The 113,338-nt window shown below is 63.9% G+C and carries 101 protein-coding genes, 1 tRNA gene and 1 pseudogene (1 of these 103 running past the window's edge); 48 read left to right on the top strand and 55 right to left on the bottom strand.

Going from position 1 to position 113,338, the window contains the following annotated elements; genetic code table 11:
* Positions 1-156: 156 nt before the first annotated feature.
* A tRNA-Ser gene (locus tag AC5J09_RS13200) sits at positions 157-246 on the bottom strand.
* A gap of 230 nt (positions 247-476) precedes the next feature.
* Here AC5J09_RS13200 and AC5J09_RS13195 point away from each other — a divergent pair.
* From AC5J09_RS13195 to AC5J09_RS13185, 3 genes are all read left to right on the top strand, one after another.
* Positions 477-794 carry a membrane protein gene (locus AC5J09_RS13195; protein ID WP_018093841.1) on the top strand — a complete coding sequence of 106 codons (318 nt, stop codon included), beginning with the start codon at positions 477-479 and terminating at the stop codon, positions 792-794.
* Between the two features lie 52 nt (positions 795-846).
* On the top strand, positions 847-1,500 hold the full coding sequence (msrA, locus tag AC5J09_RS13190) for a peptide-methionine (S)-S-oxide reductase MsrA (protein WP_018093840.1): 654 nt from the start codon (positions 847-849) through the stop codon (positions 1,498-1,500).
* Positions 1,501-1,784: 284 nt separating this feature from the next.
* On the top strand, positions 1,785-2,777 hold the full coding sequence (locus AC5J09_RS13185) for a BMP family lipoprotein (protein ID WP_018093839.1): 993 nt from the start codon (positions 1,785-1,787) through the stop codon (positions 2,775-2,777).
* Between the two features lie 75 nt (positions 2,778-2,852).
* Here the strand turns inward: AC5J09_RS13185 and AC5J09_RS13180 are convergent, their stop codons facing one another.
* Both AC5J09_RS13180 and AC5J09_RS13175 read right to left on the bottom strand, forming a co-directional pair.
* A complete protein-coding gene (locus tag AC5J09_RS13180) occupies positions 2,853-3,062 on the bottom strand; it encodes a SlyX family protein (protein WP_494297778.1) in 210 nt (69 codons plus the stop codon).
* Between the two features lie 79 nt (positions 3,063-3,141).
* On the bottom strand, positions 3,142-3,876 hold the full coding sequence (locus AC5J09_RS13175) for a sulfate transporter family protein (protein ID WP_018093837.1): 735 nt from the start codon (positions 3,874-3,876) through the stop codon (positions 3,142-3,144).
* 385 nt (positions 3,877-4,261) lie between these two features.
* On the opposite strand from AC5J09_RS13175, the gene AC5J09_RS13170 reads away from it, so the two are divergent.
* The 3 genes from AC5J09_RS13170 to AC5J09_RS13160 are packed head-to-tail and all read left to right on the top strand — an operon-like array spanning position 4,262 to position 7,265.
* Positions 4,262-5,623: an amidase gene (locus AC5J09_RS13170; protein ID WP_494297777.1), complete on the top strand. Its 1,362-nt coding sequence runs from the start codon at positions 4,262-4,264 to the stop codon at positions 5,621-5,623.
* On the top strand, positions 5,620-6,531 hold the full coding sequence (locus AC5J09_RS13165; RefSeq protein ID WP_494297776.1) for an ROK family protein: 912 nt from the start codon (positions 5,620-5,622) through the stop codon (positions 6,529-6,531). The genes AC5J09_RS13170 and AC5J09_RS13165 overlap by 4 nt, the downstream gene beginning before the upstream one ends.
* Positions 6,528-7,265, top strand: a complete 738-nt coding sequence (locus tag AC5J09_RS13160) for a copper homeostasis protein CutC (protein ID WP_494297775.1) — start codon at positions 6,528-6,530, stop codon at positions 7,263-7,265. The genes AC5J09_RS13165 and AC5J09_RS13160 overlap by 4 nt, the downstream gene beginning before the upstream one ends.
* 206 nt (positions 7,266-7,471) lie before the next feature.
* On the opposite strand, the gene nagA is transcribed toward AC5J09_RS13160, so the two are convergent.
* From nagA to AC5J09_RS13140, 4 genes are all read right to left on the bottom strand, one after another.
* Entirely contained in the window at positions 7,472-8,632 is a 1,161-nt protein-coding gene (gene nagA / locus AC5J09_RS13155) for an N-acetylglucosamine-6-phosphate deacetylase (RefSeq protein WP_494297774.1), read from the bottom strand.
* On the bottom strand, positions 8,629-9,651 hold the full coding sequence (locus tag AC5J09_RS13150; RefSeq protein WP_102761812.1) for an SIS domain-containing protein: 1,023 nt from the start codon (positions 9,649-9,651) through the stop codon (positions 8,629-8,631). The genes nagA and AC5J09_RS13150 overlap by 4 nt, the downstream gene beginning before the upstream one ends.
* Before the next feature lie 91 nt (positions 9,652-9,742).
* The gene (locus AC5J09_RS13145; RefSeq protein ID WP_018093830.1) at positions 9,743-10,507 is read right to left on the bottom strand and encodes a GntR family transcriptional regulator; all 765 of its coding nucleotides are present in this window, start codon (positions 10,505-10,507) and stop codon (positions 9,743-9,745) included.
* Complete coding sequence (locus AC5J09_RS13140; protein ID WP_494297773.1) at positions 10,504-11,388, bottom strand: glucosamine kinase nucleotide-binding domain-containing protein; 885 nt, start codon at positions 11,386-11,388, stop codon at positions 10,504-10,506. The genes AC5J09_RS13145 and AC5J09_RS13140 overlap by 4 nt, the downstream gene beginning before the upstream one ends.
* Before the next feature lie 199 nt (positions 11,389-11,587).
* Between AC5J09_RS13140 and AC5J09_RS13135 the strand changes: the two genes are divergently transcribed.
* From AC5J09_RS13135 to AC5J09_RS13095, 9 genes are all read left to right on the top strand, one after another.
* On the top strand, positions 11,588-12,484 hold the full coding sequence (locus tag AC5J09_RS13135) for an N-acetylmuramic acid 6-phosphate etherase (protein WP_494297772.1): 897 nt from the start codon (positions 11,588-11,590) through the stop codon (positions 12,482-12,484).
* A 55-nt stretch (positions 12,485-12,539) separates the two neighbouring features.
* Positions 12,540-13,799, top strand: a complete 1,260-nt coding sequence (locus tag AC5J09_RS13130) for an ABC transporter substrate-binding protein (RefSeq protein WP_324762681.1) — start codon at positions 12,540-12,542, stop codon at positions 13,797-13,799.
* A 267-nt stretch (positions 13,800-14,066) separates the two neighbouring features.
* A complete protein-coding gene (locus AC5J09_RS13125) occupies positions 14,067-15,014 on the top strand; it encodes a carbohydrate ABC transporter permease (RefSeq protein WP_018093826.1) in 948 nt (315 codons plus the stop codon).
* A gap of 12 nt (positions 15,015-15,026) precedes the next feature.
* Positions 15,027-15,866, top strand: coding sequence for a carbohydrate ABC transporter permease (locus AC5J09_RS13120; RefSeq protein WP_018093825.1), 840 nt, complete (start codon positions 15,027-15,029; stop codon positions 15,864-15,866).
* Positions 15,863-16,927, top strand: a complete 1,065-nt coding sequence (locus tag AC5J09_RS13115; protein ID WP_437408029.1) for a Gfo/Idh/MocA family protein — start codon at positions 15,863-15,865, stop codon at positions 16,925-16,927. Before AC5J09_RS13120 ends, AC5J09_RS13115 begins: the two co-directional genes overlap by 4 nt.
* A 16-nt stretch (positions 16,928-16,943) precedes the next feature.
* Entirely contained in the window at positions 16,944-17,954 is a 1,011-nt protein-coding gene (locus AC5J09_RS13110; protein WP_018093823.1) for an ABC transporter ATP-binding protein, read from the top strand.
* A gap of 404 nt (positions 17,955-18,358) precedes the next feature.
* Positions 18,359-19,570: an efflux RND transporter periplasmic adaptor subunit gene (locus AC5J09_RS13105; protein ID WP_494297771.1), complete on the top strand. Its 1,212-nt coding sequence runs from the start codon at positions 18,359-18,361 to the stop codon at positions 19,568-19,570.
* A 10-nt stretch (positions 19,571-19,580) separates the two neighbouring features.
* Positions 19,581-22,727: a multidrug efflux RND transporter permease subunit gene (locus tag AC5J09_RS13100; protein ID WP_100669887.1), complete on the top strand. Its 3,147-nt coding sequence runs from the start codon at positions 19,581-19,583 to the stop codon at positions 22,725-22,727.
* Positions 22,728-22,791: 64 nt separating this feature from the next.
* Positions 22,792-23,448, top strand: coding sequence for a TetR family transcriptional regulator (locus tag AC5J09_RS13095; RefSeq protein WP_494297770.1), 657 nt, complete (start codon positions 22,792-22,794; stop codon positions 23,446-23,448).
* Between the two features lie 116 nt (positions 23,449-23,564).
* On the opposite strand, the gene AC5J09_RS13090 is transcribed toward AC5J09_RS13095, so the two are convergent.
* The 3 genes from AC5J09_RS13090 to recF are packed head-to-tail and all read right to left on the bottom strand — an operon-like array spanning position 23,565 to position 25,970.
* The gene (locus tag AC5J09_RS13090) at positions 23,565-24,035 is read right to left on the bottom strand and encodes a GNAT family N-acetyltransferase (protein WP_100669889.1); all 471 of its coding nucleotides are present in this window, start codon (positions 24,033-24,035) and stop codon (positions 23,565-23,567) included.
* Between the two features lie 7 nt (positions 24,036-24,042).
* Positions 24,043-24,819 carry a molybdopterin-synthase adenylyltransferase MoeB gene (locus AC5J09_RS13085; RefSeq protein WP_324762676.1) on the bottom strand — a complete coding sequence of 259 codons (777 nt, stop codon included), beginning with the start codon at positions 24,817-24,819 and terminating at the stop codon, positions 24,043-24,045.
* A 26-nt stretch (positions 24,820-24,845) separates the two neighbouring features.
* Entirely contained in the window at positions 24,846-25,970 is a 1,125-nt protein-coding gene (recF, locus tag AC5J09_RS13080; RefSeq protein WP_494297769.1) for a DNA replication/repair protein RecF, read from the bottom strand.
* 234 nt (positions 25,971-26,204) lie between these two features.
* Here recF and AC5J09_RS13075 point away from each other — a divergent pair, with 234 nt between their 5' ends.
* The 4 genes from AC5J09_RS13075 to AC5J09_RS13060 all read left to right on the top strand — a co-directional run bounded on the left by AC5J09_RS13075 (position 26,205) and on the right by AC5J09_RS13060 (position 29,492).
* Positions 26,205-26,849: a DUF47 domain-containing protein gene (locus AC5J09_RS13075; RefSeq protein WP_018093816.1), complete on the top strand. Its 645-nt coding sequence runs from the start codon at positions 26,205-26,207 to the stop codon at positions 26,847-26,849.
* Positions 26,849-27,853 (top strand): inorganic phosphate transporter, encoded by a 1,005-nt coding sequence (locus tag AC5J09_RS13070; RefSeq protein WP_018093815.1) that lies wholly within the window; start codon positions 26,849-26,851, stop codon positions 27,851-27,853. Before AC5J09_RS13075 ends, AC5J09_RS13070 begins: the two co-directional genes overlap by 1 nt.
* A gap of 114 nt (positions 27,854-27,967) precedes the next feature.
* Positions 27,968-28,603 carry a DUF1326 domain-containing protein gene (locus tag AC5J09_RS13065; protein ID WP_494297768.1) on the top strand — a complete coding sequence of 212 codons (636 nt, stop codon included), beginning with the start codon at positions 27,968-27,970 and terminating at the stop codon, positions 28,601-28,603.
* Between the two features lie 4 nt (positions 28,604-28,607).
* The gene (locus tag AC5J09_RS13060) at positions 28,608-29,492 is read left to right on the top strand and encodes a DUF2182 domain-containing protein (RefSeq protein WP_494297767.1); all 885 of its coding nucleotides are present in this window, start codon (positions 28,608-28,610) and stop codon (positions 29,490-29,492) included.
* Positions 29,493-29,623: 131 nt separating this feature from the next.
* Here the strand turns inward: AC5J09_RS13060 and dnaJ are convergent, their stop codons facing one another.
* From dnaJ to AC5J09_RS13045, 3 genes are all read right to left on the bottom strand, one after another.
* Positions 29,624-30,763 (bottom strand): molecular chaperone DnaJ, encoded by a 1,140-nt coding sequence (dnaJ, locus tag AC5J09_RS13055; RefSeq protein ID WP_018093812.1) that lies wholly within the window; start codon positions 30,761-30,763, stop codon positions 29,624-29,626.
* Positions 30,764-31,036: 273 nt separating this feature from the next.
* Positions 31,037-32,962: a molecular chaperone DnaK gene (gene dnaK / locus AC5J09_RS13050; protein WP_018093811.1), complete on the bottom strand. Its 1,926-nt coding sequence runs from the start codon at positions 32,960-32,962 to the stop codon at positions 31,037-31,039.
* Between the two features lie 216 nt (positions 32,963-33,178).
* Complete coding sequence (locus AC5J09_RS13045) at positions 33,179-35,437, bottom strand: transglycosylase domain-containing protein (RefSeq protein WP_494297766.1); 2,259 nt, start codon at positions 35,435-35,437, stop codon at positions 33,179-33,181.
* 505 nt (positions 35,438-35,942) lie between these two features.
* Between AC5J09_RS13045 and AC5J09_RS13040 the strand changes: the two genes are divergently transcribed.
* Together AC5J09_RS13040 and AC5J09_RS13035 are read left to right on the top strand one after the other, a co-directional pair.
* On the top strand, positions 35,943-36,866 hold the full coding sequence (locus AC5J09_RS13040; RefSeq protein ID WP_440852654.1) for a DMT family transporter: 924 nt from the start codon (positions 35,943-35,945) through the stop codon (positions 36,864-36,866).
* Between the two features lie 97 nt (positions 36,867-36,963).
* The gene (locus AC5J09_RS13035) at positions 36,964-37,455 is read left to right on the top strand and encodes a hypothetical protein (RefSeq protein ID WP_494297765.1); all 492 of its coding nucleotides are present in this window, start codon (positions 36,964-36,966) and stop codon (positions 37,453-37,455) included.
* 177 nt (positions 37,456-37,632) lie between these two features.
* On the opposite strand, the gene AC5J09_RS13030 is transcribed toward AC5J09_RS13035, so the two are convergent.
* From AC5J09_RS13030 to AC5J09_RS13020, 3 genes are all read right to left on the bottom strand, one after another.
* Positions 37,633-38,580: a lysylphosphatidylglycerol synthase transmembrane domain-containing protein gene (locus AC5J09_RS13030; RefSeq protein ID WP_100669895.1), complete on the bottom strand. Its 948-nt coding sequence runs from the start codon at positions 38,578-38,580 to the stop codon at positions 37,633-37,635.
* 363 nt (positions 38,581-38,943) lie between these two features.
* Positions 38,944-40,338, bottom strand: a complete 1,395-nt coding sequence (locus AC5J09_RS13025; protein WP_494297764.1) for a M20/M25/M40 family metallo-hydrolase — start codon at positions 40,336-40,338, stop codon at positions 38,944-38,946.
* A 95-nt stretch (positions 40,339-40,433) separates the two neighbouring features.
* A complete protein-coding gene (locus tag AC5J09_RS13020; RefSeq protein WP_018093804.1) occupies positions 40,434-40,877 on the bottom strand; it encodes a MarR family winged helix-turn-helix transcriptional regulator in 444 nt (147 codons plus the stop codon).
* Between the two features lie 473 nt (positions 40,878-41,350).
* Here AC5J09_RS13020 and polA point away from each other — a divergent pair, with 473 nt between their 5' ends.
* Positions 41,351-44,365, top strand: coding sequence for a DNA polymerase I (polA, locus tag AC5J09_RS13015; protein WP_100669897.1), 3,015 nt, complete (start codon positions 41,351-41,353; stop codon positions 44,363-44,365).
* Between the two features lie 219 nt (positions 44,366-44,584).
* On the opposite strand, the gene AC5J09_RS13010 is transcribed toward polA, so the two are convergent.
* Positions 44,585-45,589: a 2-hydroxyacid dehydrogenase gene (locus AC5J09_RS13010; RefSeq protein WP_003531928.1), complete on the bottom strand. Its 1,005-nt coding sequence runs from the start codon at positions 45,587-45,589 to the stop codon at positions 44,585-44,587.
* Positions 45,590-45,841: 252 nt separating this feature from the next.
* Here AC5J09_RS13010 and AC5J09_RS13005 point away from each other — a divergent pair, with 252 nt between their 5' ends.
* Positions 45,842-46,345, top strand: a complete 504-nt coding sequence (locus AC5J09_RS13005) for an SH3 domain-containing protein (protein ID WP_050563083.1) — start codon at positions 45,842-45,844, stop codon at positions 46,343-46,345.
* Here AC5J09_RS13005 and AC5J09_RS13000 read toward each other — a convergent pair.
* The 3 genes from AC5J09_RS13000 to AC5J09_RS12990 all read right to left on the bottom strand — a co-directional run bounded on the left by AC5J09_RS13000 (position 46,338) and on the right by AC5J09_RS12990 (position 48,475).
* Positions 46,338-46,880, bottom strand: a complete 543-nt coding sequence (locus AC5J09_RS13000; protein ID WP_494297763.1) for a P-loop nucleotide/nucleoside kinase family protein — start codon at positions 46,878-46,880, stop codon at positions 46,338-46,340. The genes AC5J09_RS13005 and AC5J09_RS13000 overlap by 8 nt on opposite strands.
* Positions 46,881-46,917: 37 nt before the next feature.
* On the bottom strand, positions 46,918-47,910 hold the full coding sequence (locus tag AC5J09_RS12995) for an adenosine kinase (protein WP_100669899.1): 993 nt from the start codon (positions 47,908-47,910) through the stop codon (positions 46,918-46,920).
* Between the two features lie 139 nt (positions 47,911-48,049).
* A complete protein-coding gene (locus AC5J09_RS12990) occupies positions 48,050-48,475 on the bottom strand; it encodes a VOC family protein (protein ID WP_494297762.1) in 426 nt (141 codons plus the stop codon).
* A 67-nt stretch (positions 48,476-48,542) separates the two neighbouring features.
* Between AC5J09_RS12990 and AC5J09_RS12985 the strand changes: the two genes are divergently transcribed.
* Positions 48,543-49,136, top strand: a complete 594-nt coding sequence (locus AC5J09_RS12985) for a TetR family transcriptional regulator (protein ID WP_018093798.1) — start codon at positions 48,543-48,545, stop codon at positions 49,134-49,136.
* Here the strand turns inward: AC5J09_RS12985 and nth are convergent.
* Positions 49,130-49,903 carry an endonuclease III gene (gene nth / locus AC5J09_RS12980; RefSeq protein WP_275597011.1) on the bottom strand — a complete coding sequence of 258 codons (774 nt, stop codon included), beginning with the start codon at positions 49,901-49,903 and terminating at the stop codon, positions 49,130-49,132. The two genes, AC5J09_RS12985 and nth, sit on opposite strands and share 7 nt — an antisense overlap.
* A 22-nt stretch (positions 49,904-49,925) precedes the next feature.
* On the opposite strand from nth, the gene AC5J09_RS12975 reads away from it, so the two are divergent.
* The gene (locus AC5J09_RS12975) at positions 49,926-50,423 is read left to right on the top strand and encodes a DUF2244 domain-containing protein (protein ID WP_100669902.1); all 498 of its coding nucleotides are present in this window, start codon (positions 49,926-49,928) and stop codon (positions 50,421-50,423) included.
* A 72-nt stretch (positions 50,424-50,495) separates the two neighbouring features.
* Positions 50,496-51,368, top strand: coding sequence for a methylated-DNA--[protein]-cysteine S-methyltransferase (locus AC5J09_RS12970; RefSeq protein WP_494297761.1), 873 nt, complete (start codon positions 50,496-50,498; stop codon positions 51,366-51,368).
* A gap of 107 nt (positions 51,369-51,475) precedes the next feature.
* Here the strand turns inward: AC5J09_RS12970 and AC5J09_RS12965 are convergent, their stop codons facing one another.
* The 6 genes from AC5J09_RS12965 to mepA all read right to left on the bottom strand — a co-directional run bounded on the left by AC5J09_RS12965 (position 51,476) and on the right by mepA (position 57,518).
* Entirely contained in the window at positions 51,476-52,111 is a 636-nt protein-coding gene (locus AC5J09_RS12965) for a 2,3-bisphosphoglycerate-dependent phosphoglycerate mutase (protein ID WP_018093794.1), read from the bottom strand.
* 30 nt (positions 52,112-52,141) lie between these two features.
* On the bottom strand, positions 52,142-52,960 hold the full coding sequence (dapB, locus tag AC5J09_RS12960; protein WP_494297760.1) for a 4-hydroxy-tetrahydrodipicolinate reductase: 819 nt from the start codon (positions 52,958-52,960) through the stop codon (positions 52,142-52,144).
* A gap of 16 nt (positions 52,961-52,976) precedes the next feature.
* Positions 52,977-54,782, bottom strand: a complete 1,806-nt coding sequence (locus tag AC5J09_RS12955) for an ABC transporter ATP-binding protein (RefSeq protein ID WP_100669905.1) — start codon at positions 54,780-54,782, stop codon at positions 52,977-52,979.
* A 108-nt stretch (positions 54,783-54,890) separates the two neighbouring features.
* Entirely contained in the window at positions 54,891-55,910 is a 1,020-nt protein-coding gene (locus AC5J09_RS12950; protein WP_494297759.1) for a glucokinase, read from the bottom strand.
* A 47-nt stretch (positions 55,911-55,957) separates the two neighbouring features.
* Positions 55,958-56,338 carry a methylglyoxal synthase gene (locus AC5J09_RS12945; RefSeq protein ID WP_018093790.1) on the bottom strand — a complete coding sequence of 127 codons (381 nt, stop codon included), beginning with the start codon at positions 56,336-56,338 and terminating at the stop codon, positions 55,958-55,960.
* Between the two features lie 112 nt (positions 56,339-56,450).
* Complete coding sequence (gene mepA, locus AC5J09_RS12940; RefSeq protein WP_494297758.1) at positions 56,451-57,518, bottom strand: penicillin-insensitive murein endopeptidase; 1,068 nt, start codon at positions 57,516-57,518, stop codon at positions 56,451-56,453.
* Positions 57,519-57,811: 293 nt separating this feature from the next.
* Here mepA and AC5J09_RS12935 point away from each other — a divergent pair, with 293 nt between their 5' ends.
* The 5 genes and pseudogenes from AC5J09_RS12935 to AC5J09_RS12915 all read left to right on the top strand — a co-directional run bounded on the left by AC5J09_RS12935 (position 57,812) and on the right by AC5J09_RS12915 (position 64,675).
* Positions 57,812-59,671 (top strand): extracellular solute-binding protein, encoded by a 1,860-nt coding sequence (locus tag AC5J09_RS12935; protein ID WP_411923551.1) that lies wholly within the window; start codon positions 57,812-57,814, stop codon positions 59,669-59,671.
* A gap of 180 nt (positions 59,672-59,851) precedes the next feature.
* Positions 59,852-60,934 (top strand): microcin C ABC transporter permease YejB, encoded by a 1,083-nt coding sequence (locus tag AC5J09_RS12930; RefSeq protein ID WP_379937176.1) that lies wholly within the window; start codon positions 59,852-59,854, stop codon positions 60,932-60,934.
* Positions 60,934-62,040, top strand: a pseudogene (locus AC5J09_RS12925) (ABC transporter permease); the annotation flags it as partial. The gene AC5J09_RS12930 and the pseudogene AC5J09_RS12925, both read left to right, overlap by 1 nt.
* 36 nt (positions 62,041-62,076) lie before the next feature.
* Entirely contained in the window at positions 62,077-63,705 is a 1,629-nt protein-coding gene (locus tag AC5J09_RS12920; RefSeq protein WP_100670054.1) for an ABC transporter ATP-binding protein, read from the top strand.
* Between the two features lie 10 nt (positions 63,706-63,715).
* The gene (locus AC5J09_RS12915) at positions 63,716-64,675 is read left to right on the top strand and encodes a 2-hydroxyacid dehydrogenase (protein WP_494297757.1); all 960 of its coding nucleotides are present in this window, start codon (positions 63,716-63,718) and stop codon (positions 64,673-64,675) included.
* Between the two features lie 239 nt (positions 64,676-64,914).
* On the opposite strand, the gene AC5J09_RS12910 is transcribed toward AC5J09_RS12915, so the two are convergent.
* The 3 genes from AC5J09_RS12910 to AC5J09_RS12900 all read right to left on the bottom strand — a co-directional run bounded on the left by AC5J09_RS12910 (position 64,915) and on the right by AC5J09_RS12900 (position 67,601).
* Positions 64,915-65,769 (bottom strand): C40 family peptidase, encoded by an 855-nt coding sequence (locus tag AC5J09_RS12910; protein WP_494297756.1) that lies wholly within the window; start codon positions 65,767-65,769, stop codon positions 64,915-64,917.
* A gap of 8 nt (positions 65,770-65,777) precedes the next feature.
* Complete coding sequence (locus AC5J09_RS12905) at positions 65,778-66,122, bottom strand: MarR family transcriptional regulator (RefSeq protein WP_018093782.1); 345 nt, start codon at positions 66,120-66,122, stop codon at positions 65,778-65,780.
* A gap of 87 nt (positions 66,123-66,209) precedes the next feature.
* On the bottom strand, positions 66,210-67,601 hold the full coding sequence (locus AC5J09_RS12900) for a leucyl aminopeptidase family protein (protein WP_324762656.1): 1,392 nt from the start codon (positions 67,599-67,601) through the stop codon (positions 66,210-66,212).
* 131 nt (positions 67,602-67,732) lie between these two features.
* On the opposite strand from AC5J09_RS12900, the gene AC5J09_RS12895 reads away from it, so the two are divergent.
* On the top strand, positions 67,733-68,557 hold the full coding sequence (locus tag AC5J09_RS12895; RefSeq protein WP_100670055.1) for a tetratricopeptide repeat protein: 825 nt from the start codon (positions 67,733-67,735) through the stop codon (positions 68,555-68,557).
* Positions 68,558-68,769: 212 nt separating this feature from the next.
* On the opposite strand, the gene AC5J09_RS12890 is transcribed toward AC5J09_RS12895, so the two are convergent.
* The 9 genes from AC5J09_RS12890 to AC5J09_RS12850 form a co-directional block, all read right to left on the bottom strand.
* Complete coding sequence (locus tag AC5J09_RS12890) at positions 68,770-69,753, bottom strand: type II secretion system F family protein (RefSeq protein ID WP_379937183.1); 984 nt, start codon at positions 69,751-69,753, stop codon at positions 68,770-68,772.
* A gap of 7 nt (positions 69,754-69,760) precedes the next feature.
* On the bottom strand, positions 69,761-70,771 hold the full coding sequence (locus tag AC5J09_RS12885) for a type II secretion system F family protein (RefSeq protein ID WP_494297755.1): 1,011 nt from the start codon (positions 70,769-70,771) through the stop codon (positions 69,761-69,763).
* A 48-nt stretch (positions 70,772-70,819) separates the two neighbouring features.
* Entirely contained in the window at positions 70,820-72,286 is a 1,467-nt protein-coding gene (locus AC5J09_RS12880) for a TadA family conjugal transfer-associated ATPase (protein ID WP_275597024.1), read from the bottom strand.
* Positions 72,287-72,348: 62 nt separating this feature from the next.
* On the bottom strand, positions 72,349-73,635 hold the full coding sequence (locus AC5J09_RS12875; protein ID WP_018093776.1) for a CpaE/TadZ family protein: 1,287 nt from the start codon (positions 73,633-73,635) through the stop codon (positions 72,349-72,351).
* 22 nt (positions 73,636-73,657) lie between these two features.
* Positions 73,658-74,338, bottom strand: coding sequence for a CpaD family pilus assembly protein (locus tag AC5J09_RS12870; protein ID WP_494297754.1), 681 nt, complete (start codon positions 74,336-74,338; stop codon positions 73,658-73,660).
* Between the two features lie 55 nt (positions 74,339-74,393).
* Positions 74,394-75,929: a type II and III secretion system protein family protein gene (locus tag AC5J09_RS12865; protein ID WP_494297753.1), complete on the bottom strand. Its 1,536-nt coding sequence runs from the start codon at positions 75,927-75,929 to the stop codon at positions 74,394-74,396.
* Between the two features lie 13 nt (positions 75,930-75,942).
* Positions 75,943-76,752: a Flp pilus assembly protein CpaB gene (gene cpaB, locus AC5J09_RS12860; RefSeq protein WP_440852635.1), complete on the bottom strand. Its 810-nt coding sequence runs from the start codon at positions 76,750-76,752 to the stop codon at positions 75,943-75,945.
* A gap of 130 nt (positions 76,753-76,882) precedes the next feature.
* Positions 76,883-77,395, bottom strand: coding sequence for an A24 family peptidase (locus tag AC5J09_RS12855; protein ID WP_494297752.1), 513 nt, complete (start codon positions 77,393-77,395; stop codon positions 76,883-76,885).
* Between the two features lie 86 nt (positions 77,396-77,481).
* Positions 77,482-77,676, bottom strand: coding sequence for a Flp family type IVb pilin (locus AC5J09_RS12850; RefSeq protein WP_494297751.1), 195 nt, complete (start codon positions 77,674-77,676; stop codon positions 77,482-77,484).
* A gap of 251 nt (positions 77,677-77,927) precedes the next feature.
* Between AC5J09_RS12850 and AC5J09_RS12845 the strand changes: the two genes are divergently transcribed.
* The 6 genes from AC5J09_RS12845 to upp all read left to right on the top strand — a co-directional run bounded on the left by AC5J09_RS12845 (position 77,928) and on the right by upp (position 82,897).
* Positions 77,928-78,344: a pilus assembly protein N-terminal domain-containing protein gene (locus AC5J09_RS12845; RefSeq protein WP_100669922.1), complete on the top strand. Its 417-nt coding sequence runs from the start codon at positions 77,928-77,930 to the stop codon at positions 78,342-78,344.
* Between the two features lie 244 nt (positions 78,345-78,588).
* A complete protein-coding gene (locus AC5J09_RS12840) occupies positions 78,589-79,203 on the top strand; it encodes a TadE/TadG family type IV pilus assembly protein (RefSeq protein WP_494297750.1) in 615 nt (204 codons plus the stop codon).
* A gap of 7 nt (positions 79,204-79,210) precedes the next feature.
* Positions 79,211-79,795, top strand: a complete 585-nt coding sequence (locus AC5J09_RS12835) for a TadE/TadG family type IV pilus assembly protein (RefSeq protein WP_338277503.1) — start codon at positions 79,211-79,213, stop codon at positions 79,793-79,795.
* A 170-nt stretch (positions 79,796-79,965) separates the two neighbouring features.
* On the top strand, positions 79,966-81,186 hold the full coding sequence (locus AC5J09_RS12830) for a phosphopentomutase (protein ID WP_494297749.1): 1,221 nt from the start codon (positions 79,966-79,968) through the stop codon (positions 81,184-81,186).
* Positions 81,183-82,157 (top strand): adenosine deaminase, encoded by a 975-nt coding sequence (locus tag AC5J09_RS12825; RefSeq protein ID WP_494297748.1) that lies wholly within the window; start codon positions 81,183-81,185, stop codon positions 82,155-82,157. Before AC5J09_RS12830 ends, AC5J09_RS12825 begins: the two co-directional genes overlap by 4 nt.
* A 110-nt stretch (positions 82,158-82,267) precedes the next feature.
* Positions 82,268-82,897, top strand: coding sequence for a uracil phosphoribosyltransferase (upp, locus tag AC5J09_RS12820; protein WP_018093764.1), 630 nt, complete (start codon positions 82,268-82,270; stop codon positions 82,895-82,897).
* A 103-nt stretch (positions 82,898-83,000) separates the two neighbouring features.
* Here the strand turns inward: upp and deoA are convergent, their stop codons facing one another.
* From deoA to AC5J09_RS12755, 13 genes are all read right to left on the bottom strand, one after another.
* Positions 83,001-84,317, bottom strand: a complete 1,317-nt coding sequence (gene deoA, locus AC5J09_RS12815; protein WP_494297747.1) for a thymidine phosphorylase — start codon at positions 84,315-84,317, stop codon at positions 83,001-83,003.
* A gap of 6 nt (positions 84,318-84,323) precedes the next feature.
* Complete coding sequence (locus tag AC5J09_RS12810) at positions 84,324-85,121, bottom strand: purine-nucleoside phosphorylase (protein ID WP_338277495.1); 798 nt, start codon at positions 85,119-85,121, stop codon at positions 84,324-84,326.
* Positions 85,118-85,513 (bottom strand): cytidine deaminase, encoded by a 396-nt coding sequence (locus tag AC5J09_RS12805; RefSeq protein ID WP_003536146.1) that lies wholly within the window; start codon positions 85,511-85,513, stop codon positions 85,118-85,120. Before AC5J09_RS12805 ends, AC5J09_RS12810 begins: the two co-directional genes overlap by 4 nt.
* A gap of 2 nt (positions 85,514-85,515) precedes the next feature.
* A complete protein-coding gene (locus AC5J09_RS12800) occupies positions 85,516-86,487 on the bottom strand; it encodes an ABC transporter permease (RefSeq protein WP_494297746.1) in 972 nt (323 codons plus the stop codon).
* A gap of 1 nt (position 86,488) precedes the next feature.
* Positions 86,489-87,622, bottom strand: a complete 1,134-nt coding sequence (locus AC5J09_RS12795) for an ABC transporter permease (protein WP_100669929.1) — start codon at positions 87,620-87,622, stop codon at positions 86,489-86,491.
* A complete protein-coding gene (locus AC5J09_RS12790) occupies positions 87,619-89,154 on the bottom strand; it encodes an ABC transporter ATP-binding protein (protein WP_275597037.1) in 1,536 nt (511 codons plus the stop codon). The genes AC5J09_RS12795 and AC5J09_RS12790 overlap by 4 nt, the downstream gene beginning before the upstream one ends.
* Positions 89,155-89,430: 276 nt before the next feature.
* Positions 89,431-91,650: a heavy metal translocating P-type ATPase gene (locus AC5J09_RS12785; protein ID WP_494297745.1), complete on the bottom strand. Its 2,220-nt coding sequence runs from the start codon at positions 91,648-91,650 to the stop codon at positions 89,431-89,433.
* Between the two features lie 53 nt (positions 91,651-91,703).
* Complete coding sequence (locus AC5J09_RS12780; RefSeq protein WP_494297744.1) at positions 91,704-93,014, bottom strand: Gfo/Idh/MocA family protein; 1,311 nt, start codon at positions 93,012-93,014, stop codon at positions 91,704-91,706.
* Between the two features lie 72 nt (positions 93,015-93,086).
* A complete protein-coding gene (locus tag AC5J09_RS12775; RefSeq protein WP_494297743.1) occupies positions 93,087-93,911 on the bottom strand; it encodes a sugar phosphate isomerase/epimerase family protein in 825 nt (274 codons plus the stop codon).
* Positions 93,912-93,928: 17 nt separating this feature from the next.
* Positions 93,929-95,344, bottom strand: a complete 1,416-nt coding sequence (locus AC5J09_RS12770) for an enolase C-terminal domain-like protein (protein ID WP_494297742.1) — start codon at positions 95,342-95,344, stop codon at positions 93,929-93,931.
* Positions 95,345-95,353: 9 nt separating this feature from the next.
* On the bottom strand, positions 95,354-96,517 hold the full coding sequence (locus AC5J09_RS12765) for a dihydrodipicolinate synthase family protein (RefSeq protein WP_494297741.1): 1,164 nt from the start codon (positions 96,515-96,517) through the stop codon (positions 95,354-95,356).
* A 3-nt stretch (positions 96,518-96,520) separates the two neighbouring features.
* Positions 96,521-97,669 carry a Gfo/Idh/MocA family protein gene (locus AC5J09_RS12760; protein WP_494297740.1) on the bottom strand — a complete coding sequence of 383 codons (1,149 nt, stop codon included), beginning with the start codon at positions 97,667-97,669 and terminating at the stop codon, positions 96,521-96,523.
* A 122-nt stretch (positions 97,670-97,791) separates the two neighbouring features.
* On the bottom strand, positions 97,792-98,469 hold the full coding sequence (locus tag AC5J09_RS12755; RefSeq protein WP_018093752.1) for a TetR/AcrR family transcriptional regulator: 678 nt from the start codon (positions 98,467-98,469) through the stop codon (positions 97,792-97,794).
* 193 nt (positions 98,470-98,662) lie between these two features.
* Here AC5J09_RS12755 and AC5J09_RS12750 point away from each other — a divergent pair, with 193 nt between their 5' ends.
* Genes AC5J09_RS12750 through AC5J09_RS12720 form a run of 7 tightly spaced genes read left to right on the top strand, consistent with a single transcriptional unit; the run spans position 98,663 to position 105,647 of the window.
* Positions 98,663-99,946, top strand: coding sequence for an ABC transporter substrate-binding protein (locus AC5J09_RS12750; protein ID WP_275597044.1), 1,284 nt, complete (start codon positions 98,663-98,665; stop codon positions 99,944-99,946).
* A gap of 5 nt (positions 99,947-99,951) precedes the next feature.
* On the top strand, positions 99,952-100,908 hold the full coding sequence (locus AC5J09_RS12745) for a carbohydrate ABC transporter permease (protein ID WP_494297739.1): 957 nt from the start codon (positions 99,952-99,954) through the stop codon (positions 100,906-100,908).
* Positions 100,901-101,788, top strand: coding sequence for a carbohydrate ABC transporter permease (locus AC5J09_RS12740; protein ID WP_018093749.1), 888 nt, complete (start codon positions 100,901-100,903; stop codon positions 101,786-101,788). The genes AC5J09_RS12745 and AC5J09_RS12740 overlap by 8 nt, the downstream gene beginning before the upstream one ends.
* Positions 101,789-101,810: 22 nt before the next feature.
* Positions 101,811-102,827 carry a Gfo/Idh/MocA family protein gene (locus tag AC5J09_RS12735; protein WP_275597045.1) on the top strand — a complete coding sequence of 339 codons (1,017 nt, stop codon included), beginning with the start codon at positions 101,811-101,813 and terminating at the stop codon, positions 102,825-102,827.
* A 1-nt stretch (position 102,828) separates the two neighbouring features.
* Positions 102,829-103,902: a Gfo/Idh/MocA family protein gene (locus tag AC5J09_RS12730; RefSeq protein WP_324762636.1), complete on the top strand. Its 1,074-nt coding sequence runs from the start codon at positions 102,829-102,831 to the stop codon at positions 103,900-103,902.
* Positions 103,903-103,926: 24 nt separating this feature from the next.
* Positions 103,927-105,009, top strand: a complete 1,083-nt coding sequence (locus tag AC5J09_RS12725; protein ID WP_275597047.1) for an ABC transporter ATP-binding protein — start codon at positions 103,927-103,929, stop codon at positions 105,007-105,009.
* Complete coding sequence (locus AC5J09_RS12720; RefSeq protein WP_494297738.1) at positions 105,006-105,647, top strand: glutathione S-transferase family protein; 642 nt, start codon at positions 105,006-105,008, stop codon at positions 105,645-105,647. Before AC5J09_RS12725 ends, AC5J09_RS12720 begins: the two co-directional genes overlap by 4 nt.
* A 20-nt stretch (positions 105,648-105,667) precedes the next feature.
* Here AC5J09_RS12720 and AC5J09_RS12715 read toward each other — a convergent pair whose 3' ends face one another.
* Both AC5J09_RS12715 and AC5J09_RS12710 read right to left on the bottom strand, forming a co-directional pair.
* On the bottom strand, positions 105,668-106,552 hold the full coding sequence (locus AC5J09_RS12715) for an SMP-30/gluconolactonase/LRE family protein (protein ID WP_494297737.1): 885 nt from the start codon (positions 106,550-106,552) through the stop codon (positions 105,668-105,670).
* Between the two features lie 311 nt (positions 106,553-106,863).
* A complete protein-coding gene (locus AC5J09_RS12710) occupies positions 106,864-107,586 on the bottom strand; it encodes a FadR/GntR family transcriptional regulator (RefSeq protein WP_018093743.1) in 723 nt (240 codons plus the stop codon).
* Between the two features lie 77 nt (positions 107,587-107,663).
* Here AC5J09_RS12710 and araD point away from each other — a divergent pair, with 77 nt between their 5' ends.
* The 3 genes from araD (at position 107,664) to AC5J09_RS12695 (ending at position 112,830) form a co-directional block, all read left to right on the top strand.
* Complete coding sequence (gene araD / locus AC5J09_RS12705; protein WP_494297736.1) at positions 107,664-109,388, top strand: L-arabinonate dehydratase; 1,725 nt, start codon at positions 107,664-107,666, stop codon at positions 109,386-109,388.
* A 63-nt stretch (positions 109,389-109,451) separates the two neighbouring features.
* Positions 109,452-110,237, top strand: a complete 786-nt coding sequence (locus AC5J09_RS12700) for an NAD-dependent epimerase/dehydratase family protein (RefSeq protein ID WP_494297735.1) — start codon at positions 109,452-109,454, stop codon at positions 110,235-110,237.
* Positions 110,238-110,376: 139 nt separating this feature from the next.
* Complete coding sequence (locus tag AC5J09_RS12695; protein WP_494297734.1) at positions 110,377-112,830, top strand: phosphoketolase family protein; 2,454 nt, start codon at positions 110,377-110,379, stop codon at positions 112,828-112,830.
* 101 nt (positions 112,831-112,931) lie between these two features.
* On the opposite strand, the gene AC5J09_RS12690 is transcribed toward AC5J09_RS12695, so the two are convergent.
* Positions 112,932-113,338: the final stretch of a trimethylamine N-oxide permease gene (locus AC5J09_RS12690; RefSeq protein ID WP_494297733.1), read on the bottom strand. Its footprint extends 1,378 nt past the window's final position; 407 of the gene's 1,785 nt are visible here — the last part of the coding sequence; its start codon lies off the right edge, out of view; its stop codon occupies positions 112,932-112,934.

Here is a 113,338-nt window from a genome sequence, read left to right as displayed (position 1 = left end):
TATCCAACAGAAGAAGATTCGAAACCGGCGACGAGCCAGAGAAGATGACTACTGCCCCCCGCAACACCGACGCCAGCAAAGATCCAGTCTGAACCTGGCTGCCAAGTGATGGCGAAAGGCGAACAATTCGGAAAAACGCCGGAAAATCAAGGAACATGGCGGACAGAGAGGGATTCGAACCCTCGATACGCTTTCACGTATACACGCGTTCCAGGCGTGCGCCTTCAACCACTCGGCCACCTGTCCATCCTTCTGCAGCCGGCGGTCGATCCGGCTGGATGGGGAAAAGCGAAGCTTCTCCGCGTCACCGGTGAAACCGGGAGACGGGCGCGATATATACCGATGATGCGCGCGGGATCAACTGGTTTCTGACATATTATTGACAGGCCGTGAAAGCTGCTGCGGATGACCCGCCATTGCGCTTGCCCGCCCTTGCGCCTATCTCTTGCGCAGGACGAGCCGAAAGGGGGGAGCGGATGCGGTTGCTGCTTCGGTTTGCGAGCTTTCTGGCGCTGATGGCTGCGGTCTTTGCAGGGACGATCGATTCCATTCAGTCGGTAGCGGCGTCGGAGCCGGTCATCACTTCGCTTGCCGACGGCATAGCGGCGATCGGGTCCGACCAACTGAACTGGATTCAGTCGCTGCAGCGGACCGGAGCCGGGCCTGCAATGTGGCTCAGGGCGCTGCACTGGATTCTGGCGCAGCCCGCCTTTGCCGTATTCCTCGCCCTCGCCCTCCTCCTGTGGATGGCCGGATACAGGAAGAAACCCGCTGCCGGGCGCTTTGCCGCCTGAGCGCCGGAGCCGCACGGCTTGCTCCCACGAGCGCTGACGAAAGGAGCCTCAGATGTTTCTGATCGACATGTTCAACAAGAAGACCATCCTGCCCGATGCTGCAACGGCGCTGCCCGGCCGAGAGGAGGAGATCCCGACCGCGACGACGCATTTCGTGTCCGGACGGCCGCTCAAGGGCCCTTATCCGGAGGGCATGAAGAAGATCCTCTTCGGTATGGGCTGCTTCTGGGGCGCCGAGCGTCTCCTGTGGGAAATCCCCGGCGTCTACGTGACGGCTGCCGGCTACTCCGGCGGGCTCACGCCCAATCCGACCTATCAGGAGACGACGACGGGGTTGACCGGCCACACGGAGGTGGTGCTGGTGGTCTACGATCCGGCCAAGGTCTCGCTTCAGCGCCTGCTGAAGACATTCTTTGAGGAGCACGACCCCACCCAGGGCATGCGCCAGGGCAACGACGTCGGCACCACCTACCGCTCGGCGATCTATGTCTATGACGAGGAGCAGCTCGCCGAGGCGAATGCTGCGCGCAACGCCTTCCAGAAGGCGCTGCGGGTCGGCAAGCATGATCGCGAGATCACCACCGAAATCGCGAAGGCGGGACCTTTCTACTTCGCCGAAGACTATCACCAGCAATATCTCGCCAAGAATCCGGACGGCTATTGCGGATTGCGCGGCACCGGCGTCAGCTGCCCGATCGGCGCCTGACCGTTCCGCGGCGCGTCGAAGCCGACGCTCTCGACATGCGTAGGATCGAACGGGGTGCGGACATATGTCCGCACCCCTTTTTTGCGCCGTGAGCTGCCTCCGCCGGCCAGTTCAGCGGCCGGATCGCTTTTTTACCATCCGAAAAAATTTGGATGTTTTTTTGCCGAAGCCGTGCAAGGATGCGCCCACCCAAGCCTTAAGAGAGGGGCGGGTTCCGCGGTGGGGGCCCCGTTCGGGACCGGCGGAAGACCCGAAAAGATCAATAGCGACAACAGGGCTTTACAATGAAAAAAACCATTCTCGGTCTCCTTGCATTCTCGATGATGTCCGCGACGGCATTGGCCGCCGACATCAAGCCGGCGATCATCTACGACCTCGGCGGAAAGTTCGACAAATCCTTCAACGAAGCGGCCTTCAACGGAGCCGAAAAGTTCAAGGCCGAAACCGGCATCGAATATCGCGAGTTCGAGATCGCCAACGACGCTCAGCGCGAACAGGCGCTGCGCCGCTTCGCCAGCGACGGCAACAGCCCGATCGTCATGGCCGGCTTCAACTGGGCCGCGTCGCTCGAGAAGCTCGCCGGCGAATATCCGGACACAAAGTTTGCGATCATCGACATGGTTGTCGAAAAACCCAACGTCAAATCGATTGTCTTCAAGGAGCAGGAAGGCTCATATCTCGTCGGCGTTCTTGCCGGCCTCGCCTCCAAGACCAAGACGGTCAGCTTCGTCGGCGGCATGGACATCCCGCTGATCCACAAATTCGCCTGCGGCTATGTCGGCGGCGCCAAGTCGACCGGTGAGGACGTAAAGGTGCTCGAAGCTTACACCGGCACCACGCCCGATGCATGGAACGACCCGGTCAAGGGCGGCGAGATCGCCAAGTCGCAGATCGATCAGGGCTCCGACGTCGTCTATCATGCTGCCGGCGGCACCGGCGTGGGCGTGCTGCAGGCGGCAGCGGATGCGGGCAAGCTCGGAATCGGTGTCGATTCCAACCAGAACATGCTGCAGCCGGGCAAGGTGCTGACATCCATGCTGAAGCGCGTCGACGTCGCCGTCTACGACTCCTTCATGGCCGCGAAGGACGACAAGTTCGAATTCGGCATCTCCAATCTCGGTCTCAAGGAAGACGGAGTCGGCTACGCGCTCGACGAGCACAATCAGGCGCTGATCACGCCGGAAATGAAGGAAGCGGTCGAGAAGGTGAAGGCCGACATCATCGCCGGCAAGGTCCAGGTTCACGACTATATGACCGACGAGACCTGCCCGTACTGATCGTCGCACATCTGACCTTATTCAAAAGCCTCCGGTTCATGCGACCGGAGGCTTTTTTTGTGGGATCAAGAGCCATCAATAATGCGGCGGGCGCGTCACCGGAGTCGCATCTTGCGCCTGTTCTTCGAGGCTCAGGAACCGTTCCGTCAGACGATCGAGCTTGGCGCGCGTCTGCTCGACCACCTGCCATTGCTCCGCCAGTTGGTCCGAAAGCTCCTCTATGGTCTTCAATTGATGAGCCACCGTCTCTTCGAGCCGGGTGATCCGCTCTTCTGCATCGCGCATCATGCTTCTCCGTCGGTCGGATTCAAAGTCGGGCGCAGAATGTCGGCGCGCGGCCAGGTGTCAAGGGAGCGCGGTGCGATCAGCTTCTCGCAGCCGCGGTCGTGCCCGCAAAACCGGTGTCCCGCGCCGAGAGCATCTTGTGCAGGTGCACCATCATGCCGGCGGCAAAGAGCGGCGTCAGCAGGTTGAGCAGAGGCACGGCTAGGAAGGCCGCCAGCACGAGGCCGGCGAGGAATACGGTCGAGCGATGTTTGGCACGGAAGAGCCGCGCCTCCGCGGGCGGACGATGGCGCATGGCGGCGAACTCGAAGAATTCCCGGCCGAGCAGATAGCCGTTGACGAGGAAGAACGCGACAAGATTGACGCCCGGGACCAGCAGGAGGAAGAGCGCGACGATGTTGCCGAGAATGACGACGCCGAGAAATTTCGCCGAACCGGTGATCGCCTCGGCGAGAGGCAGCGGCGTGCCGGGCGCCTCGCCGGGGTAGTCCCGTTTCTCGACCACCTCGGCGACATCGTCGAGGAAGAAGCCGGCAATCAGCGCCGTCACCGGCGCCAGCAGCAGCGCCAGAGCGAGCGCGAGTCCCAGGCTCGCAAAGATCCCGACCACGAAAGTGAGCCACCCCGCCCAGTCGGGTGTGCCCGGCATCAGCGCATCGATCCAGGGCAGGGCAAGCCAGACGAAGAGCTCGCGCAGCGCGAACCAGAGCGCGACGAGCGCCAGCAGCGTCAGCCCGATGACCTTCCAGAAGACCGTGCGGGTCTCCGTCGCGAAAAGATTGGCGAAGGCAAGGCGCGCCGCATCGAGAATCATGACCGTCTCCCTGGCCGGTAAGTGCAACCGGAAGGCATGTAGGCAGAGCGGCCGGCAGGGGCAAGCCGGCCGGAGACGGTTTTCGGGCCTGCTGCTGTTTCCTTTTGTGGCGACAGCCCCCAATTCGCCGGTTGCTTTACCATCGCAGAAGCACCCCGCCTGCTCTATCGGAATAACGAGGAGGGCATTGTCGTGTGCGTCGAACGAATGCGATATGCTGGAGCGGGACGAGGAAAAGTGTGTGCGGTTTTCCGCCCGGATCCCGCGTCTCAACCTCCTGGAAACGATCACGCCCATGTTTTCAGGTCGCCCGACCTAAAAACATCGTGATCCAGGGGAAGGAAAGTCGTATCCGAGCGCTGGAACGCCAGCGGGAAAAGGTACCATGATCAACCAACGAACACTTGCTAGCCTCGCCGTGCTCGCGCAGTCCGGCAAGCTCGACCCCGTCGCGCTTGTCGCGGAAACCCTGACGCGGATCGAAAACCACCCCGACCGATCGATCTTCGTCGCACTCACGCAGGAGCGTGCGGCGCGCGAAGCGAAGGCGGCCTCCGAGCGCATCAAGACCGGCCGCTCCCTCGGGCTGCTCGACGGCCTGCCCGTTGCCTGGAAGGACCTCTTCGATCTTGCCGGCGGTGTCACGACCGCAGGTTCCGTCGTTCTCGCTGAAAGGCCGCCGGCCGCGGCCGACGCAACGGTGGTCGCGAACCTCGGCAGCGCCGGCATGGTCAGCGTCGGGCGGACCAATATGAGCGAATTCGCCTTCTCCGGGCTCGGCATCAATCCGCATTACGGCACGCCGCGCAATCCGAGGTCCACGGATGTCCATCGCATTCCCGGCGGCTCCTCCTCCGGTTCCGCCGCTGCGGTCGCTGCCGGCCTCGTGCCGCTGGCGATCGGCACCGACACCGGCGGCTCGATCCGTATCCCGGCGGCGATGACCGGCATCGTCGGCTACAAGGCGACACGCGGCCGTTACGCGATGAAAGGCGTCTTCCCGCTCGCGCAAAGCCTCGATTCGCTCGGCCCTCTTTGCCAGACGGTGCAGGATGCGGTCTGGGCAGACGCCGCCATGCATGGACTGACCGCGCCGGTGATCCGCCGCGCCGAGATCGCCGATCTTTCCATCGTCGTTCCTGAGACGATCGTCTTCGACGATGCCGAACCGGAAGTCGTGACCGCATTCGAGGAAGCGATCAAGCGCCTCGAAGCGGCGGGCGTGAAGGTCCGCCGGCAGGCCTTCCCGAGCTTTGCGGAAATTTTCGAGCTTACCGCCCGCCACGGCGCTCTTGTGACGGCAGAGGCCTACGCGCTGCACCGGGAACGGTTGGAAGGGCCTGAGGCGGAGCGCATGGACCCGCGTGTCGTCGCCCGTAGCCGCCTCGGCGAGAAGATCACCGTCAGCGATTACATCGCCATCCTCGACGCCCGCGACCGGCTGATCCATGAAGCGGGCGAGAGCATCAGGGCCGGCGAGCTGATTGCGCATCCGACCCTGCCGCATGTGGCGCCGCCGCTCGATCCGCTTCTTGCCGACGACGATCTCTTCTTCAAGGTCAATGCCAGGACGCTGCGCAATACATCGATCGGCAACTTCCTGGATTTCTGCGGCGTCTCTCTTCCCTGCGGCACGGGTGCGGCCGGCATGCCGGTCGGCTTCCAGCTTTCGGCGCCTCATCACCAGGACGACCGCCTGCTTTCCGCAGCACTCGCCGCCGAGGCGACCATCCGGGGCGATGCATGATCGTCTGTTTCGACATCGGCGGCTCGGCGATCAAGGGCGCGATCACCCATTCGCCGGAGCGGATATTCCCGCTGCCCCGACGCGCGACGCCGCTCACGGATTTCCGCCGCTTCGTCGAGGCGATGGAATCCGTGCTCGACGAAGCGGGCGGCCTGCCCGAAAGGGTGGCGATCTCGATCACCGGGGTGATCGATCCGGAGACGCGCCGGATCAAATGCGCCAACATTCCCTGCATCGACGGGCGTGAGCTCGTCGCCGAACTCGAAGCGGCGCTGCACCTGCCGGTGGTGATCGCCAACGATGCCGATTGTTTCGCGCTTGCCGAGGCCGGTGTCGGCGCCGGGCGCGGCCATCGCATCGTCTTCGGCGCCATCCTCGGCACCGGCGTCGGCGGCGGACTAGTGATCGACGGCCGGCTGATCAATGCCGATGGCGGCTTTGCCGGCGAGTGGGGTCACGGCCCCGCCGTCGCGGCCGCCGCCGGACACCCGCCCTTTGACATACCGGCCTTTCCCTGCGGCTGCGGTCAGAGCCGCTGCGTCGATACGGTCGGCGGTGCTCGCGGGCTGGAAAGGCTCCACGAGACGGTCCACGGCAAGGTGCTCTCCAGTCACGACATTATCGAAGGCTGGCAGAACGGAAATGCCGAGGCGGCGCGCACGATCGACGTCTTCGTCGATCTGGTGAGTTCGCCGCTGGCGCTCGTGATCAACATCACCGGGGCGACGATCGTGCCGGTGGGCGGCGGTCTTTCCAATGCCGAAGCGCTGCTGACCGAAATCGACCGGGCGGTGCGGGCGCGCATCCTCAGGCGTTTCGACCGGCCGCTCGTCGTGCGTGGCGAGTGCCGGGTGGAGCCGGGCCTGATCGGCGCCGCCCTGCTCGGCTTCGCTGGGAGATCGGCATGAGCCGCATATTGCTGGAGGTCTGCGTTGACGATCCCGATGGTCTGGAGGCCGCCGTTGCCGGGGGCGCCGACCGCATCGAACTTTGTTCGGCGCTTGGGGCGGGAGGGCTGACACCCAGCCCCGGCCTGATGGCCGCCGCCGCTCCACCGCCGGTGCCGGTCTATGCGATGATCCGGCCGCGGGCGGGCGATTTCATCTATGACAGGGCCGACCTCGAGGTCATGCGACACGACATCGATGCCGCGCGGCATGCCGGGCTCGCCGGCGTGGTTCTCGGCGCATCGCTCGCCGACGGCCGCCTGGACGCGCGCATGCTGACGAAGCTCGCCGGCCATGCGTCAGGTTTGGGGCTCACCTTGCACCGCGCCTTCGATCTGGTGCCGGATTTCGCCGAGGCGGTGGAGATCGCCGCCGATCTCGGCTTCGAACGCATCCTGACTTCGGGCGGCGCGAGAACGGCACTGGAAGCGGCCGATACGCTGGAAAGACTGATCGAACTGGCGGCGGGACGGCTCTCGATCATGCCCGGATCGGGCATCACCATCGACACAGTTGGAGCGATCGTGCCGAGGCTTGCTGTCGCCGAGGTTCATTCGTCCTGTTCTGTTTCTGAGCCGGCTAAAGACAGGCGCCTCGTCGAGATGGGATTCGCCGCGTCGGAGCGTCGCCGCACGGACGCAGCAACGATCAGGGCGATGCGGGCGCGGCTCGATGCCATAGGGGCGAAGATTTAAGCGTAAGTTGTGAGGCTTCCTTCCGCGTCCGCCCCTCATCCGGCCCGCCGGCCACCTTCTCCCCGCAGGCGGGGCGAAGGGACAAGCGGAGACTGCCTGCCCAGCCACAACTGCCCGTGTTTCATAGGGCAAGTACCCTCTCCCCGCCTGCGGGGAGAGGGTTAGGGTGAGGGGCATCTTGCCGTGTATCGCTCCGCCAAGCTGCCTCAAGCCGCGAAAACCGCCTCCCCGGCGATCCAGGTCGATTTCATTGCGAGTTCCGGCGTGAGCAGCACGAAGTCCGCATCCGTACCAGGCAGGAGCCGGCCCTTGTGCGAGGCGATCCCCATGGCGTCGGCGGGATAGGCGCAGGCCATGCGAACCGCCTCTTCGATCGGCAGACCAAGCCTTTGGTGGACGAAGCGGACCGACGACAGCATGTCGATATCGGCGCCGGCAAGGGTGCCGTCGGCAAGCGTCAGGCGCCCGCCCTGGCGCAGGATTTCCCGTCCGTTCAGGAAGAAACTCGTCTGGTCGGTGCCGATCGGCGACATGGCGTCGGTGACCAGGAAAATCTGACCCGGGCCTTTCTTGCCGCGCAGCGCGATGCCCATCGAGGCCGGGTGAACGTGAAATCCATCGGCGATCATGCCGGCGTGGAGCGTGCCGGTCGAAAGCGCCGCGCCGACCACGCCGGGCTCGCGGTGGCCGAGCCCGCTCATGGCGTTGAAGAGATGCGTGACGGTCCGGGCACCCGCTTTGGCATAGGCGCAGGCGGTGTCGTAATCCACGTCGGTATGGCCGAGGCTCACCACGACGCCGGCATCGGCCAGCGCCCGCACCTGCTCCCTGGTGGCGTTTTCCGGGGCCACAGTGAGCATCAGACGGCCGAGCGCCTTTGCGCAAGCGAGTATCTCGGCAAGATCGTCATCGCCCATCGGGCGGATCAGCGCCGGATCGTGAGCCCCCTTGCGCGCGACGGACAGATGCGGGCCTTCGAGATGCAGGCCGAGGAAGCCCGGAACCGCCGCGGCTTTCGCCTCGACGCCTGCTGCAATGGCCGCGGTCCTGACCGCGCGCGTGTCGGTGATCAGCGTCGGCAGCAGCGCCGTCGTGCCGAATTTCGCATGCGCCGCGCAGATCTGCCGGATGCTTTCGAGGGTCGGCGCTTCGTTCAGAAGCGCGCCGCCGCCGCCATTCACCTGCAGATCGATGAAACCGGGCACGAGAAGCAGGCCACGCGCGTCGACGGTCTCGCCGCCGACGGGGACGCGTCCCGCCGGCGCAATCGCCTTGACGTGTCCCGCCTCGATCACGAGGGCTGCCCCGTCGTGCCAGTCGATGCCGTCGAAAATCCGCGCTCCGCTAATCGTCTTCTTCGCAGTCATCGTGTCTCCGTCACCTTCTTGAGGTTCTCCGGTGCGTCGGGATTGAGACCGCGCGAGCGGGACCAGGCCTCGACGAAGCCATAGAACGGCAGGATCAGCGCCAAGGCGTCGGTGAGCGGGTGCCCGGTCTCGACGAAGGGCAGGCGCTTTGCCTTGCTTGCCCGTGCCGAGGTCACGTGCACCACCGCGCCCTTGGCACTCATGCCGTCCGCGATATCGGCGACAGAGGCCTCGGCAGCATCGCGGGCGGCCAGCACAAGCACCGGGAACCGGGGCCCGACCAGCGCCACCGGTCCGTGCAGCACCTCTGCCGCGGAATAGGCCTCGGCATGCATGCCGGACGTCTCCTTGAACTTCAGCGCCGCTTCGCTGGCGATGGCCAACGCCGGACCGCGGCCCAGCACATAGAGCGATTCCGCTTCTGCAAGGTCGTCGGCAAAGTCCTGCCAATCGAGCTTCACGGCCTTGGCAAGCTGGTTTGGCAGATCGGCGACCGCATGCTTGAGCGTCGCGTCGCCGGTCCACTCGCCGAGCACGGCAAGACCGGCGACGATCGAGTTAACATAGGACTTGGTCGCCGCAACGGCAATTTCGGGCCCGGCGAGAATGTCGAGCGGGTGGGTGCAGGCCTCGGCGATCGGCGACGGCAGCGTGTTCGTCAGCGCGATCGAAACGGCGCCGGCGCGTGTCGCGGCTTCGGCCATGGCCACGATGTCCGGGCTCTTGCCGGACTGCGAGATCGCAATCGCCGCCGCACCGCCGAGTTTCAGATCGGCACCGTATATCGACGCCAGCGATGGTCCGAGCGAGGCGACCGGACGACCGATCGTGAGCTCGATCGCGTATTTCAGGAACAGCGCGGCATGGTCGGAAGAGCCTCTGGCGATCGTTACCAGAAAGGCCGGATCCTTGTCGCGCAGCGCCGCGCCTGCTTGCGCCAGCTCCGTGGCCGAGCGCTCCAGCAACCGGGCTGCGGCCTCGGGAATCTCGTCGATTTCTCGCCGCATGTTGGTCTGCATCGTCATGTCCTTTCATCAAACAGGCGGGATGCGGGCGGAAAACCGCTTTACACTTTTGGTCCCGCCCTTCCCTCGTCCGGCCACGCCGGGCTCAATTTTCCGGGATCGTCAGCTCCGCGACGAAATCATAGGCATCGCCGCGGTAGAGCGACCGTGTGAATTCGACCACACGCCCCGAAGCAAGATAGGAGACGCGCTCGATCGAAAGACCGGCGGCGCCGACCGCGACGCCGAGCATGGCCGCGTCCGGTTCCTTGATATTGCAGGCGGAGATCCGCTGCACCGCGCGCACCGGCCGGGCCTGTTTCTTCTCGAGCTCTGAATAGAGCGAGGAGGCGACCGCGAGCGGATCGGGAACGAATTCCGCCGAAACGCAGGCGCGTTCGATCGCAAGCGGCATGTCGTCGGCAATACGGAGCCGCCCAAGGCGAGCCACCAGCGCGTCGGCCGCAAGCCCGAGGGTCATCATCTCGTCCGGCGAGGGATGGAAGAGCCCGCGCTCCAGCCATTCCGCACGCGTGTTGAGGCCGCGCCGGGCCATGTCCTCGGTGAAGGAGGTCAGGCGCGAGAGCGACTGCTCGACGCGCGAAACCGGCCGGACGACGAAGGTCCCGGAACCGTGGCGGCGCACGAGGAGCCCGTCACGCACGAGATCGTCGACGGCTTTGCGGACCGTGACTCGGCTGACATTGGCGTAATCCGCAAGATCCCGCTCCGGCGGCAGCGCATCTCCGTGATTGAGCTTGCCCGACAGGATCGCCTCTTCGAGCGATTGTCTGAGCTTCAGATAGAGCGGGCCGGCGCCCCCCGACTGCAGGGTTTCGAGCGGCAGAATGGCGGCGAGCTGCTGGTTCATGCCGATACCCCGGAATGGGAGCCGAAACGGGCCGCCGCCAGCGCGACGGCGCCGGTCAAAGCATCGGCCTGCGCGTCGACGAAGCGCGGCTGATGTCGGTCGGCGAGCCAGCGGCGATAAAGCGGCGCCAATCCTCCGAGCAGGCACAGCTTCTCGCTTCCCCTCGAAACCACCACGTCGAGCGCCTCGTCCACCGTCGCAGCGGCAGCCTCCAACAGGCTGACTGCCACGGGGTCGCCGCGCTCGGCATATTCGAAGACGCGCGGCGCATAGCGGCCGAACTCGCCGGGTTTGGCGAGGCGTGCGAAGTCGACGATGTCGCGCGGGTCGTGGTTGAACTCGGCAAGCACGGCATCGGTCACGCGCGAGCCTTCATGTATGCCGTCATAGGCGAGCAGGCTCTCCTGCAGCAGCGCGTGACCGATGCGTGCGCCGCTGCCGTGATCTCCGATGGTGAAGCCCCAGCCGCCGACATAGCTGATCTCATCGCCCCGGCGCGCGATATAGATCGTGCCCGTCCCGAGTATCGCGACGGCCCCGTCCCCGTCGCCGAGAGCGCCCTGCAGCGCGATCAGCCCGTCGGACTCGATATCGGCCTGAGCAAAGGGAAGCCGCCTCTTCACGTAATGAACGGCATCGCCCACATTGTGGCCGGCGACGCCGACGATGGCGCGCGATGCCGCAATTGCGGCCTGGTCGAGGCCCGCATCCCCGAAAGCGTTGCGCGCCGCATCGGTTATGTTCTGCAGCGCCGTTTCCGGATCGGTAAGGATGTTCGCGGCGCCCGCCTTGCCGCGGCCGAGAATGCGGCCGTCGAGGGCTGCCACAGCCGCACGGCAGCTCGTTCCGCCGCCATCAATTCCGATCAGGTAAAACGCCATGGGTACCTCCGTCACCACAAGATACCAAAAAAATACCATTAACCAAGCGAGATTTCTGACTACAGATCATTCCCCAGCCTATTTCTTTGAAAATTATGGATTTATTTCTTTTTTCAGTGGTTTCTTGCGGTAAAAGTTAAATTTCTCCTAGACAAGTGGTATTTTTTTGGCATTAATTCCAGAAGAGGAGAACGACGCCATGCCGCCAGCCAAGACCGAGGAACGCCGCGACAACGCCAAGGGCCTGGACGTCATGCGTCCGGAGCTGGCCCTTCGCTTGCTCGCAGCCGGTCAGCAGGAGGCGGCAAGGTCGGTGGAACAGGCGATCGAGCCGATTTCCGCCGCGGCCCGCCTTGCGGCGGACAGCCTTGCCTCGGGCGGCCGGCTTGCCTATGCCGGCGCAGGAAGCTCCGGGTTGATGGCGATGGCGGACGCCCTCGAACTGCCGGGCACCTACGGCATAGCTCGGGAGCAGATCGTCATTCTCATTGCCGGTGGCGCCGAAAGCCTCACCGATCTTGCCGGCGGCTATGAGGACGATATGGAGCTCGCGCGCGCCGATGTGCGCAACGCCGGAATCGGGGCGGGCGACTGCCTCATTTCGGTTTCTGCCAGCGGTTCCACGCCCTATGCGATCGCCGCTGCCGACGAGGCCGGGCAACGCGGCGCACGCGTCATCGGCATGGCCAACAATGCCGGCGCACCGCTCCTTCTGAACGCCGACGTCTCCATCCTCCTGGAGACGCCTCCGGAAGTCGTGTCCGGCTCGACGCGCATGGGCGCCGGGACGGCTCAGAAGATCGCTTTCAACATGCTCTCGACCATGGTCGGCATCCATCTCGGCCACGTGCTCGATGGTCACATGGTCAATCTGCGTGCCGACAACATCAAGCTGCGCGGCCGGGCGATCCGGATCGTCTCGGACATAACCGGCATCGGCGCCGCCGAGGCGGACAGGCTTCTCGGCCTTGCCGCCGGGTCGGTCAAGCTGGCGATCCTGCTCGCTTCCGGAGCGAGGGACGTCGCCCATGCCGAAGACGCGCTCGAGCGCGCCGATCAGAATTTGCGCCGGGCGATCGCCATCGTCGGGGCGTGAGAGATAAACTGGGAATTCAAAACCGCGCGACACGCGCCTAAAGGGGAGAAACTGCATGACCCGCACAACAATGAAAGGCTTGCTGCTCGCATCGAGCATTCTCGGCTCGGCCGGGCTTGCCCAAGCCCAGGACGCAACGCTGACGATCGAAAGCTGGCGCAATGACGACCTGGCGATCTGGCAGGAAAAGCTGATCCCCGCCTTCGAGGCGAAGAACCCGGGCATCAAGGTGGTATTCGCGCCCTCGGCCCCCACCGAATACAACGCCGCCCTCAACGCCAAGCTCGACGCCGGCTCCGCGGGTGACCTCATCACCTGCCGTCCCTTCGACGCCTCGCTCGAACTCTACAACAAGAAGCATCTTGCCGACCTGACCGGTCTTCCGGGCATGGAGAATTTCTCCGACGTCGCCAAATCCGCGTGGACGACCGACGACGGCAAGGCGACCTTCTGCGTGCCGATGGCTTCCGTCATTCACGGCTTCATCTACAACAAGGATGCCTTCGACCAGCTCGGCCTTTCCGTTCCGACGACCGAGGAGGAGTTCTTCGCGGTCCTCGAAAAGATCAAGGCGGACGGCAACTACATCCCGATGGCGATGGGCACCAAGGACCTCTGGGAAGCCGCCACGATGGGCTACCAGAACATCGGCCCGAACTACTGGAAGGGCGAGGAAGGCCGTCTGGCTCTGCTGAAAGGCGAGCAGAAACTGACCGACGAGCCGTGGGTCGAGCCTTTCCGCGTGCTGGCGAAATGGAAGGATTATCTCGGCGACGGCTTCGAGGCACAGACCTATCCGGACAGCCAGAACCTCTTCACGCTCGGCCGGGCGGCGATCTACCCGGCCGGCTCCTGGGAAATCTCCGGCTTCAACACACAGGCCGAATTCAAGATGGGTGCCTTTCCGCCCCCGGTGAAGAAGGCGGGCGACACCTGCTACATCTCCGACCACAACGACATCGGCATCGGACTCAATGCCAAGAGCAAGAATGCGGATGCCGCCAAGACCTTCCTCACCTGGGTCGCCTCGCCGGAGTTCGCGGAAATCTATGCGAACGCCCTGCCCGGCTTCTTCAGCCTGAATTCGACGGCGGTGAAGATGTCCGATCCGCTCGCTCAGGAATTCGTCTCCTGGCGGGAGAAATGCAAGCCGACCATCCGCTCGACCTATCAGATCCTGTCGCGCGGAACCCCTAACCTCGAGAACGAAACCTGGGTCATGTCGGCCAATGTCATCAACGGCACGGACACGCCGGAGGCGGCGGCCAAGAAGCTCCAGGACGGCCTCGACAGCTGGTTCAAGCCGGTAAAGTAAGACCGAAACGGGGTGCGTGGACGCCGTCTGCGCACCCTCCCCGACATGTGCAAACGTATCGCATGCGGGGCGGCGTCATGGATTGCTCGGGCACCGGCGCTACGGCGCCGCGCGCCTGTAACGGGCGGATCGAAGCGGCTTGCCGGCTCTCCGCGACCCCGGGACGCCTGGCGGAAGCACGGTGCAAGGCAGGAAGCCGCGCCGAATTTCGAAGAAATCGAGGCTGCGCCCTTATGGCCAGCCGGTTTGAGAACGGGCCAGAGGCCGATGAACCCACGTGAAATCACGACCGACGTCACCGAGATCAGGCGCCCGCGGCGCTGGCACATCCTCGTCTTTCTGCTGCCGGCGCTCGTCGTCTACACGGCGGTGATGATCCTTCCGCTCTTCGAGACGCTGCGCCAGTCCTTCTACAACACGGTTGACGGCCAATTGACCTTCGTGGGCCTCGGCAATTTCAAGGTTCTGTTCGGCGACCCGCGCTGGGCGGCGGATTTCTGGAACGCGCTCAAGAACAATTTCGTCTTTTTCCTGATCCACATGGCCGTGCAGAACCCGATCGGAATCGCGCTCGCCGCCATGCTGTCCGTCCCGAAGCTGCGCTTCGGCGCCTTCTACCGCACGGCGATCTTTCTGCCGACGCTGCTCTCCTTCGTCATCGTCGGTTTCATCTGGAAGCTGATCCTGTCGCCGATCTGGGGCGTCGCCCCCTATCTTCTCGACACGGTCGGCCTGCGATCGCTGTTCGGGCCCTGGCTCGGCAAGCCCGACACCGCGCTTATCGCGGTTTCGCTTATCTCCGTCTGGCAATATATCGGCATTCCGATGATGCTGATCTATGCGGCGCTCCTCAACATTCCAGACGAGGTGACCGAGGCGGCGGAGCTCGACGGCGTCACCGGCTGGAGCCAGTTCTGGAAGATCAAGCTTCCGCTGATCCTGCCTGCCATCGGTATCGTGTCGATCCTCACCTTCGTCGGCAATTTCAACGCCTTCGATCTGATCTATACGGTGCAGGGCGCGCTGGCCGGCCCGGACAAGTCGACCGACATCCTGGGCACCCTGCTCTATCGCACCTTCTTCGGTTTCCAGCTTCAGCTCGGCGACCGTTCGATGGGCGCGACGATCGCCGCGATCATGTTCCTGATCATTCTCGCCGGCGTCGCGCTCTATCTCTTCGGCATACAGCGCCGCATGCGCCGCTATCAGTTCTAAGGAGGATAGAAGATGTCGAAAGCACGCGCCTCCTTCGTGCGCATGGGCGCCGTTCACGCGGCCCTGATCGCCTATACGCTCGTTGCACTCTTTCCGGTGTTCCTGACGATCGTAAACTCGTTCAAGAGCCGCAACGCGATCTTCCGGGAGCCTCTGGCGATCCCGACACCCGAGACCTTCAGCCTGATCGGCTACGAAACGGTGCTGAAGCAGGGTGACTTCATCGGCTATTTCCAGAACAGCATCATCGTCACCGTGGTCTCGATCACGCTCGTCCTGCTGTTCGGCGCCATGGCCGCCTTCGCGCTTTCCGAATACCGCTTCCGCGGCAATACGCTGATGGGACTCTATCTGGCGCTTGGCATCATGATCCCGATCCGGCTCGGAACGGTGGCGATCCTGCAGGGCATGGTGGCGACTGGTCTCGTCAATACGCTGACCGCGCTGATCCTCGTCTATACGGCGCAAGGCCTGCCGTTGGCGGTATTCATTCTGTCCGAGTTCATGCGCACCGTATCCGACGACCTGAAGAATGCCGGACGCATCGACGGCCTGTCGGAATATGCGATCTTCCTGCGGCTGGTGCTGCCGCTCATCCGCCCGGCCATGGCGACGGTCGCCGTCTTCACCATGATCCCCATCTGGAACGATCTCTGGTTCCCCCTGATCCTCGCGCCCGCCGAGGCGACCAAGACCGTCACCCTCGGCTCGCAGATCTTCATCGGCCAGTTCGTCACCAACTGGAACGCGGTCCTCTCGGCGCTGTCGCTGGCGATCTTCCCGGTCCTCGTCCTTTACGTCATCTTCTCGCGGCAGCTGATCCGCGGCATCACGGCAGGAGCAGTCAAGTGAATTCATCCGCACCCCCGATCCGCGTGCTCAGCGCCGGGCTCGGCAATATGGGCCGCAGCCACGCGCTCGCCTATCATCAGAACCCCGGCTTCGAAATCGCCGGGCTGGTCAACCGATCGAAGGTGGCATTGCCCGAGGCTCTGGCAGGATACGAGATCCTGCCGTCGTTCCCGGAGGCGCTGGCCGCGCTGAAGCCCGAGCTCTGCTCGATCAACACCTATTCCGACACGCATGCGGACTATGCGGTGATGGCGATGGAGGCGGGAGCCCACGTCTTCGTGGAGAAGCCGCTGGCAACGACGGTCGCCGATGCCGAGCGCGTCGTCGCCTGCGCCCGGGCCAACGGCCGCAAGCTGGTCGTCGGCTATATCCTGCGCCACCACCCGTCCTGGATGCGGCTGATCGCGGAAGCCCGCAAGCTCGGAGGGCCCTTTGTCTTCCGCATGAACCTGAACCAGCAGTCGAGCGGCCCGACCTGGATGACGCACAAGTCGCTGATGCAGACGACACCGCCGATCGTCGATTGCGGCGTCCACTATGTCGACGTCATGTGCCAGATCACCGATGCCAGGCCCGTCGAGGTGCGCGGCATGGGCTTGAGGCTCTCGAACGAGATCGCCGCGGATATGTACAATTACGGGCATCTGCAGGTGATCTTCGAGGACGGCTCTGTGGGCTGGTACGAGGCGGGTTGGGGCCCGATGATCTCCGAGACGGCCTTTTTCGTGAAGGACGTGATGTCTCCGAACGGCTCCGTGTCGATCGTCATGGATCAGAACGCCAAATCGGACGACATCGACGTGCACACGAAAACGTCCGTCATCCGCGTGCACAGCGCCGCGACGGGACCGGACGGCCGGTTCCTGAAATCCGACGAGGACCTGGTGATGGAGGGCGAGCCCGGCCACCAGGAGCTTTGCGAGCGCGAGCAGGCCTTCGTGCTCAAGGCCATACGAGAAGACATCGATCTCGGCCGGCACATGGACGATGCGGTGCAGTCGCTGAAGATCTGCCTCGCCGCCGACGAGAGTGTGCGCACCGGCAAGCCGGTCGAGCTTTAACCCAAGAGGGCGACACGTGGGATCACTTCAACTCAAAACCATCCGCAAGGCCTTCGGCAGTCATGAGGTGCTGAAGGGCATCGACCTGGACGTGAAGGACGGCGAGTTCGTCATCTTCGTCGGTCCGTCCGGCTGCGGAAAGTCGACGCTTCTGCGCACTATCGCCGGCCTCGAGGACGCGACCTCGGGCAGCGTTCAGATCGACGGCGTCGAGGTCGGCCATGTGGCGCCGGCCAAGCGCGGCATCGCCATGGTGTTTCAGTCCTACGCGCTCTATCCGCACCTGACCGTCAAGGACAATATGGGCCTCGGGCTGAAGCAGGCGGGTGTGCCGAAGGCGGAGATCGAAGAAAAGGTCGCCAAGGCGGCCGGCATGCTGTCGCTCGAACCCTATCTCGCCCGCCGTCCGGCCGAGCTTTCCGGCGGCCAGCGTCAGCGCGTGGCGATCGGCCGCGCGATCGTGCGCGAGCCGAAGCTCTTCCTTTTCGACGAGCCGCTGTCGAACCTCGACGCGGCGCTGCGCGTCAACACGCGGCTCGAGATCGCCCGCCTTCACCGCAGCCTCAAGGCGACGATGATCTACGTGACCCACGATCAGGTCGAGGCGATGACGCTTGCCGACAAGATCGTCGTGCTGAATGCCGGCCGGATCGAGCAAGTCGGCTCGCCGATGGAGCTCTACAATCGCCCGGCCAACCTTTTCGTCGCCGGCTTCATCGGCTCGCCGCAGATGAATTTCATCGAAGCCGCAAAGCTCGGCGACGGAGAGGCAAAGACGATCGGTATCCGTCCGGAGCATATCGGCCTCTCCCGTGAAAGCGGGGACTGGAAGGGCAAGGTGATCCATGTCGAGCATCTTGGCGCCGACACGATCATCTATATCGAATCGGAGACGGTCGGCCTGCTGACGGTGCGCCTCTTCGGCGAACACCGCTACGCCGCCGACGACATCGTCCACGCGACGCCGGTAATCGGCAGCATGCACCGCTTCGATGCGGACGGGCGCGTGATCAAGTCGGGTCAGTAAGAGACGAAGCGCCGGTGTGATTGCCCGCTCCCCGCCCGCGGGGCATGGCATCGTGGCGCAGACGGTCCCCCTATTTCCTTCTCCCCGCCGGCGGGGAGAAGGTCGCGGCAGCCGGATGACGGGCCGATTTGCACTCTGAAACAGCTTCGGCCCGAATCACACCTGCGTGATCACCACGCGCCGCAACGCCGAAACCGTTGCGGCTCTTCCCTTTTTTGCCTCCCCGTCCGGCGCGTCGAAACTCTGTTGCACTGCGGCAGAAATTAACATACATTGGCGTCTGTATATTAGCTTTCCGGTATTTTCCACGCCGATACCGGCTCCGCTTCACCTCACTTTTGGACCGCGCAGCGCTTGCGAAACGCCGCGACTGCGGCCGGTCCTTTGACAATATGGACATTGCGATGCGCATGAACCGACCGATATTGGCCGCCGCGCTGGCATCCGTGATTTTTCTCGCGGGCTGCCAGAAGAATGAAGAACAGCAGGCAGCGGCTGCCGCCCCTCCGCCGTCGCCGGTCGCCGTCTTCACGACGAAGGCGGAACCGCTGCCGATCACCAACGAACTGCCCGGCCGCATCACCGCCACCCGCATCGCCGAGGTCCGCCCGCGCATCTCCGGCATCGTCGTCGAGCGCGTGTTCGAGCAGGGCACCATGGTCAAGGAAGGCGACGTGCTCTACCGCATCGACCCGGCACCGTTCCAGGTCAAGGTGGACAGCGCCGCGGCGACGCTGAAGCGCGCTCAGGCGGTGGTCGATCAGGCCAAGCGGACGGCCGACCGCCAGTCGCGACTGAAGGAGGCGCAGGTCACCGCAGTGCAGCAGTACGACGATGCGATCGCGGCCCTCGCCCAGGCCGAGGCCGATGTCGGCATCGCCGAGGCAGGGCTCGCCGAGGCCAAGCTCAATCTGCAATATACGAACGTCACGGCTCCGATCAGCGGCCGGATCGGCCGGGCGCTGATCACCGAAGGCGCGCTCGTCAACACCAACGACACCCAGAACCTTGCAATGATTCAGCAGCTCGACCCGATCTATGCCGATTTCACCCAGTCGGCGACGGATCTGATCCGCCTGCGCAAGGCGCTCAAGGACGGCCAGTGGATGAGCGCCAACAACGAGGCCGAAGTTCAGCTGATCCTCGACGACGGGACGCCCTACGCCCTCAAGGGCAGGCTGCTCTTCTCCGAAGCCGCCGTCGACGCGACCACGGGCCAGGTGACGCTGCGCGGCGAATTCCCCAACCCGAACAACGATCTGCTGCCGGGCATGTATGTCCGCGTCCAGATCCAGCAGGGTTTGGAAAAGGACGCGATCACCGTCCCGCAGCAGGCCGTGCAGCGCAACAATGCCGGGCAGTCGCAGGTCTATGTCGTGAATGCCGACAACAAGGTTGAATTCCGCAACGTCACGCTCGGACGCACCGTCGGCGAGCGCTGGCAGGTGACCTCCGGCCTGAAACCCGGCGAAAAGGTCATAGTCGAGGGCTTCCAGAAAGTCGGCCCGGGCGCGCCCGTGCAGCCTTCCGACTGGAACCCGAACGCAAAGCCCGCGCCCGAACAGGCCAGCGCTTCGGCAGATGCCGGCGAAAAGCCCGGCACCGAAGTGAAGTGAGACCGATATCATGCCCAGTTTTTTCATAGACAGGCCGATCTTTGCCTGGGTGGTGGCGATCTTCATCATGATCGCCGGCATCATCGCTATTCCGCTCCTGCCGGTTTCGCAGTATCCGGATGTCGCACCGCCGCAGATATCGATCAATACCAACTATCCCGGCGCCTCCTCGCAGGACACCTATCAGAGCGTCACGCGGCTGATCGAGGATGAGCTGAACGGCGTCGAGGGGCTGCTTTACTTCGAATCGTCGACCAGCTCCTCCGGCTCGGTCTCGATCGACGCCACCTTCCAGCCGGGCACCGATCCGAGCCAGGCCTCCGTCGACATTCAGAACCGGGTGCAGCGCGTCGAACCGCGCCTGCCCGATCCCGTCAGGCAGCAAGGCGTGCAGGTGGACGAGGCCGGCGCCGGCTTCCTGCTGATCATCTCGCTGACTTCGACCGACGGTTCGATGGACGCGATCGGGCTTGGCGACTATCTCAGCCGCAACGTGCTCAGCGAAATCCAGCGCGTGCCCGGCGTCGGACGCGCCCAGCTCTTTGCGACCGAGCGCTCGATGCGCGTCTGGCTCGATCCCGACAAGATGCTCGGCCTCAACCTGACGGCGGCCGACGTCACGGCAGCGATCCAGGCTCAGAACGCCCAGATCGCCTCGGGCTCGATCGGCGCCCAGCCGAATCCGATCACGCAGCAGGTCACCGCTCCGGTCGTCATCAAGGGTCAGCTTTCGAGCCCGGAAGAATTCGGTGCCATCGTGCTCAGGGCGAATGCCGACGGCTCCGCCGTGCGGCTGCGCGACGTCGCGCGCCTCGAGATCGGCGGCGAAAGCTACACCTTCTCCACCCGACTCAACGGCAGCCCCTCGGCGGCCATCGCCGTGCAGCTCTCTCCGAGCGGCAACGCGATGTCGACCTCGGCAGCGATCAAGGCGCGCATGGACGAGCTGGCGGAGTTCTTCCCGGAAGGGCTCGAATATTCGGTCCCCTATGACACCTCGCCCTTCGTCGCGGTGTCGATTGAGAAGGTGCTGCACACCCTCGTCGAGGCCGTCGGCCTCGTCTTCCTGGTAATGTTCCTCTTCCTGCAGAACGTCCGCTACACGATCATTCCCACCATCGTCGTGCCGGTCGCCCTGCTCGGCACCTGCGCCGTCATGCTGGCGATGGGCTTCTCGATCAACGTGCTGACGATGTTCGGCATGGTGCTGGCGATCGGCATTCTCGTCGACGATGCGATCATCGTGGTCGAGAACGTCGAGCGTATCATGTCGGAAGAAGGGCTCACTCCGAAGGATGCAACCCGCAAGGCGATGAAGCAGATCACCGGTGCGGTGATCGGCATCACCCTGGTGCTGGCTTCGGTGTTCATCCCGATGGCCTTCTTCCCGGGCGCCGTCGGCGTGATCTATCGCCAGTTCAGTCTTACCATGGTCGTCTCGATCCTGTTCTCGGCGCTGCTTGCGCTGTCGCTGACGCCGGCGCTTTGCGCAAGCTTCCTCAAGCAGGTTCCGAAAGGTCACCATCACGCCAAGCGCGGCTTCTTCGGCTGGTTCAATCGCGGCTTCGACCGGACGTCGCACGGCTACACGCGCGCCGTCGGAGGCATCGTCAGGCGGACCGGCCGCTTCATGGTCATCTATCTAGCGCTGCTTGCCGGCCTCGGCTGGGCCTTTCTCCAGCTCCCTTCGTCCTTTCTGCCGGACGAGGACCAGGGCTTCGTCATCGTGATGATGCAATTGCCTTCGGAAGCGACTGCAAACCGCACCACGGAGGTGATCGAGCAGACCGAGACCATCTTCGGCCAGGAAAAGGCGGTCGACACGATCGTGGCGATCAACGGTTTTTCCTTTTTCGGCAGCGGGCAGAATGCGGGGCTCGCATTCGTGACGCTCAAGGACTGGAGCGAGCGCGATGCTGACAACTCCGCCCAGTCGATCGCCGGCCGCGCCACGATGGCCATGAGCCAGATCAAGGATGCGATCAGCTTCGCTCTGTCGCCTCCGGCGATCCAGGGGCTCGGGACGACCGGCGGGTTTTCTTTCCGCCTGCAGGACCGTGCGGGTCTCGGTCAAGAGGCGCTGGCGCAAGCGCGCGATCAGCTGCTCGGCCTCGCCTCCCAGAGCAAGGTCCTGACCGGAGTCCGCTTCGAGGGCATGCCCGATGCGGCGCAGGTCAGCGTCAATATCGACCGCGAGAAGGCCAATACCTTCGGCGTGACCTTTGCCGACATCAACTCGACCATCTCGACCAATCTCGGCTCGTCCTATGTCAACGACTTCCCGAATGCCGGCCGCATGCAGCGCGTGACGGTGCAGGCGGACGAGACGAAGCGCATGCAGACGGCGGATCTCCTGAACCTGAACGTCCGCAACTCCAATGGCGGCATGGTTCCGCTTTCGGCCTTTGCGGACGTGGAATGGGTCAAGGCGCCGACGCAAACGGTGGGCTATAACGGTTATCCGGCGGTCCGCATCAGCGGCGAGGCCGCTCCCGGCTACTCCTCCGGCGATGCGATCGCCGAGATGGAGCGCCTGGTGGCCCAGCTTCCCGCGGGCTTCGGCTATGAGTGGACAGGGCAGTCGCTGCAGGAAATCCAGTCGGGCTCGCAGGCGCCGCTCCTGATTGCGCTCTCCTGCCTGCTCGTCTTCCTGTGCCTGGCCGCACTCTATGAGAGCTGGTCCATTCCGGTCTCGGTCATCATGGTCGTGCCGCTCGGCGTCATCGGCGCCGTGCTTGCCGTGACGATGCGCGACATGCCGAACGATGTCTACTTCAAGGTCGGCCTGATCGCGATCATCGGGCTTTCGGCGAAGAACGCGATCCTGATCATCGAGTTCGCCAAGGAACTCCGCGAACAGGGCAAGTCGCTCATCGACTCGACACTGGAGGCTGCGCATCTGCGCTTCCGGCCGATCCTGATGACCTCGCTCGCCTTCACCCTCGGCGTCCTGCCGCTGGCGATCGCGACGGGCGCAAGTTCCGGCAGCCAGCGCGCCATCGGCACGGGGGTCATGGGCGGCATGATCTCGGCGACGGTGCTGGCGATCTTCTTCGTCCCGGTCTTCTTCGTGTTCGTGATGAAGATCTTCGAACGCGGAAGAGCGGCGCCGGAGGCGGCCAAGCCAGCATCCGAAACCGCCAGCCCGGCCGAATAATATCGAAGACAGCCCGCCCGCCCACGGCGGCGGGCGGGCCGTCGCCGAAGGAGAATTTGAATAGATGCGCCGAACCAAGGCCGACGCCGAGGCTACAAGACAGAAGATCCTGTGTGCCGCCGAGCGGATGTTCTACAACAAGGGCGTTCCCAACACGACGCTCGAGGAAGTGGCGAAGGAGGCGGGCGTCACTCGCGGCGCCATCTACTGGCATTTCGCCAACAAGACGGATCTCTTCCTCGCCCTTTACGAGGCCGTGCCGCTGCCTCACGAAGACATGATCGCACGCGAGATCGAAACGGAAGCCTTCGACACGCTCGCCATCGTCGAGAGCGCGACCAGCGACTGGTTGACGACCCTGGCCGCGGACGAGCAGCGGCAGCGCATTCTCGCGATCATGCTGCGCTGCGACTACGACAATGACATGTCCGCCGTTCTCGTGCGCCAGCGCGAGATCGAGGAGCGCCACGATGCCCTTCTGGAGCTTGCCTTCGCCCGGGCACTGGAAAGGGGTCAGTTGCAGGAGCACTGGGCGCCGCCGACCGCGGCGCGAGCCCTGCGCTGGATGATGATGGGGCTCTGTACCGAATGGCTGCTGTTCGGCCGCCGCTTCGACCTCGTAGCCCAGGGGAGCGAAGCGCTCCAGTCTCTCTTTGCGGGCTTCCGGCGGGTGCCGGCTCGCGGCGATACCTCCCCGCACCTCGGCCCTGGAGCGGAATGAGGAAAAGAGCGGGATGAGGAAGAACGTGTGCGGTTTCCGCCCGCATCCCGCGTCTCAACTTCCTGAAACCGATCACGGTCGTGTTTTAGGTCGACCCGACCCAAAAGCATCGTGATCTAGCTGAGCACTTTGCGCATATCGACCGAGGTCGGGCGGGTGAAGCCTGGATGGGCGGTTCGCGCCGTCTCCACGAAGCCCAAAGCCGCAAAAGCGGCCTGGTTCCCGGTGAGTTCGATGCGTGTCTGAAGCCTCAGCGCAGGCAGGCCCAGACCACGCGCCGTTTCCTCGGCGGCGGCGATGAGCATCCGCCCTACTCCCTTTCCCTGGAAGCCGGGAGCGACGGCGAGTTTGCCGATATAGAGACAGTCCGCTTCCGGCTTGCAGAAGATGCAGCCCAGGAGGTCACGCCCGGCGACGGCCGCGAAGGCGATCTCGTCTCTTGCTTTCCGGTTAAGGGAGGCCGCCGTCAGGGCATGGGCTGAGGAGGGCGGATCGATGCGGCCGTCCATATAGGCGAAGGACGCACGGATCAGCGACAGCAACTCCTCGTAACGATCGAAGCTGGCGTCGATGCGAACCGTCTCCATGGCGTCCTCAGCGCGTGCCGCGTCGATAGCGGATCGTGTCGAACCGGGCGGCGAGCGCATCGTAGAGCAGCAGACGGCCGACCAGCGGCTCGCCGATGCCGGTGACGAGCTTGATCGCTTCCATCGCCTGCAGCGTGCCTATGACGCCGGTGAGCGCGCCCAGGACGCCCGCTTCGGCGCAGCTTGGCACGGTGCCCGGCGGCGGCGGCTCCGGGAAGAGATCGCGGTAGGAGGGGTTCGGGTGCCCCTCGGCATCGGTCTCGTAGGGCTTCAGCACGGTGACCGAGCCATCGAAGCGTCCGACGGCACCGGTGACGAGCGCCACGCCTGCCGCCGCGGCCGTATCGGCGGCGAGATAACGCGTATCGAAATTATCCGACCCGTCGACGACGAGATCGTATTGGCGCATGAGCGCATCTGCATTTTCGGCGTCCAGCCTGAGCGCGTGCGTCATGACCTTCACATGCGGATTGAGGGCGTCGATCGCCGCGGCGGCGCTCTCGACCTTCGGCCGCCCGATATCGGCGGTGGCGTGGATCACCTGACGCTGCAGGTTCGACAACGAGACCACGTCATCGTCGACGACCCCGAGCGTGCCGACACCGGCGGCCGCGAGATATTGCAGAGCCGGCGCGCCGAGCCCGCCCGCGCCGATGACGAGCACGCGCGCGGCCTTGAGTTTCTGCTGCCCCGGGCCGCCGATCTCCGGCAGCACGATGTGGCGTGCGTAGCGCGCAATCTCCGAAGGAGCGAGCGTCGCATCGGTCGTCATATGCGTCTCCATTTAATTTCCGCGGACGGCGCTCTATGTCACCCGGAAACGCGGCCGTTTGCAACGGCCAGATATTGAGCCCGCTCGCCAAGGGCGTCGAACATCGCCCGGTCGGTGCCCGTCATGAAGGCCTGGCCGCCGAGCCCATCGACCAGATCGAAGAGGGCGGCACGGCGTCCCCGGTCGAGATGGGCGGCGATTTCGTCGAGCAGCAACACCGGGGCGTGGCCGGTCATATCCCCGACGAGCCGTGCATGCGCGAGAACCAGACCGACGAGCAGCGCCTTCTGCTCGCCGGTCGAACAACGCTCGGCCTCCATGTCCTTTTCCCGGTGGCGGATCAGGAGATCGGTGCGGTGCGGCCCGTCGAGCGTGCGGCCGGCGGCCGCATCGCGGGAACGGCCTTCGGCGAGCATTGCCAGATAACGCTCTTCGAGTTCAAAGGCGGGAATACCTGCACAGTCGTCGAGAAAGCCGGCGAGCGACAGGCTTGCGGACGGAAAGGTCCCATCGCTCCGGCTTCGCTCGACGAGGGCCGAGAGCAGGCCGAGCATCTCCTGACGGGCGAGCGCCATGGAGATGCCGAGCCCGGCCATTTCGCGCTCGATGGCCGACAGCCAGGCGGGATCGGGTCGGAATTCCGAGAGTAGCCGGTTGCGGCTGCGCATGGCGCGCTCGAACTCGCTGGCGCGCCGGCCGTGCCCGGGATCGAGCGACAGTACCAGCCGGTCGAGAAAACGCCTGCGGTCGGCGGAAGGGCCGGTGAAGAGGCCATCCATCGCCGGCGTGAGCCAGAGCACCCGGAGGTGATCGGTGAGTTCGTCGACCGTGCGGGCCGCAGTGCCGTTGAGTCTGAGGCGCCGTGATTGCCCCTCCTCGGCCCCTTGAGTCCCCGTGCCGATCTCCACCGACCCTTCCATGCCGTCGATGGCGGCGAAGATCGAGAAACCATCGGCGGCGCCGACGCGGGAGATATCGGCATAGGCAGCGCGCCTCAAGCCGCGCCCGGGCGAAAGAAGGGAGACCGCCTCCATCAGATTGGTTTTCCCCGCGCCGTTCTCGCCGGTCAGCACCACATGGCGCTGGTCGAGGTCGAGCGCCAGCGTTGCATAGTTGCGGAAGTCGCTCAGTTTCAGACGTGTGAGAAAGACCTTGTGGGGCATTGCGGGTCCGAATTCGACGTTGCTGTCAGGTAGGATGAAAGCCGGGCCAAGGCAAGGCGGAAAGGGGTGTTCCGTCTGCCTCTCTCCGGCCCGCGGCGATTCCGTGTCCGGGCTGCGCATTTCCGCCCAATCGCCTGTGGGAAAGCCCTTTTTTTCGGCCGCATCGGAACTTTCCCCGAGCGCGCAAGTACAATATGACAACTGCGTGACAATCGACAGTTGGATGGATCGCTGATGCTCGGCCTGTTTCGCAAGCTCCTCCCCCGGGAAGACCGTTTCTTCGACCTCTTCGCCGACCATTCGCGCACCGTCATGGGTGCGGCGGAGGCGCTGAACGCGCTGCTTGCCGGCGGCCCCGACATCGAAAGCCATTGCGACCGCATCGTCGCGCTCGAAAACGAGGCCGACGAGATCACCCGCGAGGTTCTGCTGGCCGTCCGCCGCAGCTTCATCACCCCCTTCGACCGCGGCGACATCAAGGATCTCATCCAGTCGATGGACGATGCGATCGACATGATGCACAAGACGGTGAAAACGATCCGGCTCTATGAACAGAAGAGCTTCGACCCCGGCATGCAGGCCATGGGCGCGGCGGTCGTCGAGGCCGCCCATCTGGTCGCCGAGGCCATTCCGCTCCTCAGTCGCATCGGCGCCAATGCCCATCGCCTCGGCGCCATCGCCGAGGAGGTGACGCATGTCGAGGATAGGTCCGACCAGCTCCACGAGCAGGGCCTGAAGGATCTCTTCCAGCGCCACGGCGCTTCCAACCCCATGGCCTATATCATCGGCAGCGAGATCTACGGCGAACTGGAAAAGGTCGTCGACCGCTTCGAGGACGTGGCAAACGAAATCAGCGGCATCGTGATCGAGAACGTCTGATGGATGCGACGCTCGCCTTCCCGCTGCTCGTGGGGCTCATTGCCGTCGCGCTTTTCTTCGACTTCCTCAACGGGCTGCACGATGCGGCCAATTCGATCGCGACCATCGTTTCGACCCGCGTGCTCCGGCCGCAATATGCGGTTTTCTGGGCAGCGTTCTTCAACTTCATCGCTTTCCTCTTCTTCGGACTGCACGTCGCCGAAACGCTCGGAACGGGCATCATCGATCCGGGTATCGTCACGCCGCAGGTGATCTTCGCGGCGCTGATGGGCGCAATCACCTGGAACATCGTCACCTGGGTCTTCGGCATCCCGTCGAGTTCCTCGCACGCGCTCATCGGCGGCCTCGTCGGTGCCGGGCTGGCCAAGACCGGTTTCAGCTCGATCGTCTGGCAAGGACTGCTGAAGACCGCCGGCGCCATCGTCATGTCGCCGGGCATCGGCTTCGTTCTGGCACTGCTGTTGATCCTGATCGTCTCCTGGGTGTTCGTTCGCCAGACACCCTTCGCGGTCGACAGCACCTTCCGGGTGCTGCAATTCGTTTCGGCTTCCCTCTATTCGCTCGGCCATGGCGGCAACGATGCGCAGAAGACCATGGGCATCATTGCCGTGCTCCTCTTCTCGCAGGGCTATCTCGGCTCGGAATTCTACGTGCCCTTCTGGGTGGTCATCACATGCCAGGCGGCGATCGCGCTCGGCACGCTCTTCGGCGGCTGGAGGATCGTCCACACGATGGGCTCGAAGATCACCAAGCTCAACCCGATGCAGGGCTTCTGCGCCGAGACGGGCGGCGCCATCACGCTGTTCGCGGCGACCTGGCTCGGCATTCCGGTTTCGACCACCCACACGATCACCGGCGCGATCATCGGCGTCGGCGCGGCGAGGCGGGTGTCGGCGGTGCGGTGGGGGCTCGCCGGCAACATCGTCGTCGCGTGGGTGATCACCATGCCGGCGGCAGCGTTGATCTCGGCGCTCTGCTATTTCGCCGTGGACCTCATCGCCTGACGCTTTCGCCAGGCACCCCGTTGGCATTGCCGTCGGCGGGGAGTATATTCCCGCTATCTAATAGAATTGCATTCGGAGGAGAGTGAAACTTCCATCGTATCTGGGGAGGAAACGATGACGGACGTCGAGTGGACGATCAAGGGCCGCGAATTCATCCATTGCAACTGCGCCTATGGCTGCCCGTGCCAGTTCAACGCACTGCCTACCGAGGGGCATTGCCGCGCGATCGGGGTCGTCGATATCGACGAGGGACACCATGGCGACACCCGGCTGGACGGCTTGAGATGCGGCATGATCGTATCCTGGCCCGGCGCCATTCATGAGGGCAGGGGCGCGGTGGTTCCGATCATCGACGAGCGTGCCTCCGACGAGCAGCGGGAGGCGCTGCTACGGATCATGAGCGGCCAGGACACCGAGCCCGGCGCGACCTTCTTCCAGGTGTTCGCGACGACTTTCGAGACCTTCCACGACCCGGTTTTCGCGCCGATCGATTTCGAGATCGACGTCGAAAGGCGCTCGGCGCGCGTCAACATTCCGGGATGGATGGAGGCTCGCGGCGAGCCCATCGTCAATCCGGTGACCGGTGAGGAGCACCACGCCCGCATCAACCTTCCGCACGGCTTCGAATACGACCGCTGCGAGGTGGGGCGCGGCTGGGCCGAGACGAGCGGGCCGCTGGCAGTTTCGCTCGCGGATTCGCACGCCCACTTCGCCAATCTGCACATGACCGGAAGCGGCGTGGTTCACTGACGTCATGCCGGCCGACACCGCGCTTGAAAGCCTGCTCAGACGGGATCGCGTCATCGTGGCAGCGTCGCTCGCCGCATTGACGGTGATCGCCTGGACATACACTCTTTGGCTGGCAGCAGCCATGAGCGGCGACGGCATGAGCATGTCCGGTCCCGGCATGGGAGCGGACATGCGGATGGACCCTGCCATGGAGATGGACGGCATGGAGATGGAAGCCGGCGCCGCCCTGTCGCTCGGCACCGTCCTCGGCATTTCACCGCGTCCCTGGAGTCCCGTAGAAGCCGGCGTCACCCTGACCATGTGGATCGTGATGATGGTCGGCATGATGCTGCCTTCGGCAACGCCGATGGTCCTGCTCTATGCCCGGGTCGGCCGGCAAAGCCGGAAGGAGGGCAAGCCCTTCGCGGCGACCGGTTTTTTCGCCGGCGGCTATCTCCTTGCCTGGGTGGGATTTGCGCTTGCCGCGACGCTTGGGCAATGGCTCATGGAGGGAACCCTGCTGTCGCCGGCGCTGGCAAGCGCCAGTCGCATCTTCAGCGGTGTCGTGTTGATCGTCGCGGGTCTTTACCAATGGACGCCGCTCAAGGATGCCTGCCTCAGCCAGTGTCAGACGCCGATCGTCTTCCTGCAGCGCCACGGCGGCTTTCGCCGCGACCCGGCGGGAGCCGTCGGACTGGGCTTGCGCCACGGGCTCTATTGCATCGGCTGCTGCTGGGCGCTGATGACGCTTCTTTTCGTCGGCGGCATCATGAATGTGCTCTGGATTGCGGCAATCGCCATCTTCGTGCTGGCGGAGAAGGTGTTCTTCCCGGGCCGCCTCCTCTCCCGTATTGCGGGCACGCTGCTCATCGCCGCCGGCCTGTGGCAATTGATTTCAGCTGCAATATAGGCGGATGGCGCCATGCAGGGGAACCGCCGCCGCCTTCTCCCGGTTTCACCGGAGAAGGGACAAGCCGCGCAATCCCGGGCCCCTTCCCCAAGCGGCCGCACAGGGGAAGGCGCAACATCCGAGACGTTACCTCAATCGCTCAACGTATCGAAGAAATCCTTCATCCGGGAGAAGAAGCCCGTCGATTCGGGATTGTTCTCCTTGGAGGAGATCTGCTCGAATTCCTGCAGCAACTCGCGTTGGCGCTTGGTGAGCTTCTGCGGCGTCTCGATTTGAATCTGGATATAGAGATCGCCCGTCTGGCTGGAGCGCAGCACCGGCATGCCCTTACCCTTGAGGCGGAACTGCTTGCCGGCCTGCGTGCCTTCCGGCACGGTGACGCGCGATTTGGTACCGTCGAGCGTGGTAACGTCGAACTTGCCGCCGAGCGCCGCCGTCGTCATCGAGATCGGCACGGCGCAATAGAGATCCGCGCCGTCGCGCTGATAGAACTCATGCGGCTTGACCGAGAGGAAGATGTAGAGGTCGCCCGCCGGGCCGCCGCGAAGGCCGGCCTCACCCTCGCCGGAAAGCCGGATGCGCGTGCCGTCCTCGATACCGGCCGGAATGTTGACCGAGAGCGTCCGCTCCTCCACGACGCGGCCCTGGCCGTGGCATTTGGTGCAGGGGTCGGCGATCGTCTGGCCACGCCCGCCGCAGGTCGGGCACGTCCGCTCGATCGAGAAGAAGCCCTGGGCCGCGCGGACACGGCCGGTGCCCTGACAGGTGCCGCAGGTCTTCGGGCTGGTACCGGGCTTGGCGCCCGTGCCGGTGCAGACGTCGCAGGTGATCGAGGTCGGCACACGGATCTGCGCCGTCTTGCCGGAATAGGCCTCCTCGAGCGAAATCTCCATGTTGTAGCGCAGGTCCGCGCCGCGCTCGCGTCCGCCGGACGAGCGGCGCTGACGGCCACCCATCATCTCGCCGAAGATGTCCTCGAAAATATCGGAAAAGCCGTGCGCTCCGCCGCCGGCGAAGCCGTTGCCGAAGCCTCCACCCATGCCGCCCTGCTCGAAGGCTGCATGGCCGTAACGGTCATAGGCTGCGCGTTTCTGCGGGTCCTTCAGCGTCTCATAGGCTTCGTTGATTTCCTTGAAGGACTTTTCCGATTCCTGGTCGCCGGGATTCCTGTCCGGGTGATATTTCATCGCGAGTTTGCGAAAGGCGCTCTTCAGCTCCTTTTCGTCCGCGTTTTTTTGAACGCCAAGCGTTTCGTAAAGATCACGTTTCATGCTTCAAAGATCGTCCTGTTATCAGCGACAGGGCTTGCCAGCGCGAAGGATCCGACGGCTGCCTGATTATCTTGCCACAGGATTTAGTAAACCTTTAAGCGCGATACCATAGCCAAGTCGGGGCGGAAGCCGTTTTTTGTCGGAAAACGGCGGTTTCGCAGCCACTTTCCTGCGCAGGGTCGGTTCGCTTCCACGCCTCGGGCTGCAGCCCATGAACCATCTATGAAAAAGCCCGGGATTGCTCCCGGGCCCGTTCATCGAAAGGCGAAGCCGTCAGGCCGACCGCTTACGGTCGTCTTCGTCCTTGACTTCCTCGTAGTCGGCGTCGACCACGTCATCGCCGGAGCGCTTGGCGTCGGCGGCGGCATCCGCATGGGCGGCGTCCGTCTGCTGAGCCTCATAGATCGCCTGACCGAGCTTCATGGAGACTTCCATGAGGGTATTGGTCTTGGCCTTGATGTCCTCGGCGTCCGGCTCGGAAGCTTCGACGGAGCTCTTGAGCGCTGCGATCGCATCCTCGATCGCCTTGCGGTCCGTCTCGGAAACCTTGTCGCCATGCTCCTGGAGCGACTTCTCCGAAGAATGGATCAGGCTTTCGGCCTGGTTCTTGGCCTCTACGCCTTCGCGGCGCTTCTTGTCGGCCTCCGCATTGGCTTCGGCATCCTTGACCATCTTCTCGATCTCGGCGTCGGAAAGGCCACCCGAGGCCTGGATGCGGATCTGGTGCTCCTTGCCCGTGCCCTTGTCCTTGGCGGACACCTGGACGATACCGTTCGCATCGATGTCGAACGTGACCTCGATTTGCGGCACGCCGCGCGGTGCCGGCGGAATGCCGACGAGATCGAACTGGCCGAGCAGCTTGTTGTCGGCCGCCATTTCACGCTCGCCCTGCGAGACGCGGATCGTCACGGCGGACTGGTTGTCGTCGGCCGTCGAGAAGACCTGGCTCTTCTTCGTCGGGATCGTCGTGTTGCGCTCGATCAGGCGGGTGAAGACGCCGCCGAGCGTTTCGATACCGAGCGAGAGCGGGGTGACGTCCAGCAGCAGCACGTCCTTGACGTCGCCCTGCAGAACGCCCGCCTGGATCGCGGCGCCCATGGCAACCACTTCATCCGGGTTGACACCCTTGTGCGGCTCCTTGCCGAAAAGCTGCTTCACCGTTTCCTGAACCTTCGGCATGCGGGTCATGCCGCCGACGAGAACGACTTCGTCGATCTCGGCAGCCGAAACGCCGGCATCCTTGAGCGCGGCCTTGCAGGGCGCGATGGTCTTCTGGATCAGGTCTTCGACCAGGCTCTCGAATTTGGCGCGGGACAGCTTCATCGTCAGGTGCTTCGGACCGGAAGCGTCCGCCGTGATGAACGGCAGGTTGATTTCGGTCTGCTGCGAGGACGAGAGTTCGATCTTCGCCTTTTCGGCAGCTTCCTTCAGGCGCTGCAGCGCGAGCTTGTCGTTCTTGAGGTCGATGCCCTGCTCCTTCTTGAACTCGGAGGCAAGATATTCGACGAGGCGCATGTCGAAGTCTTCACCGCCAAGGAAGGTGTCGCCGTTGGTCGACTTCACTTCGAAGACGCCGTCGCCGATTTCCAGGACCGAGATGTCGAACGTGCCGCCGCCAAGATCGTAGACGGCGATCGTCTTGCCTTCCTTCTTGTCGAGGCCGTAGGCAAGGGCCGCTGCGGTCGGCTCGTTGATGATGCGCAGCACGTCGAGACCGGCGATCTTGCCGGCATCCTTCGTGGCCTGGCGCTGAGCGTCGTTGAAGTAGGCCGGAACGGTGATGACGGCCTTTTCGACCTTTTCACCGAGATAGGACTCGGCCGTTTCCTTCATCTTCTGAAGGATCATCGCGGAGATCTGCGACGGAGAGTAGCTGGTGCCGTGGGCTTCGACCCAGGCGTCGCCATTGTCTGCCTTGACGATCTTGTAGGGGACCATCCCCTTATCCTTCTGGGTCGTGGGATCCTCGAAGGTGCGGCCGATCAGGCGCTTGATCGCAAAAAGCGTGTTCTCGGGATTGGTCACCGCCTGGCGCTTGGCCGGCTGGCCGACGAGACGTTCGCCGTCTTCGGTGAATGCCACCATGGAGGGGGTCGTGCGCGCGCCCTCCGCATTCTCGATCACCTTCGCGTCCTTGCCGTCCATGACGGAGACGCAGGAGTTGGTCGTTCCCAGGTCAATACCAATAACTTTAGCCATGTCGTTCTCTCCTTGCAGCGGACTGTCGGAACCCGGTCAGGCATTCGTGGGACAGCCCCTAACGGGATGGTCTTTGTCTTTCATCGCAGCCGCGGCTGCATCGATGCGGCGTATATAAGGACCGGCGTTTCGGACTGCAAGGCATTCTGCGGGGGGAACGACGGCAAATGCAAGCCGTCATCCACAAACACCCGACGGGGGCCCGCTGCCGCTGGTTCAGCCGCCGGTCAGCAGGTCGAACAGCGTCGTTCGGCGGGTCCCACCGGTGGTCTCTCCGACGCCGGCCGGCGGGACTGGTCCTCCGGCCTGTTCTGCAGGCCGGACCTGATCGACCGCGGCCATGCCGTCCATGCTTTCGACGCTGTCCATGCCTGCCGGGCGCTCGGGAAAGACGTCGGGATTACCCGTGCCGAAACCCTCGGCCGGCATTTCGTCGGCAGCAGCGATGCCGCCCTCGTCGAAGACGGGCTGCACGCCCGTCGTGCCGAAGAGCGGCGACGGCGAAAGACCCTCATGCGCCGCAACCATGAAATCGTGCCAGGCCCTGGCGGGAAGGCCGCCGCCGGTGACCTTCTTCATGAATTTTCCGTCGTCGTTGCCAAACCAGATGCCGGTCGCGAGGTTGGAGGTGTAGCCGACGAACAGGGCGTCGCGGAAGGACTGCGTCGTTCCGGTCTTCCCGGCCGCCTCCCAGCCCGGCAGGCGCGCATTTTTGCCGGTGCCATCCGTCAGCACGCGCACCATCATCCGGTTCATCTCGCTGACGATCGCCGGATCGAGCACCCGCGGCGGGTTGTCGTAGGTGTTTTCGTAAAGCACGGTGCCGTCGGCGGCGGAGATGCGCCGGATGACGTGCGGCGTCGCCTTGAAGCCGCCATTCATGAAAGGCGCATAGGAGGACGTCAGCTCCACCAGCGTCACTTCCGACGTGCCGAGCGCGATCGATGCATTGGCCTGCATCTCGGAATCTATGCCCAGCCGGTGCGCGAGCTTGACCACGTTCTGCGGCCCCACCTCCATGACGAGCTGGGCGGCGATGGTGTTCAGCGAATTGGCGAGCGCATCGGCGAGCGTCACCTCGCCGCGGTATTTCTGATCATAGTTTTCAGGTGTCCAGTTGCCGATCCGGACCGGCGCGTCGTTGCGCACGGACATCGGCGTGCGGCCGATCTCGAGCGCCGCCGCGTAGACGAAGGGCTTGAAGGCCGAGCCCGGCTGGCGCTTCGCCTTGGAGGCGCGGTCGAACTGGCTTTCGGCATAGTCCCTGCCGCCGACGAGCGCGCGGATGGCGCCTGTGCCGTCGATCGAGACGAGCGCGGCCTGGGAGGCGTTGAGCTTGCCGCCCTCGGCCTCGAGCCTCTCGGCGAGCACCTCTTCCGCCTTCTTCTCGAGCGCAAGGTCGATGGTCGTATCGATGACGAGGTCTTGCGTGACTTCGCCGATCATGCCGGGGAGCTGGTCCATCACCATGTCGGCGACATAGTGCTCGGCGCCGGACCAGAAGCTCTTTGCCCGTGTCGGCGCCTGCGACATCGCCGTCTTGATCTCGGAGTCGCTGATGAAGCCTTCCTCGCGCATTGCGCCGAGCACGAGCTGCGCGCGCTCCTCCGCCGCTTCGGGGTCTCGGGCCGGCGACAGCCGCGAGGGAGCTTTCAGAAGGCCTGCGAGCAGCGCCGCTTCGCCGAGATTGACGTCGCGCGCCGACTTGTTGAAGTAACGCCGGGAGGCCGCCTCGACGCCATAGGCGTTCGACCCGAAGAAGACGCGGTTGAGATACATCGCCAGGATCTGGTCCTTGGTGTATTTCTGCTCCAGCCAAAAGGCGAGCAACACCTCCTGCACCTTGCGCTCCAACGTCCGCTCCGGCGAGAGAAACAGGTTCTTGGCAAGCTGCTGGGTGAGCGTGGAGCCGCCCTGGACCATGCGGCCGCTCATGACGTTCGTGAGCATGGCGCGCGCCAGCCCCAGCGGATCGACTCCGAAATGCGAATAAAAGCGGCGATCCTCGATGGCGATCACGGCCTGCGGGATATAGGGCGACATGTCTTCGAGAGCGACCGCCTCGCCGCCGGTCGCGCCCCTGTTGGCGATGATGTCGCCATTCGCCGCGAGAATCTTGACGTTGGGCGGCCGTTCGGGAATCGACCAGCTCGTGGCGCTCGGCATGCGCGCCCCGTAATAGAGCACGAGCCCGCCGACGCCGATCGCGCCCCATATGCCGAGCACGATGCACCAATAGGCGAGCCGCCGGACGAGGCCGAAGAACCCGCCGCCGGAGCCGCTTCTTCCGGAGCCGCGCCCGCCGGCGCGCCTGCCAGGCTTTTCTCGCCTCGCACCGCGTTCGGGCGGCTTGGCGCGCTTCGGCTTGCTGCCGCCGCCCGAGACGCGGTCGCTCGCGTCGACGCGCAGGTCGCCGCCGTCGTCGCTACTGCCGAAGGAAGGCTCGATCCGCTGTCCTGATTTGCCGCTCGCCATGCCGGAAGGAAATATCCCCTTTGGGGGCCAAACCGGTGCCCATCGCCCGCAGGCGATCCCGGCCGTGCCGTTGTCGTGCGGTAGGCTCCACCCCGTCCGCTGGTCCCGATGCGTTGTACTTTAAATGCGGCAATTTAAGGGGGAGTTAAGAGCTCTCTTGCGAAAAAGGCAGATTGTTCAAAACCTTGCATCGGCCCCCGGCCTCCTGGTTCCTCACCTTCGGAAGGCTGAACGCCGCCTTGCATCCGGCGCAATGCTGCAATGCAACATTCGCACTATTACCTCAACGAAAATAATCTATTCTCCTCCTTGTCGAAGCGCTGTACCTCCTCCCACGGCGCCCGGCATTCGGTCGGTTCACTCCTCCTCCCAGAACCGATCAAGTTTAAGACCCCGAGCCACCTCCTCCCGGCTCGGGGTCTTTCTGTATCTGGCGATACCTGAAAACGCATCGCATTCGCGCGACGCGCTTCGGATCTGGCCAGATGCACAGGGCGAAAAACTCGTGGCTGCGGCCGCAAAGCGCGTGTATCACCACCCCATGAGATCCAAGGCAAACGGTTACGTCTTCGCGCTTCTGGCGATCGTCATCTTCTCGATCCAGGACGGCATCTCCAAGCATCTGGGCGCCATCTACCCGCCGGTCTTCGTGGCAATGATCCGCTACTGGGCATTTGCCGGCTTCGCTGCGGTGATCGCGGCGCGGGCGCCGGGCGGATTTGCCGCGACCGCGGTGACGAGAAAGCCGCTCATTCAGTTCCTGCGGGGCGTCCTGTTGCCCGTGCAGATCGTCGTTGTGATCACGTCCTTCACCATCGTCGGGCTGGCGCATTCGCAGGCGATCCTCGCGGCCACTCCGCTCTTCGTGGCGCTCCTGTCGATGCCTCTGCTCGGCGAACGGGTCGGGTGGCGGCGCTGGTCGGCGATTGCCGTCGGACTTATCGGCGTTCTTCTGATCCTGCGGCCGGAAGACGGGTCGTTCGACGTGAACTTTCTGCTGCCGCTGGCCGCAGCGGTGATGTTCGCCTTCTATGTCATCACCACCAGGCTTGCCAGTCGCGACGATTCGGCGATGACCAGCTTCTTTTATACCGGCATCGTCGGCGCCTTCGCGATCAGTCTCGTCGGGCCCTTCTTCTGGGCGACGCTTTCCGGGGCGGACTGGATCTGGATGGTGCTGCTCTGCATCACCGGCACGTCGAGCCACTATTTTCTGATCCGCGCCTACGACATGCTCGATGCCGCCGCGGTTCAGCCGCTTACCTACCTGCAGCTCGTTTTCGCCTCCGTCATGGGCGTGACCATCTTCGGAGAGACGCTGACGACGAACATGATCATCGGCTCGGTGCTGGTGGTCGCCGCCGGCATCTTCACCATCTGGCGCGAGCATGTCGTCGGCCGGCGAAAGGCCGGTCTGCCGCCGCGGTAAGCCTCTCCTTCGACTCAAAATCGTCGGGATCGTACCGGACACTCGCGAGCGCGCCGGCTTCTCGGCCGGCCGGCTCATCCGTTCGAAAGGAGAGAGAATGAGGGTTCGCTGCACCGTGCTGATCGCCCTTGCCGCCCTTGCCGCGCAGGGGATCGGGGCCAGGGCACAGGAGGAATTTCCCTATGTCGACGACCGCTCCGACGGCGCGGCGCTCGTCCGCTCGCTCTACAACGCGATCAACCGGAAGGAATATGCCAGAGCCTACGGCTACTTCGGAGCGTCGAAACCCGTCGGCGAGTTCAAGGCCTTCGCCGACGGTTACGCCAAGACGGTGTCGGTGGAAGCGAAGTTCGGCAAGGTCGTCACGGAGGGCGCTGCCGGCAGCATCTATTCGGCTGTTCCGGTTGCGATCAAATCCATCGAAGAAGGCGGAAAGACCCGCTTCTTCTCCGGCTGTTACGTGACGAGGATCATCAATCCGTCGCTCCAGGTGCCGCCCTTCACGCCCTATCAGATCGAGACGGCCCGGCTCGACGAAGCGGAAGGCCCCATCGAGGAGGCGATCCCCGCCACCTGCAACTCCCCCTGAGGCCTAGAGCAATTCCAGGAAAAGTGCGTAGCGGTTTTCCGTCCGGAATTGCGGAAAAACAAGGGCTTAGAGTTTCCGCGATTCTGAGAAAAGCGGAAACACTTTAAGACTTTGAAGCGGCGCACTTCCGGACGGAAAAGCGTTACACACTTTTCCTGGAAGTGCTCCAGCGAAACTCTACGGCTCCTTCGCGGCACGCTCGGCCAGAAAGCGGGAATGCTCGAAGACGAGAATGACGACGAGCGCCAGCACGAAGGGGACGAGGAGGTAGAGCAGCCGAAAAATGGCAAGCGCAGCCAGAACGTCGGCCGGGTCCATTTCCGGAAGCGCCGCGATGAAGACGAATTCAAGCACACCGATGCCGCCCGGCGCATGGGAGAGCAGCGCGGCGGAGAAGGATGCGAGGAAGATGCCCAGAATGACCACATAGCCGGGATTGCCGGCTTCGGGCAGCGCGAAATAGATGATGCCGGCAGCGCCCAGAAGCTCGACGGGGGCGATGATCAATTGCCTCAGCACGATGGAGGGCCGCGGGTAATGCAGCTGGAACCAGCGCGTGCGCAGCGGCCGCATCCCGACCAGGCTGCCGAGGACGTAGAGCGCGATGAGCGCGAGAATGAGGCCGCCCGTCGTCAACGACATTTCGATGGGCAGGAACTCCGAAAATCTCTCGATGATATTCGGCCTCAGGAGCAGCACGATGGCCGAGAGCATCAGCGTGCCGAGCGTGAAGGTGAAGGAGCAGAAGGCGACGAGCACGCCCACCTCTCCGGGCGTCAGGCCTTTCGACCGATACGCTCGATAGCGCACCACCGCGCCGGAAAAAACCGAGGCGCCGAGATTGTGCGAAAGCGCATAGGTGGTGAACGAGCAGAGGGTGATGAACCACAGCGAGATGCGGTGGCCGAGATGATCGAGCGCCAGCCGGTCATAGGCGGCAAGCGCCGCATAGGCGACAAGGGTCGAACCGATGGCGAGCAGCCAGCTTTCGAGCGATATGGCCTGGAAACTCGCCAGGAACTCGTTGAGAGACAGGCCGCGCAGTTCATCGACGAGCGCGCGCACCGAAACCAAGATCGCGGCAAGCCCCACAACGGGCCAGAAATATGCCTTGAACCGTTTCATGCCGGGGCTTCTGCGTGATTTTCCGGCGGAAATCGATTCACGGGCGAAGCGTCGCGGCGATGCGGGTGCCCATCAGCAGCGGCCGGTTGAAGGCACGCCAAGCGCTTCGCGGTTCTGCCGAGGTGGCGATGCCCATTCTGCGTAACGAAAGAAACATGCTCGGGACGAGGCGTCCCGATCCTTGCACTTGCCAACAGCCCATTTCCCACTTTGATTTGTTTTCAAAAAGGGAAGCATCCCAAGGCAGGCAGGTCAAGCAAAGTCGACTTGATATCCGTCAAGCGGGTGCGATTTGTCATTCATGGCCGAAGGCGGTGGACAATGGCCGAACGGTGTTCACCATAGCCCCCCGCCTGCAAGGCGTTACCGCGTGCCGAGTGCGTCCAGAATGCGGACCCACGAGCGGATGCCCTTGTGGAGGGACGCGAGCTCGTATTTCTCATTGGGCGAGTGGATGCGGTCGTCGGAAAGACCGAACCCGACCAGCAGCGATTCCATGCCGAGCATCCGCTGGAAATCGCCGACGATCGGTATGGAGCCGCCCATGCCGATGACCACGGCGGGCTTCGGCCATTCATCCGAAAGTGCCGCCTTCGCCGTGCTCAGCAGCGCCGAATCATAGGGCAGATGAATAGCCGGCGAACCGCCGTGCGCATGAAATTCGACGGAGCAGTCCGCCGGAATTTTCGAGCGCACATAGGCGCGGAAGCTCTCCCGGATCTTTGCCGGGTCCTGCTTGCCGACCAGGCGGAACGAAACCTTGGCGGAGGCTTCTGCAGCGATCACCGTCTTGAATCCTTCGCCGGTATAGCCCCCGGTGATGCCGTTGATCTCCGCCGTCGGCCGCGCCCAGGTGAGTTCGAGCACGGAGCGGCCCCTTTCGCCGGAGGGGATAGAGAGGCCGATCTCGCCGAGGAATTTCTCGGCGGTCTGTCCGAGCGTTTCCCAGCCAGCCTTGATCTCGGCCGGCGTCTCCTCGACGCCTTCGTAGAAATCGTCGAGCGTCACGCGGCCGGTCTCGTCGTGAAGGCCAGCGAGAATTTCGGCCAGGATATGGATCGGGTTCGCCGCCGCGCCACCGAAATAACCGGAGTGCAGGTCGCGGTCCGCCGCCTTGACGACGACCTCCTCGCCGACGAGGCCCCGCAAGCCGGCCGAAATCGCGGGCGTGTCCCGGTCCCACATGCTGGTATCGCAGACAAGAGCGTAGTCGGCCTTGAGTTCACCGGCATTGGCTTCGAGGAAGGGTTTGAGCGACGGAGAGCCGGATTCCTCTTCGCCCTCGAAGAGAATGGTGATGCGGCAGGGCAAGCCGCCACGGGTTTCCTTATAGGCGCGCACTGCCTCGACGAAGGTCATCAACTGGCCCTTGTCATCGGCCGTACCCCGGCCGGTGATGATTTTGCGGCCGGGCTCGACCTCCTTGACGGAGGGCTCGAAGGGCGGGGTCTCCCAGAGGTTCAGGGGATCGACCGGCTGCACATCGTAATGGCCGTAGAAGAGCAGGTGCGGAGCGTCCGCTTTCTCGGCAGCGTGATGGGCGACGACCATCGGATGGCCGGGCGTGTCGCGAACCGAGGCTTCGAAGCCGATCGCTCCGAGTTCCGCCACCAGCCACTCCGCAGCCTTGCGGCACTCCTCCTTGAAGGCGGGATCGGTGGAAATGGACTTGATGCGGACGAGGTCGAAGAGCCGCTCGAGGCTTTTCGGGAGATTTGCGTCGGCGCGCTCGAGAACCGGGGTGATATCTGCCATCATGCGAATCCTTTTTGGGTTTCGCGGCGAAACTAGAATCGAAACCCGGCGGCTTTAAGCGAAAACTTTTGATGCAACGATAAATTGTCGGGGTGAAATCAGGAAGCGTCGCCGTGGCGCGCCGTATTCGCGAGCGCCATGCGCATATATTCGAGCATCAGTTCTTTCTCGAAGCGGCGAAAGCCGGAAAGCAGCGACTGCTCCGCTGCAGCAGCAGCCTCCTTCGCAGCGGCCTCCATCTTGCGGGCACGTTCGGTCAGGAATATCTGCTGCGAACGCTTGTCGTTAGGATGCTTGCGGCGGACGATGAGGCCGTCGCGCTCCATTCGGGCGAGCGTATTGGCCATGGTTGCCTGCTCGATGTCGAGCCGGTCGAGGAGCTGCCTCTGAGTCAGCCCTTCCTCGGACCATAATTCCAGGAGGACCGGGAATTGCCCGGGGGCAAAGCCGAGTTTCTGACCGCGCTCCTGCAGGGCGCGCGAGAAACCCCTCGCCAACAAGCTGGCCAGGTAAGTCGCAGATTCCATACGATTGAAGGCCATGTCTATGCCTACGCGGGAAGGAGCGCGAAGACAAGTTACAATGCCTGCAATGAAGCCGAACCGCGCCGACTTCACGGGGATTTGAGACTGTGTGGCGATACGCTTTCGACTGACGGGCATAGGCAGCAAAAAACCGCCACGGCGCGGAGGCTGCGCCGTGGCGGCTCTTTGAAAGCGGGACAAAGGCCCGGAGAGGGGGATGAGGCCTTTGTCCTCATCTGGTGCGGGCGGGGGACAGGCCAATCACCAGACTCACGGCATTGAATGATTGCCGCTCGACATGATTTGTGGAGTCAAATGTGGCATTTCAAGGATAGGGAGACTGAATCGCGCATTACAAATGCGTAACGTTTGCGTGAGTGTTCGGCACCCGAATATCAGGGTTCCGGCAGACCTTTGTCGCTCCACTTAAATGGGGTAGCGCCGGAAAAGCGCAATGGACCTTTCCCCTGCCTCGCGCTATCCATGGCCGCATGAAAAACGGTGATCATCTCTTCCTCGTCGACGGCTCGGGCTTCATCTTCCGGGCGTTCCACGCTATCCCGCCGCTCAACCGCAAGTCGGACGGGCTTCCCGTCAATGCGGTTGCGGGATTCTGCAACATGCTCTGGAAGCTTTTGACCGACGCGCGCGACACCTCCGTGGGCGTGACGCCGACGCATTTGGCCGTGATCTTCGACTATTCCTCGAAGACCTTCCGCAACGGGCTCTACGACCAGTACAAGGCCAACCGCACGGCGCCGCCGGAGGATCTGATCCCGCAGTTCGGGCTTATCCGCCACGCCACCCGCGCTTTCAACCTGCCCTGCATCGAGAAGGAGGGCTACGAGGCCGACGACCTCATCGCGACCTATGCGCGGCTTGCCGAGGAGGCGGGCGCCGACGTGACCATCGTTTCCTCCGACAAGGACCTCATGCAGCTCGTCACGCCGAAAGTGTCGATGTACGACAGCATGAAGGACAAGCAGATCACCGTTCCGGACGTGATCGAAAAGTGGGGCGTCCCCCCGGAAAAGATGATCGATCTCCAGGCCATGACCGGCGATTCGACCGACAACGTGCCGGGCATCCCCGGGATCGGGCCGAAGACGGCAGCCCAGCTCCTCGAAGAATATGGCGATCTGGACACGCTGCTCGAACGGGCTGGCGAGATCAAACAGCAGAAGCGGCGCGAGTCCATCATCGCCAATGCCGATCTGGCGCGCCTTTCGCGTGAGCTCGTGACGTTGAAGAAGGACACGCCGCTCGACGTTCCGCCCGAGGACTTCAGGCTCGATTCGCAGGACGGCCCGAAGCTCATCGCATTCCTGAAGGCGATGGAATTCACCACGCTCACGCGCCGCGTCGCAGCGGCGACCGATACGGATGCGGAAGCGATCGAACCGGCTCATGTGCCGGTCGAATGGGGCGCGCAGGCGCATGGACCGGATCTGGACGTCGGCGAGGCCGGCGGCCCGCCGCCGTCGCCGCAATCATCGAGCGCGACGCCGCCCAGGGGAAATGCGGCCAGGGCGGCTGTCTCGTTCCTCTCCTCCGGCCAGGATGCCGATACGACCGGCGCGACGCCCGCGGGCCTCGCCGAGGCGCGTGCGGCCTATTTCGGCAAAGCCGCGTTCGATCATTCCGGATATCTCACCATCCGCGATCTCGATACGCTCGAGCGTTGGATCGCCGACGCCCGCGAGGCGGGGCTCGTCGGCTTCGACACTCAGGCGACGTCGCCCGACGCCATGCGCGCCGACCTCGTCGGCTTTTCGCTTGCGGTCGCCGATTACGCAAACGACCCGTCGGGCTCCAGGATCAGGGCGGCCTATGTGCCGCTCGCCCACAAAAGCGGCGTCAGCGACCTCCTGGGGGGTGGACCCGTCGACAGCCAGGTACCGGTCCGCGAAGCCCTTAGCCGGATAAAGGACCTGCTGGAGGACCCGTCCGTCCTGAAGGTCGGGCAGAACCTGAAATACGGCTACCTCGTGATGAAGCGGCACGGCATCGCCATGCGAAGCTTCGACGACACGATGCTGATGTCCTATGTGCTCGACGCCGGCAACGGCGCCCACGGCATGGATTCGCTTGCCGAGCGGTGGCTCGGCCACAAGCCGATCGCCTATAAGGACGTCACCGGCACCGGCCGGTCTTCGCTCACCTTCGACTTCGTCGACATCGACAAGGCAACGACCTATGCGGCCGAGGATGCGGATATCGCGCTGAGGCTTTGGCATGTGCTGAAGCCCCGGCTTGCCGCCAAGGGGTTGACGCGCGTCTACGAGCGACTGGAGCGACCGCTGATTTCTGTCCTTGCCGGGATGGAGGAACGCGGCATAACCATCGACCGGCAGATCCTGTCACGCCTTTCCGGCGAGCTGGCACAAGGGGCGGCGGCGCTCGAAGACGAGATCTATCGCCTCGCCGGCGAGACATTCACCATCGGCTCGCCGAAGCAGCTCGGCGACATTCTCTTCGGCAAGATGGGCCTTCCAGGCGGCTCCAAGACCAAGACCGGGCAATGGTCGACCTCCGCGCAGGTGCTCGAAGACCTCGCGGCCGCCGGGCACGACCTGCCTCGCAAGATCGTCGACTGGCGGCAGCTGACCAAGTTGAAATCGACCTACACCGACGCCCTGCCCGGCTTCGTGCATCCGGAGACGAGGCGCGTCCACACCTGTTTTGCAATGGCTGCGACGGCGACCGGGCGGCTTTCCTCCTCCGATCCGAACCTGCAGAACATTCCGATCAGGACCGGCGAAGGCCGCAAGATCCGCACGGCCTTCGTGGCGGCGCCGGGACACAAGCTGGTCTCGGCCGACTATAGCCAGATCGAGCTGAGAGTGCTCGCCCATGTGGCCGACATCCCGCAGCTGCGCCAGGCTTTCGCCGATGGCGTCGATATCCATGCGATGACGGCTTCCGAAATGTTCGGCGTGCCGGTGGACGGCATGCCGAGCGAGATCCGCCGGCGCGCCAAGGCGATCAATTTCGGCATCATCTACGGCATCTCCGCTTTCGGACTAGCCAACCAGCTTTCGATCGAGCGTTCGGAGGCGGGTGACTACATCAAACGCTATTTCGAACGCTTCCCCGGCATTCGCGACTATATGGAGAACACCAAGGCCTTTGCCCGCGAGAACGGCTATGTCGAGACGATCTTCGGACGCCGGGCCCACTACCCGGACATCCGCTCGTCCAATCCATCGATGCGCGCCTTCAACGAGCGCGCTTCGATCAATGCCCCGATCCAGGGCTCGGCCGCCGACATCATCCGCCGCGCGATGGTCAAGATGGAGCCGGCACTCGAAGCGGCAAAGCTCTCCGCGCGAATGCTGCTTCAGGTGCATGACGAGCTGATCTTCGAGGTGGAGGATGGCGAGATCGAGCGCACCATTCCGGTCATCATCTCGGTGATGGAGAACGCCGCTATGCCCGCGCTCGACATGAGGGTGCCCCTCAAGGTCGATGCGCGCGCGGCACACAACTGGGACGAGGCGCATTAAGGCCTGTTGGGATCTGGGATACCCGGCGGGCGCTCGTTTGATTTCCTTCCTGTGCTCGTCACAGGAATCCAGCCAGACCAAGTCTTTGGGCTGAAAGAACGCTTCCCGCCCCGCAGACGCGGCGCTGCTCTCATCCCCGTGACGAGCACAGGGACGAGGGCAGAGAGGATGCGACCCCTCGGCGGATAGCACCGCGGCTTGTGCCGAAGTGGTGGTGTTTCAATCCCGCCCCGGAAGGACCCGGTCCGGCGGGCGATGGCCGTCGAAGAAGGTGCGGATGTTGATCACCACCTTCTCGCCCATGTCGATACGGCCTTCCAGCGTCGCCGAGCTCATATGCGGCAGGAGAACGACCTTTCCCTCGCCGGCGAGCTTGATGAGCTTCGGATTGACGGACGGCTCGTTCTCGAACACGTCGAGCCCGGCGCCGGCGATCTTGCCCTCGCGGAGGCTCTTGATCAGCGCCGCCTCGTCGATGATGCCGCCGCGCGCGGTGTTGACGATGTAGCTGTCGGGCCGCATCAGGGCCAGCCGCCGGGCCGAGAGCAGATGGTAGGTCGCCGGGGTCGACGGGCAGTTGACGGAAACGATGTCGACGCGGGCGAGCATCTGGTCGAGGCTGTCCCAATAGGTCGCTTCCAGCATCTCCTCGGTTTCCGGTTTGACACGGTGGCGATTGTGATAGTGGATCGAAAGCCCGAAGGCCTTGGCACGGCGGGCGACGGCGGTGCCGATTCTCCCCATGCCGACGATGCCGATGCGTTTTCCGGCAATGCGCCGGCCCAGCATCCAGGTGGGAGACCAGCCTGCCCACTCCCCCTTGCGGTCGGTCAGCACCTGTGCACCTTCGGCGAGCCGGCGGGGCACCGCGAGGATCAGCGCCATGGTCATGTCGGCCGTGTCCTCCGTCAGGACGTTCGGCGTGTTGGTGACGGTTATGCCCTTGCGCGCGGCCGCATCCACATCGATGTTGTCGACGCCGTTCGAGAAGGCGGCAATGAGCTTCAACTGCGGCCCGGCCTGCTCGATCAGAGCCGCATCGATCCGGTCCGTCACCGTCGGCACGAGCACGTCGGCCCGTTTGACCGCGGCGACCAGCTCCGGCTGGCTGCGCGGCGTGTCATCGATGTTCAGCTCCGCGTCGAAGAGCTCACGCATCCTGGTTTCGACGACATCCGGCAGTTTGCGGGTGATGTAGACCGTTGGCTTTTTCTTGCTTGTCATTGCTGTGAGCGGCGCCCTCGTTGACGGGTCCTTAACCAAGTCGGGTGATAGTTCTCCCTACAGCCGCAATTTCTACCAGACCCGGTGGGGAACACAATTGAAACTCGCCGCCCCGTGCGGGGATTTGAAAAGTGCGGGAATCTGCGAGCGCCTGGCCGGTCAGCACCGCAAGGGCTTGCGCCAAGCCCTGCTTACCTTCGGAAGATGAGCTTCGTCATGCGTCACTTCATTTCACGAGTTTCCACCCTCACGATGGCAGCCTTGCTCGGAGCGGTCTTGACGGCCGGCACCGCCCAGGCGCAGGCGGCGAAGGGGCCGAGCGGCCTTCCCCTCCCCCGCTTCGTCAGCCTGAAGGCGAAAAGCGTGAACTTGAGAATCGGCCCGAGCGTCGACTATGCGGTGGCGTTCCGCTATCTCAAATCCGGCGTGCCGGTCGAGATCATCCAGGAATATGACAACTGGCGCCGTATCCGCGACGCCGACGGAACCGAGGGCTGGGTCAACCAGGCGCTTCTCTCCGGCGACCGCACGGCACTGGCCGCCCCGTGGATGCGCAGCAAGGGAGAGGGAGTTTTCGTCAACATGCGGCGCGATCCGCAGAGCACGGCGCCGATCGTCGCGCGCGTCGAACCAGGCGTCATGCTGCACATCGGCGAATGCAACGGCGACTGGTGCCATGCCGACACGCAAGGGGTCGAAGGCTGGATTGCCCAGAGCGAGATCTGGGGCGCCTATCCCGGCGAGGCCTTCAAGTAAGCGGTGCGGGAGGGAGGGCGTCAGCTCCCCGTTTCTGGCGTTCGAGCTTCGAAATGAGATCGGCGACAAGCTCGTCGGGGCTCTTCTTCGCGGTGTCGATGACGAGGGGTCGCGATCCCCAATCTTCGTAAACGCGATCGCTAATCTCTTCCCAGCTTGGTTTCGTCAGACCCGGTACGTCGGAAAGCCGGGTTTCCGCGCGCCGGCGATGTTCCGCCTTGTCCGAGCAGACGACCTCCACCTCGACCGCCCGTGCCGCCGATCGGTCTGCCACGGCGAGCCAGGCCTCCCGCGTCACACCCAGGCCATTGACGGAATCCGCGACGACGGTGTGGCCGAGCGTGAGGTTGTCTTCAGCCACCCCGTAGGCCGCTACATATCCTGCGGCCCCGACGTCGGAGCCCGGACCGCCCGAAACCCGGATGCATTGCTCGATCGTATCGACGCGCACATGCACCGCGCGCAATCGCTTCGCCAAAGCGCGAGCAATCGTCGTCTTCCCGGATCCGGGCAAGCCTCCCAAGATGATGAGCATGAACGCGGGCTTTCGATTGGCCGGTCGGACGAGCGCCTCAGACGAGAGCTGCCTGCCGGGCAGCGGTTGCAAGCGAGACCAGCGGCCGCGGGCCGATCTGGCCTATGACGATACCGGCTGCCAGATTGCCGAGCCTGCTGCACTCCTCGAGCGAGCGGCCGCTGGTATAGCCGAAGAGGAAGCCGGCGGCATAGAGATCGCCGGCGCCGGTGGTGTCGACCACCTGCTCCAGAACGCTCGCGCCGACGCGTACGCGCTCAGCGCCGCGCACGACAACGGATCCTTCCTCGCTCAGCGTGACCGCCGCAAGCTTGCAGTCCTTGGCCAGCAGCTCGAGCGCGCGATCGAAGTCCTCGGTCTCGTAAAGCGCGAGCGCCTCCTGCCGGTTGGCGAAGACGATATCGACCGTGCCCGAGCGCATGAGTTCGAGAAACTCGCTGCGGTAGCGATGCACGCAGAAACTGTCGGACAGCGTCATCGCCGTTTCCCGCCCATGGGCGTGGGCGATGCGCGCCGCTTCGCGGATCGCATCCTTGGCACGTGGCGGGTCCCACAGATAGCCTTCGAAATAGGTGACCTTCGACTGGGCGACGACGTCGTCCTCGACGTCCTCCGGGCCGAGCTCGACGCAGGCGCCGAGATAGGTGTTCATCGAGCGCTCGCCGTCCTCGGTCACGAAAATCATCGAGCGGGCCGTCGGGGGATGGCCGTCGAGCGGCTTCGTCTGAAAATGGACGCCCTGTGCGCGGATATCATGGGTGAAGATTTCGCCGAGCTGGTCGTCGGCGACCTTGCCGAAATAGGCGGCGCGGCCGCCGAGGCTCGCGACGCCTGCCGCCGTATTGCCGGCGCTGCCGCCGGAGGCTTCGACCGCCGGTCCCATTCTCGAATAGAGCAGTTCGGCGCGATCGGCATTGATGAGGTTCATCGCGCCCTTGATGATGCCGTTTTCTTCGAGAAAGCTGTCATCGCAGCGCGCAATGATATCGACGATCGCGTTGCCGATCGTCAGAACGTCGTATTTTGCCATGAACTCCGTCCGGGTTTCCTTGGTGACCGGTGTTCGTTAATAGCGGTTTTCCGGTCATTTGGAAGACGCAACAGCGTTATGCGCTTCTTCAAATGCGGGAAGGCTCCCGCATGCGGCGGAATTCAGGGGATGCCGACGATCACGTCGGCAGCGCCTTTGCGTCATAGGCGGCGGCGAATTCGGCGCTTGGCGGGATCGGTTTAATGATGTCGATCATCACGCCGTTCGGATCTGCCGTGATGAAATGACGCTGGCCGAAGTCTTCGTCGCAGATCGGCTTGAGGATGGGCAGGCCCGCGTCACGCATCGTGGCATAGAGCCGATCGGGATCTTCCACCTCGAAATTCAGGAGCAGGCCCTGCACCGGTGCCCGGTGCCGTTCGGGCACCGTCTCATGACGGTAATCGAGCACCGCGAGCGTCACATGATCGTTTTCGGTCGACTGGAGGTGCATGTACCAATCGCTCGCGAAAAGCGCCTCGAAGCCTAGATGCTTGACGTAGAAATCCGCCGTCTGCCGAACGTCCTGCGTCATGATCACCGGGTAATAGGTTGTCGATTTCATCTTTCCCCCCGTTTTTCGATAACATACAATCTGCATGTATCCGTTCAATAACATACAGGCTGCATGTATGCAACAGAAAGAACCAAGACGCTCCAACCGGGAGCGCTCCGATGCCACCCGCACGGCGATCCTTGATGCCGCACGCGCGCTCTTCGTCTCCAGAGGCTACGCCGAAACGGCGACGCCGGACATCGTTGCCGCAGCCGGGCTAACGCGCGGCGCGCTCTATCACCACTTCGAGGACAAGAAGGCGCTGTTTCGGGCGATCGTCGAACGGGAAGCACGTGACGTCGCGGCGACGATCGAGCAATTGGCCGGTGCTCCCCTCCCACCCCGTGAGGCACTCCTTGCAGGAGCGGCGGGCTATTTCGACGCCATGGCCGTTCCGGGCAGGGTACGCCTGCTGTTGCTCGACGGGCCGGCCGTGCTGGGCGTCACCGAAATGGCGGCTCTCGACGCCGCCCATGGCGGCAGAACGCTGGAGGAAGGCCTCGCTGCCGCCATGGCTCCGCACCGCCTGGAGGAGAAGACGGTCAAGGCGATGGCATTCCTGTTATCGGCCGCCTTCGACCGCGCTGCGCTCGAGATCGATGCGGGCGCCGCACGGGCCGACTATGCCTACGCCATCGACAGGCTGATCGATCGCCTGATCGCTCAATGAGCGGCGAGCGAGATCGCTTGCGGCGGCAATTCCACGAGCGGGGCCGGGATGTCGCAGGTCTTTTCCGGCGATTTGCAGAGGTCCGCTATTACGCAGCGCTCGCATTCCGGCCGGCGCGCCTTGCAGACGTAGCGGCCGTGCAGGATCAGCCAGTGATGGGCGTGGAGCAGATAGTGGTCGGGGATCACCCGCAGGAGGTGGGCCTCCACCTCGTCCGGCGTCTTGCCCGGCGCAAGACGGATACGGTTGGCGATGCGGAAGATATGGGTGTCGACGGCCATCGTCGGCTGGCCGAAGGCCATGGAGAGCACGACATTGGCGGTCTTTCGCCCGACGCCGGGCAGCGTCACGAGCTCCTCGCGCGTGCGCGGCACCTCGCCGCCGAAGTCGGTGATGAGCTTCTCGGAGAGAGCGATGACGTTTTTCGCCTTGTTGCGGTAGAGGCCGATCGTCTTGATATAATCGCGAACCCGTTCCTCGCCGAGCGCCAGCATCTTTTCCGGCGTATCGGCGACAGCGAAGAGCTGCCGGGTCGCCTTGTTGACGCCGGCATCCGTCGCCTGCGCCGAGAGAGCGACCGCCACGACGAGCGTGAACGGATTGACGTGCTCGAGCTCGCCCTTCGGTTCCGGACGCTGCACCGAAAATCGGCGGAAGATTTCCTCGACTTCCGCCCTGCGGTAGGCACTGCGCGGCCCCGTGCGGCGCGTTGTCGCTTTCGCCGGCTTCGGCGCTTGTGGTGGCGATTTGAGCTTCACGTTTTTCATGCTGCATCTATAGTCAAGGGTCATGATCAAAGGCAACGCTGCGCCAAACATCGATGACGAGCCGATTTTTGCGGCCGAACTCACCCCCTACCGCTCGCTGGGACATAGGGGCCTCAAGATTTTCCTGATGATCGCCGGCATCATGAGCCTGATGCACATCGTTGTGTTTCTGGTCATCGGCGCCTGGCCGGTCGTCTTTTTCTTCGGCCTCGATTTCATCCTGCTCTTCGGTGCCTTCTGGCTCAACTACCACACTGCGCGGGCCCGCGAGGAGGTCAGCGTTTCGCGCACCGACGTGTCGGTCAGGAAGTTCGCGCCCTCGGGGAGGATGATCGAGCACCGCTTCAACACCTTCTGGGCGCGCTTCAGCATCAAGCGTCATCAGGAGATCGGCATCGTGTCGATGAAAATCAGTGGCGGCGGCCGGCAGACCGATATCGGCTCCTTTCTCAACCGCGACGACCGCGAAACCTTCGCCGTCGCCTTCGCCCGGGCGCTGGCGACCGCCAGGTCGCGTTGAGCCGGTTGGCCGACAAGAATCGGGTGGTTATAGCATCGCCTGCATGATTATCTGTGGCACAAGGAGATGATCATGAACGTCGTTACATCCATTCCCACCGACATCACCCCGGAAGGCACCGACTACGACACGGTCAGACGTGTGATCGCGATGCTGACCGAAGACTATCGCGAGCAGCCCTCGCTCGAGTCGCTCGCCCGGCGCCTCGGCCAGTCGCCAACGCAGCTCCAGAAAGTCTTCACCCGTTGGGCCGGGCTTTCGCCGAAGGCCTTCCTGCAGGCGGTCACCCTCGATCATGCCAAGCGGCTCCTGCGCCAGGAAGACATGCCCTTGCTCGAGACCAGCATCGAGGTCGGTCTGTCAGGTCCGAGCCGGCTGCACGATCTTTTCGTCACCCATGAGGCCATGTCGCCCGGCGAGTGGAAGGCGCGCGGCGCCGGCCTCACCATCCGCTACGGCTTTCACCCCTCGCCCTTCGGCACGGCCCTGGTGATGGTGACCGACCGCGGCCTCGCCGGCCTTGCCTTCGCCGATTCGGGCGAGGAGCGCGCGAGCTTCGAAGACATGGCCACCCGGTGGCCGAACGCCGTCTATGTCGAGGGCAGCGCGGCGACGGCGCGCTATGCGGCACGCATTTTCGACCCCGACCGCTGGTGCGCGGAAGAGCCGCTCCGGATTTTCCTGATCGGTTCGGATTTCCAGATCCGCGTATGGCAGACCCTGCTGCAGATTCCGCTCGGCAAGGCCACGACCTATTCCAGGATCGCCGAAAACCTCGGCCAGCCGACGGCCTCGCGTGCGGTCGGCGCCGCGGTCGGGCGCAACCCGATCTCCTTCGTCGTCCCCTGCCACCGTGCGCTCGGCAAGACCGGCGATCTCACCGGCTATCACTGGGGCCTGACGCGCAAGCGCGCGATCCTCGGCTGGGAGGCCGGGAAGGCTTGAAGGGAGCATTCCTGGTATGATGGGGTAGGAAACAGGGCCCCTCGCGAACCCCTGCCCCTTTTGGGGAGGGGCTCGGGAGGGGTTAAAACCCCTGCCATCAAGCGCCCTCAATGCGCCCCGGACATATCCCCGAGCACTTCCTTCGAAGCGACCGTCGAATCCGCGTTCAGCTTGTAGACCATCGGCACTCCGGTCGCGAGATTGAGCTTGAGGATCTGCTCCTTGGTCAGCTTGTCCAGCACCATGACGAGAGAGCGTAGCGAGTTGCCATGGGCGGCGACGAGCACCTTCTCGCCCGAAAGCACGCGCGGCAGGATGTCGGTCAGGTAATAGGGCCAGACGCGCGCGCCGGTGTCGCGCAGGCTCTCGCCGCCGGGCGGCGGCACGTCGTAGGAGCGGCGCCAGATATGGACCTGTTCTTCGCCCCATTTCGCCCGGGCATCGTCCTTGTTGAGACCGGAGAGGTCGCCGTAGTCGCGCTCGTTCAAGGCTTGGTCGCGGACCGTTTCGAGCGATGACTGGCCGACGGCGTCGAGGACGAGCTGGCAGGTACGCTGGGCCCGGATGAGGACGGAGGTGAATGCGATGTCGAACTTGATGCCGTAATCGGCAAGCGCCTTGCCGCCGGCCTTTGCCTCCTCGATGCCGAGCTCGGTGAGGTCGGGATCGCGCCAGCCGGTGAAGAGGTTCTTCAGGTTCCAGTCGCTCTGGCCGTGCCGGACAAGGACGAGGGTGCCGCTCATTTCGATTTCCTCATTGTGAACTATCGGATGTCAGTCGAGCCCGAGAACGTCGAGCATTGAGTAAAGGCCGGGCTTTTGGCTCCGGCCCCAGAGGGCGGCAGCGACGGCGCCGCGGGCGAAGATGGAGCGGTCGGTCGCGCTGTGCGAAAGCGTGACAATCTCACCCTCTCCGGCAATCACAACCGAGTGCTCGCCGATGACGGAGCCGCCGCGAAGCGTCGCAAAACCGATTGACCCTTCGGGCCGCGCACCGGTGTGGCCGTCGCGGACCCGCACGGAGTGATCCGCAAGACCGATTCCGCGCCCCTTGGCCGCCGCTTCGCCAAGAAGCAGCGCTGTGCCCGAGGGCGCATCGACCTTGTGCTTGTGGTGCATTTCGAGGATCTCTATGTCCCAACCCCGGCCCGGAAGCGCACGCGCCGCCTTTTCCGTAAGCACGCCGAGAAGGTTGACGCCGAGGCTCATATTGCCCGACTTGACGACGCGGGCATGACGGGCGGCGGCGCGGATCTTCGCCTCGTCATCCGCCGAGCAGCCGGTCGTGCCGATCACGTGGACGATGCGTGCCTGCGCCGCGAGGCCGGCGAATTCCACCGTGGCGGCGGGGGCCGTGAAGTCGAGGACGCCCTCGGCCCCGACGAAGGCCTCGAGCGGCTTGTCGGTAACGGCGACCCCCATCGGGCCGACACCGGCAAGCTCGCCGGCATCCCGGCCGATAAAGGGCGATCCGGTCCGCTCGATCGCGGCATGAAGGCTCACCCCGGCCGTCTCGTGAATGATCCGGATCAATGTCTGGCCCATACGGCCGGCCGCGCCGACCACAACGAGCTTCATGTCCGTTTCGTTCATCTGAAAATCCCTTGTGCTACAGAATCTGGGCCTCGGCGACCGTATCCGCTCCGCTGCCCTGGAGATTGTGGAGGCGAGCGTAAAGACCGTCCGGACGCCGCGCAAGCTCCTCATGGGAGCCCTCCTCGACGACGGTACCCTCCTTCATGACGACGATCTTGTCGGCGTTGACGACGGTGGAAAGCCTGTGCGCGATGACGATGACGGTGCGGCCGCTCATCGCCTCTTCGAGTGCCTTCTGGACGGCCGCTTCCGACTCGGTGTCGAGCGCCGATGTCGCCTCGTCCAGCAGCAGGACGGGCGCGTTGCGGACGAGCGCGCGGGCGATCGACAGGCGCTGACGCTGGCCGCCGGAAAGCGTCACGCCATGCTCGCCGACGGGCGTATCGTAGCCCTGCGGCTGCGCCAGAATGAAATCATGCGCATAGGCCAGCCGGGCCGCTTCCTCGATCTCGGCATCGGTCGCATCGGGCCGGCCGTAGCGGATGTTGTCGCGGATCGAGCCTTCGAAGAGATAGGGCTGCTGCGAGACATAGGCGAGGCCGGCTCGAAGCGATTGCTTGGTGACGCCAGCGATATTCTGGCCGTCGATCAGGATCTCGCCGGACATCGGATCGTAGAAGCGCGGGATCAGGCTGATGATCGTCGACTTGCCGGCGCCCGAGGGGCCGACGAGAGCGGTGGTCTTGCCGCCCTCCGCACGGAAGCTGACGCCTTTGAGTATCTCGTCGCCGGTGCCATAGGCGAAGCGCACGTCGCGCAATTCGACGGTCGCCTCGCCGAGCCTCAGCTCGGTGGCGTCCGGACGGTCGCGCTGGTGCGGCACCGTATCGAGGATCTCGTAGATCATGCGGGCATTGACGGCCGCGCGTTCCAGCGAAACCTGCAGGCGCGCGAGACGGCGAGCCGGATCATAGGCCATGAGCAGGGCGGTGACGAAGGCGAAGAACGCTCCGGGCGGCACGTTGTGATAGATCGTGCGGAAGGCCGCATAGGCAAGCACGCTGGAGATCGCCAGTCCCGCGAAGGTCTCGGTCATCGGCGCCGTGCGCTCGCTCAGGCGCGCGATGCGGTTTGCCCGGTTCTCGGCACGATCGATGATCGACTCGACCTTGCGCCGCAATTCGTTCTCCATCGTGAAGGCCTTGACGATGGTGATGCCCTGGATGGTCTCCTGCATGGCGCCGAGAACCCGGCTGTTGACCTCGACGGCTTCGCGCGTCGCCAGGCGCAGGCGCCTGGAAATGTAGCGGAGCCCGAGGAGCAATGGCGGCGCGACGAAGAAGACGATCAGCGACAGGAGCCAGTCCTTGCTGAACATGACCACGACCAGGCCGATCAGCGTCAGGAGGTCGCGGGCGACGGACGTGACCGTCATGTTGAGCACGTCGCGGATGCCGCTGACGTTCTGGCTGACTTTGGCGGCGAGCTGGGCCGAGCGGTGCTCGTGGAAATAGCCGACGCTGAGCGCCATCAGATGCGCATAAAGGCGGCGCTGATAGCGCGCCACGATGTTGTTGCCGATCTTGGAAAGGGCGACCGCCTGCCCGTAGGTCGCAAGCCCCCTGAGGACGAAGGCGGCGAAGATCGCACCGCAGATCAGGAGCACGATGTCGGCGCGCCTGTTGGCGAAAGCCTCGTTGACGACCGCCTCCATGATCCAGGCGGTGAAGCCGGTCGTCGCCGCCACCACGACAAGGCATGCGATTGCGAAAGCATAGCCACGAATGTGGTCGCGGCCGTTCTCGGCGATGACGCGCCTCAGGATTCCCGTGATCGTTTCGGAATCGACTGCGCGCTTGTTTCTATCCTTGGCGTTCAATAAGCCCGTCTTCCCTGAGCCCGCTCGCGTACCGCACCCCGGCATCGCTTTCGGGGGCTCTATAGTGCTTTGCTGCCGTTTTGGCGAGTCTCTGCGCCGGCCGCAGCGTCACCTTCTCCAGCGGCGTCCCTCCATTGCAACACCGAAGTCCCTCGGCGTGCGGGCAAAGGCCGCGAGGCCGGAGAGCGCCGCCATGGGGTGAATGACGGCGAAGGTCGGAATCGTCCGCATCAACGCCGAATGCGGCGCCTTGTCCTCGAAGGCCGCGCGAAATTCGGGCTTCGTCAGTGCCGGCAGTATTTTTTGCGAAATGCCGCCGGCAAGGAACACCCCGCCGCGCGCCATGAAGATCAGCGCCATGTCGCCGGCAACGCGCCCGAGATGGGTGGCAAAGAGCGACACGGTTTCGACCGCCGCCGCATCGGCGCCGGACAGGGCGCTCGTCGTCACTGCCGCCTGATCCGCAAGAACCGCTTCCTCGCCATTGGCCGCGCAGACCGCGCGATAGAGATTCATGATGCCGCGGCCGCACAGGATCTGCTCGCCGGCCATACGTCCCTCGATCGGTTCGAGGAAGGGCCAGATCCGGAAGTCGCGCTCCGTTCGGGGGCCAATATCGACATGGCCGCCCTCGCCGGGCACGGGTATCCAGGTATGCTGCGCATAGACCAGTCCAGCGACGCCCAGACCGGTACCCGGGCCGAGCACGACGCGCGAATGGAAGGGCCGGACGGCGCCGCCGCCAATCTGAACGACATCCTGATCGGCCGGCGCGGCAATGGCGAGCGCCTGGGCCTCGAAGTCGTTGATGACCAGCACGTCCTCCAGTCCGAGGCTGGCCAGCATGTCTTTCGGGCGAATCACCCAGCCGGCATTCGTCAGCGGTATCTCGTCGCCCTTGATCGGCCCGGCTACGGCGAGGATCGCCGAGCGCGGCTGGACGGAGGTCTTGTCGAGGATGCTTTTCTGCATCGCCTCCTCGATCGTGGCGAAATCGCCCGTTCTGATCGGGGCAAGCTGCTTCGGTTCGCCGTAGGCGTCGATGAGCAATGCGAACCGGGCATTGGTGCCGCCGATGTCGCCGATCAGGATCGGGAAGGGAAAGCTGTGTTCACTCGCATTGGGCATGGCAGAGGTCCGTCCTGATCGCGGCGTGAATGTCCGGGGTTTATGTATCAGTTGCGCCTGAAGTCGATCAACTGCTCGGCAGTCGCGCGGTTGAGCGCCATAGGGATGTCATACACGATCGCGAGCCGCATCAGTGCCTTGACGTCGACGTCGTGCGGCATGGCCGTCAACGGATCGACGAAGAAGATCAGGCAGTCCACGTCCCCCGTGGCGATCAGCGCGCCGATCTGCTGGTCGCCGCCGAGCGGACCGCTCTTCAGCCGGACGATGTCGAGCGCCGGACACACGTCGAGGACACGTCCGCCGGTCGTCCCCGTGGCGACGATCTTCCACTTGGAGAGGACCGCCTCGTTCGCCTTGGCAAAAGACGCGAGGTCATCCTTCTTCTGATCATGGGCGATCAGGGCGAGACATTTCCGATCTGCCATGCGAGAGCCCCCGGGCAAGGTTCAAGACGCACAGATGCGGCAGGCGCACTCATGCGAACCGATTTAAATCGATTGAACGCCTATACATGAGCATCGACAAATTGCAATGGCGCTACTGCAGGCCCGGCCGCGGCAGGGGTACGGGAATGTTCGCGGGCAGCCCTTCGCCTGCCGCGCTGATTACGGCCTCTATGCTGGTCGCGGCAGCCGGAATGGCGGCAGGAGCGCGATAGGCCGTGCCGTAGGTTACCTCCTGTTCGGAAGCGGGTGCCGGACCGTTCAGCACGAGGGCGCAGGCCTTCGGCAGATCGGCGAGAGTCGCGAATTTCGGCTTCTGCGGCTTCGCGGCCGGCTTTTGGGTCGGCTTTGCCCAGGGCTCGTCCGTGAACCACCAGGCGAGCGACTTGTCGCAGCCGTCACCCGCCGGAACCACGGCCTGGTCCTTGCAGCCCTTGGAGCCGTCAGGGCATTTGATCCGGATGTGGAAATGATAGTCGTGGCCGTAGATCGGCCGGACCTTGCCGAGCGCCGAGCGGTCGCCCTTCCAGGTTTCACATAGCTTTTTCTTGATGGCCGGGTTGACGAAGACCCGCTCGACCTGCGGATAGCTCGCCGCCATCATGATCAGCCGGGCGTGAGAGGGTGTCCAGATGGAGGGATCGACCGTCAGGAACTTGCTCTTGTCGAGCATGGACGTCGCGGAAATCGTCTCCCGCTCCTGGTAGCTCAGCGTCCGCTGCGGCATCGGCGTCAGCCAGATATCCGCATCGAGCCCGATCTGATGCGAAGCGTGACCCGAAAGCATGGGTCCGCCGCGCGGCTGCGAGATGTCGCCGAGCAGAAGGCCGGGCCAGCCGATCTTCTCGACGGCATCGTGGGAGAAGCGCTCGATCAGAGCGATCATCGCGGGATGCCCCCAGCGGCGGTTTCGCGACAGGCGCATCGCCTGCCAAGTCGGGCCGTCGGTGGGGATGGCGACCCCGCCGGCAAGGCAGCCCTTGGAGTAGAAGCCGAACGAAGCCGGCGCCGCCTGCATCGGCAAGTCCTTGGCGCCGAAGAGTTCCTTGGCCGGGGGAGCGTCGTTTGCAGCCGCCTCGGCGGAGACGAGGCTCACCCCCATGATCAGAGCCAGGACGGTCGAACCGCAGCGCCGAAGCGCAGCCCGCGCATCAAATCTCATTCCATTCCCCATAACCTTGCTTTACCGAATGTTTTCTTGCTCGTCCCGATCAAAGGACAAAAACATGCGGCAGCCTGAAGCGTTGCAGCGACCTTTGCGCTTCTGGCAGGACGCGCGGCGCTCTCTGTCCGCCGCCCTCTCCTATCCTGATTCGCCGCGGTTGCAGCAGCCTTGCGACTCACCGGGATGTGACCGAAGAATTTCGCCTGATTTTGGGCAGGTTCTGTCAATTGCCCTGATTTCGCCTATGTTCGTTAAAAAAGAACATTGAAACAAAAAGGGGTACCGGCCGGATGCCAAACTTCTGCAGGACCGTGAAGCCTGGCCTCGCGGCCTCGTTTCTGACAGCAGCGCTTCTCCTCGTTCCTCCTGCGTCCAACGCCGAGGAACAGCCCGTCTGGCGCCACGCTACGTCGTCGGTCGGAGAACCCAAATACAAGGACGGCTTCCCGCGCTTCGATTACGTCAATCCGGATGCTCCAAAGGGCGGAGAGCTGCGGCTCTCGGAGAACGGGACGTTCGACTCGTTCAACCCGATCCTCGCCAAGGGTGAGGTGGCGACCGGCCTTTCTTCGCTGGTCTTCGAAACGCTCCTGAAATCCGCCGAGGACGAGATCACCACATCCTACGGCCTGCTCGCAGAGGCGATCTCATATCCCGCCGATATCTCCTCCGCCACTTTTCGCCTGCGGGCAGAGGCCAAGTGGGCAGACGGCAAACCGGTGACCCCGGAGGATGTCGTCTTCTCCTTCAACATGGTGAAAGAGCACAATCCGCTTTTTTCCAACTACTATCGCCACGTTATTTCGGCGGAAAAGACAGGCGAACGCGAGGTCACCTTCCGTTTCGACGAGAAGAATAACCACGAACTGCCGAACATTCTCGGCCAGTTTCCGATCCTGCCGAAGCACTGGTGGGAAGGGCAGGACGCCAAGGGGAGCAAGCGCGATATCAGCCGCACGACGCTGGAGCCGGTCATGGGCTCCGGCCCCTACAAGATCGCCTCGTTCCAGGCGGGCGGCTCGATCCGCTTTGAATTGCGGGACGACTATTGGGGCAAGGATCTCAACGTGAATGTCGGCCGATATAATTTCCGCACCATCAATTACGCCTTCTTCAGCGACAGGAGCGTGCAGTTCGAGGCCTTCCGTGCCGGCAATGTCGATTTCTATCAGGACAACAGCGCAAGCCATTGGGCCACGGCCTACGACTTTCCAGCGATGAAAGACGGCCGGGTGATCCGAGAGGAGATCGAAAACCCGTTGCGCGCTACCGGCATAATGCAGGCCTTCGTACCCAATATGCGCCGCGAAAAATTCAAGGACCAGCGGGTGCGCGAAGCGTTGAACTACGCCTTCGACTTCGAGGATCTGAATCGCAGCCTCGCACACAACGCGTTTCAGCGCGTCGACAGTTATTTCTGGGGCACGGAGCTTGCCTCCTCCGGCCTGCCCGAAGGACGCGAGAAAGAAATCCTTGAAGAACTGAAAGACAAGGTTCCTGCCGCCGTTTTCACCACACCCTACAAGAACCCTGTCAACGGCGATCCCCAAAAGGTGCGCGACAACCTGCGCACGGCGCTCGCACTCTTCAAGGAGGCGGGTTACGAACTGAAGGGCAGCCGGTTGGTGAACGCGAAGACCGGGGAGCCGTTCAGCTTCGAGATCCTTCTGTCCAATCCTTCCTTCGAACGAACGGTCACACCGTTCGTGAACAGCGTAAGGAAGATCGGGATAGATGCTCGCATCCGCACCGTCGACGACTCGCAATACACCAACCGCGTCAGAAGTTACGACTATGACATGATCTACGGCATCTGGGCACAAACGCTCGTGCCCGGCAACGAACAGAGCGACTATTGGGGTTCGGCCTCAGTCAACCAGCCGGGATCCAGAAACTATGCCGGCATCGCTGATCCGGCAATTGACGAACTTATCCGGAGAATCGTCTTCGCGCCGAACCGCGAGGAGCTGGTCGCGACGACACGGGCGCTCGACCGCGTGCTTCTCGCGCATCACTACGTCGTGCCGCTTTTCTACTCGAAGGCCTTGCGCGTTGCCTACTGGAACCACCTGGCACGCCCGAAGGAGCTTCCCTATTACGGGATGGATTTCCCGGATTCGTGGTGGTCGAAAAACGCGGCTGCAAAATGAAGCTCTTGCGCTCAGGAGCTGTCTCGATTCCAAATGCGGGAAACGAATCACGAAACATGAACGGCTCCGCAGAGGCCGCAGCCGCTGGGAGATGCAGGATTTGAGGCACATTAGAGCAATTCCAGTCGACGCTGCGCCGGTCTGCTTCGCCAGCAATTCGTCGATCCAGAGGTTCGCCTGATGGGTGCTTATATCCTGCGCCGGCTCCTGCTGATGATCCCGACGATCGTCGGCATCATGGCCATCTCCTTCGCCGTGGTGCAGTTCGCGCCGGGCGGGCCGGTGGAGCAGGTGATCTCCGACCTCACCAACGCGGCCGGCTCCGACAGGCTTTCCGGCAATGCCGGCGACCTCATGCCGATCGGCGGTGGCGATGGCGGGCAGTATCGCGGGGCGCAAGGGCTCGATCCCGATTTCATCGCCAAGCTCGAAAAGCAGTTCGGCTTCGACAAGCCGCCGCTCGAGCGCTTCGTCACGATGATGTGGGATTATATCCGCTTCGACTTCGGCGAGAGCTTCTTCCGCAATACGCCGGTCATCGACCTCATCATCCAGAAAATGCCGGTTTCGATCTCGCTCGGGGTCTGGATCCTGATCTTTTCCTATGCGATCTCGATCCCGCTCGGCATCAGGAAGGCGGTCTCCGACGGTTCCACCTTCGACGTCTGGACCTCCGGGGTCATCATCGTCGGCTATGCTGTGCCGAGTTTCCTCTTCGGCATTCTCCTGATCGTGCTTTTTGCGGGCGGATCCTTCTTCGACTGGTTCCCCCTGCGCGGCCTCGTCTCCGACAATTTCGACCAGCTTCCCTGGTACGAGAAGATCCTCGATTATTTCTGGCACATGACGCTGCCGCTGATCACGCTTCTGCTCTCCGCCTTCGCGACCACGACGCTGCTCACCAAGAATTCCTTCATCGACGAGATCAAGAAACAATATGTGACGACGGCGCGGGCCAAGGGCCTGACCGAGCGGCGCGTTCTCTACGGACATGTGTTCCGCAATGCGATGCTGATCATCATTGCGGGCTTTCCCGGCGCCTTCATCTCCGCCTTCTTCACCGGGTCGCTGCTCATCGAATACATATTCTCGCTCGATGGGCTGGGGCGGCTCGGCTATGACGCGGTCGTCAAACGCGACTATCCCATCGTCTTCGCGACCCTCTTCATCTACTCGCTGATGGGCCTTGTCGTCAGCCTCGTCTCGGACCTCATCTACACCTGGGTCGACCCGCGCATCGATTTCGAGCGGAGGGACGTCTGATGAGCACCGCTACCGCCTATGCCGGCGCGCCGGAAAAGGGCTGGCTCACGCCGATCGGGCGCCGCCGCTGGCAGAATTTCAAGGCCAACCGCCGCGGCTACTGGTCTCTCTGGCTCTTCCTTCTCCTCTTCGGCCTCAGTCTGTTTGCGGAATTCATCGCCAACGACAAGCCGATCCTCGCCTCCTACAAGGGCGAGATCCTGATTCCGGTGCTGATCGATTATCCGGAAGAGAAATTCGGCGGCTTCCTCGCCGAGACCGACTATCGGTCCGATTTCGTCCGCGACGAGATCGAGGCGAACGGCTGGATGGTCTGGCCGCCGATCCGCTATTCCTACCAGACGGTCAACTCCAGCATCCCCCATTCGGCGCCGACGCCCCCTTTCTGGCTGATGAGCGAAGAAGAGCGCTGCTCCGCCTATCCGCAAGGGGTCGACGACCCCGGATGCATAGCCGGCAACCTGAACTGGCTCGGCACCGACGACCAGGCCCGCGACGTGATGGCGCGGATGATCTACGGTTTTCGCATCTCGGTCCTATTCGGTCTCGCGCTGACCATCGCCTCGGCGGTGATCGGGGTTTCGGCCGGTGCCGTGCAGGGTTATTTCGGCGGCTGGACCGATCTGCTCATGCAGCGCTTCATCGAGATCTGGTCGTCGATGCCGGTGCTCTACATCCTGCTCATCATCGCCGCCATCCTGCCGCCGGGCTTCTTCATCCTGCTCGGCATCATGCTGCTCTTTTCCTGGGTCGGTTTCGTCGGCGTCGTCAGGGCCGAATTCCTGCGCGCCCGCAATTTCGAATATGTCAACGCGGCGCGCGCGCTCGGCGTCGGCAACGGCACCATCATGTACCGTCACCTGCTGCCGAACGCGATGGTGGCGACGCTCACCTTCCTGCCCTTCATTCTTTCGGGCTCGATCACCACGCTCACCTCGCTCGACTTTCTCGGCTTCGGCATGCCTCCGGGTTCCCCGTCGCTCGGCGAGATGATCGCGCAGGGCAAGTCCAACCTGCAGGCGCCGTGGCTGGGGCTGACCGCCTTCTTCGCCATGTCGATCATGCTGTCGCTTTTGATCTTCGTCGGCGAGGCGACGCGCGACGCCTTCGACCCCGAGAAAGACGTTCCGGTGAGCGCGACGATGACAGATACCCTCCTTTCCGTGCGCGACCTCTCCGTCGCCTTCCACCAGGGCGGCGAAACCTCGCTTGCTGTCGACCGCATCTCCTTCGACATCAGGCGCGGCGAGACCGTGGCGCTGGTCGGAGAGTCCGGCTCGGGCAAATCCGTCTCCGCCAACTCGATCCTGAAGCTCCTGCCCTACCCCGCCGCAAGCCATCCGAGCGGCGAAATCCTCTTCAACGGGAAGGATCTCCTGAAGGCGAGCGACGACGAGCTCAGGCATGTCCGCGGCAACGACGTCACCATGATCTTCCAGGAGCCGATGACATCGCTCAATCCGCTGCACACGATCGAGCAGCAGATCGGCGAAATCCTGGAAATCCATCAGCAACTCAAGGGTGCGGCCGCCCGCGCGAGAACGCTGGAGCTCCTCGAGCAGGTCGGCATTCGCGAAGCGGAGAAGCGGCTCGGCGCCTACCCGCATCAGCTTTCGGGCGGCCAGCGCCAGCGCGTGATGATAGCCATGGCTCTCGCCAACCGGCCGGAGCTCTTGATCGCCGACGAGCCGACGACGGCGCTCGACGTCACGGTGCAGGCGCAGATCCTCGAGCTCTTGAAGTCGCTCAAGGACGAGCACGGCATGTCCATGCTGTTCATCACCCACGACCTCGGCATCGTCCGCAAGATCGCCGATCGGGTCTGCGTCATGACCAAGGGCAAGATCGTCGAGACCGGACCGACCGCCGAGATCTTCGCCAATCCGCAGCACGCCTATACCCGCCACCTGCTTGCCTCCGAACCGCGGGGCGAACCGCCGCCCTCGGACGCCTCCAGGCCGATCGTGATCGAAGCCAAGGACATGAAAGTCTGGTTTCCCATCAAGGCGGGCTTCCTGCGCCGGGTGGTCGACCACGTCAAGGCGGTGGACGGCATCGACCTGACGCTCCGCGCCGGCCAGACGCTGGGCGTGGTCGGCGAGTCCGGTTCCGGCAAGACGACGCTTGGCCTTGCGCTGACGCGACTGATCTCGTCCAAGGGCCGCATCGCCTTCGTCGGGGAAGACATCGACGCCTACAGTTTCCGCGAGATGCGGCCGCTCAGAAACCGGATGCAGGTGGTGTTTCAGGACCCTTACGGATCGCTGAGCCCGCGCATGTCGATCGCCGATATTATCGGCGAGGGTTTGAAGATCCACGAAAAGGCGCTGACGGACGGCGAGCGTGATCAGCGCGTCGCCGCAGCACTGGAAGAGGTCGGCCTCGATCCCGCGACGCGCTGGCGCTATCCGCACGAATTTTCCGGCGGCCAGCGCCAGCGCATCGCGATCGCCCGGGCGATGGTGCTGAAACCTCAGTTCGTCATGCTCGACGAGCCGACCTCCGCCCTCGACATGAGCGTGCAGGCCCAGGTGGTCGATCTCCTGCGCGATCTCCAGCGCAAGCACAATCTCGCCTATCTCTTCATCAGCCATGACCTCAGGGTCGTGCGCGCGCTCGCGAACGAAGTGATCGTCATGCGGCTCGGCAAGGTCGTGGAACAGGGACCCGCCGAGCGCATCTTCGAGGCGCCGGCGGAAGATTATACCAAGGCGCTGATGGCCGCCGCCTTCAACCTCGAAGCGGTCAATCTCGCCGCCATTCATCAGTAGAGTTGCGTCCATGTCCGCCAAAAGCCCCGTAATCGTCGACCTGAAATTCATCCCCGAGGAGGTCGAATCCGCCCTTGCGGGCGCCTTTCCCGGCCGCGAGGTGATCGATCTCGCCGACCCGACGCATCAGGGGCGCGACCTCTCCGGCATCGACTATGCGGTGGTCTGGAAATCCGCGCCGGACCTCTTCTCCCGCGCGCCCGACCTCAAGGTGGTCTTTTCCGGCGGCGCCGGCGTCGACCACGTGCTGACGCTGCCGGGCCTGCCGGACGTGCCCCTGGTGCGCTTCGTCGACCGGACGCTGACGACGCGGATGAGCGAGTGGGTGGTGATGCAGTGCCTCCTGCATCTTCGCCAGCACCGCGCCTACGAGGCGCTGGCGAAGAAGCACGAATGGCGCGACCTCAGCCAGCCGGAAGCAGCCGACGTGACGGTCGGCATCATGGGCATGGGCGTGCTTGGCCAGGACTCCGCCCGCAAGCTCGCCGTGATGGGCTTCAAGGTGATAGGCTGGTCGCGAAGCAAACGGGTGGTCGAGGGTGTAGAGACCTACGACGCCGCCGGACTGGACGCATTTCTCGGCAGGACGGATTTTCTCGTCGGCCTGCTGCCGCTGACGCCGGATACCAAGGGTATCTTCAACGCCGCCCTCTTCGCCAAGCTCAGCCGGAAGGGGCCGTTCGGAGCGCCCGTTTTCATCAATGCCGGCCGTGGCGGCAGTCAGGTCGAGGCCGACATTCTGGACTGCCTCGATTCCGGTGTTCTCGGAGGCGCATCGCTCGACGTCTTCGAACAGGAGCCGCTCTCCCCGGAAAGCCGCTTCTGGGACATGCCGGGTGTGTATGTGACGCCGCATGTCGCCGCTTCTTCCGACGTCAGGGCGCTCTTTGTGCATGTGGAGCAGCAGATCGCGCGCTTCGAGCGCGGGCTGCCCCTCGAGCATGTGGTGGATAAGGTAGCCGGCTATTGATTTCGCGGCGCGCGGCGACCGCCGCTCAGCCTTACCCTCTCCCCGCGCGCGGGGACGACCGCCCCTCACCCTAACCCTCTCCCCGCATGCGGGGAGAGGGTTAGGGTGAGGGGCACGGCGCGCCTGTGGAGATGGTGGGAAGGCGAATCCGCGATTCCCTTCTCCCCGCCTGCGGGGAGAAGGTGCCGGCAGGCGGATGAGGGGCGGCCGCGGCTCAAGAAAGCCGGACGATCCAGGGATCAGGGCCGCCGGTATCCCGTCGGCTGCGCGTAAAGCCACGCGATGCGCCGGATGGCATCTTCGAGACCTTCGCGCGCCACCGTCATCGTGTGTCCGTTGGCATGCACCAGGGTCTTCTCGTCTTCCATGATCGCCACATGGCCCTTCCAGAAGACGAGGTCTCCGCGCGCGAGATCTTCGCGCTCTATGAGGCGGCCGAGTCCGCTTGCCTGCATGTCGGAATCGCGCGGCGCATTGCGCCCCGCCATCTGCATCGCGAGTTGCACGAGGCCGGAACAGTCTATGCCGAAGCCGGAGCGGCCGCCCCAGAGATAGGGCGTTTCGAGAAAGCGGGTCGCGATTGCGACATAATCATCCGTAAGCGCGCCGGTTGCGGGGATGCAGTGATCGGCGACGATCGCCAGCCCGCCATCCAGCAGAAAATAGCGCGTGCCGCGCGTCTCGGCCTCACCGGAGACGGCGATCCGGCTTCCCATAGAAAGGGCAAAGGCCTGGGGAAAGCGCAGATCCGCGCCGCGATAGACGAAGGTCCTCGGCACCGCCACGAGGTGCGTCGCCGGCGCTTGCGGGGGCTGCACCACATCCTCCGGTACGTAGCCGACATAGCCGTCGAGATCGGACTTCACCCACGCCCATCCGTCGGCGACGTCGAGCACGCGCACCGTCTCGCCATAGAGAAGCTCCGTATCGGTACCGCAGCCGGCCTCCGGCCTCGACCGCAGCGGCGTCACCGGCACGGATACGGCCGCCGGCGTGCCTTCCACGAAGCGCTTTGCCTCGACCATGCCGCGCAGGCGTTCCTCCGCGAGATCCTCGCGATAGGCATTCAGGCGGCGGTCGAGGACCTCTGACATGGATAAGCTCACATTTTCCGGCCCTGATCGATGATCAGATCGCCGAACTTTTCAAGATAAAGCGCGCCCTCGACGGTGCGCTTGATGATGACGTTGCGCCTGTCGCGCTCGTCGCGGATCCGGTCGACGAGGCCGAGCGCACCCATGGTGTCGAGCGCGCGCGTGATCACCGGCTTCGTCACCCCGAGCGCCGCGGCGAGGCCGCGCACCGTATGGGGCGGCGGCACCAGGTAAATCTGTAACAGGATCGCCATCTGGCGCAAGGTCAGATCGCGGCTGTCGACGCGCACCTGTTCGAGCGACACGGCATGCCAGAGCCCCAGCGCCTGAGAAGGGGTAAGTTCGACCGGCAAAGGAAACTCCTGCGTGGATCACGTGTCCGGGAGCATAGCCGGCGATCGTTACGCAAGCGTTTCTTTACGGCTCCATTGCGCGAATAGCTACCCCGCTATCCTGCCGATGTGATGGTAAAGCGCCCGGATCGCCTGAGCTTCACCGCCGATGGGCGAATGCGGGCGCTCGGACTGGGCCCAGCCGAAGATGTCGAAATGGACCCAGCTTTTCGCGTTCGTCACGAAACGCTTGAGGAACAGCGCCGCCGTGATCGAACCGGCCATGCCGCCCGAGGGGGCGTTGGTGAGATCGGCGATGCGGGCGGAAACATCCTTGTCATAGCCCCTGTAGAGCGGCATCCGCCAGACCGGATCGTCCACGGTCAGGCTCGCTTCGGCAAGATCATGGGCGAGGTCATCGTCGTCGGTGAAGAAAGGCGGCAGGTCCGGCCCCAGCGCCACGCGGGCGGCGCCCGTCAGGGTCGCCATGTCGATGACGAGGTCCGTCTTCTCCTCGTCCGCATAGGCGAGAGCATCGGCGAGGATCAGCCGTCCCTCCGCGTCGGTGTTGTCGATCTGCACGGTCAGACCCTTGCGGCTCTTGTAGATGTCGCCGGGACGGAAGGCATTCGCCGAGATCGAATTCTCGACCACGGGAATGATCACGCGCAGATCCACCTTGAGCTTTGCATCCATGATCATCAGCGCAAGGCCCATGACGTTCGCAGCGCCGCCCATGTCCTTCTTCATGAGCAGCATCGAGGACGCCGGTTTGATGTCCAGCCCGCCGGTGTCGAAGCAGACGCCCTTGCCGACGAGCGTCACCTGCCGGTGGCCCTTCCTGCCCCAGCGCATTTCAAGCAGCCGCGGCGCTTCGGCGCTGGCGCGGCCGACCGTGTGGACGAGCGGGAAGTTCTCGGTCAGCAGGGCTTCGCCGGAAATCACCGAGACGTCGGCCTTGTAATGGGCGGCCAGCGCCCGGAATGCAGCTTCCAGCGCTTCCGGTCCCATATCGTTGGTCGGCGTGTTGATCAGGTCGCGCGCCAGGAAAACGCCGGCGAGCTGCCGCTTGATATCGGTCGCATCCGAATCGGCCGGAATGAGCAGCGTCGGCGCGTCCGTCTTCGCCGGTTTGTAGCGCTCGAAACGGTAGGACCCGAGGCCGTAGCCGAGAGCCAGCCGATTGGCGGTGAGCGGCGCCGTTTCGATGTGCCATTTGCCGGCCGGGAGCGCCCGGGCGAGCTTGCCGGTCAGGAAGGGCGTGTCTGACGGGTTGGCGCCGAGCCCGAACAGCGCACCTCCGAGATGACCATCCGCCGAGGGGATGAGCAGCACCGCGCCGGATTCCGCCTTGAAGCCGGCTTTTTTCGCCCAATCGAGCGCGATCGGATCGATGCTCCCCGTCTCGATATGCGCGGGCGTCACCGCAAAGATCGGCAGCGTCTTGCCGTTGCTGGTGTTGAACGGCGATGGCCGCTCGATAAACTGATAGGGAGCCATTGGAATCCTCGACTGGCGGATGCGAACAGGTGCGATTAACGCTCCGTTAGGGTTAACAGATTATTGCTGGAGTGAAAGTTGCGCCGCTTTTGTCTGGAGTTCCGGTGCAGGACTGGATGGCTGGGGCTTCGATCACGATGCAAGACACTTTCTCCTTATCCCTGTGCCGCCTCGCAACGGGGGTTGCCGTTGCGATGGTGGCGCTGTCGCTCTCCGCCTGCGCCGGACAACAGGGCAGGAAGGAGCTGACGACCGGATCGATCCCGAAGCTCACGAGGCCGGTGCAGTCGATGAACGCGACCGAACTCGCTGCCGCCGCCGAACGCATCGGCAAGGCCTATGAGCGCAATCCGAAGGACCGGGAGGCCGGGCTCAACTACGCCAATCTCCTGCGCATGACGGGCCGCAACGAACAGGCGCTTGCCGTCATGCAACAGGTGGCGATCTACCATCCGGCGGATCGCGAGGTGCTCGGAGCCTACGGCAAGGCCCAGGCCGCAGCGGGTCAGCTGGAACAGGCGCTCGCAACGATCAGCCGTGCCCAGACGCCGGACCGGCCCGACTGGAAGCTGAAATCCGCGGAAGGCGCCATCCTCGACCAGCTCGGCCGCTCCGCCGAGGCACGGCTGCGCTACCGCGAGGCTCTGGACCTCAAGCCCAACGAGCCTTCGGTCCTTTCCAATCTGGGCATGTCCTATCTGCTCTCGAAGGATCTGCGGACGGCCGAGACCTACCTCAAATCCGCGGCGAGCCAACCGGATGCCGGCAGCAGCGTGCGCCAGAACCTCGCGCTTGCCGTCGGCCTGCAGGGCCGCTTCCAGGAAGCGGAAGCCATCGCCCGCCAGGAACTGACAGCCGAGCAGGCGGAGGCCAACGTCGCCTATCTTCGCTCCATGCTGTCTCAGCAGGGCGCGTGGAAGCAGCTGGCAAAGGCGGATGCGGTGAAGGCGGATTGAAGGTTGACCTGCCGGCACCGCCACCTGCAAGGGTGGCGGCACGCGCCCCTCATCCCGCTGCCGCGACCTTCTCCCCGCAGGCGGGGAGAAGGGATATGCCGCCCTCTCCAAGTCCCCTCTCTCCCCGGGGAGAGGGGCTAGGGTGAGGCAGTACAGCCGGTAAAGGCGGCAGTCCCTTTCAAGGGCGGTTAATCCACCTTTGCCTTTCCATCCTAAAACTTGTCCGCCACCTGTATCCCGGCGGGGCCGAGGATGACGGCGACGAGGACCGGCAGGAAGAACAGGATCATCGGCACCGTCAGCTTCGGCGGCAGTGCGGCCGCCTTTTTCTCGGCAGCGGTCATGCGCTGGTCGCGGCTCTCCTGCGCCAGAACGCGCAGCGCCTGAGCGACGGGCGTGCCGTAGCGGTCGGCCTGGATCAGCGCCTGCGTCACCGATTTCACTTCATCGAGCCCCGTGCGCAGGCCGAGATTTTCGAGCGCGATGCGCCTTTCGGGAAGGAAGGAGAGTTCCGCGGTCGTCAGCACCAGTTCCTCCGCCAGCGGCTGCGACTGCACGGCTATCTCGTCGGCGACGCGGCGCATGGCGAGTTCCATCGAGACGCCGGACTCGACGCAGATGAGCAGGAGATCGAGCGCATCCGGCCAGGCGCGGCGAATGGACTGCTGGCGCTTGGAGATCGCATTGGCGATGAAGATGTTCGGCGCGTAGAAGCCGACATAGGCGAATCCGATGGCGAAGGACACTCTGACCATGATCGGCTTGTCGGCGAAGTTGCCGAGCACGAAAATATAGAGAACCGCAACGGTCAGAAACAGGAACGGCAGGCAGAAGCGGGCGAAGAGGAAGGTGTTGAGCGCGTTCTGCGAGCGATAGCCGGCCGTCTTCAGGCGGTTGACGGTGTTGTCGTCCACCAGAGCCTTTCTGAGGTTCAGCCGCTCGACGATCTCCCGGACCGAGGTGTTGTGCTGTGCCCTGAGGCTTGCCCTGCCGGTCGTCGCCTCGGCATTGAGCCGGGCGCGCTCGCGGGCGCGGATCTGCTCCCGTTCGGTGGCGACCGACTTCATCCGCTTCGCGAGGTCTCCCCGCTCGAGCAAGGGCGCCACGAGCGAATAGAACGTGGCGAGCACGGCCATCGAGACGAGCGCCGCGACGAGGATGTTCAGATCGGTAAGCGTCTCTATCCAGCCGGCCACGGGATCCTCAGATGTCGAAGTTGATCATGTTGCGCATCACCCAGATGCCGATGCTCATCCAAACGGCGGAAGCGCCCATGATGATGTGGCCGCGCGGGTCGGTGAAGAAAATCATCATGTAGTCCGGTGAAGTCAGATAGACGAGGGTTGCGACGATGAAGGGCAGCGCGCCGATGATGCAGGCGGACGCCTTGGCCTCCATCGACAGCGCGCTGACCTTCGCCTTCATCTTCCTGCGTTCGCGCAGGACCTTGGAGAGATTACCGAGCGCCTCGGACAGATTGCCGCCCGCCTGCGCCTGAATGGCGATGACGATCGCGAAGAAGTTCACTTCCGGCAGCGGGATGCTGTGAATCATGCGGGCGCAGGCTTCGGGAACGTTGAGGCCCACCTGCTGGGACTCGACGACACGGCGGAATTCGGTCCTGACCGGCTCCTGCCCGTCGCTCGCGATCAGCCGCAAGGCGTCGTTCAGCGGCAGCCCCGACTTGATCGACCGGACCATGACATCGAGCGAATTCGGAAACTCGTCGAGAAACTTTCTGCAACGGCGTTTGACCATCGAGCCGACGATCCACCGCGGCAGGCCGGCCGCGCCTATCACGCCGACGCCTGCGGCAATGATCAGTCCGGCCCCTGCCAGGAGGACGACAAGGAAGGCGAACAACCCGAAAAGCGCACTGAACAGATAGAACTGAGCGATCGATATCGAAAGACCGGCCTGCAGCAGGCGCTTCTTCATCGAAGGCGCCGCATTGGCGGATTTTTCCTGTTGCTTCTTCTCGAGGTCCTTCAGCGAATCCTGAACGGATTTGCGACGCTTCGACATCTCGTTGACGCGGTCGCGCGCCGCCTTGATCTTGGTGCGGTCCGTCTCCGAGGCGCTGACCCGGCGCAGGCGGCCCTCCGCCTTTTTCTCGGTCTCGATACGGGGATAGAGCACACCATAGGCGAGTGCTGCCGCCGCCAGGGCGACGAGGCCGGCCAGTCCCAGGACGGTGATGTCTATGCCGAACATCGCTCGGTCTGTCCTTTATTCGGAGCGGCGGGACCGCAGCCGTTTCGCCTATTGCTTTTCCATCGCGTCGAGGGTCGCAGCGAGCCGCTTGTCCTCGTTGAAGTAACGGGCCCGGTCCCAGAAATGCGGCCGGCCGATGCCGGTGGAGACGTGGCGGCCGACGATGCGGCCATTGGCGTCCTCGCCGTCGATCTCGTAGCGCATCAGGTCCTGGGTGATGATCACGTCGCCTTCCATGCCGGTGACTTCGGTGATGTGGGTGATCCGGCGCGATCCGTCCCGCAGGCGCGAGGCCTGGATGATCACGTCCACCGAGCCGGAGATGATCTCGCGAACGGTCCTGGCCGGCAGGGTATAGCCGCCCATGGCGATCATCGATTCCATGCGGCTCAGGCATTCGCGCGGGGTATTTGCGTGGATCGTTCCCATCGAACCGTCATGGCCGGTGTTCATCGCCTGCAACAGGTCGAAGACTTCCGGGCCGCGCACTTCACCGACGATGATGCGCTCCGGGCGCATGCGCAGGCAGTTCTTCACGAGGTCGCGCATGGTGATCTCGCCCTCGCCCTCGATGTTCGGCGGGCGCGTCTCGAGCCGGACGACATGCGGCTGCTGCAGCTGCAATTCGGCCGAGTCCTCGCAGGTAATGATCCGCTCGGTGCTGTCGATATAGCGCGTCAGGCAGTTGAGCAGCGTCGTCTTGCCGGAGCCGGTGCCGCCGGAAATGACGATGTTGCAGCGGACGCGGCCGATGATCTGCAGCAGGACGGCGGCCTCGGGCGTGATCGATCCGAAGCGCACCAGCTGCTCCAGCGTCAGCTTGTCCTTCTTGAACTTGCGGATGGTGAGCGCCGTACCGTCGATCGCGAGCGGCGGCGCGATGACGTTGACGCGTGACCCGTCCGGCAGACGCGCATCGCAGATCGGGCTCGATTCGTCGACGCGGCGGCCTACCTGGCTGACGATGCGCTGGCAGATCGACAGCAGTTGCCCGTTGTCGCGGAATCGGATCTCCGATTCCTCGACCTTGCCGCCCACTTCGATGAAGGTTTGTCCGGCGCCGTTGACCATGATGTCGGCGATGTCGTCGCGCGCGAGCAACGGTTCCAGCGGTCCGTAGCCGAGCACGTCGTTGCAGATGTCGTCGAGCAGTTCTTCCTGCTCCGAGATCGACATCGCGAAGTTCTTGATGGTGATGATATCGTTGACGATGTCGCGGATTTCCTCGCGGGCGCTCTCGATATCGAGCTTGGAGAGCTGCGACAGATCGATCGTATCGATCAGCGCGGAGAAGACCTGCGATTTCGTGTCGTAATAATCTTCCGCCCTCGGCGCTCGGCGCCGCTGAGGCGGCGCCGCCGCTTGCGGGCGGGATGGCGCAGCGATCGTTTCGCCGAGAACGGGCGCGGCGGAACGCTCCACCGGCACCAGCTGGACCGCGGGCATCGGGGGCGCAGGCGAGAAGCCGCGCGCACCACCCTTGCCAGAACCTTCATTTCCGCGTTTGCCAAACATCAGTTCATTCCAGTTGCTTCATCGATCCCCGCCCCTTCGGGTGCGGGATCGGAAATAGTCCGCTACCGCCTGCCGAGCTTCGCCAGAACCTTGCCGAGGCCGCCCCGTCTGGCTTTCTTCACGGTGGTGCGCCCGGTCAAGAGGTGGGACAGCTGCGAGAAGGTCTCGGCGGCCGGCGACTTCCGGTCGATCTCCGCGATCATGCGTCCGCTGTTGGAGGCATTGCCGAAGAGGACCGCATCGAACGGAATGATCGCTGCGGCTTCGATCTCCAACGACGCGCAGAACTCATCGGGAGCGATCTCCGGACGCTTGGGCACGCCCACCTGGTTGAGCACGAGATGCGGTGCCTTGTCGTTCGGCCTCAACTTCTTCAAGGCATCGAGCAGGTTCTTTGCGTTTCTGAGGCTTGCCAGGTCCGGGGCGGCGGTGATGACCACCTCGTCGGCCGCGGAAAGCACAGAGCGGGTCCAGTCGGTCCAGCCATGCGGCAGGTCCAGAACGGATACGGGCGCGCTGCGCTGGAGAACTTCCAGGATCGGCTGAAACGCACCCGTCTCGAAGTCATAGGCGCGGTCGAGCATGGAGGGGGCGGCGAGCAGCGACAGATGATCGGAGCATCTGGTCAGGAGCCGGTCGAGAAAGACTTCGTCCAGCCGATCCGGTGCGAATACGGCCTCGGCGATCCCCTGCGGGGGGTCCTGATCGAAGTCGATATTGGCGGTTCCGTAGGGCAGATCGAGATCGGCAAGGATCGTCTCGGTCGAGAAAAGATTGGAAATGCCCCAGGCGCAATTATGGGCGATGACCGACGAGCCGCAGCCGCCCTTCGCGCCGATGAAGGCAAGGCTGCGTCCGAGCGGCTCCGCCTCCGGATCCACGAAGATCGCCGAGACGGCGCTCAGCATATCCGCCATCCCGACCGGCGCGACCATATATTCGGAAATGCCGTTGCGGATCAGCTCGCGATAGAGAGCGATGTCGTTATGGCGGCCGATGACGATGACCTTGGTGCTCGGATCGCAGACCTCCGCGAGCGGCGCCAGCTCCGAAAGCAGCGAGCCGGTCTCGGCCGCGGTTTCGAGAATGATCAGATTGGGCGTCGAGACGCTGGTAAAAGTGGTCGCGGCGGCGGCGATGCCGCCACCGGTGATGCGAAGGCTGACCTTCGCCATACGGCGATCCTGGCCGCAACGCTCCATGAGTCGCTGCACCGCTTCGCTTTCGCAGAAGGCATGGATCGAGATGCGCGGCAGGGGCCGGAGCTGTTCGAGGTCGCCGGGGCGCGACCCGTCCGCGGGCCAATCGCCGGCAGCGCCGCTTTCGATCGTGTATTCAATCGCGTTCATCGCTTTTCCTTGAAGGCCCGTTTCAGTTGAAGACGATCGTGGTTCCGCCGTCGCCCTTTTCCGTGCCGCGCCAGCTGTCGATCACCTGGCCCCGCTGCTCGGCGTCGATCGGCGACATCTGGCGCGGGCCGACGAGATCCGTCGGATTGGCGATCTGAGCGGCGAGATTGGACTGGGTGGCACAGCCGAAATTGTAGTAGTTGCGGTTTTCCAGCGTGTTCAGCGCCAGATCTTCCGGCCACGCGCCGCAGGGTGCGGTCTGCGCAGTTATCGCGACATAGCTCAGGCGGATCGGTGCGGCATCGCCCGTCACGGAGGCGTCATAGGTGGTTTCGATCATCTTCTTCGGTGACACGCCGCCCGCCGCCAGCACGCGACGAATATCCTTGCGGACGATCTGCGCGGCATGGCCGTTCACCGATCCGCGCGGCAGCATGATCTGGATCACGCCGCTCGACGCATTTCGATATTCGGTGGCAAAGCCGCGGATGACGTCGCGGGTCCCCTGAGTGAGCCGCGTGTCGCCCGAGGCGACGGGAATGTCGATCGTCCGCTCGCCCTCCGTCAGCACGATCGGGTGGCGGGTGCGGTAATCGTCCGGAAGAGCACCGGTCGCGAGCCTGTCCTTATTGGCGCAGCCAGCCAGCAGCAGGCCGACGAGCGCGCCCAGGGCCAGGCGATACGGAAAGCGGTTCAGGGCCATCGGAGGCTGCCTTTCGGGACTGTTTCGAGCTGCGCTTCGCTTCTTCATGGCCGGCCTATTTGTAGATGAAGCCGACATTGCCGTGATAGCGGCCGGCCGGCGGCTGAGCCTCGGGGCGTCCATAGATCCGGTTGACGCGGCCGAGGAAAAAGCTTTCGAGATCGTTCGCCGGATTGAAGTTGTCGTCCGGGCGCGAGATCGCGCTGCGGGCAACCGGCCTGACGAGGTATGGCGTGGCGATGATGACGAGTTCCGTCTCGCTGCGCTGGAAGTCCTTGCTGCGGAAGAGCGTGCCGAGGATCGGGATCTTCGAGGCGGCGGGCAGGCCCGACATCGCCTGGCGGATATTATCCTGGACGAGGCCGGCGATCACGATCGAGCCGCCGGACGGCAGTTCGACGCTGGTCGAGGCCTCGCGCCGGCGGATGCCGAGGAAGGTGTTGCCGGGAATGCTGGCCATCCCATTCCCGGTGACCACCGAGCCTTCATAGGTAGGCTCGGAAACATCCGTTTCGATCCGCAGGCTGATACGGCCGGGACCAAGAACCACCGGCTTGAAATTTAGCCGAATGCCGTATTCAACGTCATTCACTTCGCGCGAGACGGTTGGTTCCCCCGTCTCCTCGTCCGCCGAAACCTCCTGCACGCCGGCAAGTCGGAACTCGCCGCCGACATAGAACTTCGCCTCCTGGCCTGAAATAGCCGTAAGGCTCGGCTCGGCGAGGGTGCGCATGACGCCGGCCTGTTCCATTGCGTTGATATAGCTCGAAATGGTGGTGGGGCCGATAGAACCCTTGATGAGGGCGTTCGTGCCGACGGCGATGGCGTCGCCGAGATTGGCCGGGTTGCGGAAGGTAATGCCGCTTTCGCCATCGGAGACGCGGCCGTTGAAGCCGAGCTGCTTCAGCACCTGCCGGCTGACCTCGGCCACGGTCACCTTCAGCGTCACCTGGTCGTCGCCCTCGATCGTCAGCAGATTGACGATCTGCGAGTTCTGCCGGTCCTCGGCGAAGATATCGGCATCGCCGTTATTGCCCTGCGCGGTGATGTTGCGCGTGGTCGCCTCGCCGCCTTTCAGGAAAGCGCGTGCGAGATCGACGGCCCTGGTCGAGTCGAGCGGCGTGCGGACCGTGCCTGTCAGCACCACGTTGTCCGAGATGATTTCGACATTGATATCCGCATCGGGAATGAAGCGACGCAAATTGGATTCGAGACCGGCGACGTCGCGCTCGACGGCGACCTCCAGGCTGACGATCTCCTCTCCACCCGGGCCGAAGACGAAGATGTTCGTCTGGCCGACGGACTTGCCGAAAAGATAGATGCGGCGCGAGGTGCGGGTGATCGCGTCGGCGAGCGACGGGTCGGCGACGAGGATGTCGTGGGCGTCGCTCGGCAGGTCCACGACGACCGCCTTGTTGAGACCGAGATTGATGGTCTTGCGGGCGCCGGGGCCGCTGTCGACGATCCTCACCACCGAGGAGGAGGCGGCCTCGGCGGCCGGGAGGGTCGGCAGCGCCATGCCCGAAAAGGTCACGCAGAAGGAAAGGCCGGCTGCGACAGACGCCCGAAACTTTTTTGCGATCGGTTTCACCTTGCGCCCCGCCTCACTTCTGGTTCTGGAGGGCCACACCGTCGCCCTTGACGATGGAGCCCGACTTGATGACCTGAATGCTCGGCCGGCCGTCGCCGTTGAGAAGGTAGTCGGCAGCCGTGGTATCCGGCTCCTGCGCGTCGGCGACGCTGCGCAGTGCCAGCGAGATGCGGTCCGCCATCTGCTGCGCAACCGTCATGACCTTCGATTGATCCGGCGTAAGTTCCAGCGTCGCGGTCGTACCGACGACCGCTTTCGAGCCGTCTTCCTTCTCCTCGATCTGCTGGTCGATCGCCAGCACGCGGACATTGCTCAGCACCGTTTCGGTCAGATAGAGATCGCCGTCGGACTTGCGCACCATGATCACGTCGACACGATCGTTCGGCAGGATGAAGCCGCCCGCCCCGGTCGCGACCGTGATTTCCGTGGCGACGGCGCGTTTTCCGGCGGGCAGCAGCGACGACATGATCCGGTTCGATGCGTCGGCGATCTTTTCCTGGCGGACCGGCTCGCCGGTGAAGATCGGCAGGCGGACGACGGCGCCGGCAAGATCTTCGACGGCGGCGGGACGGTTTTCCTCGGTTATCATGCCCTCGGCGACGCCGTCCTTCGGCCAGGCCTTCCAATGGATGGAATCGGCGCCGAGACGGGAGCCGACCGGCAGGCTTTTACCGGCGACCAGCACGTTGATGGTCGGTGCCTGCTCGATGACGGGTTCCGCCGTCTGCGGGGCGGGCGCGCGGGTGAGCTTCATCGCCAGCAGCCCGGCCAAGGCAGCCGAGCCGACGGCCACCGCCAGAATGATAATGCGCACCGGTCTCATGATCGCCCCAAACCCCCAAGAATTGCCCAGGATCAGGTTGATCAGGAATTGGTGTAATTATGGTTAATGGAATGCTTATGCGGATGGTTAACGGATTGCTTCGCGACCATGTCGCGGTAAAGGAAGCGCTTCAGGAGAGTCGCGCAAAGGCTAACTGCATCAACGGTGATGAGGGGTAAGCCGCCAAGCCGCCGAGCGCGATTGCAATGCCATAAGGTATCTTTTTCGCGGTCAAGAGAAGGCGTGGAACCGGAATGCCCGCCGCCAGTATTGAGTTTTCTTGCCGGCGGAAGAGTAGAACGATCAAGGTCAGCAGGCCGCCAAAGATTGAGACGTAAACGAGGAACGCAGCAAGCGACGCATGGAGGCCGAACCAGATGGCGCTTGCAGTTAGTAGTTTCGCGTCGCCACCACCCATGACATTGGCGGCGAATAAGCAGAAGCAAGCACTGAAAACCATGAGCGCAGCAAGGAGATGCAACCCAAGCTGGGCGAGGTCGAACCCCGATAGCGGTGCGACGATAAAGAACGCACCCAACAGAATTGCTGAGGCACGATTGGGAATCGTCATCGTCAGCAGATCAGACAGCGCGGCGAACGCCAGGCAAAGCGGAAAAATCACGGAGATTGCTGCGTCAATCACGGGACGGCCTATTGCGTATTTATGCCAGCGGTATCGTCAGTGATGAAGAGCCGAGAGTTACCCAATGGCAACTCTCGGCATGTGGATCACGGCGTGCCGTAGTTTTTAGTGTCGGCGTTGCCCATCTCCGTGGCAATGCTGTCAAAGGTCTTGTCTAGGTTGTCTCCGAGCAGCCCGGCGCCGCCGATCAGCGCCACCGAGATCAGAGCTGCGATCAGGCCGTATTCGATTGCGGTTGCGCCGGACTCGTCCTTCATCAGGCGTGCAAAAATGGTCTTCATGACTATTCTCCTCAAACTTCACTTGTTGTTCAGCACGTCCGTCAAACTGTTGCCGTTGATCGGATACCCTGAATTTAGCGGGGGCTAATTGCTTTCCGCTTAAGGAAACCGGTTACCGTGACGTTAAAGGAAACTCGCTTTTTCCTGGGTAAATGTGCGGAAAACGGATGCCTTAAATTGCGCCGCATCGGCGTAACCATTCATTCACCAAAAGGCGCCAAGATGCGGCAGATAGACCGTCAGGACGCGCCATGAACACGCCCTCAGCGACCCCACGGGCCGCACTGCTTGCAACGACTGCATTTCTGGCGATCGCCGCACCGGGCGGCGCCCGCGCGGCTGAAGAAATGATGCGCGTCTATATGGACCACGCCCGCGTGCTGAAGCTCGACCGGCCGGTCAGCAAGGTGATCATCGGCAATGCGGAGGTTGCCGACGCGACCGTGGCGGATGCGAAGACCATCGTGCTGACCGGGCGCAATTTCGGCACCACCAATCTCGTCATTCTCGACCAGGACGGCAACGCCATGGTCGACGAGCGCATCCTCGTATCGATCGACGAGGGCAACACGGTGCGCGTCTATAAGCAGACCGTCCGCACCGTTCTCTCCTGCACGCCCAATTGCGAGCGTGCGGAACGGCAGGCTTCCGCTTCGAGCGGCAATTAAGACCGGAAAATTCGCCCTGCCCCTCACCCTAACCCTCCCCCGCAAGCGGGGAGAGGGGACTTAAGCCGCAAAGCGAGCCGCTTGTCCCTTCTCCCCGCGTGCGGGGAGAAGGTCGCGGCAGCGGGATGAGGGGCCGTTCCGCCCTCAGCTTCAGAACCACTAAAATTCTCCGGGTCCTCGAAAACGAATCTTCAACAGTCGCCGTGTATTTTGCGCCAACCAGTTGACATGATGGAACGGCGCGATGTCGATCGAAGAGAAAGCATCCACTCCCCGGGCTCCCTTGCCGCGCGCCCTGTTTCGGCGCTTCATCGGCGACCGGAAAGGTGCGACCGCGATCGAATTCGCGATCCTTGCACTGCCCTTCTTCATCGTCGTCTTCGCCTCGATCGAGACATTCGTCGCTTTTGCCGGCGAGCAATTGCTGGCCAATGCGACCGATACGCTGGCGCGGAAAATCCGCACGGGTGAAATCACTACCGATACCGGCAAGCCCGGCTTCACGACAGAAACCCAGTTCCGCCAGGCCTTCTGCGAGGAAATCGCGATCATGATGACCTGCTCGGCGACCGAGGCGACGCAAGCTTCGAAACTCTATCTCGACGTCCGCAAGCTCCCCGCCGATCTCAGTGTCTTTCCGGAAGCCGTGCCGCGGATCGGCTCCGATCTCGACACCAGCGGCTTTACTTTCGCACCCGGCGGCCCGAACGACTACACCATGGTGCGCGCCTATTACCGCTGGACCGTGATCACCGATCTCGTTCGTCCCCTGGTGACCAAGCTCAGACCTGCCGGCGACAGCATGCCGCGCGACTATTTGATGGTCTCGACCGCCACCTTCCGCAACGAAAACTATTGAGGCCGCCATGGAACGCCTTCCTGCATGCAAACGGCAGCTGTGGGGGGTCTTCCACGGACTGTTGCGGGACCGGCGCGGCGCCGGTGCCGTGGAATTCGCCATTGTCGCGCCGCTTCTGATCGCGGCGTATATCGGCGCTTTCGAGCTTTCGCTCGGCTTCACCGTGGCGCGCAAGGTCGGGCGGGCCTCGAGTGCGGTGAGCGACATCGTCACCCAGGAGCAGCAGGTGACCAAGGCCTTTCTGGACGACATGCGCAACGTCGCAAAAAACATGCTGGTGCCCTATGACGGCTCCGACTACGACCTCAAGATCACCGGTATCCAGGTGAACGGCACGACCGAAGGCAAGGTCGCCTGGTCCCGGGGCTGGTCGGACGCGAGCGACGGTGCGACGGTTCCCTATGCGGTCAATTCCGTGGTCAGCGTTCCGGCGGATCTCGACGCGGTGAATGCCTTCGTCGTGCGCACCGAACTCGTCGTCAATCACCAGCTTTCCCTGTTCGGCTCGGACGCCGGCGGCACGATCCCTCTCTCCAGGACCTCCTACTACCGCCAGCGCTTCGGCACGACCATCAACTGCACCGATTGCTGAGGCTTCCCTCCCGGCACCCACGCCGCGTGGGTCCTGGACGGCATGCATGAATTGCAATGGACAAGGCGGCGCGCTATTTCTGCCGGATTGTGCGGCGACGGCCGCGAAAATCTTAATGGCACCGGCTCGCCGCTTATCGCGCTCGCGCTCGGGATTAGTCAGGGTGTTTCATGGCGCGTGCGTTCCTTTTCGTCCTCGATTCCTTCGGCATCGGCAATGCGCCGGACGCAGAGGCTTTCGGCGATCTCGGCGCCGATACGCTCGGACATATCGCGGAATTCTGCGCGGCGGGAGCGGCCGACCGGACGGGTCTGCGGGAAGGGCCGCTTCATCTGCCCAACATGTCGGCGCTCGGCCTCATGCATGCGGCGCGGCTCGCGACCGGGCGGCTGCCCGCCGGCATGGCGCTGCCGGAACGCGTCTACGGGATCTACGGCGCTGCAAGCGAAGTCTCGCGCGGCAAGGACACGCCGTCCGGTCATTGGGAAATCGCCGGCACGCCGGTGACCTTCGACTGGGGCTATTTTCCGGCCGAAGGCGACGCCTTCCCTCCCGAACTGGTGGAAGCGATCTGTCGTGAGGGCGATGTGCCCGGCATTCTCGGCAATTGCCATGCTTCGGGTACCGACATCATCGCCCGCCACGGCGAAGACCATATGCGGAGCGGCAAGCCGATCTGCTACACCTCGTCCGATTCCGTCTTCCAGATCGCCGCGCACGAACAGACCTTCGGGCTGGAGCGCCTGCTGAACCTCTGCGAGGTCGTCCGCCGGCTCGTCGACGACTACAATATCGGCCGCGTCATCGCACGGCCCTTCGTCGGCAGCGACCCGGGCAACTTCACGCGCACGGGCAACCGTCGCGACTATTCGGTGCCGCCGCCCGAACCGACCGTTCTCGACCGGCTGCAGAAGGCCGGGCGCACGGTGCACGCGATCGGCAAGATCGGCGACATCTTCGCCCATCAGGGTGTGACCAGGCTCACCAAGGCCAACGGCAACATGGCCCTCTTCGACGCCAGTCTGGAAGCCATCGAAGAGGCCGAAGACGGGGCGCTCGTCTTCACCAATTTTGTCGACTTCGACATGCTCTACGGACATCGCCGCGACGTGCCCGGCTATGCCGCCGCGCTCGAAGCCTTCGATGCACGCCTGCCCGATCTCGACCGCCGGCTGAAACCCGGCGACATGGTGATCCTGACCGCCGACCATGGCTGCGATCCGACCTGGCGCGGCACCGACCACACGCGCGAGCGCGTGCCGGTGCTGATGTTCGGCCCGACGCTTCGCAGCCGCTCCTTCGGCATCGCCGACAGCTTCGCCCATATCGGCGAAACCGTCGCAAGACATCTCGGCATTGGCGCCGGCCCACATGGGAGAAGCCTCCTTTGACCGCTCATCTGAAGAAAGCCGAACTGCATTGCCATATCGAGGGTGCGACGCCGCCTGAACTGGCGATGAGGCAGGCCCGCAAATACGGCGTCGACACCAGCGCGATCGTCCGCGACGGGGCCTATGTCTGGGAGGATTTCACCAGCTTCGTAAGGTGCTACGATGCCGTCGCCTCGCTGTTTCGCACCGAGGGCGATTATGCGCTTCTCGCCGAGACCTATCTGACGGAGCTTGCCGAAGCGGGTACGATCTACAGCGAAATCATCGTCTCGCCCGACCATGGCGAAACGATCGGGCTCGGCGCCGACGCCTATATCGAGGGCCTCGCCGCCGGCATGGAGGCGGCGAAGGCGAGGACCGGCATCGAATCGCGCATGCTGATCACCGGCATCCGCCATTTCGGTCCCGACTTCGTCATCAGGACCGCCGAATATGCAGCGATGCGCCGGCATCCGCTCGTGACCGGCTTCAATCTGGCCGGCGAGGAGCGCATGCACAGCGTCGCCGAATTCTCCCGCGCCTTCGACACCGTCCGCGATGCCGGCCTCGGCCTCACCATCCACGCGGGCGAACTTTCCGGCGCCTTCAGCGTGCGCGATGCGCTGGACCATGTCCGCCCGGCCCGGATCAGCCACGGGGTCCGGGCGATCGAGGACGGCGATCTCGTGAAGCGCCTTGCCGACGAGGGCGTCGTGCTCGAAGTCTGTCCCGGTTCGAATGTCGCGCTTCAGGTGTTCCCGGACTTTGCCTCGCATCCCCTTAGGCGGCTTTACGAAGCCGGCGTCCGCGTGACGCTCAATTCCGACGATCCTCCCTTCTTCCACACGTCGCTCGCGCAGGAATACGACATCGCCTTCCACGCGATGGGCTTCTCCGACAGCGAGATCGACCGGATGACGAAGACCGCGATTGAAGCCGCCTTCGTGGACGAGCCCACGCGAGAGAGGTTGCTGGCCGCGTTGCATGTCTAGTTGCGCGGATGAGCGGGCGGAGCTGCACAACTTCCACCTACACTCTTGCGGCCCCCGCCCTTTCCATGGAAAAGAGGGTGGATAGCCAATTTTCGCGGGGAAGATGAGCCATGGACGGCGTAACGGTGATCGGTCATCCGCTGGTGCAGCACAAGCTGACCATAATGCGCAAGAAGGAAACGTCGACTGCGGGCTTCCGCCGGCTGCTCAAGGAAATCTCCACGCTGCTCTGCTATGAGGTCACGCGCGATCTGGAGCTGACGACCGAACGGATCGAGACGCCTCTCGTGGAAACCGACGCACCGGTGCTCGAGGGCAAGAAGCTCGTCTTCGCTTCCATCCTGCGCGCCGGCAACGGCCTGCTCGAGGGCATGCTCGAACTGGTACCCTCGGCGCGCGTTGCGCATATCGGCGTCTACCGGGACCACGAGACTCTGCAGGCTGTCGAATATTTCTTCAAGGCCCCGGACAACATCAACGAGCGCCTCGTCATCGTCGTCGACCCGATGCTCGCCACCGGCAATTCCTCGATCGCGGCCATCGAGAAGCTCAAGGAGCGCGGTGCGCGGAACATCCGCTTCCTCTGCCTCCTCGCCGCTCCGGAGGGTATTCGCAACTTCCAGGGCGCCCATCCGGACGTACCGATCTTCACCGCCTCGATCGACAGCCATCTCAACGAGAAGGGCTATATCGTGCCGGGCCTCGGCGATGCGGGCGACCGCATGTACGGAACGAAGTAGGGTTGTCGGTCTGCCGTCCTGCCGCTTCGGAAAGCGGCGCTGCATCTCGTCAACGCGTCCGATAAGGTGCGGGATGCGGGCGGAAAACCGCACACGCTTTTCCTCACCCCGCTCTCAGCTTCGAAACGACCACCGGCCGTTGCGCCGGCTCCTCGTCTGCGATCGCATAGAGCGTGGCAACCCGCTTTGCGATCGCCTCGGCCTGACTTCGGTCGGCAGCATGGACGAAGGCGATCGGCTCGCCCTTTTCGACTTTCGTCCCGAGCGGTCGCAGGCCGGTAAAACCGACGCGATGATCGATCCGGTCATCCGGGCGGATGCGCCCGCCGCCGAGTGCGATGACCGACATTCCCAATTCGCGCGTCTCGCAGGACGCCAGATAGCCGTTCCGGCCCGCCGGCACGGCAAGGACCGCGGGCGCCTCGGCAAGATAGGCGCCCGGGCGATCCACGAAATCGGCAGGTCCGCCGAGCCGCCGGATCATGAGGCCGAAACGCTCCATCGCCTCCCCGCTCTCCAGGACGCGCCGCGCCATGGCTTCGGCTTCGGCTTCATGCGCCGCAATACCCCCTGCAACGAGCATTTCCCCAGCCAGGGCCATCACGACCTGATCGAGGCGGGTTCCCGCTTTCTCGCCGCGCAGATAGGCCAGGCAGCTCTCTATTTCGAGCGCGTTGCCGGCCGCGTCCGCCAGTGGCTCGTTCATGTCGGTGATCAGCGCAGAGGTGCGCACGCCCGCGCCATTGGCGACCTCGACCAGCGAACGCGCCAGGACTTCGGTTTCGGCGGGATCCGTCATGAAGGAGCCATTGCCGAGCTTGACGTCGAGGACCAGCGACCCGAGCCCTGCGGCGAGCTTTTTCGAAAGGATCGATGCGGTGATCAGCGGCACCGAATCGACCGTGGCCGTCACGTCGCGGATCGCATAGAGGCGCTTGTCGGCCGGCGCGAGATCGGCGGTCTGGCCGATGATGGCGCAGCCGACCTCATCGACCACCAGCCGAAAGTGCTCGGGCGATGGCTGGATGTCATAGCCGGGAATCGATTCGAGCTTGTCGAGCGTCCCGCCGGTGTGGCCGAGCCCCCGGCCCGAAATCATCGGCACGGCCGCACCACAGGCGGCGACGATCGGTGCCAGCATCAGCGAGACATTGTCGCCGACGCCGCCTGTCGAGTGCTTGTCGACGATGGGACGTGCGAGATCGCTCCAGTCGAGCGTTTCCCCGGAATCGCGCATCGCCAGCGTCAGCGCCACGCATTCGTCGCGATTCATTCCGGAAAACCAGACCGCCATGGCGAAGGCGGCCGCCTGCCCTTCCGAGACCGAGCCATCGGTCACACCCGCGATGAAACCGGCGATATCCGCCGGATCAAGCCGATCGCCGTCCCTTTTCTTTCGTATGATTTCCTGCGGAAGCATGGCCGTTCAGCCTTCGCTCGCGATCATCTCTTTCAGGATTGCCGCCAGCCGCGTGCCGCCGAGCGGTGCCATTTGCTTGGTTTCTTCATGGCTGAGTTCCGCCCCGGTCATGCCGGCGGCAAAATTGGTGACGACGGAGGCGGCGGCGACCTTCAGTCCGAAGAACCGGGCGAGAATGACCTCCGGTACCGTGGACATGCCGACCGCATCGGCACCGAGGATACGGGCCATGCGGATTTCGGCCGGCGTCTCGAAGCTCGGCCCGGAGAACCACATATAGACGCCGCGCGCGAGCGGGATGCCGAGGCGTTCGGCGGCCTCCTCCATCCCTATGGCCAGCGCCGCGTCATAGGCATTCGTCATGCCGACGAAGCGCTCGTCGCTTTCGACGCCGATCAGCGGATTGGCGCCGGCAAAGGCGATGTGATCGGCAATGCGCATGACCGAGCCCGGCGGCATGTCTTCGCGCAGCGAACCGGCGGAATTGGTGAGGATCAGGTTCTCGACGCCGATCCGCTTCAGCGTCTCGATCGGCACGCGCATGGCACTGGCGTCGCCGCGTTCGTAATAATGGGCACGGCCGGAAAGCACGGCGACGGGAGTGTTGCCGATCCTGCCCGCCACGAACTCGCCGGCATGGCCGGAAACGCCGCTCACCGGAAAGCCCGGGATCTCCGCATAGGGGATGCGCAGCGGCTCCGCCACCGCGTCGACGAGCGAGCCGAGGCCGGAACCGAGCACGATCCCGTAGCGGGGCGCAAGCGCTCCGAGCTTGCCCCCGAGGAAGTCCGCAGCCGCCGTCATCCGAGAATCTCCGTCTCGAAGCTGTGCGGCAGCAGGTCGGAGAGCGCCAGCGTCTTCCTGATCCCCGTTTCGTCGCAAAGATAGATGCGGGTGCTCGCGCCGGAAAATTCCGCAAGCCGCTGACGGCAGCCGCCGCAGGGCGGGCAGAGCGCGAGTTTCTCGGCGACCACCGCGACCTCCGTGATCTTGCGCTGGCCGGCCATTACCATGTGGCTGATCGCCGTCGTCTCGGCGCACCAGCCCTCCGGAAAGGACAGGTTCTCGATGTTTGCGCCCGTATAGATCCTGCCGTCCTCGGCGCGAATGGCGGCGCCGACCGGAAACTTGGAATAGGGCGCATGCGCCTTCGCCATGGCTTCACGCGCCGCGACAAAGAGTTCGTCCTTGGACATGATTAGCGCTCCTTCACATAGGGTACGCCGCCCGCCTTCGGCGGAATGGCCTTGCCGATGAAGCCGGCAAGCAGGATGACGGTGAGGATATAGGGCAGGGCCTGCATGAGCTGCACCGGAACCTGGCCGATAAGCGGCAAGGGCGTGCCCTGCAGACGGATCGCGAGCGCATCGAGGAAGCCGAAGAGCAGGCAGGCGAACATGACGTTGAGCGGCCGCCATTTGGCGAAGATCAGCGCCGCAAGCGCGATATAGCCCTTGCCCGCCGTCATGCCCTTGACGAAGCCCGCCGTCATCGCCAGCGAAAGATAGGCGCCGGCAAAGCCGCAGAGAATGCCGCAGCAGATGACAGCCCGGTATCTGAGCCAGATCACCGAGATACCAGCGGTATCGACCGCGCCCGGATTCTCGCCGACGGCGCGCAGCCTCAGGCCGAAACGGGTGCGGTAGAGAATCCACCAGCTGATGGGCACCATGGCGAAGGCGAGATAGGTGAGCAGGAAATGGCCGGACAGGAGGTCCGCATAGACCGGCCCTAGGACGGGAATTTCGCGGATCATGTCCGCGTCGGGGAAGTTGATCGTCTGGAACCGCGCGCCTTCGGCGAGCGCCGGCGTGCGGCCGCCTTGCCGGAACCAGGCCTCTCCCAGGATCACGGTGGAACCGGCAACGATGAAGTTGATCGCCACACCCGAGACGATCTGGTTGCCGCGCTGGGTGATCGAAGCATAGCCGTGGACGAGCGACAGGGCCACGGAAACGAGGATCGCCGCAGCGAGCCCCACCCAGACGGACTGCGTGACGGCTGCCGCCGCCCCGGCGGCAAAGGCCGCACCGAGCATCTTGCCCTCCAGGCCGATGTCGAAGACGCCGGCGCGCTCGGTGAACAGGCCGGCAAGGGCTGCGAAGACCAGCGGCACGGAGACGCGGATCGTCGATTCCAGGAGCACGACGAGAACGTGGAAGAAGTCCATTTCAGGCTCCCTTGGTCTGCACGACGGCGGCCGCGCGCTGGCCGCGCATCGCGAAGGCGCGCGTGATCGCCGGGCGGAACATGTTCTCGAGAGCCCCGGCAAAGAGGATCACGAGACCCTGGATGATGACGATCATGTCCCGGGAGATCGAAGGCATCTCGAAGGCGATCTCGGCGCCGCCCTGGTAGAGCACGCCGAAAAGGATCGCGGCGGGAATGATACCGCCCGGATGCGAGCGCCCCATCAACGCGACCGCGATGCCGACGAAGCCGGCGCCTTGCACGAAATCCAGCTGCATGCGGAACTGCTCGCCCATGATCGGGTTCAGCGCCATCATGCCGGCAAGGCCGCCTGATATCATCATGGCGACGACGGTGATGCGGCTTTCGCTGATACCGGCATAGCGGGCGGCAGACGGGCTATGGCCCATGGTGCGCATCTCGTAGCCGAGCCTGGTGCGCCAGATCAGCACCCAGACCGCAAAGGCGGCCGCCAGCGCCAGGAGGAACGAGATGTTGAACGGCGCCGTGCCGACATTGAGGCCGAAGATCGACAGCAGCCAGTCGAGCTTCGGCAATTGCCCGCCTTCGGCGAAGGTGCGCGTCTGCGGCGCCATCGAGCCGAGCGGCTTCAGTACGCGTGTCAGCAGATAGACCATCAGGCTGGAGGCGATGAAATTGAACATGATGGTGGTGATGACGATATGGCTGCCGCGTTTGGCCTGCAGCCAGCCGGGCAGGAACGCCCAGAGCGCGCCGAAGAAGGCGGAGCCGACAATGGCGAGCGGGAAGACCACGTACCAGGGCATAGTCTGGTCGAGCCAGAGGCAGGCGAGCGCCACGCCGATGCCGCCGACATAGGCCTGGCCCTCGCCGCCGATGTTGAAAAGACCGGCATGAAAGGCGACCGCCACCGCGAGCCCGGTGAAGATGAAGGTCGTCGCATAGTAGAGCGTGAAGCCGATATATTCGCCGCGGCCGAAGGCGCCGTTGATGAGATGATAGGCGGCTTCGAGCGGGTTTTCGCCGACGAGGAGAACGACGAGTCCGGCGACGAGGAAGGCGACGGCAAGATTGATCAGCGGGATGAGGCCATATTCCACCCATACCGGGAGTTTCGCATAGGGCGTACTCATTCTGCGGCCTCCTTGCGGCCTTCGACACCGGCCATCAGCAGGCCGAGCTCGCCTTCGGTCGCCTCGGGACTGCGTTCGCCGACAACGCGTCCGGCAAACATCACGAGGATGCGGTCGGAAAGGGAACGTATCTCGTCGAGCTCGACCGAAACCAGCAGAACGGCCTTGCCCTGGTCGCGCATCTCGATGATCCGCTTGTGGATGAATTCGATCGCGCCGACGTCGACGCCGCGGGTCGGCTGGCCGATGATGAGAACGTCCGGATCCCGCTCCATCTCGCGCGCAAGCACGACCTTCTGCTGGTTGCCACCGGAGAAATTGGCCGTCCTCAGCCGTGCATTCGGCGGGCGAATATCATATTTGGCAATCTTCTCCTCGGCATCCTTGCGGATCGCATCGATGTTCAGGAACATGCCGTTGGAGAAGCGCGGGTCATGGTGGTAACCGAGGATCGCGTTTTCGCATTCCTCGAACTTGAGCACGAGCCCGACGTGATGCCGGTCTTCCGGCACATGCGCCAGTCCGCGATCCCGCAGTTTCGCCGGGTCCGCGTTCCCGGTCACGTCCACCGGCTTGCCGTTGAGGAGAACCGTCCCGGAGGCGGCCTTGCGGATGCCGGCGATCGCTTCGAGCAGTTCCGACTGGCCGTTGCCGGCCACGCCGGCGATGCCGACGATCTCGCCTGCACGAACCTCGAAGGAGACGTTATCGACCATGGTCACGCCGCGGCTGTCCTTGACCGTCAGCCCCTGGACGGCGAGCTTCACGTCAACGGGATTGCTCTCGCCCTTCTCGACACGAAGCAGCACGCGCCGACCGACCATCAGCTCGGCCAGTTCCTCGACCGAGGTTTCACGCGTCGTGCGCGTCGCCACCATTTCGCCGCGGCGCATGACCGACACCTCGTCGGTGATCGCCATGATCTCGCGCAGCTTATGGGTGATGAGGATGATCGTCTTTCCCTGCGCCTTGAGCTGGCCGAGGATACGAAACAGGTGATCGGCCTCGGCCGGCGTCAAGACGCCGGTCGGTTCGTCGAGGATCAGGATATCGGCCCTTCGATAAAGCGCCTTCAATATCTCGACGCGCTGCTGGAGGCCGACCGGCAGCTCCTCGATCAGGGCGTCCGGATTGACCTCGAGCGCATATTCCTTCTCGAGCCGTTTCAGTTCCTGCCGCGCCTTGGCGATGCCCTTGTTGAGGATCTGGCTGTCTTCGGCGCCGAGCATGACGTTTTCGAGCACGGTAAAGTTCTCGACCAGCATGAAGTGCTGGTGGACCATGCCGATCCCGACGGAGATCGCCGCATTCGGATCGCGAATGGAAACAGGCTTGCCGTCGACCAGGATCTCACCGTTGTCGGCCTGATAGAAGCCATAGAGGATCGACATCAGCGTCGACTTGCCGGCACCGTTTTCACCGATGATGCCGTGGATCGTGCCCTTGCGAACCTTGAGATTGATGTTCCTGTTGGCGTGGACCAGCCCGAAGCTCTTGTCTATTCCACGCAATTCGATGGCAATATTGTTCATATTGGCCTGCGATCCCCTTTTTGCCCGCTTCGGCTCATCGCAGAAACCGTGCCGACAATTTTTTTACCATTTGGTATAAGTTTATCATCGATTTTCAGGCGCGAAAGCCTAGGCGACGAAATCTCCTTATACTCTCATAGGATCGCCGGTGAGAGTCCAGCGCGAATATACACAGGGAGATTGCATCCATGGCGCGGGTGCGTGAAGGCGCTTCCCTCCCCCTTGAGGGGAGGGTTTGGGGGCCTTGCGGAAGGCCGCGGGTTAAATCCCGGCCAGCTAACGCAGCAGCCTCAATGCGTTGATCGTCACCAGGACGGTCGCGCCGGTATCGGCGAGGATCGCCGGCCAGAGGCCCGTCACGCCGGCAATGGTGGTCGCCAGGAACACGGCCTTGAGGCCGAGTGCGATCGTGATGTTCTGGTGAATGTTGCGCATCGTCACCCGTGACAGCTTCACCATCTCCGAGACGTCCGAGACGCGGGCATGGAGGCTGGCCGCGTCTGCCGTTTCCAGCGCCACGTCGGTGCCGCCGCCAACGGCGATGCCGACATCCGCCGCCGCCAGAGCCGGCGCGTCGTTGATGCCGTCGCCGACCTTCGCCACGACGAGACCTTCGGCCTTGAGCCCGCTTACGATGCGCTGCTTGTCCTCGGGAAGAAGCCCGGCATGCGCCTCAATGCCCCCGAGCCGGCCGGCGATCGCCTCGGCCGTCGCCCGGTTGTCGCCGGTGAGCATCACCACCCGCAAACCCTGATCGGCGAGCGCCCTCAGGCCCGCCGCGGCATCCGCACGCGGTTCGTCGCGCATGGCAAGCGCTCCGGCTGCCCTCCCGCCGACGACGAGCACGGAGACGGTCTTCCCCTCACCCTGCAGGGTTTCGATCCGAGCCAGTTCATCCGCCGCCAGCGGCGCGCGCTCCCGGGCCGCCTCGGGCGAGCCGAGGAAAAGCTCGACGCCGTCTGCGGAAGCGGCAACGCCCTTGCCCCCGATGGCCCGGGCGCCTTCGACGGGAAGGAGCGCCAATCCATCGGCTTCGGCACGCGACAGGACGGCGCGGGCCAGCGGATGGCTGGATCCCTGTTCGAGCGCAGCGGCGTAGTCGAGCACCTCCGCTTCCGATCTGCCGAAGGCGACGATGTCGGTCAGCTTCGGCCTGCCTTCGGTGAGCGTTCCGGTCTTGTCGAAGGCGACGGCTGTAATCCTGCCGAGATTTTCGAGGACGGCGCCGCCCTTGATCAGAAGACCGCGGCGTGCACCTGCCGAAAGGCTCGCCGCGATCGCGGCCGGCGTGGAGATGACGAGGGCACAGGGGCAACCGATAAGGAGAAGCGCGAGGCCTTTGTAAATCCAGTCCTGCCACAGGCCGCCGAAGGCGAGCGGCGGGATGATCGCGACCAATGCCGCGACGAGCACCACGCCCGGCGTGTAATATCGGGAGAAGCGATCGATGAAACGCTCCGTCGGCGCCTTTTTCTCCTGCGCCTCTTCGACAAGCCTGATGACGCGCGCGATGGTATTGTCGGCTGCGGCGGCGGTGACGCGCACCCGGAGCGCGCCGTCACCATTGACGGTTCCGGCAAAGACGTTCGCGCCGGCTTCCTTCAGGACGGGCGTGCTCTCGCCGGTCACCGGCGCCTCGTCGACGCCGCTCTCGCCGGAGACGATGACGCCATCGGCGGGAAGCCGGTCGCCGGGACGGACGAGTACGATGGCGCCAGGGGCCAGGCTTTCGGCGGGGACCTCCACGGTCCTGCCGTTTTCTTCGAGGAGCGCCGATCTCGGTACGAGCGCCGTCAGCGCCTGTATGCTCGCCCGTGCCTTGCCCGCGGCAACGCCCTCGAGCAGTTCCCCGATCAGGAACAGGAGGACGACCATGGCCGCTTCCTCGCCGGCGCCGATGAAGACGGCACCGGCTGCCGCAATGGTCATCAGCATCTCGATCGAGAAAGGCGTGCCGGAAACAGCTGCCATGAGCGCGCGTCTCGCGATCGGCACCAGGCCGACGAGCATGGCGAGGATGAAAATCCAGGGCTCGGTACCGGGAACGAACTGGCCGATGGCATAGGCTGCGGCAAGGGCAACGCCGCAGGCGAGCGTGAGCCTGCCTTTTGCCGTTCGCCACCATGGCAAGGGCGCCCTGAAATGGGACGACGGCTTCGTGCCTGCCGGAAGGATTGTCGGATGGCCGTGATCCTGGTGCGGGCCGCCTGCAACATGCCCGTGGCCGCAGCAGGCGTGCTCGCTCTGAGCCGGCTGCCGTTCTGCCGCAACGTCAAGCGGCGCAAGCCCGTAGCCGAGTCCGCCGACCTTCCGCATCACCTGGGCGCCGATATCGTCGCGCGCCGCATGCCGGACGGTCATGGTGCCGGCGGCCACCGAGACATTCACGTCCTCGACCCCCGCAACCCGCCTGACGGCCGTGTCGATCTTGGTCGCGCAGGACGCGCAATCCATCCCATCGACGCGGAATCTCGTTTCCCGAAATATGCCTGTCATTCCATGCTCCTTACGAAACCGGAAGCAGGCTAAGTCCTCTAGCAACTAGAGGTTCAAGAGGGAAAATGCGCGGGCCACCCGGCATTCGCCGCGAGCTTGCGTTCCGCCTGCGCCCCGTCGGTGAACAATTCCGGCATCAGATCGGCCAGGCGCACGATCTTGCCCGTACGCGAACTCTGAAGCGCCGCAATGCCGCAAAGGACCGACATGGCGCCGGCCCGCGCACCTGCGCGCTGTCCAAGCGGATCCTTCGCATCCGGCGCGAAGAGCGTATTCCGCAGCCGGTCGTCGCCGCCATAGTGTCCGCCGGGAGAATGCGGCACCGTGATCCGTTCGATCGCCGGCTTGCCCTTCGGAAAGTTGCGGACGAGCAGGATCATGTCCTCGGCCGGCGTCTCCCACGGCTGGTCCTCGTACTGGCGAAGCTCGATCCTGCCCTTCGTACCGTTGAAGGCGATATGATGGCCCTCGATCGGCTGGAAGGTGTTGAGCGAATAGGAGACGTGGACGTCGTTGCGGTAGCGGATATTCGCGATCATCGTGTCGGGGATGTCGATGTCCTCGCGGAAGACGCAGCCGTCGCGGAAATAGCCGTCGATTTCGGAAGGTTCCTCATAGAGCGAGTCGAGAAACGGATCGGCTTCGAGATCGAGGTAGAAGTCGCACTCGCTCTTGTGAGGACAGAGCTTGCAGCGAGGACCTCGAAACGGTCCCTTGCGGCCGTACATCTGCAGGTCGGCAAAGGCGCTGACCGCGTCCGGATCGCTGTCGAGATACCAGTTCAGGAGATCGAAATGGTGTGTCGCCTTGTGCACGAAGAGGCTGCCCGATCGTTCCGTATAGGCATGCCAGCGGCGGAAATAATCGGCGCCGTGGCGCGTATCGAGATACCAGTGGAAATCGACCGAGGTGACGCGGCCGATCTCGCCGGCATTGAGGAGTTCCTTGATGCGTGCTGCGGTCGGCGCGAAGCGGTAGTTGAAGGAAACGTCCACCCGCCGCCCGGTCCGCTTCTCCGCGTCGAGAATGCGGCGGATCTTTTCGACCGTGGTCGACATCGGCTTTTCGGTGATGACGTCGGCGCCGGACTCCAGGGCGCGCACGACGATATCATCATGCGTGTCGTCCGGGGTACAGACGATGACGAGATCGGGGCGCGTTTCGGCAAGCATGGTATCGACATTGCCGTAAACGGGCGCATTGGTGGCGATCATCGTGCGGGCGCGCTCGGCCCGCAGCGCGTTCGTATCGGCAATGGCGACCAGATCGACGAGGCCGCGCCAGCCGGCCAGAAGATCCCTGCCCCACATGGTGGTTCCGCGGTTGCCGGTGCCGACCAGCGCAAAGCGACGCTTGTTGTCCATCATACCCTCACGCTATCCCTGTCATATTTTGCCCTGTCATATTTCGTAGGAGACACATCCTGCCCCAGCATATCAGCAGCAGTTCCGGTAGCGTTCCACACAGGTCGCGATCACCTCCTCGGCCGGGCGCTTCCACCAGTCGTCTGCGGAGAAGATCTCGACCTCCTGAGCCCCGTGGAAGCCGGCCGCCTCGATCCGGCGCCGGATACCCTTGAGGTCGATGACGCCGTCGCCCATCATGCCGCGATCCGTCAGCATGTCCTTCGTGGGGACGAGCCAATCGCAGATGTGATGAGCGAGGATCGCCTGCATTTTGCCGGCCCTCGCGATCTGCTCGTCGAGATCGGGATCCCACCATACGTGATAGACGTCGATCGCCACGCCGACGCCCGGGCCAAGGGTGTCGCAGATATCGAGAGCCTGTCCGAGCGTGTTCACGCAGGCGCGGTCGGCGGCATACATCGGATGCAGCGGCTCGATCGCAAGCGGCACGCCGGCCGCGCGCGCATGCGGCAGCACCGCCGCGATCCCTTCCAGAACCATCCGCCTCGCCGCGTCGATGTTCTTCGAACCTCCCGGAAGGCCGCCGACAACCAGTACCAGGCAATCGGCGCCGAGTTCCGCTGCCTCGTCCACCGCGCGCCTGTTGTCGTCGATCGCCTTTTCGCGTCCTGACGCTTCCGGCGCCGGAAAGAAGCCGCCGCGGCATAGCCCGGTGAGCTTCAGACCGTTGGAGCGGACGATACGCACGGCCTCGTCGAACCCGACCGCCGCCACCTGGTCGCGCCAGGGCGCAATCGCCGTGATGCCGTGCTTTAGACAGATATCCACGGCTTCGGCGAAGCCGCACTGCTCCCGGATCGTCGCCAGATTGATGGAAAGCCCGTCGACCAGCATATGTTCTCCTCCCGACTTCAGGACACCGTCGCCGCCCAGTCCGGCTCGACGGATGAGCCGAGGCCGACGGACCGCAAGACGGTGGAAAAGGTGATTTCGCCGCCGCGGATCGCCAGCCGCGCCCGTTCGCCAGCGCTTTCGTAGAGATCGCCATGACGCGCGAGATAGGCGGCCTGTTCTGCCGCCGGGGCGCCGGCCATGCCGTCGACATAGTGGTGGCCGTTGCGTTCGACGTGGCCGGCGCCGATAAGCGCTGCCAGCACGAGGTCCTGCTGGAGCGCCAGGCCCGACTGCGTCGTCAGGTCCTCGGCGGACATGAAACAGCATGCGGTCCCGGCCTCGGCGTTCCACATCTTCACGCGAGCGCGGTTGATGAGTGCCCGGTAGAAGCCTTTGCAGGACTTCGAGGAGATGCCGGCATAACCGAGCGCGCGGGCACGGAGAAACGCGCCGATATCGCCGTCGGACTCGTCGATTTCGAGCGGCATCCGCCGGGCGACCTCCGTGACCGGTTTGGACAGCGCCTCGGCGCGAGCGATCGGCTGCTCGAAGAAGAGCGCCGAGGCGCTCAATTTTTCGAGCCGCGGCTCTTCGGCGATCCGGTCGAGGAGATCGGCAACGGCATCGGCATTTTCGAACTGTTCGTTGCCGTCGAGCGTCACCCGATACGCATCGACGCCCTGGTCGAGAATGGCGGCGATGGCGAGCAGACGCTCGGTGTCTTCGGCCGGGCGCCCCGATACCTTGATCTTGAAATAGCGGTGGCCATAGGCGGCGATCACCTCTTCCAGCGTCTGTGGCAGGCCGTCCTCCAGCCGCTGCCCGGGCGCGAAATCGGCCGCCGTCAGCGCGTCTGCAAGGCCGATCGTGTGGCGAACGGCCAGCCTCGGGCCGGGTTCGAGGCGCGAGAGGAACCGCGCAAGGTCGAAGCCTCCCAGATCGGGCGCGGTGGCGTCGGTGATGCCCGGCAGGTTGCCTCTGACCGCCTCGGCGGCGTTTGCTCCGGTCATGCGGCACACCGCGTCGAGGATGGCGCGGTCAAGGAGCGCCAGGCCGTAGGAGGCGACAAGGGCTGGCAGGCCATGCCGGGCTGCCGCCCGGTGGTGATCACCCTCGGCAGCCGCGTGCAGTCCAAAGGGGGTCTGCGCCTGCAGCGATGTCAGCCCTTCGACCGCCAGACGCAAGGAGGCACGCAGCTGCTCGATATTGTCCTGCGGCGAAAGACCCGGGTTCTTGTCGAACCATTTCGGCATCATCATCTCGGCCGCCCAGCCGATGGCGGACCGGCCGCGCGCATCCTCCACCCGCACCCGGACGAAGGCCTGCGGCGCGCTCGCAACGCGCGCCGAGCCGAAGCGGAAAGGAAAACGGAATTCGACCGGCCGCTCGAAAACCTCCGCTTCGGCCAGCCTGACGCGCGGGGCTTGCGTCATCGCAAAGCCTCACTCGACGCCGTGCACGGCGAGCACGCGCCGCATGCGGGCGGCGGCAAGCTCCGGATCGGTCAGGACCCCGGCTTTGTCAGCAAGGCGGAAAAGCTCGGCGAGATGGACGAGCGATCGGGCGCTCTGCTGTCCGCCGATCATGATGAAATGGTCCTGAAGGCCGTTCAGATAAGCAAGGAAGACGACGCCGGTCTTGTAGAAACGCGTCGGCGCCTTGAAGATGTGGCGCGAGAGCGGCACCGTCGGCTCCAGCAATTCGAAGAATTCGCCGTTTCGCCCGCTGCCCAGCGCTTCCAGAGCCGCCGAAGCCACCGGCGCTATGGCGTCGAAGATGCCGAGCAGCGCATCCGAATGCCCTTCCTCGTCGCCGGCGATGAGTTCGGCATAGTTGAAGTCGTCGCCGGTATACATGCGCACGGCTTTGGGCAGTTGCCGCCGCATCACGATCTCCTTCTCCTTGGAAAGGAGTGAAATCTTGATGCCGTCGACCTTTGCGGCATGCGCCTCGAGGACCTCGAGGCAGGTCTTCATCGCCGCCATGTGGTCGGCATTGCCCCAGTAGCCTTCGAGCGCCGGATCGAACATCTCGCCGAGCCAGTGAATGATCACCGGCTCCTTCACCTGCGAGAGAACGCGGTCGTAGACGCGGATATAGTCCTCCGGACCCTTCGCCGCGGCGGCAAGCGCCCGGCTCGCCATCAGGATGATCCGGCCTCCTTCTGCCTCGATCGCCTCGATCTGGCTCTCATAGGCCCGGAGAATATCGTCGATCGACACGTCCGGCCCAGGCGCCAGATGGTCGGTGCCGGCGCCGCAGGCGATCAGCGCGCCCTGGCGGCCGCGCGCTTCGGCAAGCGAGCGGCGGATGAGTTCGCGCGCTTCCGGCCAGCCGAGGCCCATGCCGCGCTGGGCTGTATCCATCGCTTCGGCAACGCCGAGACCGAGATCCCAGAGGCGGTGACGAAAGGCGAGCGTGCGCTCCCAGTCGATCGCCGGCGCCAGCCAGGGATCGTTGTCGGCGAGCGGGTCGGCGACCACATGGGCGGCGGCGAAGGCGACCCTGGAAAAGGTCTTGGCGTCACGCCTTTTGAAAGGCACCGGCCTACCCGTGAGGTCGTAGCTGGCAAGCCTGCCTTCGATTGGAAGCTTGATGCTGACCATGGTTCAGAGCTCCAATTCCGGAACGTCGAGCCAGCGGCGCTCCGCCCAGGATTTGAGGCCGAGTTCCGCAAGCTGTACGCCCTTGGCGCCGGCCTCGAGCCCATAGGGCCAGGGGCCGTCCTCCGCCACATGGCGCAGGAACATTTCCCATTGCGCCTTGAAGCCGTTGTCGAAGGCCTGCCTATCCGGCACCTCGTCCCATGTCCTGTAGAAATCGATCGTCTGCGGCTGATCGGGATTCCAGACCGGTTTCGGGGTGTTGACGCGGTGCTGCGTCCAGCATTTCGTGAGTCCGGCGACAGCGGAACCATGGGTTCCGTCGACCTGAAACGTCACCAGATCGTCGCGCCGCACGCGCACCGCCCAGGAGGAATTGATATGCGCGACGATACCGCCTTCGAGTTCGAAGGTGGCATAGGCCGCGTCGTCGGTGTCGCAGTCGTAGGAGCGGCCCTGTTCGTCGATACGGTTTGGGATATGGGTCGCGCCGAGGCAGGAGACGGCCTTCACTTCCCCGAAGAGATTGTCGAGGACGTAGCGCCAGTGGCAGAGCATGTCGAGGATGATGCCGCCGCCGTCCTTTTTCCGGTAGTTCCATGAGGGCCGCTGGGCCGGAACGCCCCAATCGCCTTCGAACACCCAGTAGCCGAACTCGCCCCGCACCGAGAGGATCTTGCCGAAAAAGCCCGAATCTCTCAGCAGGGCCAGCTTGCGAAGGCCCGGCAGGAACAGCTTGTCCTGCACGACCCCATGCTTGAGCCCGGAGGTGCGCGCCTTCCGCGCCAGCTTGACCGCCGTCCTCAGATCGTCGGAGATCGGCTTCTCGCAATAGACGTGCTTGCCGGCGTCGAGCGCGCGGCCGATGAGCTCGGCACGCATCAGCGTCGTGCCGGCGTCGAAGAATATCTGGTCGTTCGGATCGGCAAGCGCCGCGTCGAGATCGGTCGACCAGCGGGCGATGGTATGGCGCTTGGCCAATTGCTCCATCTTGTCGCGATTGCGGCCGACAATGATCGGATCGATCTCCAGCCTTTCGCCCGACTGGAGCGTGATCCCGCCCTGATCACGGATGGCCAGGATCGAGCGCACCAGATGCTGGTTGTAGCCCATGCGGCCGGTGACACCGTGCAATATTATACCCAAACGCGGCATGCCGTTCCTCCCTGAGAGGCCGGTGAGGGGAAGAACCAGCCCTCCCAAGCCAGTAACTAATCGGTTACTTTGTGGCAGAGGAGAATCGCACTTGTCAACAAAAAAAACGACATGTGCCTGGATCAGCGCCGGATCGACGCCAGCGTGACATGGACGATATGGCGCTTCCAGACGTCGAGATTGCTCTTGTCCATGAGGTCGCGGCCGAAGATCGTCGAGAGCGTGTACTGGTTGGAAAGGTAGAAATAACCGAGGGCGGCGATCGTCAGATAGAGGTTGAGCGGATCGACATCGGGCCGAAAGAGCCCCTCGGCCTTGCCGCGCCGGAGAAGGTCGGAGAGCTTGTCTATGAAGCTCGAATGCAGCTCCTTTAGACGCGTCGACTGACGCAGCCAGCGGGCCCGGTGCAGGTTCTCGGTGCCGAGGAGACTCAGGAATTCCGGATGTTCCAGGAAGTAGTCCCAGGTGAACATGGCAAGCTCGGCAATTCCCTGCTCGGGCTCCAAGTCGCTGAGATTAAGGGATTTTTCTGCCGTTCTTATCCCCACATAGGCCTCTTCCAGGACCGCGAGATAAAGCTGTTCCTTGTCGCCGAAGTAGTGGTAGAGCATGCGCTTGTTGATGCCGGCCCTCTCGGCGATGGAATCGACGCGGGCGCCGCCTATGCCGTTTTCGGCGAACTCCCGGGTCGCGGCGGCGAGGATCGAGGCACGCGTGCGCTCGGGGTCGCGCTGAAGCGCCCGCTCCGCGCGCCCCCCGGACCCGCTCCTCCCTTTCGCCTCGCCTCTTATCTTGTCCATCACGCGCAACCTCCGCAACCTCTTGCCTTTAACGGCCTTCGGTGCAACTTTGTCAAAATAATTTACAAGCCAATGACAGTTCGGCACACAACTGCTTGACAGGATCACTGCTTCTCCATAACTTGTAACCAAATAGTTATTTGTTGCAAGAGGCCGGAACGTTGTGGAGGCGTTCCGAAGGGAGGAGGAACAGATGACGCATAAGATCAGCAGGCGAAACGTACTCGCGGGAGGGGCGGCACTTCTTTCGATGTCCGCACTGGGGCCCGCCTTTGCGCAGGAGGCGCGGCTGCGGGTGCTCTGGTGGGGTTCACAGGCCCGTGCCGACCGCACGAACAAGGTCAATCAGCTCTTCCAGGAACAGAACGCGGGCGTCGCCATCAACGGCGAATTCCTCGGCTGGAGCGACTACTGGCCGCGGCTTGCCACCCAGGTGGCCGGGCGCAATGCGCCCGACATCATCCAGATGGACTATCGCTACATCGTCGAATATGCCCGGCGCGGCGCGCTCGCGCCCCTCGACGATTATCTCGGTTCCGTGCTCAAGGTCGAGGATTTCGACCAGGTGCAGATCAAGGGCGGCAGCGTCGAAGGCAAGCTCTACGGCATCAGCCTCGGCGCCAACTCGGCAGCGATGATGGTCAATGCCGCCGCTTTCGAGGAAGCCGGCATCGAACTTCCGACGCCGTCGACGACCTGGGAAGAGATGGCGCGGACGGGCGCCGAGATCACCAAGGCCGGCAAGCGCAAGGGTTTCTATGGCCTCTCCGACGGCAGCGCGGTCGAGCCGCTGTTCGAAAACTGGCTGCGCCAGCGCGGCAAGGCATTGTTCACCGCGGACGGCAAGATCGCCTATGATGCGAACGATGCGGCCGAATGGTTCGCCATGTGGCAGAAAATGCGCGAGGACAAGGCCTGCGTCCCGCCGGACATCCAGGCGCTCGACCAGTACAATGTGGAGACGAGCCCCCTATCGCTCGGCAAGGCGGCCGCTTCCTTCGCGCACTCCAATCAGTTCGTCGCCTATCAGGGCATAAACAAGGACAAACTGGCGCTGAGAAGCCACCCGCTGATCGACAAGGATGCGAAGGGCGGCCATTATCGCAAGCCGTCGATGTTCTTCTCGGTCTCGGCCCAGACCAAGGACCCGGAACTCGGCGCAAAATACGTCAACTTCTTCGTCAAGGACCCGAAAGCCGCCGAAATCCTGGGCGTCGAGCGCGGCGTACCGGAATCGGCAGCCGTACGCGAGAAACTGGCGTCGACGCTCGACGAGCTCGGCCGCGCCATGCTCGACTATGTCTCGGGCCTCGGAGCGCTTGCCGGCGATCTGCCGCCGCCGCCGCCCAGCGGTGCCGGCGAGGCGGAATTCGCTCTGCGCAACGTCGCCGAACAGGTCGGCTTCGGTCAGCTCGACGCCAAGCAAGGAGGCGAGACGCTGGTGAACGAGGTCAGCCAAATACTTGCACGAGGTTAAGGAGGATGGCGGCCGTGCAGGACACCGCTGTCGCAGTCGGCACGGGCGCGTCATCGCGCCCGGCCGCACAGGGCCGCCTGGCCAGGACATGGGCAAGCCATGGAGCCGGCTACATGTTTCTGTTGCCATGGCTCATCGGCTTCTTCGGCCTGACGCTCGGGCCCGCCATCGCCTCGCTCTATCTTTCCTTCACCAATTTCGACCTGATCCGCGCGCCGGAATGGATCGGCACCGCCAATTACGTGCGCATCGCGACGGCGGACCCGAAATTCGCCGCGGCGATCAAGGTGACCTTTCTCTATGTCGTGCTTTCGGTGCCCTTCAAGCTCGCCTTCGCGCTGCTCGTCGCGATCCTTCTCGACCGCGGCGTCCGGGGGCTCACCGTCTATCGGGCGATCTTCTACCTGCCGTCGCTGCTTGGCGGCAGCGTCGCGATCGCCGTGCTCTGGCGACAGCTCTTCGCCGGCGACGGCCTGATCAACAGCCTGCTGGCCCAGTTCGGCATCGAGGGGCCGAGCTGGATCTCTCACCCGAACTATTCGATATGGACGCTCGTGGTCTTGAGCGTCTGGCAGTTCGGATCGCCGATGATCATCTTCCTTGCGGGCCTTCGGCAGATCCCGACGGACATGTACGAGGCGGCGAGCCTCGACGGGGCGTCCAAGTTCCGTCAGTTCTACAAGATCACGCTGCCGCTCTTGACGCCGGTGATCTTCTTCAACGCGGTCGTGCAGACGATCGACGCCTTCAAGGCCTTCACTCCCGCCTTCATCATTTCCGGCGGCACCGGCGGTCCGATCAATTCGACGCTGTTCTACACTCTTTACCTCTACCAGGAGGCCTTCGGTAATTTCCGCATGGGCTACGCCTCGGCGCTTGCCTGGATTCTCGTGCTGATCATCGGGCTGTTCACGGCCTTCTCGTTCCTCACCTCTCGCTACTGGGTGCACTACGATGACTGACGCGACCATGAGCTCGGTAACCGCCCCGCCGCCGGTCCCGACGGGCCGCCGCGGCCCTGTGGGATCGGTCCTCGTTCACGCCGCCCTGATCGCCGCCTCGATCGCCATGATCTATCCGCTCCTGTGGATGATCTCGGCATCGGTCAGGCCGGAGGACGAGATCTTCGCCTCCACGTCGCTTTGGCCCTCCTCGGTGGATTTCTCCTCCTATCTGCGCGGCTGGTTCGGGCTCGACGTCAGCTTCGGGCGGTTCTTCTGGAACTCGCTGGTCATCGCGGTCCTCACCGTCGTCGGCAATGTCGTCGCCTGCTCGCTCGCGGCCTATGCCTTCGCAAGGCTGCGCTTCGCGGGGCGGAATTTCTGGTTCGCGATCATGCTCGGCACGATGATGATCCCCTATCACGTGACGCTCATTCCCCAATATGTGCTCTTCCTCGATCTCGGCTGGGTGAACACCTTCCTGCCGCTGGTGGTCCCGAAGTTTCTTGCCAGCGATGCCTTCTTCATCTTCCTCATGGTGCAGTTCTTCCGCGGAATCCCGCGCGAACTGGACGAAGCGGCGATGATGGACGGCTGCGGCGCCTGGCGCATCTACTGGAAGATCATGCTGCCGCTATCGCTTCCCGTTCTGGCGACGGCCGCCATCTTCTCCTTCATCTGGACCTGGGACGATTTCTTCGGGCCGCTGATCTACCTCAACGACATGAACAGCTACACGATCCAGCTCGGCTTGAGGACCTTCGTCGACTCGAGCAGCACCTCCGACTGGGGCGGGCTCTTCGCCATGTCGACGCTCTCGCTCGTGCCGGTGTTCTTCTTCTTCCTCTTCTTCCAGCGCCTTCTGATCGAGGGCATCGCCACCACCGGCATGAAACGCTGAGCGACGGAGCTAGAAAACCATCATGGACGAATTGCGTTTCGCTGCCGTCGGGCTCAACCACAATCACATCTACGGCCAGGTCGACTGCCTGCTTCGGGCCGGCGCCCGCCTCGCCGGTTTCCACGAGAAGGACGATGCGCTGGCCGCGGAATTTTCCGCCGTCTACGCAGACGCCCCGCGCATCGCGACGGCAGAGGAAATCCTCGAGGACGAGAGCATCGGCCTCATCGTCTCGGCCGCCGTTTCGAGCGAGCGCGCGGAACTGGCGATCCGTGCCATGCAGCACGGCAAGGACGTGCTTGTCGACAAGCCGGGCATGACGAGCTTCGACCAGCTCGCCAAGCTGCGCCGGGTCCAGGCCGAGACGGGCCGCATCTTCTCGATCCTCTATTCGGAGCATTTCGAGAGCCCGGCCACGGTCAAGGCCGGCGAGCTCGTCGCCGCCGGCGCGATCGGCGAGGTGGTGCACATCGTCGGCCTCGGCCCGCACAGGCTGCGCCGCGAGACGCGGCCCGACTGGTTCTTCCGCCGCGCGGACTATGGCGGCATCCTGACCGACATCGCATCGCACCAGTGCGAGCAGTTCCTGTTCTTCACCGGCGTCAACGACGCGACCGTGCTTTCGGCGAGCGTCGGCAACCGGAGCGTTCCCGACGCTCCCGAACTGCAGGATACGGGCAGCATCCACCTCGCGACGGGGCGGGCCACCGGCATGATCCATGTGAACTGGCTGACCCCGGAGGGAATGCCGACCTGGGGCGACGGCCGGCTCTTCATCGTGGGCACATCCGGAACGATCGAGGTCCGCAAGGCGGTCGATCTCGCCGGGCGCGAAGGCGGCAACCACCTGTTTCTCGCGGACCGCAACGGCGTCGAACATATCGACTGCTCCCGCGTCGACCTGCCCTTCGGGCGCCAGTTCCTCGCCGACATCCGCGACAGGACCGAAACCGCGATGCCGCAGGAGCGCTGCTTCAAGGCCATGGAGCTTGCGCTTCAGGCGCAGGCGATCGCCGAACAGAACGGGGACAGGAACTGACATGAGCGTGAAGACAGTCGCCATCATCGGCTGCGGCATCGGGCGTTCGCATATCGTCGAGGGCTATCAGCCGCACCCGGACAAGTTCCGAGTCCAGGCTCTCTGCGACCTCAACGAGGAACGGATGAACGAAGTGGGCGACGAATTCGGGATCGAGCAGCGGACCCGCCACTTCGAGGAACTTCTCGCCGACGATGGAATCGACATCATCGACATCTGCACCCCGCCAGGCATCCATCTCGAACAGGTGCTCGCGGCCCTTGCCGCCGGCAAGCACGTGGTCTGCGAAAAGCCGCTGACCGGATCGCTCGCGGGCGTCGATGCGATCATGGAAGCCGAGAAGCAGGCACGTGGCGTGCTGATGCCGATCTTCCAGTATCGCTACGGCGACGGCATCGAGAAAGCCAAGCGCATCATCGAGGCCGGCATCGCGGGCAAGCCCTATGTCGGCTCGGTCGAGACTTTCTGGCTGCGCACGCCCGAATATTATTCCGTCCCCTGGAGGGGCAAGTGGGCGACGGAGCTCGGCGGCGTGCTCGTCACCCACGCGCTGCATCTGCACGATATGATGCTGCATCTTCTCGGCCCGGTGGCGCGCGTGTTCGGCCGGGTCGCGACCCGGGTCAACGACATCGAGGTCGAGGACTGCGCCTCCGCGAGCCTGCTCATGAAGAACGGCGCCTTCGTTTCGCTTTCCTGTACGCTCGGCTCTCAGGAGCAGATCAGCCGGCTAAGGCTGCATTTCGAGAACGTCACCTTCGAGAGCAGCCACGAACCTTATGCGCCGGGTAAGGATCCGTGGAAGATCATCGCGGCAAATGACGAAGTGCAGGCGCGGATAGACGAAGTGACCGGCGACTGGCGTCCGGTCTCGCCGCGCTTCACCACCCAGATGGCGCATTTCCACGATTTCCTGAGCGGCAGAGGACCCCTGCCCGTGACGACGCAGGATGCGCGCCGCGCGCTGGAACTGGTCACCGCGATCTATCAATCCGCCGATACCGGCCGCGAAATAGAGTTGCCGCTTGGGCCGGACAGCCCGAAGTATGCCGATTGGCGTGCGAATACCCGATAAAGGGCCGCAGGGAGGAACTTTGACATGGCGACGAGCGTCGTTCTTCAGAAGGTCGAGAAGCGCTACGGCGCGCTCGATGTGATCCACGGCATCGACCTGACCATAGACCCCGGCGAGTTCGCCGTCTTCGTGGGTCCGTCCGGTTGCGGCAAGTCGACGCTGCTCAGAATGATCGCCGGACTGGAGGAGATTTCCGGCGGCACGCTGATGCTCGACAGCGACCGTATGAACGAAGTGGCACCCGCCAGGCGCGGCATTGCGATGGTGTTCCAGTCCTATGCGCTCTATCCGCACATGTCGGTCTACAAGAATCTTGCTTTCGGCCTCGAAACGGCCGGCTTCAAGAGGGCCGAAATCGAGCCGAAGGTGCGCCGGGCGGCCGAGATCCTGCAGATCGAAAAGCTGCTCGACCGCAAGCCGAAGGCGCTCTCCGGCGGTCAGCGGCAACGCGTGGCGATCGGCCGCGCGATCGTACGCGAGCCGCGGATCTTCCTCTTCGACGAGCCGCTTTCCAACCTCGACGCCGAACTCCGCGTGCAGATGCGCGTGGAGATCTCAAGGCTTCATCGGGACCTCGGCAACACCATGATCTATGTGACGCACGATCAGGTGGAGGCCATGACCATGGCCGACAAGATCGTCGTCCTGAATTCCGGCCGGATCGAGCAGGTGGGCGCACCGCTCGATCTCTACAACAATCCCGTCAACCGCTTCGTCGCCGGCTTCATCGGCAGCCCCAAGATGAACTTCCTCAAGGCGCGGATCGCGGACGTCACCGAAAGCGAAACGGCGATCGAGGTCTGCGGCGGAACGATCCGCCTCCCCCGTCGCCTGAACGGCGCGACACAGGGGCAGGACGTCACATTCGGCATCCGGCCTGAGCATCTTTCCGCGCGCGAGGGCGGTATCGAGCTCGCTTCGGTCAATGTCGAGATCGTCGAGAATCTCGGCGGCGAAACCATGCTCTACGGGATCACGCCGGATCGCCAGCAGCTGACCGTCGCGCTGGAGGGGCAGCAGAAGGTCGAGCGGGGCTCCAATCTCGCCGTCCACTTCGACCCATCGCGCTGCCACGTCTTCGGCGCCGACGGAAGGGCCATGCGATGAAACTGTTCTACAGCCGCAATCCCAACCCGAGGCTTGCCGTCGCGGTGGCACGCCATCTCGCAGCCGAGGTCGAGTTCGAATTCGCCTCACCTTTCGCGCCGGGGCAGGCGGAGCGGTTTCGGCCGCTCAACCCCAACCTTTCGCTGCCGATACTCGTGGAGGCCGGAAAAAGCCTTTGGGAGGCCGACGCGATCGCCTGCCGGCTTTCACGCGCGGTGCAATCGGATTTCTGGCGCATGGGCGACGACGAACCCGACATGGTCCGATGGATCAGCTGGGGCAAGGAAAACTTCGTGAGGGCTTGCGACATGGTGCAGTTCGAGCGCGGCACGAAGCAGCGCTATGGGCTCGGCCCGATCGACCAGCAGCTGGTCGAGGAGGGGTTGAGCAGGTTCCGTACTGCAGCGGCGATACTCGATATGGAGCTTTCCGGGCGGAACTGGCTGGTCGGAGACGCCGTATCCCATGCGGATTTCCGAATGGCGAGCTTTCTGCCCTTCAATGACGCCGCCCGACTGCCGCTTGGCGATTATCCCAACATCTGCCGCTGGAATGATCGGCTCGAGGAGATCGACGCCTGGCGCGACCCCTTCAGGGGTCTGGATGCGCCCGAACTGCCGCCGATTCCGGAGCGCTGATCAGACCGCAGACGCCAGCCTCAAATCCGGCGATCGTCGAAGCGGTGGACGGCCACACCCGCCACGGGACTTCTTGCGGCGAAAATGCCGCCGGAGCGGTTTTTCTCGCCGATGCCCGCTGGCCGCAGCGACGTGACGAGAAGCGTCTTCAGGTCCGCTCCGGCGAAGCAGGGCATGGTCGGCGCCGGCACCGGAATGCGATGCGTCCCGACAAGGCGACCTTCGGGCGAGAAGCGATTGACGACGCCCGCCGACACGCCGGCGCTCCAGTAATGGACTTCCGCGTCGGTTGCGGCTCCGTCCGGTCGGCCGCTCGCCTCGTCCAGGCTTGCCAGCCGCCTGCGCCCGGAAAGCGCGCCCGTTGCGGGGTCGAACTGCCAGCGGTCGATCCAGGCGCCGCGCGAATCCGAGTGAAACAGAAGAGCACCGTCGCCGCTCCAGGCGAGGCCGTTGGAGCAGACGATGCCTTCCACCTTGCGTTCCACCGCGCCGTCCGGCGAGACGCGGTAGAGCGACGCGACGGGCCGGCGGTCGGGCACATCGTGCATCGTCCCCACCCAGAAGGCGCCGTCCGGTCCGACCTTGCCGTCGTTGAGGCGCGTATCCGCAACGTCCGGCTCGATCGCGGCGATTTCGCGGGTGATCGCGCCGACATCGGGATCGAACAGAACCACGCGATCGCGCTGCGCCAGCACGAGGCGTCCGGAGCGGGCGAGGCCGGCGCTGCAGGCGCCGCCCTCGACGGTCCATTCGACGTGGCCGGCGCCCGAAAGCTCGACGCGATGAAGGGCGCTGCGGCCGATATCGACGAAGAACAGGCAGTTCCGGCGCTCATCGAAAACCGGGCTTTCGGCGACGTCGCAACGCGAATCCAGAAGACACTCAAATGTTAAATCGAAAGACATGTTTCACACCATGGGCCCGGGCCGTCGCCAGAAGAATTGCGCCCAGAGGCGGTTAAACTACCATTTTTGAATTCGTTGCCGCAGTTGTCAGCTCTATCATTGCTCTTGCCCTCGCTCAACTTGTAAAATAAAAATACAAGAAACCGGCCGGGAGATCTGCATGAAAACGCCCCTCGAAACCGCGACCCTGAAGGCCTGCCGCTCGGCGCGGTGCGCCGCGGCAGCGTGTCGCCCGAAGGCGGAAAGCGTGGCCGCAAATGGTCGAGCCGGGCTACCGGCGAGCGCTTGAAGTGGATCGGAGCATGACCGGATCAGAGATCGCCATGGGAGCCGGTAATACGGGCGCGCGATTCCGTCAGATGGTAGCGCATGTAAAGGCGGGCGAGATCCCGGTTCTGGCCCGAAACGGCAGAGTAGATCTTGCGGTGTTCTTCGAGGACACGGCGGCGGCGGTCATCGGAGCCCTGCCGCGTCAGGCCGAGCGCCATGCGCATAGAGCCGCTGAGAATGTCACGCAGCTCTTCCAGAAGGCGTGGAAAAAGTTCGTTGCCCGCAGCTTCCGCTACCGCGTGGTGAAAGGCGAAGTCCTCTTCCCATCCGGTTTCCCCGCGCGCGAAGGCGCCTTCCAGGGCCGCCAGCGCCTCGCCGATCTGGTTGAGCTGAGCCTTGGTCCGGCGCATCGCGGCAAGGCCCGCGCATTCCGTCTCGAGCGCGAGCCGGGGTTCGAAAGCCCTGAGATAGATCGCGATCTCGGCCGAGGCGGCGAGACTGGTGAGCTTGTCGGACGGACGCGATTTCACGAAGGTGCCGATGCCCTGGCGCGAAACCACGAGGCCGTCGGCCTGCAGCCGCATCAGCGCCTCTCGCACGACCGGACGGGAAACCTGAAAGTCGCGGCAGATATGCGCTTCGGACGGCAGCTTGGCTCCCTCGGCCATCTGGCCGCTGGCGATCTGCTCGAGAATTTGCCCGTAGAGAACATCGGCAAGCCGCTCCCGCCGCGCCGGTTTCAGTTTCAACGTTACGTCGTTCAAGGGTCTGCCTTCACCTGTCATTTTTCTGTACAGGCGCAATCTAGCCGACCCACCCGCAAATGCAAAGGAGGCTGCCGATGACCGGGCGCAAGAAGCCGGAGGAATTTCGAAGCTTTCGCTGGTTCGGCGTCAAGGACCTCCGCGCCTTCGGCCACAGATCCCGCCTTTATCAGATGGGCTACGACCATGCGGAACTCGCAAACAAGCCCGTCATCGCGATCATCAATACCTGGAGCGACATCAATCCGTGCCACGCGCATCTGAGGACTCGGGCGGAGGAGGTCAAGCGCGGCGTCTGGCAGGCGGGCGGCTTCCCGATCGAGCTGCCCGCCATGTCGCTGGCAGAGACCTATGTGAAGCCGACGACGATGCTCTACCGCAACTTCCTGGCGATGGAGGTGGAGGAGCTCATCCGCTCGCATCCGGTCGATGGCGTCGTACTGCTTGCCGGCTGCGACAAGACTACGCCGGGAACGATCATGGGAGCGATCCAGGTCGACCTGCCGACGATCTTCGTGCCGGCCGGGCCGATGCTGCGCGGCAATTATCGCGGCCGGATGCTGGGTTCCGGATCGGACGTCTGGAAATACTGGGCGGAAAAGGAAGCCGGCCGCATCACCGAGAACGAATGGAGCGAAATGGAGCGCGGTATCGCCCGCTCCTTCGGCACCTGCATGACGATGGGCACGGCCTCGACCATGACGGCGCTGGCCGACACGCTGGGGCTTTCCCTGCCCGGCGCCTCCGCCATCCCCGCGGCGGATGCCGGCCATGCGCGAATGGCGGCGCTTTCCGGCGCGCGCATCGTCGAGATGGTCTTCGAGGACCTGAAGCCGTCCGACATCATGACGGCGAAGGCATTCGAGAATGCGCTCGCGGTGCACATGGCGATGGCCGGCTCGACCAATGCGATGATCCATCTTATCGCGATCGCGCGGCGCTGCGGCGTTCCTCTGACGCTCGATGATTTCGACCGCGTATCGGCCCAAGTCCCGGTTCTCTGCAACATCCGGCCGACCGGTGAATTCCTGATGGAGGACTTCTACTATGCCGGCGGTCTGATCGCGCTCTGGAAACAATTGAAGCCGCTCCTGCATACGGGGGAACGCAATGTGATCGGCACGATCGGCGGCGCTCTCGACGAGGCCGAAGTCCATCTGCCGGAGGTGATCCGCCCGCTGGACAGGCCGGTGGCCGCGCGCGGCGGCACGGCAATTCTCAAAGGCAACCTCGCGCCGCAGGGCTGCGTGATGAAGCCCGCGGCCGCCGATTCTGCCCTGCTCGAACATCGCGGTCCGGCCCTCGTCTTCGACGATTACGACGCGATGATGAGAGCGGTGAACGACGAGGATCTCGACGTCACAGCCGACACGGTGATGATCCTGCGCAATGCCGGTCCGGTCGGCGGACCGGGCATGCCGGAATGGGGCATGCTGCCGATCCCGAAGAAGCTTTTAAAAGAGGGCGTGCGCGACATGGTGCGCATTTCCGACGCCCGGATGAGCGGCACCAGCTACGGCGCCTGCATCCTCCACGTGGCGCCGGAGGCCTATGTCGGCGGCCCGCTGGCAGCGGTCCGCAACGGCGACATCATCGCGCTCGACGTCGATCGCCGCACGATCACGCTCGAGGTCGACCAGGCCGAGATCGAACGCCGGCTCGCCGAATGGAGGCCGCCGGAGCGCGATTATTCGAGGGGCTATCTGAAGATGCATGCGGAGAATATCCAGCAGGCACCGGAAGGCTGCGACTTCACCTTCCTGCAATCGCCCCATAAGCTGCCCGAACCCGAGATTCATTGATCACGATGACGACTGGTCATTGGAGCCGAAGTCATCACGATCCGTGCGAAGCAGGTTGTACGCATGACGACGCGACTATTGATAACCGGGGCCGCAGGCGGCCTCGGCCGCTATGCCCGCGAGGGACTGAAGGGCTGCGCCGATGTTCTGCGCCTTTCGGATGTCGCCACGCTTTTTCCCGCCCGAGAGGGCGAGGAAGTCGTGCATTGCGACCTCGCCGAGCGCGAGGCGGTCGACCGACTCGTGCGCGGCTGCGATGCGATCCTGCATCTCGGTGCGATCTCGGTTGAGTCCGACTTCGACGCTCTTCTTCAGGCCAACATCCTCGGCACCTACAATCTCTACGAGGCGGCGCGAAAGGCCGGCGTGAACCGCGTTCTCTTTGCCAGCACCAACCATGTGACCGGCTTCCATCCCGTCGGCGAGACGCTCGACCACCTGTCGCCGCGGCGGCCGGACAGCCTTTACGGCGTGAGCAAGTGCTTCGGCGAGGATCTTTCCCGGCTCTATTTCGACAAATACGGCATGGAAACCGCCTGCCTCAGGATCGGCAGCTGCTTTGCCGAACCCACGAACCGCCGCATGCTCTCCACCTGGCTGAGCCCGCGCGACTTCCTGGCGCTTGTGCGCAGGCTTCTCGATGCCCCGAAAATCGGCCATCTGGTTCTCTACGGCGTCTCCGCCAACCGTGACGTCTGGTGGTCAAACGGGCATGCGGATTTCCTCGGCTGGCGCCCGCAGGACAGCAGCGAACCTTACCGGCACGCGATTGAAGAGCGTGAGGAGGCGCCTTCGGAGGGCGTGCGCTATCAGGGCGGGCGTCATGCGGCGGCGAAGTTGCCGGGTTAAGGCAACTGGTTCCGCACGGTTCTCCATCCCCGCCGCTGCTCGGCATTGCCCTGGCGCCGCACCGCCATAGATTCTGCAGCGGCAGCTTCGGCAGCTCGTTGCGCCGTCGCTATCCGAGGTCTCGCTTCAGGAGGAATACATGACTTCCCCCAGGACGGCAGGTGACGTTTCCGGCCAAAATCCATTATCCGCCAATCCGCTCTCCGCAGATGAACTTCAGCGGATGGACGCCTACTGGCGGGCGTCGAACTACCTCTCCGTCGGCCAGATCTACCTGCTCGACAATCCGCTTCTCCGCGAGCCGCTGAAGCGGGAGCACATCAAACCGCGGCTTCTCGGCCATTGGGGTACGTCGCCGGGCCTGAACATGCTCTATGTCCACCTGAACCGGGTGATCAAACGCGACGATCTCGAGATGATGTATGTCATCGGGCCCGGGCATGGCGGGCCCTCGCTCGTCGCCCACGCCTATCTGGAGGGCACCTATAGCGAGGTCTATCCGGACATCAGCCAGGACGCCGAGGGCCTGCGGAAGCTGTTCAAGCAGTTCAGCTTCCCCGGCGGCATCCCGAGCCATGTCGCGCCGGAAACGCCTGGCAGCATTCACGAGGGCGGCGAGCTCGGCTATGCGTTGAGCCATGCCTACGGTGCCGCCTTCGACAATCCGGAGCTGATCGTCGCCTGCGTCGTGGGCGACGGGGAAGCCGAAACGGGTCCGCTCGCGACCGGCTGGCACGGCAACAAGTTCCTGAACCCGGCGCGCGACGGGTGCGTCCTGCCCATCCTGCACCTCAACGGATACAAGATCGCCAATCCCTGCTTTCTCGCACGCATACCCAGAGAGGAGCTGCAGAAATTCTTCGAGGGCATGGGCTATGCGCCGCTTTTCGTCGAAGGTCATGACCCCGCAGACGTGCACCAGCAGCTGGCGGGCGCGCTCGATACCGCGCTTGCCGATATCAGGCGCATTCAGACCGACGCCCGGGTCAACGGCAATCTGAAACGCCCTGCCTGGCCCATGATCGTCTTCCGCACACCCAAGGGCTGGACCTGCCCGGCCGAAATCGACGGCAAGAAATGCGAGGGTTACTGGCGATCGCATCAGGTGCCGATGGGGGACATGGACAAGCCGGAGCATGTCCGCATCCTCGAAGGCTGGATGAAGAGCTATCGGCCCGAGGAGCTTTTCGACGGTGAAGGGCGGCTGACGGCGGAACTGGCGGAGCTTGCCCCAACGGGCCGCCGCCGGATGAGCGACAATCCGCATGCCAATGGCGGGCTGCTGCTGCGCGACCTGAAGATGCCCGACTTCCGCGATTATGCGGTTTCGGTTCAGAGCCCCGGAACGGCCACGGCCGAGTCGGCCCGCGTGATGGGCAGCTATCTGCGCGACGTGATGAAGCTCAACCTGAAGCCCGGGAACTTCCGCCTGTTCAGTCCGGACGAAAACAATTCGAACCGCTGGCAGGACGTGCTCGAGGTCACGAATCGCTGTTTCATGGCGGACATCTATCCGGAAGACGACCATTTGTCGCCGGACGGGCGGCTGATGGAGGTCCTGAGCGAGCATCAATGCCAGGGCTGGCTCGAAGGCTATCTGCTTACCGGACGCCACGGCTTCTTTTCCTGCTACGAAGCCTTCATTCACATCATCGACTCGATGTTCAACCAGCACGCCAAATGGCTGAAGGTCTGCAACGAAATCCCGTGGCGGCGCCCGATCGCTTCCTTGAACTATTTCCTGAGCTCGCATGTCTGGCGCCAGGACCATAACGGCTTCAGCCATCAAGATCCCGGCTTCATCGACCACGTGGTCAACAAGAAGGCGGACATCATCCGCGTCTATCTGCCGCCGGACGCCAATACGCTGCTGTCGGTGACGGACCATTGCCTGAGGAGCCGCAACTACATCAACGTCGTCGTTGCCGGCAAACAGCCCTCTCCGCAATGGCTAACCATGGACCAGGCGGTGAAGCATTGCACCGAAGGCCTCGGCATCTGGGAATGGGCAAGCAACGACAAGGGCTGCGAGCCGGACGTGGTCATGGCGTGCTGCGGCGATGTTCCGACGCTTGAGACACTTGCCGCAGTGCAATTGCTGCGCGAGCACCTGCCGGAATTGAAGGTACGGGTGATCAACGTCGTCAATCTGATGAAGCTCCAGCCGTCGGGGGAGCACCCGCACGGCCTGCCGGACCGCGACTTCGACGCCCTGTTCACCAAGGACAAGCCGATCATCTTCGCCTTCCATGGCTATCCCTGGCTGATCCACCGCCTCACCTATCGCCGTACGAACCATGCCAATCTGCATGTCCGCGGCTACAAGGAAGAGGGGACGACGACGACGCCCTTCGACATGGTGGTGCTCAACCATCTGGATCGGTTCCATCTGGTCGAGGACGTCATCGACCGGCTGCCGCAACTCGGCGCCCGCGCCGCATATTTCAAGCAGGCGATCCACGAGCGGCTGATCGACCACAGGCACCATATCGAAAAATACGGCGAGGACATGCCGTCGATCAGTGGCTGGAAATGGGGCGCCGGCAGCGCCGGCACGGCACAGGGAACATCGACCGAAGGCGACAATGTCTGAAAGACCCACTTCCGCGGCCGGACATACGATCACGAAAGGCCCGCCGAAGCGGGCCTTTTTCCATGTTTCGATCCGATGCAGAGCGTGCCGCTGCCCCCAATTCAGGCCGGCAGCTGGAAGAACCAGTTGGCGAACAGCACGATGGCGAGGCCTGCGCCGAGCGCCAGATAGGGTAACATGCCCGCTTTCCTGACCCCGAGGTTCTGTCCGGAGAGACCGAGGTCCTCCATGGCTTCGAGCGGGAACCTGCCGCGATCCTGAAAATAATGGCGATAGGCGAAGACCGGCAGGATCAGCGCGGCGAAGATGAAACCGACCCACAGCGCATTGGAGTAGCCCCAGACCTTGGCGCCGGCACCCAGGAAGAGCGCGTTGACGAAGGCCAGCACGGTGTTCAGGCCAATCAGCCAGGTAGGCGCCTTCCAGGGCCGCTCGATATGGGCGGAGTCGATACGGTGGATCCAGCCGGAGTTGAGGTTCAGGAAGTTGAAGATGATGTAGCCGACAT

This window comes from Sinorhizobium sp. (assembly GCF_059070375.1).
Note: the sequence above shows the minus strand (reverse complement) of the source record. Positions and strands in the feature narration are given on the sequence as shown.

Bases quoted from the DNA above. Each gene is read 5' to 3' on its own strand.
- AC5J09_RS13195 (WP_018093841.1), top strand. From the start codon at position 477: ATGCGGTTGCTGCTTCGGTTTGCGAGCTTTCTGGCGCTGATGGCTGCG.
- msrA (WP_018093840.1), top strand. From the start codon at position 847: ATGTTTCTGATCGACATGTTCAACAAGAAGACCATCCTGCCCGATGCT.
- AC5J09_RS13185 (WP_018093839.1), top strand. From the start codon at position 1,785: ATGAAAAAAACCATTCTCGGTCTCCTTGCATTCTCGATGATGTCCGCG.
- AC5J09_RS13180 (WP_494297778.1), bottom strand. From the start codon at position 3,062: ATGCGCGATGCAGAAGAGCGGATCACCCGGCTCGAAGAGACGGTGGCT.
- AC5J09_RS13175 (WP_018093837.1), bottom strand. From the start codon at position 3,876: ATGATTCTCGATGCGGCGCGCCTTGCCTTCGCCAATCTTTTCGCGACG.
- AC5J09_RS13170 (WP_494297777.1), top strand. From the start codon at position 4,262: ATGATCAACCAACGAACACTTGCTAGCCTCGCCGTGCTCGCGCAGTCC.
- AC5J09_RS13165 (WP_494297776.1), top strand. From the start codon at position 5,620: ATGATCGTCTGTTTCGACATCGGCGGCTCGGCGATCAAGGGCGCGATC.
- AC5J09_RS13160 (WP_494297775.1), top strand. From the start codon at position 6,528: ATGAGCCGCATATTGCTGGAGGTCTGCGTTGACGATCCCGATGGTCTG.
- nagA (WP_494297774.1), bottom strand. From the start codon at position 8,632: ATGACTGCGAAGAAGACGATTAGCGGAGCGCGGATTTTCGACGGCATC.
- AC5J09_RS13150 (WP_102761812.1), bottom strand. From the start codon at position 9,651: ATGCAGACCAACATGCGGCGAGAAATCGACGAGATTCCCGAGGCCGCA.
- AC5J09_RS13145 (WP_018093830.1), bottom strand. From the start codon at position 10,507: ATGAACCAGCAGCTCGCCGCCATTCTGCCGCTCGAAACCCTGCAGTCG.
- AC5J09_RS13140 (WP_494297773.1), bottom strand. From the start codon at position 11,388: ATGGCGTTTTACCTGATCGGAATTGATGGCGGCGGAACGAGCTGCCGT.
- AC5J09_RS13135 (WP_494297772.1), top strand. From the start codon at position 11,588: ATGCCGCCAGCCAAGACCGAGGAACGCCGCGACAACGCCAAGGGCCTG.
- AC5J09_RS13130 (WP_324762681.1), top strand. From the start codon at position 12,540: ATGACCCGCACAACAATGAAAGGCTTGCTGCTCGCATCGAGCATTCTC.
- AC5J09_RS13125 (WP_018093826.1), top strand. From the start codon at position 14,067: ATGAACCCACGTGAAATCACGACCGACGTCACCGAGATCAGGCGCCCG.
- AC5J09_RS13120 (WP_018093825.1), top strand. From the start codon at position 15,027: ATGTCGAAAGCACGCGCCTCCTTCGTGCGCATGGGCGCCGTTCACGCG.
- AC5J09_RS13105 (WP_494297771.1), top strand. From the start codon at position 18,359: ATGCGCATGAACCGACCGATATTGGCCGCCGCGCTGGCATCCGTGATT.
- AC5J09_RS13100 (WP_100669887.1), top strand. From the start codon at position 19,581: ATGCCCAGTTTTTTCATAGACAGGCCGATCTTTGCCTGGGTGGTGGCG.
- AC5J09_RS13095 (WP_494297770.1), top strand. From the start codon at position 22,792: ATGCGCCGAACCAAGGCCGACGCCGAGGCTACAAGACAGAAGATCCTG.
- AC5J09_RS13090 (WP_100669889.1), bottom strand. From the start codon at position 24,035: ATGGAGACGGTTCGCATCGACGCCAGCTTCGATCGTTACGAGGAGTTG.
- AC5J09_RS13085 (WP_324762676.1), bottom strand. From the start codon at position 24,819: ATGGAGACGCATATGACGACCGATGCGACGCTCGCTCCTTCGGAGATT.
- recF (WP_494297769.1), bottom strand. From the start codon at position 25,970: ATGCCCCACAAGGTCTTTCTCACACGTCTGAAACTGAGCGACTTCCGC.
- AC5J09_RS13075 (WP_018093816.1), top strand. From the start codon at position 26,205: ATGCTCGGCCTGTTTCGCAAGCTCCTCCCCCGGGAAGACCGTTTCTTC.
- AC5J09_RS13070 (WP_018093815.1), top strand. From the start codon at position 26,849: ATGGATGCGACGCTCGCCTTCCCGCTGCTCGTGGGGCTCATTGCCGTC.
- AC5J09_RS13065 (WP_494297768.1), top strand. From the start codon at position 27,968: ATGACGGACGTCGAGTGGACGATCAAGGGCCGCGAATTCATCCATTGC.
- AC5J09_RS13060 (WP_494297767.1), top strand. From the start codon at position 28,608: ATGCCGGCCGACACCGCGCTTGAAAGCCTGCTCAGACGGGATCGCGTC.
- dnaJ (WP_018093812.1), bottom strand. From the start codon at position 30,763: ATGAAACGTGATCTTTACGAAACGCTTGGCGTTCAAAAAAACGCGGAC.
- dnaK (WP_018093811.1), bottom strand. From the start codon at position 32,962: ATGGCTAAAGTTATTGGTATTGACCTGGGAACGACCAACTCCTGCGTC.
- AC5J09_RS13045 (WP_494297766.1), bottom strand. From the start codon at position 35,437: ATGGCGAGCGGCAAATCAGGACAGCGGATCGAGCCTTCCTTCGGCAGT.
- AC5J09_RS13035 (WP_494297765.1), top strand. From the start codon at position 36,964: ATGAGGGTTCGCTGCACCGTGCTGATCGCCCTTGCCGCCCTTGCCGCG.
- AC5J09_RS13030 (WP_100669895.1), bottom strand. From the start codon at position 38,580: ATGAAACGGTTCAAGGCATATTTCTGGCCCGTTGTGGGGCTTGCCGCG.
- AC5J09_RS13025 (WP_494297764.1), bottom strand. From the start codon at position 40,338: ATGATGGCAGATATCACCCCGGTTCTCGAGCGCGCCGACGCAAATCTC.
- AC5J09_RS13020 (WP_018093804.1), bottom strand. From the start codon at position 40,877: ATGGCCTTCAATCGTATGGAATCTGCGACTTACCTGGCCAGCTTGTTG.
- polA (WP_100669897.1), top strand. From the start codon at position 41,351: ATGAAAAACGGTGATCATCTCTTCCTCGTCGACGGCTCGGGCTTCATC.
- AC5J09_RS13010 (WP_003531928.1), bottom strand. From the start codon at position 45,589: ATGACAAGCAAGAAAAAGCCAACGGTCTACATCACCCGCAAACTGCCG.
- AC5J09_RS13005 (WP_050563083.1), top strand. From the start codon at position 45,842: ATGGCAGCCTTGCTCGGAGCGGTCTTGACGGCCGGCACCGCCCAGGCG.
- AC5J09_RS13000 (WP_494297763.1), bottom strand. From the start codon at position 46,880: ATGCTCATCATCTTGGGAGGCTTGCCCGGATCCGGGAAGACGACGATT.
- AC5J09_RS12995 (WP_100669899.1), bottom strand. From the start codon at position 47,910: ATGGCAAAATACGACGTTCTGACGATCGGCAACGCGATCGTCGATATC.
- AC5J09_RS12990 (WP_494297762.1), bottom strand. From the start codon at position 48,475: ATGAAATCGACAACCTATTACCCGGTGATCATGACGCAGGACGTTCGG.
- AC5J09_RS12985 (WP_018093798.1), top strand. From the start codon at position 48,543: ATGCAACAGAAAGAACCAAGACGCTCCAACCGGGAGCGCTCCGATGCC.
- nth (WP_275597011.1), bottom strand. From the start codon at position 49,903: ATGAAAAACGTGAAGCTCAAATCGCCACCACAAGCGCCGAAGCCGGCG.
- AC5J09_RS12975 (WP_100669902.1), top strand. From the start codon at position 49,926: ATGATCAAAGGCAACGCTGCGCCAAACATCGATGACGAGCCGATTTTT.
- AC5J09_RS12970 (WP_494297761.1), top strand. From the start codon at position 50,496: ATGAACGTCGTTACATCCATTCCCACCGACATCACCCCGGAAGGCACC.
- AC5J09_RS12965 (WP_018093794.1), bottom strand. From the start codon at position 52,111: ATGAGCGGCACCCTCGTCCTTGTCCGGCACGGCCAGAGCGACTGGAAC.
- dapB (WP_494297760.1), bottom strand. From the start codon at position 52,960: ATGAACGAAACGGACATGAAGCTCGTTGTGGTCGGCGCGGCCGGCCGT.
- AC5J09_RS12950 (WP_494297759.1), bottom strand. From the start codon at position 55,910: ATGCCCAATGCGAGTGAACACAGCTTTCCCTTCCCGATCCTGATCGGC.
- AC5J09_RS12945 (WP_018093790.1), bottom strand. From the start codon at position 56,338: ATGGCAGATCGGAAATGTCTCGCCCTGATCGCCCATGATCAGAAGAAG.
- mepA (WP_494297758.1), bottom strand. From the start codon at position 57,518: ATGAGATTTGATGCGCGGGCTGCGCTTCGGCGCTGCGGTTCGACCGTC.
- AC5J09_RS12935 (WP_411923551.1), top strand. From the start codon at position 57,812: ATGCCAAACTTCTGCAGGACCGTGAAGCCTGGCCTCGCGGCCTCGTTT.
- AC5J09_RS12930 (WP_379937176.1), top strand. From the start codon at position 59,852: ATGGGTGCTTATATCCTGCGCCGGCTCCTGCTGATGATCCCGACGATC.
- AC5J09_RS12920 (WP_100670054.1), top strand. From the start codon at position 62,077: ATGACAGATACCCTCCTTTCCGTGCGCGACCTCTCCGTCGCCTTCCAC.
- AC5J09_RS12915 (WP_494297757.1), top strand. From the start codon at position 63,716: ATGTCCGCCAAAAGCCCCGTAATCGTCGACCTGAAATTCATCCCCGAG.
- AC5J09_RS12910 (WP_494297756.1), bottom strand. From the start codon at position 65,769: ATGTCAGAGGTCCTCGACCGCCGCCTGAATGCCTATCGCGAGGATCTC.
- AC5J09_RS12900 (WP_324762656.1), bottom strand. From the start codon at position 67,601: ATGGCTCCCTATCAGTTTATCGAGCGGCCATCGCCGTTCAACACCAGC.
- AC5J09_RS12885 (WP_494297755.1), bottom strand. From the start codon at position 70,771: ATGTTCGGCATAGACATCACCGTCCTGGGACTGGCCGGCCTCGTCGCC.
- AC5J09_RS12880 (WP_275597024.1), bottom strand. From the start codon at position 72,286: ATGTTTGGCAAACGCGGAAATGAAGGTTCTGGCAAGGGTGGTGCGCGC.
- AC5J09_RS12875 (WP_018093776.1), bottom strand. From the start codon at position 73,635: ATGAACGCGATTGAATACACGATCGAAAGCGGCGCTGCCGGCGATTGG.
- AC5J09_RS12870 (WP_494297754.1), bottom strand. From the start codon at position 74,338: ATGGCCCTGAACCGCTTTCCGTATCGCCTGGCCCTGGGCGCGCTCGTC.
- cpaB (WP_440852635.1), bottom strand. From the start codon at position 76,752: ATGAGACCGGTGCGCATTATCATTCTGGCGGTGGCCGTCGGCTCGGCT.
- AC5J09_RS12850 (WP_494297751.1), bottom strand. From the start codon at position 77,676: ATGAAGACCATTTTTGCACGCCTGATGAAGGACGAGTCCGGCGCAACC.
- AC5J09_RS12845 (WP_100669922.1), top strand. From the start codon at position 77,928: ATGAACACGCCCTCAGCGACCCCACGGGCCGCACTGCTTGCAACGACT.
- AC5J09_RS12840 (WP_494297750.1), top strand. From the start codon at position 78,589: ATGTCGATCGAAGAGAAAGCATCCACTCCCCGGGCTCCCTTGCCGCGC.
- AC5J09_RS12835 (WP_338277503.1), top strand. From the start codon at position 79,211: ATGGAACGCCTTCCTGCATGCAAACGGCAGCTGTGGGGGGTCTTCCAC.
- AC5J09_RS12830 (WP_494297749.1), top strand. From the start codon at position 79,966: ATGGCGCGTGCGTTCCTTTTCGTCCTCGATTCCTTCGGCATCGGCAAT.
- upp (WP_018093764.1), top strand. From the start codon at position 82,268: ATGGACGGCGTAACGGTGATCGGTCATCCGCTGGTGCAGCACAAGCTG.
- deoA (WP_494297747.1), bottom strand. From the start codon at position 84,317: ATGCTTCCGCAGGAAATCATACGAAAGAAAAGGGACGGCGATCGGCTT.
- AC5J09_RS12810 (WP_338277495.1), bottom strand. From the start codon at position 85,121: ATGACGGCGGCTGCGGACTTCCTCGGGGGCAAGCTCGGAGCGCTTGCG.
- AC5J09_RS12805 (WP_003536146.1), bottom strand. From the start codon at position 85,513: ATGTCCAAGGACGAACTCTTTGTCGCGGCGCGTGAAGCCATGGCGAAG.
- AC5J09_RS12800 (WP_494297746.1), bottom strand. From the start codon at position 86,487: ATGGACTTCTTCCACGTTCTCGTCGTGCTCCTGGAATCGACGATCCGC.
- AC5J09_RS12795 (WP_100669929.1), bottom strand. From the start codon at position 87,622: ATGAGTACGCCCTATGCGAAACTCCCGGTATGGGTGGAATATGGCCTC.
- AC5J09_RS12790 (WP_275597037.1), bottom strand. From the start codon at position 89,154: ATGAACAATATTGCCATCGAATTGCGTGGAATAGACAAGAGCTTCGGG.
- AC5J09_RS12785 (WP_494297745.1), bottom strand. From the start codon at position 91,650: ATGACAGGCATATTTCGGGAAACGAGATTCCGCGTCGATGGGATGGAT.
- AC5J09_RS12780 (WP_494297744.1), bottom strand. From the start codon at position 93,014: ATGGACAACAAGCGTCGCTTTGCGCTGGTCGGCACCGGCAACCGCGGA.
- AC5J09_RS12775 (WP_494297743.1), bottom strand. From the start codon at position 93,911: ATGCTGGTCGACGGGCTTTCCATCAATCTGGCGACGATCCGGGAGCAG.
- AC5J09_RS12770 (WP_494297742.1), bottom strand. From the start codon at position 95,344: ATGACGCAAGCCCCGCGCGTCAGGCTGGCCGAAGCGGAGGTTTTCGAG.
- AC5J09_RS12765 (WP_494297741.1), bottom strand. From the start codon at position 96,517: ATGGTCAGCATCAAGCTTCCAATCGAAGGCAGGCTTGCCAGCTACGAC.
- AC5J09_RS12760 (WP_494297740.1), bottom strand. From the start codon at position 97,669: ATGCCGCGTTTGGGTATAATATTGCACGGTGTCACCGGCCGCATGGGC.
- AC5J09_RS12755 (WP_018093752.1), bottom strand. From the start codon at position 98,469: ATGGACAAGATAAGAGGCGAGGCGAAAGGGAGGAGCGGGTCCGGGGGG.
- AC5J09_RS12750 (WP_275597044.1), top strand. From the start codon at position 98,663: ATGACGCATAAGATCAGCAGGCGAAACGTACTCGCGGGAGGGGCGGCA.
- AC5J09_RS12745 (WP_494297739.1), top strand. From the start codon at position 99,952: ATGGCGGCCGTGCAGGACACCGCTGTCGCAGTCGGCACGGGCGCGTCA.
- AC5J09_RS12740 (WP_018093749.1), top strand. From the start codon at position 100,901: ATGACTGACGCGACCATGAGCTCGGTAACCGCCCCGCCGCCGGTCCCG.
- AC5J09_RS12735 (WP_275597045.1), top strand. From the start codon at position 101,811: ATGGACGAATTGCGTTTCGCTGCCGTCGGGCTCAACCACAATCACATC.
- AC5J09_RS12730 (WP_324762636.1), top strand. From the start codon at position 102,829: ATGAGCGTGAAGACAGTCGCCATCATCGGCTGCGGCATCGGGCGTTCG.
- AC5J09_RS12725 (WP_275597047.1), top strand. From the start codon at position 103,927: ATGGCGACGAGCGTCGTTCTTCAGAAGGTCGAGAAGCGCTACGGCGCG.
- AC5J09_RS12720 (WP_494297738.1), top strand. From the start codon at position 105,006: ATGAAACTGTTCTACAGCCGCAATCCCAACCCGAGGCTTGCCGTCGCG.
- AC5J09_RS12715 (WP_494297737.1), bottom strand. From the start codon at position 106,552: ATGTCTTTCGATTTAACATTTGAGTGTCTTCTGGATTCGCGTTGCGAC.
- araD (WP_494297736.1), top strand. From the start codon at position 107,664: ATGACCGGGCGCAAGAAGCCGGAGGAATTTCGAAGCTTTCGCTGGTTC.
- AC5J09_RS12700 (WP_494297735.1), top strand. From the start codon at position 109,452: ATGACGACGCGACTATTGATAACCGGGGCCGCAGGCGGCCTCGGCCGC.
- AC5J09_RS12695 (WP_494297734.1), top strand. From the start codon at position 110,377: ATGACTTCCCCCAGGACGGCAGGTGACGTTTCCGGCCAAAATCCATTA.